The sequence below is a fragment of the Levilactobacillus zymae DSM 19395 genome (assembly GCF_001434115.1).
Classification (GTDB): Bacteria; Bacillota; Bacilli; order Lactobacillales; family Lactobacillaceae; genus Levilactobacillus; species Levilactobacillus zymae.
The window spans coordinates 1-115,343 of sequence record NZ_AZDW01000051.1; the positions used below are offsets into that span (position 1 = coordinate 1).

The following is a 115,343-nucleotide window of genomic DNA, read 5'->3' on the forward strand; positions in this document are numbered from 1 at the left end:
TTCTTATCATGAATCGTTGATTTAACAACATTTCCATTGACAAGACGTAGAAAAAGCGCCAGTTCCCAAGCTTGTGGGAACTGACGCTTTTAAGGTTCTAAGAGAAGTCACCGGCGTTCGATGGCTAACAGATACGGTGGCTGGTGAATCTGGTTGATGAAGCCGTATTGGAGCACCTGGTAGTCGTGCTGGGGCAACGTCGTACAGAATTGGTGAACGGCCGTCGCTTCCGCGGCCCCGCCGGGATGACCCGAGTAGACCATCAGGAGTAGGCGGCCGCCCCGGGTGAGGTGCGGGAGAAGCGCCCGGACGGCCGTTAACGTGGTGGTCGCCCGTGTGATCCGCGTTTTATCGCCGCCGGGGAGGTAACCCAGGTTAAAGATGGCCCCCGCAATCTGGGTCGTGGGGGTGAGGTAGTCGGCAACGTGTTCGTGCCCGGTCAGGTGCAGGTCAACGCGGTCGGCGGCCCCGGTTAAGACCAGTTGCGTTTGGGTCCGTTGCAGGGCGGCCGCTTGAACGTCGAAACCGATGACGTGCCCGGTCGGCCCCACCAGTTGGGCCAAAAAGACCGTATCGTGACCGTTACCGACCGTGGCGTCCACCACGGTCGCGCCCGCGTACACGCAGTCGGCCAGCAGGGTGTGGCTATAGGTCAAGGCATTCGGGAGATTCATTATAAGTCGCTTCCTTTACGGGTCAACGCCCACTGGGTCAGCGTCAGGCAGAAAAAGCCCAGCAGCCAGCCGCCCAAGACATCGGTGGGGTAGTGGACCCCCACGAAGACCCGGGAGACCCCGATGGCTAGGATCCAGAAACTGGCCAGGCCGATGATCACCGTTTTCCAAACGGGGTGGTTGGCCAGGTAGTAGGCGGTCAGCACGATCACGGCGCCCCACAGGAGCATGGCGGTGATGGAATGGCCGCTGGGAAAGCTGTAGGAACTAGCGGCGACCAAGCGGTGAACGGTCGGCCGTGGTCGCTGGACCAGGTTCTTGATCACGGTGTTGCCCAAACCGGCCCAACCGGCCACGTTGATCAGGATCATCAACGCGGCGCGAAACCGACGGGCGATGACTAAGACCGCTAGGAGAAGGAGGGTGATCCAGACTACGCAACGGGGATTGCCCGCCGTGGTGATGGCGATCATCCCCTGGGTGACGCTCGCGGAGACGGGGCGGCGAATCAGGTGAATCAGGCTAGTATCGATAGTCGAAATCCAGGCCTGGTGGGTCGTGATCCCCCAGAGATCAAGGAGAAAAAGTAAGCCGGCACCCCAGGTCAGGGTCCAGCGCCAACGGGAAATTTTGGGCACAAGTCATCGGTCCTTTAGCATAAATTTGATGAGTCAAGTATAGCATAATCGGTTAGGGGAATTTGCCGGGAAAACTCCCGGTGGCGCCTTGCTTTTCCCTAGGGGGTTTGCTAAGATTAGGACAATTACCACGTAACACTCAACGTTGACGAGAAGTAGTAGCATTTTTCAGGCCTTTAGAGAGCGGATGGCGCTGCAAATCCGTGACCTGAATCCGCGAACTTATCTCCGAGTGATTCTGCCGCAAGGTGGGCGTCTGGCGCCGTTATCCGCCACTGAGTCCCAGACATTGGGAAAACGTAGGTGGTACCGCGCTCAAACGCCCTACAGAAATTGGCCAATTGGCGATTTCTGGGGGCTTTTTTTGACACAACGTGGACTTAGAGGAAAGGAAGATTCATTTTGGCATACAAACACCAAATTATTGAACGCAAGTGGCAACATTACTGGCGGGTCAACGAAACCTTCAAGGCTTCGGACAGCACGACTAAGCCCAAGTATTACGTCTTAGACATGTTCCCTTACCCATCCGGGCAGGGACTGCACGTGGGGCATCCCGAAGGGTACACGGCGACCGACATCATGGCCCGTTACAAGCGGATGCAAGGCTTTAACGTCTTACACCCCATGGGTTGGGACGCGTTCGGTTTACCGGCCGAACAATACGCGTTAAAGACGGGGCACAACCCCAAGGACTTTACCGCGCACAACATCAAGAACTTCAAACGCCAGATTCGCTCGTTAGGCTTCTCCTACGACTGGAGTCGCGAAGTCAACACCACCGACGAATCCTACTACAAATGGACGCAATGGATTTTTGAACAACTCTATAAGAAGGGCTTAGCCTACGAAGACAAGATCATGGTCAACTGGGCGCCCGACTTCATGGGTGGGACCGTCGTGGCCAACGAAGAAGTCGTCGACGGCAAGACCGAACGGGGCGGTTACCCCGTTTACCGCGTGCCAATGCGCCAATGGGTCTTACGGATCACGGCCTACGCCGATCGCTTGTTGACCGACCTAGACGACCTGGATTGGCCTGAAAGCATCAAGGAACAACAACGTCACTGGATCGGCCGTTCCGAAGGGGCCAGCATCTTCTTTAAGATCGCCGACCACGCCGATAAGCAGATCGAAGTTTACTCGACGCGGCCCGACACGTTGTTTGGGGCGACCTACATGGTCTTAGCACCGGAACACAAGCTGGTCGATGAGATCACCACGCCGGAGCAACACGACGCCGTACAAGCCTACAAGGAAGCCATCGAAAGCAAGTCTGACTTGGAACGGACCGACCTGAACAAGGATAAGTCCGGGGTCTTCACCGGGGCCTACGGAATCAACCCAATCAACGGCAAGAAGTTACCGATCTGGATCGGTGATTACGTCTTAGCGTCCTACGGGACCGGGGCCATCATGGCCGTTCCCGCCCACGACGAACGGGACAACGACTTCGCCAAGAAGTTCAAGTTGCCAATCATCCAAGTCATTGCGCCTGCAGACGGTAGTGACGTGGACGTGCAAACGGCGGCCTACACGGGCGACGGGAAGCACATCAACTCCGACTTCTTAGACGGGATGGACAAGGCCGAAGCCATGACCGCGGCCACCGACTGGTTGGAAGCCCACGATGCGGGTCACAAGCAGGTCAACTTCCGGCTACGGGACTGGATCTTCTCGCGGCAACGTTACTGGGGCGAACCGATTCCCGTTATCCACTGGGAAGACGGCGAAACCACGTTGGTTCCGGAAGACGAATTGCCATTACGTTTGCCGGCTGCTAAGCAACTCGAACCTTCGGGAACGGGTGAAAGCCCACTGGCGAACCTGGATGACTGGGTCAACGTCGTGGATAAGAACGGTCGTAAGGGGAAACGTGAAACCAACACCATGCCACAATGGGCTGGGAGTTCGTGGTACTTCTTACGTTACGTTGATCCACACAACGACAAGATGATTGCCGATCCGGACAAACTGAAGTACTGGATGCCCGTCGACCTCTACATTGGGGGCGCCGAACACGCCGTCTTGCATTTACTGTACGCGCGGTTCTGGCACAAGTTCTTGTACGACCTGGGTGTTGTGCCGACCAAGGAACCGTTCCAGAAGTTAGTCAACCAGGGGATGATCCTGGGGACCAACCACGAAAAGATGTCCAAGTCCAAGGGGAACGTGATCAACCCCGACGAGATTGTGGAACAACACGGGGCCGATACCTTACGGCTGTACGAAATGTTCATGGGACCGTTGGAGGCTTCCAAGCCGTGGAGCACGGAAGGTATCAACGGGTCCCGGCGGTGGTTGGACCGCGTTTGGCGCTTGTTGATCGATGACAATAACCACTTGCGGGATCGCGTCACCATGATCAACGACAACCAGCTGGACAAGATCTACAACCAAACGGTGAAGACCGTGACCGAAGACATCGAAGCCATGCGCTTCAACGTGGCCATCTCACAATTGATGGTCTTCGTCAACGAAGCCTACAAGGTGGACAGTCTGCCATTGATCTACATGGAAGGCTTCGTCAAGTTGATCTCGCCGATCGTCCCGCATATCGCCGAAGAGTTGTGGTCACTGATGGGCCACGACGACACGATTGCCTACGCCAAGTGGCCAACCTATGACCCGAAGCAATTGGTCGAAGACGTCGTCGAGATGGTGGTTCAGGTCAACGGTAAGGTCCGCGCGCACTTGAAGGTCGCTAAGGACGCCGACAAGGACAGCATCGAACAAGCCGCCTTAGCGGACGACACGGTCAAGACCCACGTGGATGGCAAGACCATCCGCAAGGTCATCGTGGTGCCCGGTAAGTTGGTCAACATCGTCGCTAACTAAAAACTAATTTAGAGGATTCAGCGCTTCCGGACCAATCAGCAATGGGCTGGAACGGGGTGGGCACGACTTCAAGCCCGTAAATCAGGTCTTGAAGGCCGACCTTTGTCTAAGCCGACTGAAAAACGTCGACTAAGACAAACGACACCCCTGAGCCCATTGCTGATTGGTCCTCCAGCTCACATTGGGTTTATTAAACGACAGTGAATGATTATGTTGTCTAATGATTGCGTTTTAAGCCTGATGCCAAATAAAATCCCACGATTACCGAAGGACGCTCCGGTAATCGTGGGATTTTTGACGTTATTTGGTAGCTGGCTTGGGTGTTGGTCGGTTGGGGCCAAAGAAAGTGGTTAGTTGTTTGGCCTGGGCCCGTTGTGTCGAATTAAACGGCAAGTCGCGGGTCGGAATCGTGGTGGGTTTACTCATCGTCAGGACCTCCCTTAATCAAAACTTCAATAATTGCTGATTAGAGCCTGTCTTAAAAGACTAATTTAGAGGATTCAGCGCCTCCGGGCCAGTCAGAAACGGGCTGGAACGGAGTGGGCACGGCTTCAAGCCCATAAATCAGGTCTTGAAGACCGGCCTTTGTCTAGGCTGGCAGGAGACGCCAGCCAACACAAATTTCACTCCTGAGCCCATTTCTGACTGGCCCTCCAGCTTACACGAGTTACAACAACAATTAAACTTCAACAAAGGGTACATAGATGACCATTTAAATCGTTGATTGATTTCTAAGACAGACCCCAGTATAGCCTATCGGGGAGAAGACGGCCAGTGATTGGCCCGCCCACTGAATCAGGACATCCCAAGCCTAACGCCGCCGGTGCCGCACGAAGGTAAAGAAGTGCAACAAACCCGCCAGTAAGACGTAGAAGATCACGACGAAGCTGGCATAGGTCAGCCAGAATTTGCCGGGCGTAAAGACGCCGAACCACCAGGCCTGTAAGCCCATGGTGACCAGAGCCATGGCGGCAATCATGACGAAAAGCAGTAGGTAACGTTTCAAGGTATTATCATCCTTTCGCGGTCGGTGAGCGATCTTGTGGCCCCAGCGGGTACATTCGGCGAGTTTTGCCGGTCGGGGAGTCTCCGTGCCCCAGGTGCCGGTGCCGACGAACTCGCCCACCTTGATCAGTCCGGCGCCGGTCAGGACCCGGTCGATGGTGACGAAGGTCTGGTCGGTGATGCCGGTGAAGAAGTTGTCCAGGGAACCGATAAAACAAGTGGTCATGCTGAGATAGTGTTTGTTTTTGTAGTTGCCCGGTAAGGTGTCACCCACCGAGTTCATCTTCACTAACCGAAACCGCATACAATCGAAAAATTGTTTCATCACGCCCGGCAACCCACCCCAGTAAGTCGGGGCACAGATAATCCAAAAATCGCTGGCCGCTAGTTTGGCTTCCAGCGTATCTAGGGCCGGACACGTTTTTTCGGGTGTGTCCGGGTAAATCTCGTAGTCGCGTAAAAAGACCGTTTCCACCTGCGCGTCGGCGGGTAAAGCGGTCAGGACGGCTTGCAGGTAGCCGGCCGTGATGCCCGTTTGCTCGTGACTGCCTAGTAAGGCTAGATAACGCAAGGTCATCCCCCCATTCGTTAAGACTGCGACTAGTCTACTACAAAAACCAGTTGAGAAGCAATTAGGGAACCCCCGCAAAGCCAATGTTATCAGGCGATTAGCGAATCTGACGGGACTAAAAAAGGACCAGGTCGCCCCGGTCCAAACTCAACTTCTTTATTGAAACAGTTCCGTGATGATGGCAAAGAATCGGTGCCGAACCACGTCATCTTCACCAGCCTTGGAGAACTGGTAATTCAGCAAGTGACGGTCAAATTCACGGAAGAACACGTTGGCCATCTTGTGGTAATCACTATCACTGGTCTGGTCGATCCGCTTAAAGCTCCGCCAAGTTGCGTAGAGCAACTGTTCGTCAGGGATGTCCTTTAGTTCCGGGAATCCATGGCGAATTCGCTTGGTCATCTGAATGACTTCTTGTGCACGCTCCGGGGACATTTGCATCTTCGGGGTAGCAGTTGCTCCAGATACTGTTTGTGCCATACTGGTCTGCCTCCTTAAAAAACGCTCAGTGTGTCTAATAACTGACTTCCTATACTCTAGAATACCACTGTTGACGCGATTCGGTAAATTGGAGGTCGCCGGGCAACCAACTTTTCTCGCCGGATTTACTTAAGGGTTACAGAAAACTTAACCGGAAGCTGAGGCTTGCAAGTCACCGACTATGGTATAATATTGGTTTGATTACCTCGCCTTTCATGGGGAAGGTGGGGTCATTAAACTTCGAATTTTAACCAAGTGAAAGTAGGGTGTCAAATGGCGGCAAAGTCTGATAATCCGGGCAACCAGAGTGTCGATGCACAGGAGCAAATGGTGGCGGGATCGGCGTGGATGACGGCAGGAAGTATTTTTTCGCGAATTTTAGGTGCGGTCTACATTATTCCCTGGAGTATTTGGTTTGGCACCTTTTTCTTACAAGGTAACGCCCTCTACGGCAAAGGGTATAACATTTACAGTTTCTTCTTAATTGCGGCGATTGCGGGGGTGCCCTCGGCGATTGCCAAGCAGGTCGCGCACTATAACGCCTTAAACGAGTACGGCATCAGTGTGCGCTTGTACCAACGGGGCCTGGTGATCGCCATCGGGACCGGGGTGGCGATTGCGGCGTTGATGTTCTTTGGGGCCTCCCTGTTTACCGGGGGCGATCAAAATCTGGTGCCGGTCCTACACTCGTTGGCCTGGGCGATTCTGATCATCCCCACGATGAGCCTGACGCGGGGGTATTTCCAAGGGTTCCAGCAAATGGCGCCCTCGGCCATCTCCCAGTTCGTCGAGCAACTGGCCCGGGTGATCTACATGCTGGTGACGGCCTTCCTAATCATGCGCGTCCTCAAGGGCAACTGGGTCACGGCCGTGTCCCAATCGACCTTAGCCGCGGCGGTCGGGGCCTTATGTGGGTTATTGATTTTGGGCGTGTACTACTGGCGGCGGCGCGGGCATTTCCGGTCGTTGGTCCAACACAGTAATAACCAATTAGTCGTGCCGGCTAACCAGTTATACCGGGAAATCGTGACCCAGGCCGTGCCGTTCATCGTGCTGGGAGCCGGGATCACCATCTTCCAATTGATCGACCAATACACCTTTGCGCCCATCATGCACGCGGCGGGGCACTACACGGACGCCTATCTGAACGACTTATTTGCGCTGTTCGGGGTGAACGCCAACAAGATCATCATGATCACGATTTCGTTGTCCTCGGCGCTGGCCATCACGGTGGTGCCGTTGCTCTCCGAAGCCTATACGCGGGGGAACAAGCGGGAGATCTCGAGTCAACTGACCAACGCGTTTTTGATGTTTGAATTCGTGATGATTCCCAGTGCCTTGGGGATGTCGGCGGTCGCGCGGCCGTTAAACATCGTCTTTTACGGCCACGCCCAGGAAGCCTTGGGAGCGTCGATCTTGGCGTTCTCATCGTACCTGTCCATCATTTTGGGCCTGTACACGGTGGTGTCGGCTCTGATGCAGGGAATTTCGCAAAACAAACGGGCGGTGAAGTATTTCTTGGTCGGAACCGTCGTGAAGTTCGTGGTGCAATGGCCGCTGGTCTACTTCCTCGGCACGTTTGGCCCGCTAGTGGCGACCGGCATCGGCTTTTTGGTGACCTGTTATCTGATCATCCATTCCCTCAATTATCAATTTGGGATTAACTACGCCACGATCGCTAAGCGCACCAACGGCATCTTACTGTCCTCGATCATCACCTTTGGTCTGGCCAGAGCCGTAGTCTGGGCCGGCACCTGGTTACTGGGGGACAACCGGATTATGAGTTTTGTGGTGGTCGCTCTCGCCGCTCTTGTGGGCGGGTATTTCTACGTGTACACCATGCTGCACAGCCGGTTGGCCGACGACATCATGGGACCACGGGTGGCGGGCTTACGCCGTCGTTTGCACATTCGTTAGGAGGAAATCGGGATGAATCTGGAACACTACTTAACCGAACACCATCAGGGGACCCGCCGTCAAATCGTACGCCTGTTGCGTCAGGAACGGGTGACCGTCAACGACGCCGTGGTGGTCACGGGCCACACCGCCGTCACCGCTACGGATCGCATCTGTGTCGACGGGTTGGCCGTGACCGGTCGGCAACCGCAATACTTGGTGTTTAACCGGCCGTTAGGGTTTCAAGACGACCTGACGCCAACGACGCCGCGAAGCCTCGGGGGTCTACTCAACGAGTTTGACCGCCAGTGGCAGTTGACCGCCTTAGCGGACCTGCCTAAGGAGGCCACGGGGCTGGTCTTGGCCAGTGACGATACCCACTTCTTGACCGATTTGCAGCGCATCGGGTGGGCCAGTCAGCTGACCGCCCAATTAACGGGACCGGTGGCGCCCGATTTATCGGCGCTCAAGGCGGCCGTGACCTGGCAAGCTTTGACCGTGACACCGGATGCGGTCCATCAGACCACCACTATCGTGGGCACCACCAAGGGCGTGGCCGCCGCGGTGATCGCGCTCAGTCAATTACCGGGCCTGATCGGGCCGGTGACCCGGACGGGCGTGGGGCCGCTGACGTTACCCGGGGACTTACCCGTGGGGACCTATCGCGGCCTCTTCGCCCCGGAGATCGATGCGTTAGTCGCACCGCTAGATGCCACCACCCCGGCACCAAAATAAAACTATAGAGCTAATTAAAGGGTTCCTTAGCGGCCGTGGCCGGTAGGGAACCCTTTTTGCGTGGTTGACATTAGTGGGCCTCATGGGCCTTCATGAACGCGGGCAACTGTTCCGTGATCTGGTGGGGTAAGACCACGTATTGCGTTTGGGCCAGCTCCTCGGCAATCGCGCTGTGGCTGTACACGGCCGCGAGCACGGCGTGGGTGGGGTCACTGAACTGGGCGAGAAAGCCGCCCACCATGCCGGCTAAGGTGTCGCCCATGCCCCCGGTGGCCTGCGCCGGCGTCCCCAGTGGGTTCTCGTAGGTGCCGGTCGCCGTGTAGATCTCGGTGCGGTGGGACTTGAGGACCACCGTGGCGTGCAGGCGGTCGACGGCCTGGCGGTTAGCCGCCTCGGTCTGGTCCGCGATGCGAATCCCGCTGATGCGCTGCCACTCCATCTGGTGGGGCGTTAAGACCAGTGGGACGGCGGGAAGCGTTAACCGGTGCTCGGCGACCAAGGTAATGGCCGACCCGTCCACCACCAGAGTCTGCTGCGGCGTCACCAGGGCCAAGACCCGTTTCAGGGTGGCCAGCGCCGGGGCGTCCGTGCCCAGTCCGGGGCCGATCACAATCACGTCGGCGCCGGTGACCAGCGAGGTCAGGAGGGCGTCGTCGTGGTAATCGGCGAACATGGCCTCGGGGAGGCGGGCGTGCAGGCTTCCCTGGTTACTGGGGTCGGTGAGGGTGGTCACCAATCCGGCACCGGCGTAGACGGCGGCGGCACTGGCCATGATGATGGCGCCCCCGAAGTTTTGGTTGCCCCCAATCAAGACGATGCGTCCGTAAGTCCCCTTATAGCTATCGGCCGGGCGCTGCCGAATGGTTTGCGGTAAAATTTCTGCGGTCAGGGTTTGCATCCTGAGGACTCCTTTCGGTTTCAAGTAGTTTCAGTATAGCATGATTGAAAAGTTACGGTGAAAACGTTCTCTTGGTATGCTAAAATGGAGCATAAGCAAACTGCGGCTTGGTCCGCAAGATATCAGTGAGGAGGCTCAATCATGGCAATTGATTGGCAAAAATTAGCACAGCGCTACCGCGACGCTTACCTGGCGGATCTGAAAACGTTGGTCGGCATCGACAGTTCCCGTGACGACGCTCTGGCCACGGCCGATTACCCGTTAGGCCCCGGGCCCGCGAAGGCGTTGATCGCCTTTTTAGACCTGGCTAAACGCGACGGCTTCATGGTCAAAAACCTGGATAACTTAGTGGGTTACGTTGAATACGGAACCGGCGACCAGACGTTAGCGATTCTGGGCCACGCCGACGTGATGCCGGCGGGCAAGGGCTGGGCGACCGACCCGTTTGAATTGACGGCTAAGGACGGCAACTTATACGGGCGGGGCACGTCCGACGATAAGGGCCCGGCGTTAGCGGCCTACTACGGCTTAAAGATGTTAAAGGACCAAGGCATCGACCCCAAGATGAAGATCCGCTTTATCGTGGGGACCGATGAGGAAAGCGACTGGACGGGGATGAACCACTACCTCGACTTAGAACCGGCGCCCACGTTAGGTTTCTCGCCGGACGCCGAATTTCCGTTGATCAACGGTGAAAAGGGGAACGTGACCTTCGAGACCCACTTCAAGGGCGGTAACGTTGGGCCGTTTACCTTACAAACCTTCGATTCCGGTCTCCGGATGAACATGGTGCCCCGCGACGCCGAAGCCACGGTCACGGTACCGGACCCGGCTAAGCTGAAGACCAGTTTTGAGATGTTCTTGGCCCACGCGCCGGTCACCGGCGACCTTACAGTTGAGGGGACCACGGTGCACCTGCAACTGGTCGGCAAGGCCGCTCACGGGATGGAACCCAAGAACGGCATCAACGCCGGGACGTATCTGGCGACCTTTTTAGGGCAGTTCGAATTCGGGGGCGACGCCGCGGATTTCCTGCACCTGATCGCCAACGACCTGCATGACGATTCGCGCGCCCACCGGTTAGGCTTGAACTATACCGATGACGTGATGGGCGATTTAACCATGAACGTCGGTATCATGACGTTTAAGGCCGACCAATCTGGTGTGGTCAACACCAACTTCCGGTACCCGACCGGCACCGGGGCGGCTCAGATCTTAGCGGGGCTGCAACAAGCCACCGCCCAGATGAACGTGACGGTGGAACAGGGTCGCGAAATGGTACCCCATTACGTGGACCCTAGTGACCCGATCGTTGCGACGTTGATGGACGTTTACCGGCAACAAACCGGGGATACCACGGCCCAACCCGAAGTGGTGGGCGGTGGAACTTACGGCCGCCTGATGAAGCGCGGGGTCGCCTTTGGGGCGTTGTTCCCCGGCACGGCAGACACCATGCACCAGGCCAACGAGTTCCAACCGGAAGCCGACCTCTTGAAGGCGATGGCCATCTACGGCCAAGCGACCTACGAATTAACCAAGTAGGGCTGAAGGAGGAAACGATATGGCACAAAAATATCAGCGAATTTTAGTTGGTGTCGACGGGTCGCGTCCTTCCAAACGAGCGGCGGAAAAGGCCATCGCGGTCGCACAACGTAATCACGCCGAACTGGTGATTGCGGCGGTCATGAGTGGCGGTCGCTACGTGGGGTTAGGCACCACCGAGGTCGGGTTTGGCTATGTCGACCAACAGGTGATGGACGAAGCGCGCCAGGAGTTTAGCGACATCGTCGAGAACTACCGGCAAAAAGCGGAAGCGGCGGGCGTCAAGAACGTTACCACGTCCGTGTATTACGGGCACGCCAAAGTCGATTTGGCGCGGACGTTACCGCAGGAATTTGATATTGATCTGATCATGCTGGGGGCGACGGGGTCAAACGTCGTCGAACGGATGATGATGGGGTCCACGGCCAGTTACGTGGTGACCAACGCGGTTTGTGACGTGTTGGTCGTGCGGACCGACAACCACAATCGCGCCAACAAAATCAAAGTTAGTCAGTTGAGCTAGGGCCCGATGACGATGAGTCTGGGACAAAAATCCCAGGCTTTTTTGTCGTCTCCGAATATTTGGTGCCGAAACGGGCGCCAAAAGGTAGCTGGTTCCGCATAACCGTCGTTTGTGCGCATACAAAAACAGCGTCACCCGGGTAAGTGGGTCACGCTGTTGCTGAAGGTTTAGTTTGAATTCGGTTTAGAGACGGTGAATATCCAACACACTACCGGTCTTAGCGTCGGCAATGAATTGATATTGGACCAATTGGTCATCTTCGTAGCGGGTGATGCCCCCATAGTAGACGCGGGTCTTCACCGCAAACTTCTGAAACGGCACGGTTTGCCGTTCGATCCACGCGCCTTCGATGGGCGATTCTTGCCGGAATTGGCGTTTTACCTGATCCAAAATCGTATCCGGATCCAAATGGGTGAGACCGCTGAACAAGCGGGTGATGAAAATGCCCATGATGCCGCCGAGTACCCCGCCGAGACTTAATTGATAAAGTTGACCATTTTTAGCAGCCATACGACCGCCTCCTTAAGCAAATAGGTTATTGGGCAATGTTACCACCACTTCTGTCTTTAGTATAGCAATGATTGCGGGGAAGTTCCCGTAAAAAGCTAGAAAAAACCGAAAAAGTTCGCGCCCCGTTCTGGGGGTGCTCCCGGTGCGCCGCTGGACCCGCAAAAGAACGGTAAAAAGATGCGGTGACCACGGGCCAAACGTCCCGTGAGGTGCGAATTTGCGGGCAGGTGGGTGCGGACTTAGTGTACGGTTGTAAACTTAAAGTTCGACAAGTGGCCTAAAAATGCTATAATGGTGGGCGTATATTTTTAAACTTAAATAAAGGAGTGTTGTTTTATGGAACAATTACCCAAGATGTCAGCGACGGAGTTAAAAGATGTTGTGAAGTCCGGCAAGACCATGCTGTTCTTCTCGGCCACTTGGTGCCCTGATTGCACGTTCATTAAGCCCGCTATGCCGGCGATCGAAGCCGAATATCCCGATTTTAAGTTTATGGCGGTCGATCGTGACGAGAACATCGACTTAGCTGCTGAATTAAATGTTTTTGGTATTCCGAGTTTTATTGCCTACGCCGACGGACAAGAAATCGGCCGGTTAGTAAACAAGGATCGTAAGACCAAGGCGGAAGTGGAAACGTTTATTAATTCCTTATCCACACCAGCCGACTAAAACCGTTTGAAAGGATCCCGACATGTTAATTGCTAGTTACAATCCCCGTGAGTTAGGGGATACTTTGATTGTCATCGTTGCGCAAGACACCCCAGAACAGGCCCACACGGTTCGTGATGGCATCGCGCGGATTTATGATCCCGCGACCGAAAAGACCCTGGGGTACAACTTCTTAGCGGCCACCGAAATCCTCCCCGAACTGCAGGGACAGGGCCAAGTCGCCTTGTCCGCTGCGGACGTGGCGGCGTTGAACCAGGCGCTAGAAGCCGCCGGGTTTGCCGGTGAATTGGTCGCCGAGACCAGCTCCCGCTTTGTGGTGGGCTACGTGAAAACGGCCACGCCTCACCCCGATTCAGATCACTTATTGGTGACCGAAACGGTGGTGGATAACGACCAGACGCTCCAAATCGTGAGTGGGTCACCGAACATGCAGGCCGATATCAAGGTGGTCGTTGCTAAGGTGGGCGCCATGATGCCCAACGGGTTGATCATTTGGCCCGGTGAGTTGCGGGGCGTGCCAAGTAACGGGATGATCTGTTCAGGACGCGAGTTGGGCTTAGCCAATGCGCCCCAACGTCCTGGTGCGTTAATCTTGCCGGATGATTACCAGGTCGGCGACGAGTTTGACTTCGATCGGGGTCAGACCATCTTCGCTGCTAACTAATGCGGTTATTTCAGCGAAACGACAAACTTCTAAGAAATGTTAGGGAAAGCGGGTCAGGCCTTGTCGCCAACCCGTTTTTTTGTGTACAATAGGGAAGATTAGCAACGATAGTGAGTTGCCAATGGAATCGGGGAAATGCGTCTTGATGACGCCCGCTCCTCTGGAAAGACAAAACTGACGCGCATCTGGCGTCAAGGAGGATGCCACATGGAACACTATGATGGGCCGGCGTTTTACCGTAAATTTCCGGTAAAACCAACCCCCGTACAACACGAAGAACCCTTGACCCAACGGGCAGCCTCACAGGTCAAGCATCGACAAGAACGTAATGCCCGCACGCAACGCGAAGCGGAAGCCGCGCACGCTGCGGTTAAAAACTTACAACCAACCACCACAACCAAGTCACAACCGAGTCACCCGGCCAGCGGGAGTTATCGCCCGTTTCAGGTCACCGAGATTCCCCGCCAGTTGCACTGGTCGTCGCAGCAGACGACCCCGCAACGGCAACGTTACCAACGGCTGATCGACCGGTTACATAAGCCGTTGGCGTCATTTTTCACCTTTGCTAAGCCGGGAGAACGGGTGCCGGAGCAGGGGACGGTACCGACCCCGGCCACGGTGGTCTTTACGCCCAGTGCTTCGGCCACCGCGGTGATTTCGGAATCGACTAGCCGTGCGTCGCGTTTGCCGAGTCGCTCCCAGACCGCAATAGCGACCACCAGTCAGTCGGCAGCCGAAACCTCGCGTTCCGCGTTGGCGGCTAGCCAAACCAGCGCGGCGCAGTCCGTAAACGCAAGTGAGACTAGCCGGTCGGCCACGTTGAGCGCCGCGAGTGTCACGACCAGTACGGTGACGACCGCGCAGTTCGTGGAACCGGCCCCGACCGAGATCATCTATCCGAGTGACTCGGTCACCCGTTCAGAAGCGACGAGTACGACCGCTGAATCCACGACGGCTAGTGTCTCAATTAGCGCCGAGACGTCCAGTGTGTCGGACGTTACCGCGCCGACACCGTCCACCGGCCGGCCCGTCAATTACCTGCCGGTCGGGACGCCCGCCACACCGGCCCGTTCGGTGACCAGCGCGGCTCCGACGCCCACGTCACTGACCACCAGCACCGAAGACCGGGACGTGCAGCGGTTACTGGACCGCACCACGACGTCAGCGGCCAGTCAGTCGCTGACCACCAGTTACCCGACCAGCAGTGCCAGCGTGAGTGCTGAAGCGGCCGCATCGGCGGAATCCGCGGCTAGCACTGTGGCCACCACCACGAGTGCGCCTTCTACGGCGACCAGTGCCGCTCCCGTGACCCCAGCGCCGCAGGCCAAACCAGCCAAGCCCGCCACACCGGCCACCCCCCGGCGCGGCTTAGGGATGGCGTTAGGCGACATCATGCAAGAAGAGGGGAACGACCAGCGGGACCTGGCCCTCTTTGCCGACGCCCCGACTACCGCTCCGGCGGCACCCGCCGACGCGACGCCGGCCCGGGGCTATCACTTCCCGGACCTCAGCTTGTTGCCTAAGCCGGTGATTCCGGACGAAGCGGCCCTCGATGAATGGATCGAACATCAAGGAGAAGTCTTAGACGCAACGCTCCAGGCGTTTCACGTGGACGCGCACGTCACCGACTGGACCGTGGGGCCCACGGTCACCCAATTTCAAATCAGCTTAGCGCTAGGCGTCAAGGTCAATAAGATCACGAACTTAAACGACGACCTGAAACTGGCGCTGGCGGCTAAGGATATCCGAATCGAAGCCCCAATTCCGGGCAAAACTACGGTCGGGATCGAAATTCCGAACCTGAAATCACGGCCGGTCATGCTGTCCGAAATCCTGAACTCGGCCGCCTTTAAGAACAGTGATTCCCCGTTGACCGTGGCCCTTGGGGTCGACCTCTTTGGTAAACCCCAGGTCACCGACCTGCGCAAGATGCCGCACGGCTTGATCGCCGGGGCCACGGGTTCCGGGAAGAGTGTCTTCATCAATTCGCTCTTGCTCTCGATTCTCTACAAGGCCAACCCGCACCAGGTCAAACTCCTGTTGATTGACCCGAAGGCCGTGGAAATGGCGCCGTACGACGGGTTACCACACCTGCTATCACCGGTGATCTCTGATCCAAAGGCCGCGGCCGCCGCACTGAAGTGGGTGGTCACCGAAATGGATCAACGTTACGAAAAGTTAGCCGCCGCGGGAGTCCGCAACATCGAGCAATTTAACGACCGGGCGGATGCCAACGACGAACCGGGCTTGAAGATGCCGTACATCGTGATCATCATCGACGAATTGGCCGACTTGATGATGATGGCGGCCAGTGAGGTCCAAGACTACATCGTGCGGATCACCCAAAAGGCCCGGGCGGCCGGCATTCATTTGCTGGTGGCCACCCAACGGCCGAGTGTCGACATCGTGACCGGGACCATCAAGAACAACATCCCGACGCGAATCGCGTTCATGGTCTCCAGCCAGATCGATTCGCGGACCATCTTGGACACTACCGGGGCCGAAAGCCTGCTGGGACGGGGCGACATGCTCTACCTGGGTAACGGGGCCAGCCAACCGATGCGGTTGCAAGGGGCCTACGTCGAAGCAGAGGTGGATCGCGTCACCGACTTCGTGCGGACCCAGGGCAAGCCGCAATACGCCTTCGAGCCGAAAGGTTTGTTACAAAAAGAAACCAACGAGGAGAACCAAGACGAGCTCTTACCGGAAGTTTTGCAGTATATTTCCCAGGAAAAAACCGTCTCAACTTCCAAGCTTCAACGGGTCTTTTCCATTGGCTATAATCGGGCCGCGAACCTCATCGATGACCTAGAACAAAGGCATTACGTGTCCCCGCAGCACGGGTCTAAACCCCGCGAAGTTTACCTGACACCGGACGATTTGGGGAAGGATCTCCCCGAACCCCATGATCAGGGTGCACCTTTTTCATCTTAAAATGAATAGTCCTCACCTCCTTTAAGGGACGAGTTCTTTTATGGGGGTGGGGGATATGCTAAAATAAATGAAGAGCGACTCGTCAGGAACTTTAGGTATTGGAGTTGAACCGAGTTGAGTAGAAAAGAGGATCATTTAATGGATAACGCAACGGTGTACCATTTTGTCGGAATTAAAGGATCAGGGATGAGTGCCCTCGCCCTGATTTTACATGATAAGGGTTTTAAGGTTCAGGGGTCAGATATCACGCAGTATACGTTTACCCAACGGGGATTGGAACAGGCGAAGATCAAGGTCATGCCTTTTGACGAAGCCAATATCCATGAGGGGTTGACGGTGATCGCGGGGAACTCCTTTACGGATGACCATCCCGAAATCAAGAAGGCCCGCGAAATGGGCCTGCCCGTCTACCGTTACCACGAATTCTTAGGTCACCTGATCGAAGGCTACACCAGTATCGGGGTCGCCGGGGCCCACGGGAAGACCAGTACCACGGGTCTGTTATCCCACGTCTTAAGCGGTGTGGCACCGACGTCTTACTTGATCGGTGACGGGACCGGGAAGGGAACGCCGAACGCACGGTTCTTCGTTTACGAAGCCGACGAATACCGGCGCCACTTCCTGGCCACGAAGCCAGACTACGCCATCATGACCAACATCGACTTCGATCACCCCGATTATTACAAGGGCATCGATGACGTTTACAGTGCCTTTGAAACTTGGTCTAACCAGGTCAAAAAGGGCATCTTTGCCTGGGGCGACGATCCCGAATTACGGAAGCTCAAGACCGACGTGCCGGTTTACTACTACGGGACTAAGGATCGCGACGACTTTCAGGCCAAGAACATCAAGCGCTCGACCACGGGCTCGAACTTTGACGTTTACCATGACGGCGAACTCTTAGGCAACTTCGAGATCCACCTGTACGGCGAACACAACGTGCTGAACAGCTTGGCTGTGATCGCCGTGGCCTACTTCGAAAAGGTCAACATGGACGAAATCAAGCACGAATTGGCCGATTTCAAGGGGGTCAAGCGCCGGTTCACCGAACGGAAGATGGCCGACATGACCATCATCGACGACTACGCGCACCATCCATCCGAAATCAAGGCCACGTTGGACGCCGCACGGCAAAAGTACCCGGATAAGGAAATCATTGCCGTCTTCCAGCCCCACACCTTTAGCCGGACGATTGCTTTGATGGACGACTTTGCCAAGAGCTTGAACTTAGCGGATAAGGTCTACCTGACCAACATCTTCAGTTCGGCCCGGGAAAGTCACGGCGCCGTGTCCAGTAAGGACCTCGCCGCTAAGATCTCCAAGGGTGGCGAAATTCTGACGGTCGACAACATGTCGCCGTTACTGGATTACCACGATGCCGTGGTGGTCTTCATGGGTGCCGGTGACGTGCAAAAGTACGAACGGTCCTACGAAGAATTGTTGAGTCATTTATCACTGAAAAACAACTAAAGTTAACTGACGAAGGGGGATGGCTGCGGCCGTCCCTTTTTTGGTCGGCGAGCCCCGCGCCGGGCGTTACGCTGAGAAACCGGGGACGTCGGTTGCTCTGTGATTATTGGGTCAACGACCGAACCGGCCGGCCATTTTGTGACTAATCCTGACCAATAACCGCACAATCCAGATAGATTATTGGCCCTTTGCGATTGAATTTGGTAGAATGTATCTTAGTAAATTTAAAGAGTGGTTACTGGTTTACTCAGTAGCTAAGTCGGGAATTGATTTGAAAGAAGGAGCGCTTTTATGAACAATTTTCAACAACAGCCCCGTGAAACGATTAATACCCAAGTCGGCCTGAACGCCTTTTTGACCCGGATGTTCGGTTGGATGGGGGCTTCAGTCTTAGTTTCCGCCTTGACGGCCTACCTGATGGTGGCTAGCAACGTGCGGATGAGCAGTGGCGGCATGTTGATCGCCCTGATTGCTTGGTTTATCTTACCGTTTGTGATCTCGGGTCAGTCCATGAAGCGGCCAACCACCGCCATCGTCGGGTTGATGATTTACGCGGTCTTGACCGGGGCGGTCGTGTCGATGTACGCCTACGTGTACACCGGCGCCGCGATGGCTGGGGCGTTCGTCTCCAGTGCCGCCGTGTTCTTAACCATGGCGACCATCGGGTTGACGACGAAGCGCGACTTATCCCGGATCGGGACGCAAGCCACGGCCGCGTTGATTGGGTTGATCGTGGCCATGATCATCAACATGTTCTTACAAAACAGCATGGTTGCGTTGATCTTCTCGTTTATCGCCGTGATTATCTTTGCGGCCTTGACCGCTTGGGACACGCAAAAGATGCAAAAGATGTACCTGCAATATGGGGATCAGGTATCCATGACGGGGCTCGCCATTAACGGGGCCTTACAACTGTACCTGGACTTCGTCAACCTGTTCTTACAACTGTTACAAATCTTCGGAATCTTTGGTGGCAGTCGCGACTAAGGCCCGTTGAAGTGAAGGATTAAGAGTCTCGGCCGCGTGCCGGGGCTTTTTTTATCGCGCGGGGCTTAGGTTTTATTTCGGGTTTGCCCGTTTTTTTGGTAAAATAGACCCAGAATATGCGAACGCGACGGGCGGTTAAGTCGCGTGAAAGGAGCCCATTATGGCGGAGAAACGATTATTATTGATCGACGGGAACAGTGTGGCCTTTAAGGCGTTTTTTGCCTTGTATAATTCCCTGGGCCGGTTTACCAACGGCGAGGGATTACACACCAATGCCATTTACGGCTTCAACACGATGCTAGAAACCATGTTAGACAACGTCAAACCCACGCACGTGCTGGTGGCTTTCGATGCCGGTAAGGTGACGTTTCGGACGAAAATGTATGATAACTATAAGGGTGGTCGGGCCAAGACGGCCCCGGAACTGTCCGAACAATTCCCGTACTTAAAGGAGCTGTTAACGGCGCGGGGTATCAAGACCTACGAACTGCCGAATTACGAGGCCGACGACATCATCGGGACCACGGCCAAACGCGCCGCGGCGGCCGGTTTTACCACCACGATCGTGACCGGGGACCGGGACTTGACCCAACTGGCCGACGAGCGGACCACGGTGGCGATTTCGAAAAAAGGGGTCAGCGAGATCGAACACTACACGCCGGCCTACGTTAAGGAAAAGCTGGGCGTCACGCCCGAACAAATCATTGACATCAAGGGCCTGCGGGGCGACACGTCCGACAACTATCCCGGCGTGACCGGGGTGGGGCCAAAGCGCGCCGTCGACTTGATCGACAAGTACGGTAGCGTCGAGGGTGTCTACGACCACATCGACGAGATCACCGCCAAGAAGCTCAAGGAACACCTCGTCGAAGATCACGATAACGCCGTGCTGTCGAAAAAACTAGCGACCATCAACCGGGACGCGCCGGTCGAGCTGACGTTAGACGACCTGGTCTACGATGGCCCCGACAGAGACGCCTTGGTGGCCTTTTACCAGCAGATGGGCTTTCGTAAGTTCTTACAGGGGATGGCCGTGGATGGCGAAACGCCCAGTGCCTTACCTGGGTTACGGGACATCGCCTACACCGAGGTAACGGCCGCCAACCTCAACAGTGTTCAGCTGGACGGGGAGTGTGCCTTTTACCTGGAAATGGACGGGGACAACTACCACCTGGCCGAGTTCGCCGGGTTCGTGATTGGCGCTCAGGACCACTGGTGGGTTAGCCGCAACGTGCAGTTGTTACAACAAGAACCGTTAAAGGGCTATCTGGAAGACGCCCAACGGCCTAAACAGGTCTTTGATGCCAAGCGGACCTACGTGGGCTTGAACCGGCTGAACATTACCTTAGCCGGAGTCGACGGGGACCTTTTATTGGCCTCGTATCTGCTGAACACCTACGATAACAGTAACGACCTGGGTCGGGTGGCCGCCGAACACGACTACGACCAAGTGGAGACCGACGAAGACGTCTACGGACGGGGCGCCAAGCGCGCGATTCCGACCGACGACACCGTCTTCTTCACCCATTTAGCCCGAAAGGCCCGGGCCATCGAACACCTTAAGGCCCAACTTTTCCAGGACCTGGAGACTAACGACCAGGTCAAGTTGTACCGCGAGATCGAATTACCGATGGCCTTCGTCTTGGCCCGGATGGAAATCGCCGGGATCACGGTGGACGCCGACGAACTGAAAGCCATGGGCAGCAAGTTCAGCGAACAACTCGCCGAGATCGAACAAACGATTTACAACGAGGCCGGCGAAGAATTCAACATCGGCTCGCCCAAGCAGCTGGGTCACATCTTATTTGAAAAGATGGGCTTACCGGTGATCAAAAAGACTAAGACCGGGTATTCCACGGCCGTGGGCGTCTTGGAGAAGCTGGCGGCCGACGCGCCAATCGCCGAGAACATTTTGAAGTACCGTAAAATCGCGAAGATCCAGTCGACCTACGTGGAAGGCCTGCTCAAGGTGATCCACCCCGACGACCACAAGGTCCACACCCGCTACCTGCAGACGCTGACCCAGACCGGGCGGCTGTCGTCCGTGGACCCGAACCTACAAAACATCCCGGTCCGTAGCGAGGAAGGGAAGGCGATTCGTAAGGCCTTCATCCCACGGCATCCGGGCTGGCAGATCTTCTCGTCCGACTATTCACAGATCGAACTGCGGGTGTTGGCCCACATGAGTCACGACGCCAACATGCAGGAAGCCTTCCGCGAGGGTCAAGACATTCACGCGGCCACCGCCCGGCGAATCTTTAAGCTGGGCCCCGATGAGGAGGTCACGCCGAACATTCGGCGGCAAGCTAAGGCGGTCAACTTTGGGATCGTCTACGGCATCAGTGATTTTGGGTTGTCCCAAAACATTGGCATTCCCCGCAAACAAGCTAAGCAATTTATCGACACCTACTTCGAGGAATATCCGGGCGTCAAGGCCTACACGGAACGGATGGTCCAACTGGCCCACGAACAGGGCTATGTCGAGACCATCGCGCATCGCCGGCGGTATTTGCCGGATATCAACTCCCGGAACTTTAACCAACGGTCCTTTGCTGAACGGACGGCCATGAACACCCCCATCCAGGGGAGTGCCGCGGACATCATCAAAATCGCGATGATCCGGATGGAAGACGCCATCAAGGACCTGCAGGCCACGATGCTCTTGCAGGTCCACGATGAACTGATCTTCGAGGCGCCCGCCGAAGAAATGGCGACGCTGGAAAAATTGGTCCCCAAGATCATGGATTCGGCCGTGCAATTGGAGATTCCGTTGAAGGTCGACAGCCATTACGGGCCGACCTGGTACGACGTGAAGTAGGCGGAAAGAAGGAAACAGTATGCCAGAATTACCAGAAGTTGAAACGGTTCGGCGCGGGCTGACCCAGTTGGTCGCTGGTGCCACCATCGACCACGTCGAGGTTTTTTACCCCAAGATGGTCACGCCCGAGCCGGAAGTGTTTACGGCCGAACTGATTGGCCGCAAAATTGAAAAGATCGACCGGCGGGGCAAGTACCTGCTGTTTCGGTTCAGCGGTGAGTTGACCATGGTGTCGCACCTGCGGATGGAAGGCAAGTACGACGTCCAACCCGAGGGCAGTCCGGTGACCAAGCACACCCACGTGATCTTTCACCTGACCGACCAGCGGGAACTGCGCTACACGGATACCCGGAAATTCGGGCGGATGCGCCTGGTCAAGACCGGCACGGAGACCGAGGCGTTGCCGTCTCTGGCCAAGATGGGGCCCGAGCCCATGGCCGACACCTTGACGTTAGCCTACATGCAAAAGATTTTCGGCAAGTCGCATAAGATCATCAAACCGTTCTTGTTGGACCAGTCGCGCATCGCGGGCTTGGGGAACATTTACGCCGATGAAGTGCTCTGGTTAGCCCAGATCAATCCGCTCACGCCGGTGGACACGGTCACCGATGATCAATTGGAAACGTTGCGGCAGGCCATCATCGCCGAGATCAAGAAGGCCATTGCCGGACACGGCACCACCGTGCATTCCTTCTCGACGGCCTTCGGGGAAGCCGGGCAGTTCCAAAACGACCTGCACGTCTATGGCCGGGAGGGCGAACCCTGCGACCGGTGCGGGACCGAAATCGTGAAGATCAAGGTCGCACAACGAGGCACGCACTATTGCCCGCACTGCCAACCCTTACCGCCATCGGCCGAGGGGATGTTCGATGATGACTAGAGTCTGGGGATTGACCGGCGGGATTGCCACCGGTAAGTCGACCGTGAGTGCCTGGCTGAAACAAGCCGGTATTCCCATCATTGATGCGGACCTGATCGCGCGGGACGTGGAAGCGCCCGGCACCCTGGGCCTCGAGGAAATCGCGGCGGCCTTTGGCGACGACTACCTCCAAGCCGACGGGACGTTGGACCGGCGGCAACTGGGGCGGTTGGTCTTTAGCGACCCGGCGCAATTGGCCCGCTTGACCGCGATTACCATGCCGCTGATTCAAGCCGAGATTCGCCGCCAGCTCGCCGAGTACCGCCAGCGCGAGGCCCCGTTAGTGGTGGTCGACGCGCCCACCTTATTTGAGGTGGGGTATCTGCAAGACTGGGTCGACCAGATCATGGTGGTCGCCGCCACGCCGGCGCAACAAAAGCAACGGCTGATGGCCCGCAACGGGCTGTCGGCGGCCGAAGCGCAGGCACGAATCGACCGGCAGTGGCCGATCGCCCGCAAGGTAGCCGCCGCGGATGCGGTGATCGATAATCGCGGGGACATTACCCAAACGCGTCAACAAGTGGTAAAATGGCTTGACGCGAACAAATTTTAAGAAATAGACTTTAACATCAAATGAGGTGACCAATTATGCAGTGTCCGCACTGTCATCACAATGGCTCCCGGGTCGTGGATAGTCGTCCCACCGACGACGGCCGGGTCATTCGTCGCCGTCGGGAGTGCGAGAGCTGCGGCTTTCGGTTCACGACGTTCGAGCGCGTGGAAGTTACCCCGTTACTTGTGATCAAGAAGAACGGAACGCGCGAAGAATTTAACCGCGAAAAGATCCTACGGGGCATTATTCGCTCCGCCGAGAAACGACCGGTGGGGATGGACGCCATGACCTCGATCGTCGACGAGGTCGAAAACAAGATCAGGGCGTTAGGCGTCAACGAAATCTCGAGTCAGGTGATTGGCGAATACGTCATGAACCGCCTGGTCGACGTGGACGAAATCGCCTATATCCGGTTTGCTAGTGTCTACCGGCAGTTTAAGGATACCGGGGTATTCTTCAACGAACTGAAGGATATTTTGGATAAGGACAAACTGAAAGCAGATCAAAATCATCACCAAAAGGGGCAAAGTGAGGCGAAGTAGGCAATGGAGGATTCTTGGCACCAATTAAGTCCCAAAACGGGCTTTGTGGTTCGCTTAGCCGATCGCCTGACGGAGCAAAGCTGGCAGACGTTAAGCCAGTTGTATCAACCCGTGATTGGACCGCTGGCCGCTGGAGCGTTTAGCGGTCTCTTTTGGTTACCCCAACGCGATCACTTACACCGTCATGCGGTTTTGCTGGCCACGTTAGGCGTCGATCTGGCCCACTTTTACGAGGCACGGATTCGCTTGGAGGCCACGGGCCTACTGACCACCACGGTCACCCAAGCTAGCGACCTGACCACGTTTACCTATACGCTCCACGCCCCGCTGTTACCGGCGGCCTTCTTTAACGACGATCTGTTAAGTGTGCAACTCTTAGACGCCGTGGGGGAGGACTTTTACCGCGAACTGGTGGCCCAAAACACCCCGGCGACCGCGACGGATGCGGGCCAAGACATCACCAAAACCTTCCTGGACGTTTTTCAGGTGGTGGGCGGTGAGCTCAAACAGCTCCCGGCGGCGGTGACGGCTAGCCGGCAACACTTACCGGTCTCGTCGGCCGCCCCGCAACTGGGGACCCCGGCGACGGATTTCGACTGGCAACTGCTGGGGCAGATCTTGGAACATTCCTACGTCGACGCGAACGCCTTACAGGCCCACCGTCAGCTTTTCTTGACGGAACACGCGACCTACGGCATCGACGAACCGACCATGGCCCGGTTTATCGGCGAGGCCACCAATCTGGCCACGAATCAGTTCGACGCGGAGCAATTTAAACGCCTGATCGCCCAACAGTTTGGTCAACAACACCGCGGGCAGACCGTCAAAACCGCGGCGCCAGCTTCAGCGGCCGCCCCGGCAGCGGGGGCGGCCAACCAGGCGGAACAGGCCCTGATCCAGGTGGCCACGGCGACGCCACCGGTCAACTTTTTACAGGCCATCAAGAAACAAACAGGGGGGTTCATCACCGATGGGGAACAACGCATCGTCCGGGACTTAGTCGGACGGCAGTTGTTTCCGACCAGCGTGTTGAATCTGATGATCTACCACGTGTTGGTCGACGAGGACCGGCCCACGTTGAATAAGAATCTACTCGACACCATCGCGAACGATTGGAGCAAGGCGGGCATCCAGACGCCGGCCCAAGCCATCGCGAAAATTCGGGACCGGCAAAAGGCCGCCCAGCAGCCGAAAACTCGCAGAGCGGGTGGTCGACGCAACGGGGGGACCCCGACCGTCAGGGAGACCCTGCCGGATTGGGCGAAGAAACCGACGACGGCCAACCCAACCCCGACGGGCAAGCCGGCCCAGTATACGGCGCAACAGAAACAAGAATTGGCGGAGCGCATCGCCCGGTTCAAACAGCGCCGTGAAGGAAAGGAGGAGTCCTGATGGAAGATATCAGTAAGACCATGCAGGAAATGATGAGTAAGCGTCACTTGAATCGCAACTACCGCCAGCTCATGGACCAGGCGTTTGCCGATCCGGAGGTCACGGCCTTTATTCAGGCCAACCAAGCCGACCTCGCGGAGGACGTTTTGGCGCGTTCGGCCTCGAAAATCTACGAGTTCGTCACGGAGCGCGATAAGGTGCGGCAGGGTGGCCAGACGTTTGCCACGGGGTACGAACCCCGGCTGATCGTTGCCAACCACCTACTCGACGTCGCCTACGTGCCGACTGCGGCCACCATGGAAAAACAGGCCCAGCAGCAGCTGCAGCGCCGCGTGCGCGCCATTGCGATGCCCAAGGATATCCGCAATGCGGAACTGGATAATTTCGATAACGATAACGACCGCATGGAAGCCTTGATGGCGGCCACGGAGTTTATCGATAATTACGAGAACAGTCCCCACCATCGCCACCAGGCCCTGTACCTGTCGGGCAGCTTTGGCGTCGGGAAAACTTACTTACTAGCGGCGGTCGCCAATCAATTGGCCGCCGATGGGTTTTCCAGTACGCTAGTTCACTTTCCGAGCTTTGCGGTCGAAATGAAAAATGCCATCGCTAAAAACGGGGTCGGTGATAAACTGGACGCGATTAAAAAAGCGCCCATCCTGATGATCGACGATATCGGGGCCGACGCCATGTCCGCGTGGGTCCGCGATGACGTGCTGGGCGTGATCTTAGAGTACCGGATGCAGGAAGAACTACCGACGTTTTTCAGTTCGAATTTCTCCATGGCCCAGTTGGAAAACGAACACTTACGAATCTCCACGCGTGGGGATGACGAACCCTTGAAGGCCCAACGGTTGATGCAACGGATTCGCTTCTTAGCGCGAGAAATCGTCATGGTGGGGGTTAATCGCCGGCCGCAATAAAAATGACGACTTATCCTTGACAAGGGGTAGCCGCGAGTGTTTAATAGACGTTGAAGCAACAAATGCTTAGACAAGAGATACGATTTTAGCGGTGACGTTTCCAGGAAGAGGGAACCTTGATTGGAAGTTCCCTTAAACGCCCGCTAGGATTACCGCTCTTGTAGCAGTCGAAAGGAAATTTTCGGCCGGTCCGTTCCGTTATCGACGACTAGAGTTCACGGGGGCGCAGTCTCCGTGAAGAAGATCGGGTGGAACCACGTTATTGACGTCCCCAGTGTCCTTAATTGGATGCTGGGGACTTTTTGCGTCGACACTCAAATACAGAAAAGGGAGATCAGATATTATGGCAGATATTTCAATCAAGTTCCCTGACGGCAAGGTTCAAGCCTTCGCCGAAGGGACGACGCCGGAAGACGTTGCCAAGTCCATTTCAATCAGTTTAGCAAAAAAGGCCGTTGCCGCTAAGTATAACGGTGACTTGGTCGACTACCTGACCCCACTGAAGGGTGACGGCGACATCGAAATCGTGACGAAGAGCGACGCTGCGGGCTTAGGCGTGTTACGCAACACCGCCGCTGCCTTACTCCGGATCGCGTTAAAGAAGGACTTCCCAGGAATCCGTTTAGGGGCCGCTAGTGCCGAAGACGACGGCTTCTACGTGGATACCGACAAGGATGACCAACAAGTCAGTGCCGACGAACTGGACGCATTAGCCGTGGTCATTGAAAAGTTAGCCAAGGATAAGTTAGACATCAAGCGGATCTCCTTAAACAAGGACGATGCTTTGGCCCAAGCCAAGGACGATCCGTTCAGCACCGAGTTGATCAAGGCCGTTGCCGGCGACCAAGTTCCCTTCTTACAGATTGGGGATTACCAAGTCTTAAGTGATGGCGCCCAACTCGCCAACACCGGTGATGTTAAGCACTTCAAGTTATTGTCCGTTGCCGGCGCCTACTGGCAAGGCAAGTCCTCGAACCCGATGCTCCAACGGATTTACGGGACCGTCTTCTTCAAGGATGGCGACTTAAAGGACGACTTAGCTAAGCGGCAAGAAGCTCGCGAACGGGATCACCGGGTCATCGGGAACCAATTGGACCTGTTCTTCGTTGATCCTAAGGTCGGGGCCGGCTTACCTTACTGGATGCCAAACGGGGCCACGATTCGGCGGACCATCGAACGTTACATCATCGACAAGGAAGTCGCTAACGGCTACCAACACGTTTACACCCCAGTGCTGGCTAACCTGGACCTCTACAAGCAATCTGGTCACTGGGCTCACTACCGTGAAGACATGTTCCCACCAATGGACATGGGTGATGGCGAAATGTTGGAATTGCGGCCAATGAACTGCCCAAGCCACATTCAGATTTACAACCACCACATCCGTTCTTACCGGGAATTGCCATTACGGATCGCTGAACTTGGGATGATGCACCGTTACGAAAAGTCCGGTGCCCTGAGTGGGTTACAACGGGTTCGGGAAATGACGTTGAACGATGGGCACACCTTCGTGGCGCCAGACCAAATCCAAGACGAATTCAAGCGCATCTTGAAGTTGATGGTTCAAGTCTACGCGGACTTCGACATCAACGATTACACCTTCCGCTTGAGTTACCGTGACCCGAAGAACACCGAAAAGTACTTCGACGATGACGAAATGTGGAACAAGGCACAACACATGTTGAAGGGTGCCATGGATGACCTGGGCTTGGATTACGTCGAAGCCGAAGGGGAAGCGGCCTTCTACGGTCCGAAGTTGGACGTGCAAACCAAGACGGCCATGGGGAACGAAGAAACGTTATCCACCATTCAATTGGACTTCATGTTGCCAGAACGCTTTGACTTACACTACGTTGGGGCCGATGGTGAAGAACACCGGCCAGTCATGATTCACCGTGGGCTGGTTTCTACGATGGAACGGTTCACCGCTTACCTGACCGAAATTTACAAGGGAGCCTTCCCAACCTGGTTGGCCCCTAAGCAAGTGACGATCATCCCCGTTTCCGAAGAAAAGCACGGCGCTTACGCCGACAAGTTAGCCGCCGAAATGAAGGCCGCCGACATTCGGGTCAACGTCGACAAGCGGGGCGAAAAGATGGGCTACCTGATCCGGGATGCCCAGACGCACAAGATTCCGTACACCTTGGTCGTTGGGGAACAAGAAATGGCCAACAACAGTGTCTCCGTGCGGAAGTACGGTGAAGACGATGCCGTTTCGATGAGCAGCGACGCCTTCATGAAGGAAATCTTGGCCGACATCGCTTCTTACAGCCGCGAAGGCGACACTAAGGGTGAAGAAAGCCAGGTTGAAAAGAAGTTAGACCAACACTAGGACGACGTCTAGCGTTGAATCTGAGTTCTTCATTGAAACCCTAAAGCTGGATTAAAACAAAAAAGTGTGAATTTGATTGTTGGGGTGCTGACCGTTTCTCTGCCAGGCTAAACGGTGGGTGACCGGAACAATTAAAGCCTTAGTCGCTGTAAACCCCTAAAAGGTGGTTGACAAGCTCAATCGATCCTGATATGATGGTTAAGTTGAGAAATTAAGCAGAGGCTACCGCTTCTCGCCTTGTGACCCGATGTCGCTGGGCTGGATATGCACGTTAATTCCGTCTTTTAGATTGGAATTTCTTGCGGGAGCCGTTTGATTTTCATCAAAGGTTCCCGCATTTTTTGTCTCATGTGATTCTCAAGATTATTTTGGAGGTGGATTACCATAGCAAACGACACGATTGTCAACGAGGGAATTCGCGCACGCGAAGTTCGGTTGATTGCCGACAACGGTGACCAATTAGGAATCAAGTCCAAGCGAGATGCATTGCAGATCGCCGAAGACGCCAACCTCGATTTAGTTTTGGTTGCACCGAAAGCAAAGCCACCAGTAGCCAAAGTCATGGACTACGGGAAATACCGGTTCGAGTTGCAAAAGAAGCAACGCGAAGCGCGTAAGAAACAAAAAGTGGTCAGTGTGAAGGAAGTTCGGCTGAGCCCAACCATCGATACCAACGACTTTAACTTTAAGTTGAAGAACGCCAAGAAGTTCTTGACCAAGGGTGAAAAGGTCCGGGTTTCGATTCGGTTCAAGGGTCGGGCGATTACTCATAAAGACATTGGTCGCGAAGTCTTAAACCGGATGGCTCAGGAAACTTCTGACGTCGCTACGGTTGAACAACGGCCCAAGATGGACGGCCGGAGCATGTTCCTCATGCTATCGCCCATCGCTGAGAAAAAGTAAGGATTGATGCGGTAATCACTTGCGATTGCCGACACAAGGAGGATATTTCGTACTATGCCAAAGATGAAGACTAACCGTGCTGCAGCCAAGCGTTTTAAAGTAACTGCTAAGGGCGGGATCAAGAGTGCCAATGCTTACACGTCTCACCGTTTCCACGGTAAGACCAAGAAGCAACGCCGGAACCTTCGTGGGACCCGGATGATGGACCAAACGACCATCAAGACTTACCGGAGTTTATTACAAAAGTAATTCGGTCGTTAAAATTTCGGGTTGACGAGTTAATCGTCGCCATAATGTTTGAATTGATTTAGGAGGAAAAGATTATGCCACGAGTTAAAGGCGGTACTGTTACACGCGCACGTCGTAAGAAAGTTTTAAAGTTAGCTAAGGGTTACCGGGGTTCCAAGCACCGTTTATTTAAGGTTGCTAAGGACCAAGTTCGCAAGGGTTACCAATACTCCTTCCGCGACCGGAAAGCCACGAAGCGTAACTTCCGTAAGCTTTGGATTGCCCGGATCAACGCCGCAGCTCGGATGAACGGTCTGAGCTACAGCAAGTTGATGCACGGTTTGAAGTTAGCCAACATTGACGTTAACCGGAAGATGTTAGCCGACTTAGCAGTGAACGATGCTGCTGCTTTCAAGGCCTTAGCTGACCAAGCTAAGGACGCATTGGCTGCTTAATTCAGTTAATGAGAAAAAGACTTCGCTGGCGATCAGCGAAGTCTTTTTTATTAAGAGAGACTCGCGCCTAAAGCACGGGGTGGAGGGCCAATCACGCCGGGTCCGCTGAAGGGGTCGGAGTGGTAAAATACGCCGAGATTGCGTATAATATAGTGCTAGATATTATTGGGACGAAGGGAGGAGTCACCCGCATGGTTGCTGGATTAAAACCCACGTGGATGGTTACCAACGTTTATGATTTGACCCCTAAAGACTTACGGGCCCAGGGGGTGCGGGCGGTTTTGACGGATTTGGATAACACGCTGATTGCGTGGAACAATCCGGACGGAACTCCCGAGCTTCGTCATTGGTTGAACTTATTGGAATTGGCGGGGATTCAGGTGATTGTGGTTTCCAACAACAGTCGCCAACGGGTCGACCGCGCGGTGGCCCCGTTTCAATTACCCTACATTCACCGGGCCCTCAAGCCCTTTGCGTGGGGCTTGAAACGGGCGTTACGCCGGTGGCATTTTCGCCGCGACGAAGTGATCATGGTCGGTGACCAGATCATGACGGACGTTTGGGCGGCCAATCGGAGTGGCATCCGCAGCGTATTGGTCAAACCCATTTTAAAGTCGGATGCTTGGATCACCAAGGGCAACCGGCTACTCGAAAAAATCGTGATGTGGCGCTTGCGCCGCGTCTACCCAGACTTAACTTGGCAGGAGGATTTGAATGAACGAAAAGCACATTGACCCCGTACTGGTTGACGGGGAACCCTTACGGTGTATCGGCTGTGGTGCCGTGCTGCAGACTACGGATAAAACGGCCCCGGGTTACACGCCCCAATCGGCGTTAGACAAGAGTCTCGCCACGGAGACGCAAGACGTGTATTGCCAACGCTGTTTTCGGTTGCGGCACTACAACGAAATCGTTCCCGTGGGGCTGACCGACGACGATTTCTTACAATTACTGACCCAGATTCAGGACGCGAACGCCCTGATCGTTTATGTCGTGGATATTTTTGACTTCAATGGGAGTCTGATTCCGGGACTACACCGGTTCGTCGGGGAAAACCCAGTCTTGTTAGTCGGCAACAAGGAAGACTTGATGCCTAGCTCGCTCAAGCGTAGCAAGCTACAAGACTGGTTACGTCAACGGGCGAACGAGGCGGGCTTACGGCCCATCGATGTGACGCTGCTGAGTGCCAAGACTAACCAATCCGTCGACGATTTACTCCAAAAGATCGACAAGTACCGCGGCGACCGGGACGTTTACGTGGTCGGGGTCACCAACGTCGGCAAGTCCACGTTAATTAATCAAATTATCCGGCAAAACACCGGGGTCAAGGATTTGATCACTACGTCGCGTTTCCCGGGGACGACCTTAGATAAGATTGAACTGCCCCTGGACGACGACCACGTGTTAGTGGACACGCCGGGGATCATTCAAAACCAACAGATGGCACATTTCTTGACGGGCAAGGATCTGAAAATCGTGACCCCGCAGAAGCCCATCAAGCCGAAGGTTTATCAGCTGAACGACCAGCAAACGCTCTTCTTGGGTGGGGTCGGCCGGTTTGACTATAACCAAGGCCCGAAGACGGGCTTTACGGCCTACTTTGAAAACAACCTGTACCTGCACCGGACCAAGCTGGCAAACGCCGATGACTTTTACGCGCGGCAACGGGGCGACCTGTTGACGCCGCCGGCAGCGGATAACACGGATTTCCCACCGTTAGTCGCCCATCAGTTCAAGACCACGGCCAAGAGCGACCTGGTCTTTGAAGGGTTAGGGTGGATTACCGTGCCGGCCGGGGTCAACGTGACCGGTTGGGCCCCCGAAGGCGTTGGGGTGTTATTACGCCGAGCAATGATCTAATATAATGGAGGAAACTAATTTGTTACGAGGGAAACAGAAACGCTACTTACGGGCCCAAGCCCATAGTTTACGGCCCATCTTTTCCGTGGGTAAGAACGGTCTGACCGAGACTTGGTTGGACCAATTGACCGGCGCGCTGGAGAAGCGGGAACTGATCAAAATCAACCTGCAGCAGAGTGCCGAGGTCACGGTGGCCGACACCAAGGCCTACATTGAAGACAATACCGATATTCAGGTCGTCCAAACGATTGGGCGGGTGCTGGTCCTGTACCGGCCCGCAACGGACGCCGACAACCAGCGCTTTTCACCAGTGGTTGAAGATATGTAGGGAGGTTTGACAACGTGGTCAAGATTTCAGAACGGACGAGTACGCAGACGGTGACCCAGATGACGGCTACCGCGAAGAAACGCCGCATTGGAATTTTAGGGGGGACCTTCAATCCGCCGCACCTGGGACACCTGGTGATTGCGGATCAAGTGGCCACCCAATTGGGGTTAGACAAGGTGCTGTTTATGCCCGATGCCGAGCCACCCCACGTTGATCGGAAACTGACGATTCCCGCGGCCGACAGAGTGGCGATGGTCAAGGCGGCTATCGCGGACAACCCGAAGTTCGACCTGGAACTGACCGAAGTGCAACGGGGCGGGCTGAGCTACAGCTACGACACCATGTTGCAGCTGACCCAGCAGCATCCCGAAAACCAGTACTACTTCATCATCGGCGGGGACATGGTGGCTTATCTGCCGAAATGGCACCGTATCGATGAGTTGGTCAAACTGGTCCAGTTCGTGGGCGTCTGCCGCCAGGGATACGCCCACGAGTCGCCGTATCCGGTGCTGTGGGTCGACGTGCCCAACATCGGCATCAGTTCGACCATGGTCCGGCAACGGGTGCGTAACGGGCAATCCGTGCGTTACCTGGTGCCGACCCTAGTGGATTTATATATAAAGGAGCATCTGTTATATCGTGACTGAGATGACCTATACGCACCAGCTTTTTCCCGGGACTCGCGCGGAGTTACTAGCGCGCTTACGCGAACAACTTAACGAGAGTCGCTACCAACACGTTTTGCGGGTGGAAGCCACGGCGATTCAGCTGGCCCAAGCCAACGGGGTTGACCCGGAGCGCGCCAGTATCGCGGGATTGACCCACGACTACGCGAAGCAACGCCCGGATCAGGACTTTATCGACGCGATTCACCGCTACGCTTTAGATCCGGCCCTGTTGGCCTATGGCAATCCCATCTGGCACGGGGTGGTGGGCGCCGAGCTGATCAAGCGCGAGCTGCACATCACCGACGAGGATATCCTCAACGCGACGCGCCACCATACCACCGGTGCCGTGTATATGACGCCGTTGGAACAGATCGTGTACATGGCCGACTTTATCGAGCCGGCACGTGATTTTCCGGGCGTTACGCAGGCGCGGCAATTGACCGCGCAGGAACTCGGTCGCGGGGTGGCCTACCAGGCTAAACACACGCTGGAGTATTTGATCGGTAACGGCAAGGTCGTTTACCCCCAATCTCTATTGACGTATAACGCCTGGATTCAACGCTACCCGAACGTTTGAGAGGAGAACAACACTTATATGGAAAGTAAAGCATTACTAGAAATTGCGGTCAAAGCCGCCGAAAGCAAGCGGGCCGAAAACATCGTGGCCTTAGACATGCAAAAGGTCAGTCTGATGGCCGACTACTTCCTGATCATGGAAGCCAACTCGAGCCGACAGGTCAAGGCGATCGCCGATGAAATCAACGATAAGTTGGCCGAAAACGACGTCACGGTTCGTGACATCGAAGGGAAAAACGATGCCAGCTGGATCCTCCTGGACTTAGGCGACGTGGTCATTCACGTCTTCCAGAAGGAACAACGGGCGCACTACAACCTCGAAAAGCTCTGGTCCGACGCGCCGCTCGTCGACCTGAGCGCCTGGGTAGAAGAAGCTTGATCTACCAATCTTTCGCGCAACTTTACGACGACTTATTCGATCCAGCCATGTACACGCAATGGCTGGATTTTGTCGCCTCACGCGTCGATCCAGCTAGCGGCGAGTTGCTGGATCTGGCCTGTGGGAGTGGCCGGTTGGGCGTTCAATTGGCCCAAAAGGGGTATCAGGTCAGCGGCTTAGACCTGTCCGAAGAGATGCTGGCGTTAGCCGCTAAGCACGCTCAGGAGGCCGACGTGATGTTCCCGTTAATGGCCGGGGACATGCTGGACTTAAGCGCCATCGGGCAGTACCAAACGGTGACCTGTTTTGCCGATTCGTTCTGCTATTTGCCGGACCTCGACGCCGTGACGCAGGCCTTCACGCAGGTACACGACCACCTCAACGTGGGGGGGACGTTCCTGTTTGACGTGATCACGCCGCACCAGACCGACGACGTGTACCCGGGGTACATGTACAACTACGTCGACGACCACCGGGCCTTTATCTGGACCAGCTACGGGATCGAAGACGAGGCACACGCGGTCGACCACGACCTGACCTTTTTTATTCAGGATACGGCCGACGACGCCTACCGTAAGGTGACGGAACTCCATCACGAACGGACTTACCTGTTACCGGACTACCGTAAGGCGTTGCGGTTAGCGGGACTGACGTTGAACCGGGTCAGCGCGGACTTCGGGCACGCCGAGGTCGACGACCAGACCACGCGCTGGTTCTTCGAGGTTACACGGGAGGCGTAAACATGACGTTACAGGCGGCCGGCATCATTGCCGAATACAATCCGTTTCATCACGGGCACGCCGACCAACTCCGCCGGGTCCGGGAAACGACCGGGGCCGACGTTCTGGTCGTGGCGTTGAGTGGCAACTGGGTTCAACGGGGCGAACCGGCCCTACTGGACAAGTGGCAACGCGCCCAGCTGGCCTTAGCGGGCGGCGCCGACTTGGTCGTGGAACTCCCCACGGCCAGTGCCTTACAGCCGGCCCATCTGTTTGCGGCGGGCGGCGTTGAACTGTTAAGCGCGCTGGGATGCCGTTGGCTGGCTTTCGGGACCGAACACCCGGACCTGGATTACGACCGCTTGATGGCGCATTTACCCACGAATCCGGCGACGTTTAAACGCTTTGACCAGACCTACGCGACGTTGTTTCAGGGCTATCTGCGTGACCACACGGGGATTACCTTAAGCGCCGCTAACGACATTCTGGGGTTCTTCTACGCGCTGGCGAATCGCCGGCAGGGCGACCCGTTAACGTTGTTGCCGTTGAGTCGGCGGGGCAGTCAGCATAACGACGCCACCATCAAAGCAGGAACGGCGTTTGCCAGCGCCACGGCGATCCGCACGGCGGCCTTAGCGGGCGACTGGGCGACCGTGGCCCCGGTGGTACCGCCAACGACCCTCACGGCCCTGCAAACGGCGCAGCTGACCAGCTGGGACGATTTCTGGCCGTTGCTGCGGTACCAACTGGTCAGTAGCGACGTGGCGGATCTCGGGCAGTTGTATCAACTCACGGAGGGCGTCGAATACCGCCTGAAGAAAGCGGCACTCACGGCGACCAGTTTTGCGGCGTTTATGCACGCCGTGAAGACCAAACGCTACACCTACACGCGCCTGCAACGGCAGGCGGCGTCGGTTCTCTTGCAAACGAAACCGACCGAGATGTTGACCGGCCCGCAGTATCTGCGGGTGCTGGGTTATCGTCCGGCGGGCCAAAACTATTTACATCAAATTAAAAAACACGTGACCTTACCGTTAGTCAGTCGAGCGGACCGGGATTGGCAGCGGGGCGTGGGGGCCCTGGATACCCGGGCCGGCGCGCTGCGGACGCTAATCACCGGGATCGGCCAAGACGATGGGCGAATTCCGGTGAAGTTTCCGCTTTCTAAATGACTATCAAGGAAATTCCCTTGACATCATTTCGCTTGACAGGTATAATTTATCACGTTGCATTGGAGGGATAACGATGAAATGGTCGTTGACCGAATTACGTAAGACTCACCGGAGCGAACCGTTAGCCTTCGAGGAGACCTTAGATTTAAAGGCGGACTTGATGGCGCGGTACGGCGACGAGGTCCTAGACCTCACGCCCGTCAAAGCCAAGGGCCTGGTGTCCGTGGTGAGTGAAGGGGACGTTGTGGTGGTGGCTCAGATTAAGGCCACGCTCACCGTTCCGTCGAGCCGGTCGTTAGCACCGGTGACCTTACCAGTCGATTTTCAGATGACTGAGTACTACGTATCGGACGCTGCTGCCACGCAACGGTTTGAAAAGACCGACGTGGTGATGGTGGTTCCCGACGACGTTATCGATTTCGATAAGGCCGTGGGCGATAACCTCATCTTGCAGATTCCGATGCACATTCTGTCCGATGCCGAAAAGCAGGGGGCCGCGATGCCGGAAGGTAATGACTGGCAGGTTGTCAGTGAAGCGGACCTCGCCAAGGTTGAGGCGGAAAATCAAACTGTTGATCCACGTCTTGCAAAGCTCAAAGACTTCTTCCCTGATCAGGATGATAAGTAGTCACTTTGTAAGCCTTAAAAATTTTTTCACTAGTGGATAATTTTAATTAAAGGAGGTGTTTTCTTTGGCTGTACCAGCACGGAAAACGTCTAAGACGAAAAAGCGTATGCGTCGGGGTCACATTAAGTTGAATGTCCCTGGTTTGACACCATGCCCAAACTGTGGTGAACTTCGTAAGTCACACATGGTTTGCCCTAGCTGTGGCTTCTACGATGGCCGTCAGGTCGTTGCAAAGGCAACTGCAAACAACTAAACCTAAATGAAAAAACTCCTATGAAGTCCGCGGCTTCTAGGAGTTTTTTTGTATGGTCATGCTGACAACCGGTTGTCGGTGGCGCTGAGGACAGCACCACCAGACCGTTAAATAAAAGCATCACCGGACTTACACGCTCAACTATACGATTCACTAATGATTTTGAAGCCCGCTAACGTCCCCTTACCGGGCTAACGTTAGCGGGCTTTAGTTAGTGACAATCAGAAAGGTAGTTATGGTTAACGAGATTGGTGCGTTAATCGTAGTGCTAGTTCCTGCCCCATTGTCGCGACCAAGGGTTGGAACGGTTGAAAGTCGTCAGCGACCGTTTCAGCGGTTGTGGTTGAACGAAGCCGAAGACCAACATTAGTCGCAAGTTGATGCATTCCTAGTCCTGCTAAGACCAAACGGATTGCAATATCCGCCTGAATTGAGTGGTTGCCATAGATAATGGTACCTACTGGTTTATCTTGCCATTCAGCAAAAAGTGTGTCGAGCGCGTTTTTAAGCACTGCAGGATAGCCCCAGTTATATTGTGGGAATACAAGAATAAAACCGTCACAAGCGGCAATAGAGTTTGCAAAAGCAATAGTGCTTGCGTTTTGATAATTACCATGTGCCGGGATATCCGGCTCATCAAGAAAGGGTAAATTGATTTCGGCCAGGTCAATCAGTTTAAGATTATACTCATCACGGCGAAGGGCGTGCATCGTCCAATCCGCAACCGCACCTCCGATTCGAGCCGTGCGATTAGTACCTAGAATCACGCCAATTACAGGTTTGCGTATTTCATTAGTCATGTTAGTTCCTCCAGGAAAGTCATTGAATTATTGATTCACGTGAATACATTTGGTATTATATGAGTATGCAAATTAGATGTCAAATTTTAATTCACGTGAATGGAAGTGAAAAAATGCTCGACAAAATTTTCCAATCGCTCAATCAATTGCTAGCAATGGATAGTCCCGAAGATGACGAGAAACAAAGGTTAATTTCTGAAAACCCAGACGCTACCATTCGAGCGTTGGCTGGCAAACTATCAACAAGAGATGTTTTGATTGTAGCAACAGTTCATAAAAATTCTCCGTATCCGCAAAAAGAGTTGCCTGCAGCTGTCAATACTTCGCAGCCAACGGCAAGTAGGGCAGTTGAAAGGTTAATAGACCTTGGCTTGCTGGTGCGCACTCGGTTGCCAAACAACAAGAAGCAGTGGCAGTTGGTATTGACGGTTTTGGGACAGCAGATTGCTAAAGCCAAGGTTAAGTATGATCAGGACTTGAGAGCACAGGCCAGGATCATTGCCAGCCATTACTCCGCAGAGGAATTGTCCCGATTTAATGATTTTCTCACAGAGATTCTTGAAATAAAAACTAAGACGCAATAGCTACTTTTTTGGGGGGGAAAACTAAAAAACAGTAGGGGGTTAACTGAACTAAAAGACTTACCGATTGGTAACTATTAGTTATTTATAATTAATTCGCCCATAAAAAAGCCCGCCGAGCAATAAACTCGGTGGGCTTTGTGAAACTTATGCTTTTAATTAGGGATTACTTCGTGAAATCAACAACCATCCGGCCAACGATGGAGTTAGCCTTCATTTCGTCGATGATGTCGTTAACTTCGTCCAAACGACGAGTCTTAACGATTGGGTGAACTAAGCCTTCAGCCCCGAATTGGAAGGTTTCGGCTAAGTCTTGACGAGTCCCAACTAAGGAACCTTGAACGGAGATACCGTCCAAGACCGTCTTGGCGATGTTTAATTGCATGTCACCTTGTGGTAAGGCCACGGCAACTAACTTCCCGTCTGGACGTAAGGCGTTAACGGATTGAGTGAAGGCGTCTGGCGTAACGGCCGTGATTTGGGCGTTGTTTACACCGCCGACCTTCTTTTGGATTTGTTCAGCCACGTCACCGTCATGCCGGTTGATCAGCACTTCGGCGCCGTCCTTCTTAGCAGCGGCTAACTTGTCTGGGTTCCCGTCAACGGCAACGACGTGAGCGCCAAAGACGTTGTGGGCGTATTGAACGGCTAAGTTCCCTAAGCCCCCACAGCCAACAACTTCAACCCATTGGCCAGGCTTAGTTTCGCCGACCTTTAAGGCCTTGTACATGGTAACCCCGGCACAGGTCAAGGAAGTGGCTTCGATTGGGTCCAAACCTTCTGGGACCTTAACGGCGTAGTTGGCATCAACGATACATTCTTCAGCCATGGCACCATCAACGGTGAACCCGGAGTTTTGAACGTTGCGGCAAAGCGTTTCGCGGCCGGTCAAGCAGTATTCACAGTGGCCACAGCCCTTGAAGAACCAAGCGATGGAAACCCGATCGCCAATCTTCAAGTTGTCAACGTCGTCAGCAACTTGGATAACTTTCCCCACACCTTCGTGACCAATGATCCGGCCTGGTTGCTTACCGAAGTCACCGGCAGCCACGTGTAAGTCGGTGTGACATAACCCACAGTATTCCATCTTAACTAAGGCTTCACCGTGCTTAATTGGGCGGAGCGTAACATCCTTAATATCAACGTAACCATCAACAGAATCGCGAATAACAGCAGCTTTCATGAAAAGAACCCCTTTTCTTTTTTGTCTACAATCCCAGTATACTTAAAAAGTGAGCAAATACAAGTGAAAAAATGAACAAAAACTAAAAATATTTAGTCAACGTGACTAATCAGGGGCCACACTATCCCGGAGCAAAGGGAGTTGAACGTCCTTTCTTGTGAAAGAAACCGGTTTCTAATTTTTCATAAACTTTTTTAAAAACGGATACAACCGGTTGCATTTCATGGGGATTGTTCAATAATTACCGGGGAGGAGTTTCTCTCAGGAAGGTCGGGCAAAAGCCGCACAATTAGGAAGAAATATGATAAAATTAAATATTGGAATGAATCACGGTTGTTCGCGAGCTGGCAAGTCTGAGCCCGGCGAACACAGCTAAATCGCCCTAGAGGAGTTAAAGAGTAATGAGTCGAATTTTAATTATTGAAGATGAAAAGAATCTGGCCCGCTTCGTCGAGTTGGAACTTAAGCATGAAGGTTACGAAACCAACGTTCAGTTTAACGGTCGGACGGGCTTAGAGGCCGCCTTATCGCAAGACTTTGACGTGATTTTGTTAGATTTGATGTTGCCCGAATTAAACGGGATCGAGGTGGCCCGGCGCGTGCGTGAAGTCAAGAGTACGCCGATTATTATGATGACGGCCCGCGACTCCGTGATCGACCGCGTGTCCGGTTTGGACCACGGGGCGGACGACTACATCGTGAAGCCGTTTGCCATTGAAGAGCTGTTAGCCCGGGTGCGGGCCCTGTTACGCCGGATTCACCTGGAAGGCGAACAGAAGAACACCAAGCAAACCACGGTGAAATTCAAGGACCTGACGATTGAAAAGGAAAACCGGATTGTCCGGCGCGGCGACGACGTGATCAACCTGACCAAGCGGGAATACGAACTCCTGTTGGCCCTGATGGAAAACGTCAATGTCGTGTTAGCCCGTGACGTCCTGTTGACCAAGGTTTGGGGTTACGAATCTGAGGTCGAGACCAACGTGGTGGACGTGTACGTCCGGTATCTCCGGAACAAAATTGATGTCCCTGGCCAGAAGAGTTACATTCAGACCGTGCGGGGGACAGGGTACGTGATGCGGTCGTGAGAGAACCAGAATCCGAGGTTGAGGAAGCGGAACCCCAAACCTTTCGCTTCTCATTAAAGTGGAAATGGTCGCTGTCGACGGCCGCGGCGGTGCTGGTCATCTTCGGGGTGATCGCCCTACTGATCTTCAATAGTTTTCTCACGGTGCTGATGCGCCAAGAGCGCAACCACGTGAGTGACACCTTGGGGGTCGTCGTCGAGAAACTAAACACGCAAAAACAAGAGTTGACCGGGTCAACGGTGAACGACCGGTTACGACCGCAGAGCTTTACGGTGACCAATAAGAAGGCTAAACGGACCGGGAGCCCCTACGGCAACGTGGTGATCACCAGTCTGGCCCGCGACAGTCAAACTGTGACGGTCTATGACCGGTCGGGGAACCTGCTGTTTTCGAGCCGGAATGCGCCAACGACGGCCTTCAAACGGTCGGCTCAGCAGAGTATTCGCACGCAAGAAGTTAACGGCCATTCGGGGTTGATTGGCCGGTCGCCGATCCGCGCGAAGCAGGGGAATCAAATCCTGGGCTACGTGCAGGTCGTCGATAACCTACAAGACTACCACGAGACCCAGGCCAAGTTGGTCCAGGTGGTCGTAGTCTTGGGGCTGATTGCCGCGTTAGCCGCCGCGATTTTGAGTTACATCCTGGCGTCGTTTTTATTGCGGCCCATGGATGCGATTCGCGATACGATTCACGCGGTGCGCGACGACCCCCAGACGGATCAACGGGTGCCCGAATCGAAGCGTAACGACGAATTGGGCGACCTGACTCAATTGTTAAACGACATGATCGATACCACCCAGCGGTACATCGACCAGCAACAGCAATTCGTGGAAGACGTGTCCCACGAACTGCGGACGCCGGTGGCCATCATTCAGGGCCACATGGAGATGCTGGACCGGTGGGGCAAGGACGATCCCGAGGTCTTAAACGAGTCCATCAAGGCCTCGTTACAGGAGACCAAACGGATGAAGAGCCTGGTCCAAGAGATGTTGGACCTGCAACGCGCGGAACAGATCGAGATTACCTTTACCAATGAGGTGACCGACGTGACCGAAGTGGTGACGCAGGTCTACGACAATTTCAAGATGATTCATCCGGAATTTGTCTTCATCTTAGACGACGACGTCCACCAGTCGGTCCAAGCTCAGATCTACCGCAACCACCTCGAGCAGATCTTGATCATTCTGCTGGATAACGCGGTCAAGTATTCCACCACCCGTAAGGAAGTCCACCTGTCCTATGAACGGGATTCGCGGAACGTGGAAATCGCCGTGCAGGACTTCGGGGAAGGCATCTCGCAGGCCAACCGGGATCGGGTCTTCAACCGGTTCTACCGGGTCGACAAGGCGCGGTCGCGAACCAAGGGTGGTAACGGCCTGGGGCTCGCCATCGCCAAACGGTTGATTGAGGGCTATCACGGGTCGATCACCATCGAAAGTGCCGTGGGGCACGGGTCGGTCTTTCGGATCTCGCTGCCGATCCTGTCGGCGGACGAGGCGCGCTTGTTGACCCATAAGAAGGAACAGGCCCAGGCCGAAAGCAATGAGATTCCGGGCATCAAGTCGGCGCTGTTGGAGGACTCTCCCCACGATGATGATGCACACTAGCCACAAGCTTAAACATCAATTGAGGGCGTCGCCGAAGACCAGTTTCTTCGGCGGCGCTTTTTTGACAAAATCCGGGCTTTCCGGTAGAGTAGGTCTTCAGAAATGAGGTGACACCATGAATTACAACCATATTCTGGTGTGCGTGGCCGTAGACGGCCCAGGACGTTTTTCCGCAAATTAACTTTTAAAGGAGAACTTGTTGTGAGAAACGTCCAGAAGAAAGCCCCGACCCTGTTATTGATCATCGTGTTGGTGGGCTTTCCGCAAATTAGTGAATCGATTTTTACGCCGGTCTTGCCGGCCTTAAGCCGCGCCATGGCGGTCAGTGCCAACCAGATCCAGTGGACCATGAGTAGCTACTTCGTGGCCTTTGCCGTGGGGGTCCTGTGGTGGGGCCAGTTGGCCGACCGAATTGGCCGCCGTCCCGCCATGCTCGGGGGCGTCGGGCTGTACCTGTTGGGGAACCTGGGGTTGTTGTTGAGTCCCAGGTTCGGCTGGTTACTCGGCTTTCGCCTGTTACAGGCCTTCGGTGCCAGTGCGGGGTCCGTGGTGACCCAAACCATCATGCGCGAAAGTTTTACGGGCATCGTGGGCGCCAGAATTTTCGCCCAGACCAGTGCGGCCATGGCGCTTTCACCGGCGTTAGGCCCGCTGATTGGTGGCCTGATGCAAACGCTGGGCGGCTATCCGGCCGTCTTCGGCACGCTGGTCGTGATGGCCAGTGCCGTTTTCAGCTATAGTGCCTTGCGCTTGCCGGAGACACGGCCGCGTCAAGGGACCCCGGCGACTCGGCAATGGCCCATCGTCAAACGCCTCGTGAGCGATCCGGTGGTCTGGGGCTACGGCATCCTGATTGGGGGCATCAACGGCATTCTGTTTAGCTACTACGCCGAAGCCCCGTTTATCTTCGAGACCCACTTTAACTTCAGCGCGCTGGCTTACGGGGCGTTGGGGCTGAGCCTCGCGGCGGCGAGTCTTGGTGGCGCGCTACTAGTGAGTCGCCTGCTGAACCGGTGGACGCCGGAACAGATCATCGTCGGGGGCCTCCTGCTCAGCTGCGGGGCGGCCCTGCTCCTCTGGCTAGCCGCGGTCTTAGACCTGGCCTGGGGGATGGTCGGTGGCTTCTTCCTGGTCTTCTTGGGCCTGAACATCGCGTTACCCAACGCCTTGAACCGGGCCTTGATCGGCTACGAGGCCGTCATGGGCAGTGCCAGCGGCTGGTTTAGCCTGGGTTACTATCTGCTAGTCAGCGCGTTGACCTACGGGATGAGCCTGCTGCACAGCCCATCGATTCAGCGCTTGCCGCTGTATTGCCTGGTCCTGTGCCTGGGTATGGTCACGGCCTACGGTGGACTGGTGCGCCGAACGCAGGCCCGGCGCTTGTTGGCGGCAGCTTCGGATTAATTAGGGGATTTCAATCTAGGGCCTGTCTTAAAAGACTAATTTTGAGTATTCAGCGCCTCCGGGCCAGTCAGAAACGGGCTGGAACGGGGTGGGCACGGCTTCAAGCCCATAGCCCAGGTCTTGAAGACCGACCTTTGTCTAGGCCGGCAAAGGACACCGGCCAACACAAATTTCACCCCTGAGCCCATTTCTGACTGGCCCTCCAGCTTATACGAGTTATAACAATAAATAAACTGGATTCTTTTCAGTAAAGGGTAATGGATGATCATTTAAATCGGTAATTGAGTTTTAAGACAGACCCTAGTAAGTCCAGCGCTTCCGGGCCAGTCGTTATGACAGTAACGGGAGTGTGTTCTTTCGAATTGGCTAACAAGTAAGTCGTTATTTTGATCAATCACTAATTTTTAAAGTGAGTCCTAGGTCATGAAAAAGGGATGGGACCATCAGCGTCACATCCTTGACCCAAACAAAAACACCGGCAGCCGCTAAAATACGGTTGTCGGTGTTTTGAGGTTAACGATTAAAATTTAGTGGTTATGATGTTGCTGCTTACCAGCGTTACGGTTGCGGTTACGGTTCTTGTCGTGCACCTCGGCCGCCTTGACCTGTTTAACTTCGGGTTTGACGGGCTCGGGAATGACGGGCGCCGGTTGGTCCTTCATCTTTTCCTTGATTTCGCGGCGAATCCGGGGCCGGTAGAAGTTGATGATCAAGGTCTGCAGGCAGGCGAACAACCCACCCACGAAGAAGTACAGGCCTAATCCGGCGGGGGAACTCATGGTGAAGAACAGGATCATCACGGGCGACATCAGCAGGGTGTAGCGCATCTGCTTCTTCTGGTCCGCGGGCATCCCCAACATGGACAGGTACCCCTGTAACAGGTAGGACAAGAAGGACAGTAACGCTAGGATCCAGCTGGCCTTCCCCAAGGGGATGTTCATAAAGACGGCCTTGGAGAGTTCGGGTGAGTACCGAATCGCGGCGTACAACGCGGCGAAGATCGGCATCTGAATCAGTAAGGGCAGACAGCCGATCCCCCCGGTCATACTAATACCGTTGTTGCGGTAGAGGGCCATCATGGCCTGACTGGCCGCAGCCTGTTCCTCGGGCGTCTTAGCGGCCTTTTGTTGCTTCTGCAGGGCGGTCATTTGGGGCCGCACCATGGAGATCTTTTCTTGTTGAACGGTCGCGCTACGCATCTGCTTGACCATGAGTGGTAAGAGGACCATCCGGACGATCACGGTCAGGATGATGATGGCCCAGCCGTAGCTGTTGCCGAAGATGTTGGCTAACCAATCCATGACGTGTTGCCCGGGAACGGCTAAGTAGTCGTAAACGAAGCCGTAGGGTTTCCCGTTCTTCGTCTGCACACAGCCACTGAGGACCAGGGCGAGGCTCGCCAAAGCGGCGGTCACCGAAACTTTCTTTGAGATTTTCATCTGTTTTTCTGAACCCCTTTATCAATTTAACGATGGAACGCGGTTGCCCGGTTCCATGCGGCGTCAACGCCGTGAACAACCAACATCATACTTGATTTGGCGGCCTTTTTCAAATAATTATTGAGAAGTCGGCGAATCGGTGGAAGGGCAGGTCGGTCACGTCAAAGGCCACGACCTTGATCCAGGGGGATAATTGCGGGTGCTGCAAGTGCCGACGAAAATTGGCTAACGCGGCCGTGGCACCACTGGCGGTGATGGCCACTTGGCCGGTCCCTAGGTTTTGGACGGTACCGGTCACGCCCAGCCGGTCGGCAATCTGTTTTGCCGTCCAGCGAAAGCCCACACCCTGGACGCGGCCCGAGATTAAATAACGTTGTGTGTGCACGAAGAAGCACCTCTTTTCGGAAAACTTTAGTCCCATCATACTGCGACCGCCCCGGTGTGCCTAGGGATATGGTAGAATTAAGCTAAATTTGAAAACGGGAGTAACTAGCGGTGAAAGAAAAAATTACATCAAGTCAAAACAAACGCGTCAAGCAGTGGCGGGCCCTAACCAGCAAAAAGGGCCGGAAACAGACCCAAAGTTACCTATTAGAAGGGTGGCATTTGGTGCAAGAAGCGCTGAAGGCCGACCAACCCATCACGGCGATTCTGGGCACGGCCGACCAGTTAGCGGCCCACGCCGCCGTGCTGCCCAGCGACGTCGACTGCTTCGAACTAACGGATAGCATTGCTAAGACCATCGGGGATGCCAACACGCCCCAGGGAATCTTTGCCACGATGCCGTTGCCGCACGCGGCCCCGGTCGACCCGCAAACGGCCCAGGGGGGCTGGCTGTTCTTGGATCAGGTCCAAGACCCCGGGAATATCGGCACCATGGTGCGGACGGCTGACGCAGCGGGTCTGACCGGCGTGGTCTTTGGCCGGGGGAGTGCGAGTCGTTACCTGCCGAAGGTGTTGCGTTCGATGCAGGGGAGTCAATTTCACGTGCAACTGGTCGAAGCCGACCTGCACGACTGGATTCAGGCGTTCACGGCCCGGCACTTGCCGGTCTACGGCACGAACTTGGACCCGCAAGCCCAAGACTACCGCAACGTGGACCCGGTTCCGTTGGCAGCGGGGGCCGTGGTGATGGGCAACGAAGGTAACGGGATGGCCCCGGATCTGCAGCGCTTGACCACCCGAAATCTGTACATCCCCATCAAGGGTCAAGCGGAGTCGCTGAACGTGGCGGTCGCGGCCGGTATCGTGATGTTTCGGCTGTTCGGCTGAACGTTAAGAAAGGGTTAATCCCGGGGAAAATAGAACATTTTCATTGCAATTTGGTGAAAAGCCAGTATGATATAGGGTAATTAAAGCATAGTGAGAGAATCGCAAAATTTTAAATGAAAAGGAAGCATTCTATGACCAAACTGACTTGGCGTGATGACCCTGAATATCTTGCACTTGTTTCTGATCTGTTGGCGCAGGAACCCGTTCAACGACTGGCGAACTACACCCAACATCACCATTCAAACCGCTTGGATCACTCCATTTCGGTTTCCTACAACAGTTATTTGATTGCTAAGAAACTGCATTTAAATACTCGAGCCACGGCCCGGGGTGGGTTATTGCACGATTTGTTCTACTATGATTGGCGGACCACGAAGTTTAATCTGGGGTCCCACGCCTTTATTCACCCGCGGGTGGCGTTGCGTAACGCCGAGAAACTCACGGACCTGAGTCCCATGGAAAAAGATATTATTTTAAAGCACATGTGGGGTGCCACGTTGGCGATGCCGAAGTACCGTGAAAGCATGATTGTTTCGTTAGTCGACGACTACGAAGCTGTTCACGAATTTTCGGGGCCGGCCCGGCAACATGTCCACACTTGGTGGGCTAAGGTGACCCCTAACGCTTAAGGTTAACTGATTCAATTGGTAAAGGAGGCGAAGTGATGATGCAAATGATGTCCACTCAGAAGACCGATGCAACCGTCGACTTCACACTATGTCCCCGGTTTGAACGGACCTTTTCTTTCTTAGGCAAGAAGTGGAACGGTCTAATCATCGACGTCCTCTTACAGGAAGGGCCCCAACGGTTCCGGGATCTGGCCCACAAGGTGCCGCGGTGTAGCGACCGGGTGCTGGTGGAACGGCTCAAGGAACTTGAAGAAAACGGCGTCATCGTCCGCCAAACGTTCCCGGATAACGCGCTGATCGAATACGAATTGACGCCGAAGGGCCAGGAATTACAGAGCGTCATGACGGCGGTCCACGCGTGGTCCGACAAATGGTCGTGTTCACCGACTCCGACCGAGAAGTAGTTGACAGGCCGGCGAAAAACCGGTAGTCTTAAACCGAGTTCAATAGCTAAAAACGATGATAGAAAAGTAGTAACCGGGCCGTTTTGCCAGGAAGGGTTTTCCACGACTGGAAGAAAACCTCAAAACGGACTCAGTGAATTCAGTTCTGGAGTTGTGGTCGGGACTTACGTGCCGTAAGGAATGACCCACCGGTGAATGACCGTTATCATGTCTGAGTGTGGCGACGCAATGAGTCGCTGAATCAGGGTGGTACCGCGAAGCGTTTCGTCCCTCTTAATTGAGGGATGGGGCGTTTTTTTTATGGCGTCTGCCCATCGTTGGTATGAGAAGAAATGGAGGATGAAACATGTCGTTAAAGGATAAACTCACCGAGCTGCGACAAAAGGGCTTGACGGATATTCAACAGTCTGGCGACCTGAAGGATGTTAATCAGATCCGGGTCAGCTTGTTAGGAAAAAAGGGGCCCATCACCGAAGTCTTACGGGGGATGCGCGACCTCGACGCCAGTGAACGGCCTAAGGTTGGGGCGTTCGCTAACGAAGTCCGTGACGACTTGACCAACGCGTTGGCCAAGCGGCGCGAAGAATTGGAAAACGCGGTCTTAAACGCGCGTTTAGCCAAGGAGACCCTGGACGTTACGTTACCAGGCACCCCGGTAGCGAAGGGCGAACCCCACGTGATCCAACAAATTATCGATCAAATTGAGGACTTGTTCTTAGGCATGGGTTACCAGGTCTTGAGCGGTCCGGAAGTTGAAGAAGACAAGTACAACTTCGAAATGATGAACTTACCCAAGAACCACCCCGCCCGGGACATGCAGGATACGTTCTATATCACCAAGGAAATCTTGATGCGGACGCAGACCTCCCCGATGCAGGCCCGGACGCTGGAAAAGCACGACTTTAGCCAGGGCCCGTTGAAGATGATCTCGCCCGGCGTGGTTTACCGGCGCGATACCGATGACCCGACGCACTCCCACCAATTCCATCAGGTGGAAGGCCTGGTCATCGACAAGCACGTCACCATGGCCGACTTGAAGGGGACCTTACAAGTTTTGGCCCACGAACTCTTCGGCGACAAGTTCGACGTGCGGTTACGGCCGAGTTACTTCCCGTTCACGGAACCATCCGTGGAAGCCGACATCACCTGCTTCAACTGTGGGGGCAAGGGGTGTAACGTCTGCAAGAACACCGGCTGGATCGAAGTCTTAGGGGCCGGCATGGTCCACCCGAACGTCTTGAAGATGGCCGGCGTGGATCCCGACGTTTACGGCGGTTTCGCCTTTGGGGTCGGACCCGACCGGTTTGCGATGCTGAAGTACGGGGTAGACGACATTCGGAATTTCTACTTAAACGATGTGCGCTTCCTCACCCAATTCACGAAGAAAGGATAATCGCCAACCATGAAGATTTCATACAACTGGATTAAAGAATATCTCAATTTAGACGTTTCTGCCGTTGATCTGGCGGAAAAGATCGAACGGACTTCCGTGGAAGTCGACAGCGTGGTCACGCCCAGCGACGGCTTAAAGAAGATCGTGGTCGGCCACGTCCTTAGTGTCAAGGCCCATCCCGATTCCGACCACTTACACATCTGTGAGATCGACGTTGGGGACGACGCCCCGTCCCAAATCGTCTGTGGCGCACCGAACATCGCCGAAGGGCAAAACGTGATCGTGGCGTTACCGGGGTCACGGATCGCCGACAACGTCAAGATCAAGCGCTCCAAGATGCGCGGGGTCGAATCCGACGGCATGGTCTGTGCCTTACAAGAAATCGGCTTCCCCGAAGAAGTCGTGCCTAAGGACTACGTTGACGGCATCTACGTGTTGCCCGCCGACGCCCAACCGGGGGCACCCGTATTCGACCTGTTAGGGATGAACGATAGTCTGATTGACCTTGACGTGACGCCTAACCGGGGGGACATGTTGAGCTTGAACGGGACCCTACGCGATTTGGCCGCCATTTACGACCAACCGGTGACGTTAGACACGCCGCACGTGACCGAAGCCGGCGACGCCATCGACACGCAACTGAGTTTGCACGTCGACGACAGCCTGTCACCACAATACCGGATGCGCTTGGTCCGCGACATCAAGATCGCCCCAAGTCCGATGTGGTTACAGATTCACCTTTGGAACGCCGGGTTACGGCCAATCAACAACGTGGTGGACATCACCAACTACATCATGTTGAAGTACGGCCAACCCTTGCACGCCTTTGACTACGGGAAGTTCAGCGGCCAGGACGTTTACGTGCGGACCGCTCAGGCCGGTGAAACGCTGACCACTTTAGACGAAAACGACCACGAGTTGGATCCCAGCGACATCGTGATTGCCGACAGCCAGGCACCCATCGCCTTAGCCGGGGTCATGGGGGGCTTATCCACGGCCATCAGTGACCAGACCGTCACGGTCGCCATCGAAGCCGCCGTGTTCGAACACGACCACATCCGGAAGGCCGCCCAACGTCACCACCTGCACACCGACGCGTCCCAACGCTTCGAACGGGGCGTCAACCAAGCCGGGGTCCAAGACGCCTTGGACGCCGCCGCTCAGATGCTGACCGAATTAGCGGCCGGCACGGTGCAGACCGGAACGGCCGTGGGCAGTAACCACCAGCCCGAACCAGCCGTGATCCCGTTGACCTTGACGCACGTGAACGCCGTGCTCGGGACCGAATTAACCATGGACCAAGTCAGTCACATCTTGGAAACGTTAGGCTTCACCGTCAAAGTTACCGGCGACGACCTGACCGTCACGGTGCCGATTCGGCGCAACGACATCCACATTCCGGCCGACTTATTGGAAGAAATCGCCCGGATCTACGGCTACGACAACCTGCCCGTGACCTTACCGACGGGCCGGATGACCCAGGGCCGGTTGACGCCGGCGCAACGCTTGATGCGCGCCACGCGCAAGTCGCTGGAAGGCTTAGGCTTGAACCAAGCCATTTCCTACGCGTTGACCACCGAAGATAAGGCTAAGATGTTCTTGACCCATCCGGACAGTCAGGTCACCAAGCTGGCTTGGCCGATGAGTGTGGACCACGCGGTCTTACGGATGAACATGGTCACCGGGTTGTTAGACGATATCGCTTACAACACCGCCCGGAAGGTCAAGGACGTGGCCTTGTACGAACAAGGACGGGTCTTCTACCGCCAGGACGGTCAGGATCGTCCGGCCGAAGAGGAACACATCGCCGGCGCCATCACGGGCCAACTGGTGCCCGCTGCTTGGAACCAACCGGCCCAAGACGTGGACTTCTACCAGCTGAAGGGTATCGTGGCGGCTTATCTGCAAGACATGGCGGTCAAGGGCGACGTGACCTACGAACCCAACACCGAGATGCCGGAAATGCACCCAGGGCGGACCGCGGACATTTTGATCCACGGGCACAAGATCGGGTTCATGGGCCAGGTTCACCCGACGATTGCCAAGCGTTTCAAGATCGGGGCGACCTACGTCTTCGACCTGAACCTGCAGGCCATCATCGACATGCCGAAGCAAGAAAACCAATACGACGTGATCTCACGCTACCCAGCGATCACCCGGGACATTGCGATGTTGGTCGACGATGCCGTGACTAACGACCAAGTCGTCGCGTTGATCGAACGGCGCGGTGGGGCGTACCTGCAGTCCGTGAAGTTGTTCGACGTGTACGACGGCGTGAAGGTGCCGAAGGGCAAGAAGTCGCTGGCCTACACGCTGACCTACCAAGACAAGCACGCCACGTTGGTCGACGACGCGGTCACGCAAGCCTTCGAAAAGGTCACGAAACGCTTACAGGACGAATTGGGCGCTGAAATTCGCTAGAATTCGTTAAAAACCGGTGAAAACGCGGACAGTCCTCCGGGATTGTGCGCGTTTTTAGCGATTGAAAAGATTACATTTTTGTCAAAGTGGGTCTTGCCGGTTTTCGTCAGCCCCGAAGTTCTGTATAATGTAGAAGACTATGGCAGAGAACGGAGGAAAAAAGTTGGATAATGGCACGGATCCTACGCCTACTCGTCAGTCCAAAGGGCCCAAGCGCAGTTCGTTTGGCCGGCGGATCATGGTGGGTGTGGCCAGTTTATTAGTCATTTTAGCAGTGGCGATTGGTATTTTCGGGTATCAGTATTTCCAATCGGCGTTAAAACCCTTAGATACCAGTAACGATAACGTGGTACAGGTCCACGTACCGATGGGGGCCACGTCGAATAAGATCGGACAGATCTTACAAGACAAGAAGGTGGTCAAGAGTGGGATGGTCTTTAACTACTACGTGAAATCCCACAAATTCACGAACTTTCGGGCGGGGTACTACCAGTTGAAACCCTCGATGACGCTCAACACGATCGCCAAACGGTTACAACTTGGTGGGTCGGCTGAACCGATTCAGAGTACGGCCGGTAAGGTCTTAGTCCGCGAGGGGGAGACGGTCGACCAGTTAGCCGCCGAGATCCCGATTCAAACGGACTTCACCAAGAAGGAATTCCTGAGTCTGATGAAGGACCAGACCTTCTTTAACCAGTTGGCCGCCCGGTACCCGCAGTTACTGAGTTCGGCCAAGCAGGCCAAAAACGTCCGGTATCGCCTAGAAGGTTATCTGGCACCCGCCACGTATCAGGCCGGCAAGAAGATGACGTTAAAGCAACTCATCACGGCGATGGTGGCCAAGACGGACCAGAACTTACAGCCGAGTTACAAGACCATCAAGAAGCAAAAGCTGACCGTCCAGGAGACGCTGACGCTGGCTTCGTTGGTCGAACGCGAAGGGGTCAGTCAGACCGACCGCGATAAGATCGCCGGGGTCTTCCTCAACCGGATCGACGCCAATATGGCGCTCCAATCCGATATTGCCGTGCAGTACGCGTTGAAGACCACCAAGAAGAACCTGACTTACAAGGACTTAAAGGTCAAGTCGCCGTATAACCTGTACATTCATACGGGTTACGGGCCCGGACCGTTCGATAGCCCGAGTGTCTCTTCCGTCAAGGCGGTGCTTCATCCCGCGGCACGGAGTAAAAATTACTACTACTTCATTGCGAATACCAAGACCGGGAAGGTATACTTCTCGACCACGTATGACCAGCATCAATCATTAACCAGTTCACTAGCAAGCGATAATAAGTAAAGGACGGCGACAGTGTTGGCAGATAAGAAACGACCGATCATTATTGGGGTAACCGGGGGTTCCGGTAGCGGGAAGACGACCGTTAGTCGGGCCATTTTCAATCAATTAGTGGGTCATTCCATCATGATCTTACAGCAGGATTCCTACTACAAGGATCAAGCGGACATGACCATGGAAGAACGTAAGGCGGTCAACTATGACCATCCCTTGACGTTTGATACGGACTTACTGATTACGCAATTGAAACAACTCTTGCGGTACGAACCCATCGAAAAACCGGTTTACGACTACAACTTGTTCACGCGTAGTGACAAGACGATTCACCAGGAACCCCGCGACGTCATCATCTTGGAAGGAATCTTGATCTTAGATGACGAACGGCTTCGCGACCTGATGGACATCAAGGTCTTCGTCGATACGGATGACGACATTCGCATCATTCGGCGGATCCAACGGGACATGAACGAACGGGATCGGTCCCTGGAATCCATCATCGGGCAGTACCTGAAGACGGTCAAACCCATGTACCATCAATTCGTGGAACCCACGAAGCGGTATGCCGACATTATCGTGCCCGAGGGGGGCGAAAACCAAGTCGCCATCGACCTACTGGTCACGAAGATTCGGGCGATCCTGGAAGCTCACGGGAATAAAGAAGTCTTTGACAATCAAGATACCACCATTTAAGATGGGGGAGTCAGCACTGGCGGGTAAACGCCAGCAACGTGACGGTCAAGTGACCGTTAACTAAAAAATTAAAGGTGTAAAAGGGGTGGCCATTGTGGCAGAAGACAAAATGTATCCAATGACTGAAGAAGGTAAGGAGAAACTGCAAACCGAACTGGAAGATTTAAAGACGGTTCAGCGGCCAAAGGTCATCGAACGAATCAAGATTGCCCGGTCTTACGGGGACCTTTCGGAAAACTCCGAATACGAATCCGCTAAGGACGAACAAAGTATGCTGGAAACCCGGATCAGCACGGTGGAACGCATGCTGCAGTACGCCCAGATCATCGACAACGATGGGACGGACAAGGACGAAATCTCCGTGGGAAAGAAAGTGACCTTCAAGGAACTTCCCGACGAAGATCCCGAAGAATACACCATCGTGGGTGCGGCGGAAGCCGACCCGATGGCGGGGAAGATCTCGAACGATTCACCCATCGCCAAGGGCCTGTTAGGTCACCGGGTGGGTGAAAACGTCACCTTCCCGACGCCCGGCGGAGACATGACCGTCGAAGTCTTAAAGGTTGAATAGGCCCGATTAACGGGTAAAGGGGTCGGCAGCGTGCCGGCCCCTTTTTGTGGCTCGTGATTTTAACGTGTCAGCAATTAAATTGTTAGCAATTAAATGGAGTGTTCCACTTGTCAAAGCGCCCCCAAACATGGTATAAAGGGAACTGAAAACGGATTCACAGTCTGGTTAAGAGGAGCATAACATTATGAAGATTACGGTAACGGATGCAGCAAGCAAGTGGTTCCGCGAAGAAATGGGCATGACGGGACGGGGAATTCGCTTCTTTGGCAAGGTCTACGGGAAGACGCCCGTGCACCAAGGCTTCTCGTTGGGGATGACCCCCGACGATGCGCCCCGTGATCCCGTGGTCACCGCCAAAAAAGACGACGTGACCTACTACATTACCGAGGGGGACGAATGGTTCTTCGTGGGGTACGACCTCACGGTGGACTACGACCCGAAGACTGACGGTCCAACTTATATTTATACCGAAAACGGCGAACTTTAGCCCAAACAAAAACGCGAGTACACTGACTGTGCTCGCGTTTTGACGTTCTATGAGATTCTAAAGCGTTGCAGCTTAACGGCGTCGCCGGACGCTCACCAGCCACCAACCGCAGACGAGCAGCAGGGTAGCGCCACTGATGATCAGTCCGAGGTTCAGGAACGGCGGCCAGTAGGCCAGGGTGACGTGGTTGGTGCCCGGCCGTAATTTAACGGCGGTAAACATCCCCACGGTCTTGTAGGTCTTGGCCGCATGACCGTTCACGGTCGCGTGCCAGCCCTGAGAATACGGGATGGACGTGTTGAGCACGGGGGACTTAGCGGTGGCCGTCACGGTCCCGCTAAACTTGCGGTTCGATTGTTGCGTCAGACGCCATGGGTGTTGCTTCAGTTGGGTGGTGGCCTGCTTTAAGCGGGTGGTATCCAGGCGGTACAACGTGAAGTTTTGTAACCACAGGGAGCCCTTCTTGAGCTGAATGGTCAGCTTGATGGACTGGCCCTTGGCGTGGTCGGCGGCACTGACGATCACGGTGTTCCGGTAGGTGGGGTATTGGGCCAACGACTTTCCGTTCAGTGTGAAGGTCGCGTTTTGCGGATTGACCGTGGAACCCATGGTCAGGTAGTACGCGGCGTTGTCCTTGGGTTTAAAGGTCAACGTGATGCTGCCGGGCTTCAGCAGGTCCTTCTTCTGCAACATGGCCCCGGTGATCTTACTTTGCTGGTTGATGTTTTGGAAGGCGACTTGGTTGAAGTTTTCCGCCGTGAAGAGGTGCTGGTCCTGCGAGTTGCCGGTCAGGGCGGCCAACCAATTAGCTTGGTACTGGGCGGGATCGGCCGTGGTGTTCTTTAGCGTTAAAATCTGGTTGCTAGCCGCGTAGCCCATCGGCAGGGCGTACGGGTTTTGGTACCGCGTTGCCCAGTGGTCCTGTCCCACGATTCGGTAATCGGCCAGGTCGGCCTTGTTACTGGAGGCGGGGAGCATGCTGGAACCACTCAGGGCCCCGGACAACTGCTTATCCTTGAAGTAGTATTTCATATTCAATAGGGAATCGGTCAGTAGCGTCCCGTTGCTGTACTCGACGAAGCCGTCGCCGTCGGGGACCCCGATGTGGCCCATAAACGTCGGCGTGGCTTTCGGGAGCGCCGAGGAGAAGACGGAGCCACCGTTAAAGCCGGTCTGAAAGGCGTCGCCCTTGGTCCGCAGGAAGGTCTTGCCGATGCGGTAAAAGCCCTTGTCGGCCTGCTGGGTCTTATTGACCAGCCGCTGGAGTTCGGCGGTATAGTTGCCGTATTCGGACTGGGAGACGTAACTGATATTATTTAAGTCTAAATACGCGTTGGTCGTGACCTCCGTGACCCCGATGACGAAAATCATCAACGGGTAGGTCCAGTGCTTCTTGAACGGGAAGGTGGCTAGCATCAGGGCGAAGACCACGAACAGGATGCCTAACCAGAACTGGTTGGGTTTCAGGTACTTAAAGGCCTTGAGATTGGTTTCCACGTAGTAGCAGCCCAGCGCCACCACCAGGGTCACCAGGCTAATGGCGATGGGTCCCGGCCGAAAGTCGAGCGTCAGCGTCTGCGCGGCGAGCCAAATCAGCCAGAAACAGATCACAAACGAGAACCGGTAGGGGTACCAGACGGGAAATTGGCCCGCGTGCCACAGGAGGTCTAAGGGCTGGACGCACGTCGAGAGGGCCAAGAAGACGGTCACTACGCCGGCGGCCAGGCGACTCCGGAGGGCCACGCGCCGGTCGACGAAGAAGAACAGCGCCCCCAGTAGGGCCAAGGCCCCGATGAAGATGTTGGCGGGACCGCTGGGCATCTGGTCGAAGTTAAAGGACCCCAAGAAGAACTTGGACAGGGTCTTTAACGGGAAGAATTCGAAACGCCACTTGAAGGTCTGCACGGTGTATTGGGCCTTGCTTTGGGTCAACGACCACCAGGTGGGCAGTAGGACCGCGGCCGCCAGGGCACCGCTGACTAGTGAGGCCAACGCGAACCGTCCCGTCTGAACGGCTAAACGGCGCCAGGTTGTGAATTTATCGGCGGCCAGCCAGATGAAGGCCAAGATCAGAAACAGGCAGATCATGTAGGCCATGTAGTAGTTGACCACCAGCATGATGGGCAGCCAGACGATGTAGGGTTTCCAGTGGCCGGTCGTCATGAGCTGGATGAGGCCGTAGAAGATCAACGGCAACAGGACCAACGCGTCGAGCCACATGATGTTGAGTTGGTTGGCGATGGCCCAGCCCATCAGAGCGTAGGCGGTGGCAAAGGTGATCGCCATTAAGCCGTCTTGCTTGGTGACCTTCAGGAGCAGCCACCCGAAGCTGAGGCCGGCAAGACCGTATTTTAAAACGGTGATCAGGAAGATCCCGCTGGTCAGCGAGGCCCCCGGGAAAAATAATAAGAGCAGATTCAACGGACTTAATAGGTAGTAGGCCCAGTTACCGACCATTTCGCCGCCCAGCCCGTTACTAAAGGAATAGAAAATCGCACTCGGGTCGTGCAAAATGGTGCGGCGTAAGTACGCAAAGAAATCCACGTATTGTTGCCCTAAATCGACGGTGAGCAGGCTGCTCGACCCAAAGGGGGCCATCTGCCGGTAGGCAAAATAAACCGTCATAATGATCAAAGGCGTGAGGAAGGCCCCCCATAACGTCCATTGTTTGGGTGTCAGGGCCCAACGTCGTTTCTTTTTTGGCAATGTTAGCCACCTCAATCTTTAGAAATTATAAAAGGTTCCTAGCGAACCTGTACATTTGGCTTTCAATTACCTAGAATAGCATAGAATCCGTTAAGGACCTACCAACGGCAGTTTACAACTTGTTAAAATCGGTGACTGCGTCTGCGTTCGCGGTGAAGTTCACTGCAACGCGGCGACTAACGCCTAGCTCACCGGTCCGCTAAGCCCCCGACCGTCCGCCATCAGCGGCGGCGTTGGTAAGGTGGCCGGCGCATCTAGGTGTTGCCGAAGAAGCTAAAGATTCGGTTAAGCTTCATTTATGCTAGGCTGATGTGTCTTAATTTAAGCAAAATGGTCCCCTGATCACCTTTTCTGCGCCCGGCTGAGGGGGACGATGTAAAGATTTTGATTAAATTCCGACGGCAGGATAGTGGACTTTGTCGAAGTTTGGTAAAATAGGAGCAGTACAATAAGGAGCAGAGCTGTTGTGAAGAATTTTTATAATCGCGTTAGTAACCGCAACCGACAATCGCGGGGCCCGCAAAAGTCCTCGATTCCGTTCCGGTTAAACTTTCTTTTCATTATTGTTGCCCTGTTATTTGCGGCGCTGATTGGTCAGTTGGCGTATCTGCAGGTGATTCATGGTGCGCAATTCAAGGCGGTCGTGAACCAAACGGATACCACCATTGAAACCACTAACGTCCAACGGGGGATGATTTACGACTCCAACGGAAAGGTCTTAGTCGGTAACCAGGCTCACCAGGCCATTGCGTACACCAAAGGCGTTAACGTCTTATCCACGGATATGTATACCATCGCGAACCGGCTTGGGAAGTATTTGACGGTGTCGACCAGCTCCCTGACGCCCCGGCAGTCGATTGATTACTATTTGACCAATACCAAGAATTTGGCTGCCGTGGAAAAGAAGATTCCGAACATCAAGCAGTATTCGACGACGGAACGGTACAACAAGGCGTTGAGTTATTTGGAAAATGACTCGTCGTTTAAGTTGACCGCCACGCAGAAGAATGCGGCCGAAATCTTCGCAAAGATGAGTGGCGCCTATGCGTTATCGACCACCTACATCAAGGATTCTAACGTTTCCAGTCAAGAAATCGCTCAGATTGGGGAACATTTATCCGAGATGCCGGGGATCAAGGTCAGCACCAGTTGGTCGCGGAACTACCCGAACGGAACGTCGATCAAGTCGATCATCGGGACGGTCTCTTCCGAAAAGACCGGGTTGCCTAGCGACGAAATCAATCAGTTGTTAGCCCAAGGGTATTCCCGAAACGACAGTGTGGGACAATCCTACCTGGAGAAGGAATACGAATCCGTCTTGCGCGGAACTAAGGCCGAAAAACAGGTTGAAGTGGCGGGGAACAATACCATCACCAAGGAAGTCAAGAAGTACGGTGGGCAAAAGGGGGACAACCTCCAATTGACCATTAATTCGACCTTCCAGAGTCAGCTGCAAAAGCTGGTCCGTTCGGCGGAATCTAACGCCGGTGGGTATTCCACGGGGACCTACGCGGTCGTGATGAACCCCAATACCGGGGCCGTCATTGGGATCGCCGGAGTCGACCGGAATCCCTCGACCGGGAAACTGACCGATAATGCGCTGGGAACCATCAACAGCGACATCGTCATGGGGTCCGTGGTCAAAGGGGCCATGGTCTCCGGGGCCTTGATGTCCGGGGTCATTACACCGGAAAACAACACGTTGACCGATGAAGTGATCAACGTTGGGGGCGTCAAGAAGTCTTCCTGGTTCAACCACAGTGGGAGTGCTAACATTTCCGTGGATGCACCGACCGCGCTGGAAGTCTCGTCTAACTCCTACATGATGCAACTGGCCATGAAGGAAGCGGGCTTCAAGTATTCCGCCGGGGCGGCGCTGAACATGAGTACCAAGGCGTTCAGCATCGAACGGGGGTACTTCAACCAGTTCGGGCTCGGGGTCAAGACGGGCATCGACCTGCCGGGTGAAAGTACCGGGCTGGAAGGGTCCAGTTCGCGGACCAACATCGGGAGTGCCTTGGACTTGTCCTTCGGGAACTACGATGCCTACACCACCATGCAGGTGGCCCAATACATGTCCACGGTGGCCAACGGGGGAACCCGGATTGCGCCGCACGTGGTTCAAGCGATTCGGGGCACCACGTCCGATGGGAAGTTGGGCACGGTGAAGTCCACGGTCACGCCGAAGGTCTTAAACACCATCGACATGACGGCGGCCGAGAAGAAACTGGTCAAGGAAGGGCTCTATGACGTGGTTCATGGGACCAACACCTACAAGACCGGGGCCGAATTGGCATCGATCTCGCCGGGCATCTCCGCCAAGACCGGGACGGCCGAAACCTACTACAAGGGTCACTCGACGGTTACCCTGAGTTTGGCGTCCTACGCACCATCGAACGATCCACAGGTGGTCGTGGCCTTAGCCATGCCGAACTTGAGTACCAGCGACGAAGATAACAACATGAAGCTGGCCAAGCAGATCTATTCCGCCTACTGGAAGACGGTGCAGTCGACGTCAACGTTGACTAACCCAACCAAGGCCACGACGGCGGGATCCGCCCAGAACACGGCGGGTTAAACGCCTGTAAAGTAATTTTCCTTAACATTATTTGGATAAGGGCTGGTAATTATGGCCGATTAATGGTAATATATTACGAGTTAAGGCTCAAGCCTGTAATTCTGAACAAGTTGGGAGGTTACCCACATGCGTGTCCACATCACTTTAGAATGTACGGAATGCCACGAACGCAATTACTTATCCAGCAAGAACCGGCGTAATAACCCGGACCGGGTAGAATTCAAGAAATACTGCCCTCGCGAACGGAAAGTAACGTTGCATCGTGAAACTAAGTAAGAGGTACGGGCGAAAGTCCGCACCTTTTTTTGTGCGAATTTTTAACCGGTTGGGGGTGGCTCCCGCACGACCGGTCGGAAAAACTCACGGGGTAGCGCTGCCAAGTCAGTTGCTATTCTGACGGGAGCCGGGTAGTATCGAAGGTAAAAGTGACAAGCGGGGGGCTAAAAAGCTTGCAACGTTTGTCCCATGATTTTTTTAAAGGAGGTGGCGGACATGGATAAAGCCACGTTACGCCAACAAACGATTCAGGCGTTAAGTCAGATGCCAGCCGACCAACGGCAGGCGGCCAGTGAGCGGCTCTATCAGGCTCTATGGACCTCGCCGCAGTGGCGGGCCGCCCAAACGGTCGCCACGACGCTCAGCAGTGCTATCGAGCTCAATACGCAGCCCATCATCGCCCGCGCCCAAGCGGAGGGTAAGACGGTGGCGGTGCCCCAGACGCGCCCGCACCGGCAAATGGCGTTTCGGCCGTTGACGGCCACGACCACGCTCATGACCACCAAATTTGGCTTACAGGAGCCTCAGGACGGCCCCATCATCGCACCGGCGGACTTCGATTTGATCGTGGTCCCCGGACTAAAATTTGCGACCACGGGGGAACGCTTAGGCTTTGGTGGTGGGTACTATGACCGCTACCTCCCCCAAACGACGGGGTATAAGGTCGCCCTAGCGCTACCGGCCCAGCAGGCCAGTCAGCCCAGTTGGCCGGTCGAGGACTTTGACGTGGTCTTAGACGCGGTATTGAACGCATAATGAGGGGAGTTTTTGGGTGACTAATCTGCAACGACGCTTACGACAATTGAACCAGACCCCGTTTATCACGGTCGGCCTGATCATCGTGATGGTGGTGGTCTATCTGGCCATGACGCTGGCCGGCGGCAGTACCAACGTGAACGTGTTGATCGCGTTCGGGGCCAAAATCAACGTGTTGATCCAACAGGGACAGTGGTGGCGCTTGATCGCCCCCGTCTTCTTACATCTCGGGTTTACCCACATCTTAATGAACATGATCACGTTGTATTTCGTGGGAATCCAACTGGAGGCCGCCTTCGGCCATTTACGATACTTGGGGATTTTCTTGCTGGCCGGCGTGGGTGGCAACATTGCCAGCTTCTGTTTTTCGGACAGTCTGTCGGCCGGGGCTAGTACCGCGATTTTCGGCCTCTTTGGCGCCTTCTTGATGCTGGGGGAATCGTTCTGGCACAACGCCGTGATTCGCCAGCTAGCCAATACGTTTCTGGCGTTTATCGTGATGAACTTGGCGTTTGACCTCTTCACCCCGGGCATCGACTTGGCGGGCCACGTGGGGGGCCTGGTCGCCGGCTTTTTGGCGGCTTACTTGATGGGCGTGCCGAGAATTGGTAAAGTTAACCTGGTGAAACGGCTCATCGCCACCGTGGTGTTATTTGGCGGCTTCATTTGGCTGTATCTTCACGGAATGGCGCAGTAATTTTGCAAAATGTATCGTGCAATTTGACGGAGGTTGTGGCACAATGAGAACGTTATATGATGTTCAGCAGCTACTTAAAAATTTTGGTATTTATGTGTACGTCGGCAAGCGTATGTGGGACATTGAGGTCATGGCGTTGGAGTTAGATCACCTGCGGCAAGCAAAGGTGGTCGATGAACCGACCTTCGTTCAGGCCAAATTGGTCCTCACGCATGAACACCGAATCGAGGAACAACGGGCAAGAGATCAACACCAATCCATTGGAGGGATTTAGAATTATGGCACGGAATTTAATTGGGATCGATTTAGGTGGGACCACCACCAAGATGGCCTTTATTGCGGTCGACGGGGAAATCCTGGCGAAGTGGAGTATTCCGACGGATACCAACGACGACGGCAGCCACATTATTCCTAACATCATTAAATCAATCAACGAACACATCACGAGTTCGGAATTTAGTAAGGCCGATTTTCTAGGCATCGGCATGGGCGTGCCCGGGCCGGTCGACATTGAAAATGGAACCGTTCTCTTTGCGGTCAACCTGAACTGGAAGACGCGCCAACGGGTCCGCGACCAAATCCAAGAAGGCTTGGGCTTACAATTCGTCTTGGACAACGATGCGAACGTCGCCTCACTCGGTGAATACTGGAAGGGTGCCGGCGAAAAGGACGAAGACGTGGTCTTTGTCACGCTCGGCACCGGTGTCGGCGGTGGGGTCATCGCCGGCGGTCGCCTGTTACACGGGGTCAACGGTGGGGCCGGCGAACTCGGGCACGTGACCGTCCAACCGAACGGGTACCTGTGTAACTGTGGGAAGCGCGGTTGTCTCGAACAATACGCGTCCGCTACGGGGATCGTGCATGTCGCGGCCGACATGGCCAAGGACTTCTTGGGCACGTCGCGCTTAAAGGAAATGGAAGATAATCAGGAAAGCATCACGTCCAAGATGATCTTCTATTTGGCCGACAACGGCGACATCCTAGCCAACCAGGTGGTCGATCGGGTGACCTACTACCTCGGGTTAGCCCTGGCCAACGTGGCCAACATCTTGAATCCAGCCAACATCATTATCGGTGGGGGCGTTTCCAACGCGGGGAACACGTTGTTACAACCAACGACGCGTTACTTCCAGGAAAACGCATTTCCTGCTGCCCGGGACACGACCAAGTTGCGGTTAGCGCAACTGGGGAACGATGCCGGGGTCATCGGGGCCGCCTCGTTAGCGTTACGGTTCCAAAAAACTAATTAAGCACTAGCTGTTAAGGAAGGACGATTTTGTTTTGGTAATTGCAGTTTCCGGGTGGACGATTTACACCATCATCTTGATTTTGATTTTAGTAGCTTGGGGCGGTTGGCAGCTCAGCACCATCATTCGCCGCAACCGCGTCGCTACGCTGATTGACGAAAAGACCTTCCAGGAGGGCATGCGGAAGGCCCAAGTCATTGACTTACGGGAAAAGAAGGATTTTGATGCTGGTCACATTTTGGGTGCCCGGAACATTCCTTTTTCCACGTTTGCCGCCTACCACACTCAGTTGCGGCCGGACTTGCCGGTTTACCTCTATGATCAGGGGAAATCGTTGAGTACCCGGGCCGCCATCACGCTGGGGAAGGACCACTTTAAGGAGATTTACATCTTAAAGACCGGCTACGCGCGTTGGGAAGGTAAGACCAAAAAAACGAAGTATTAATCGTCAAAAAGGGATCATGACCGCGGAGATAGTGGTCATGATCCCTTTTTAACTGGCCTAAAACTGAGCGCTTAGTAGCCGTGGTGTGCGGAATGGCTCTTCCGGTTAGCCTTTTTCCGGTTTTCTTCGAACCGGGCTTCTTGATCTTCGATCGGTTGAACGACCTTTTTCTTAAAGGAGAACACGGCACCGGCAACGGCACTCGCGGTGGCAACGACGCCAAATAAGAATCCCTTGGTAAAATGCTTCATGGTCAGAAGACCCCTTTCGTGGAGAGAGTTAGTTATCCGCTTCCATTATGCAAGGTTCTCAGAAAAATAGCTAGTGATTTAGCTTTGCGCCCCGGAAAAGTTCGGGGCCTGAGAAATTTCCCGGCAGAAGGGGAAAACCTATGGTAACCTTAGCTTAGCAGTCAACGAGGAGCGACGAATTATGGAAAAAGTGTTAGCCATCGTGGGTCCAACGGCGGTCGGCAAGACCGCGTTGGCCATCGAATTGGCCCAGAAATTTAACGGGGAGATCATTTCCGGGGACTCCATGCAGGTCTACCGGCACCTGGACATCGGCACGGCCAAGGCCACCCCAACCGAGCAGCAACAGGCGCCCCATCATCTGATCGACGTGTGTGACGTGACCCAACAGTTCACCGTGGCCCAGTTCGTGGCGGCGGCCCGGCCACTGATCACGGCCATTACGGCCAGGGGCCACCTGCCGATCATTGCCGGGGGGACCGGGTTCTATCTGCAGGCCCTGTTTGACGGCCTGGCGTTGGGGGCCGATGCGCCCGGTGATCCGGCCTTACGGGCCCAACTGCGCGCCGAGGCCGAAGCAACCGGTCCGCAAGCCTTGTGGGCCCGGCTACAGCAGCTGGATCCCGTGGCCGCCGCGAAGATCCCGCCGACCAATGTGCGCCGGACCGTGCGCGCGTTAGAAGTTATCCAGGTCACGGGGCAACTTTTCTCCCATCAGCAAAACGGGGGCCCGACCTACGACGAACGCTACTTAGCCTTGACCACCGACCGTCAATTGCTCTACCGGCGAATTAACACCCGGGTGGACGGAATGGTCCAAAGTGGTCTACTTGACGAAGTTCGGTGGTTGGCCCAACAGGGGGGCGCCGATTTACCGGCCGCCAGCGGCATCGGCTACCGGGAATTGCTCCCGGTCCTCGATCAACCCGAACGACTCCCCGCGGCCATCGCGCGGGTCAAGCAGGATTCGCGGCACTACGCGAAGCGGCAGCTGACCTGGTTCAAACACCAGACCACCGCGGTTTGGTACGATTTGGTGCAACATCCCGACCAACGGCAGGCAATCGATCAGTGGGTGGCCCAGTGGTTGACCCATTAGTTCTTACGATTAACTAAAGATTGCCGGAATTCCACCGTGGATGTCACAAAACGTAACATCATGTCTTGACTCCCTTCGGTGGCGTGGTATGATATCGGTATAGTTGAAGGGGGCCGGTAAGTTGAAAGGAAAAGAACTCCGGCGGTCGCTTGCCGTGTTGCCGATCGGGACCGTTATGAAATTGACGAGTCTCACGGCCCGGCAGATCCGCTACTACGAAGCACAGGGGTTAGTGACCCCGCAACGTAACGACGGCAATCGACGAATGTATTCGCTAAACGACGTTGACCGGTTGTTAGAAATCAAGGATTACCTCGACGACGGGGTGAACGTGGCGGGCATCAAAGCCATCTACGACCAACAGGCCAAAGCTGCGGCCGCGCGTAAAGCGGCGCAGGAACGGCCACTCACGGACGCGGACGTTCGCCGCATTTTGCAAGATGAGTTTATTCGTCAGGGCGGCTTAGGGCACACCCAAAACGGCTTAGATCAACGCCGACCTCTATAAGTCATGGATACTTGGGCATAAAATTTTGATAGGGAGCGATTCGAATGGCAAAACCGGCATTCACCAAGGATGATATTCGACAGATGGCCAAAGACGAGGACGTCAAGTTCTTACGGCTGATGTTTACGGATTTATTCGGCACGATTAAGAACGTGGAAGTCCCAATTAGTCAATTAGGGAAGTTACTGGACAACAAGCTGATGTTTGATGGGTCGTCCATCGACGGCTTCGTCCGGATTGAAGAAAGTGACATGTACCTGTACCCCGACCTGTCCACGTGGATGATCTTCCCGTGGAGTACGGAACGGGGCAAGATCGCGCGGGTCATCTGTGAAGTCTACACGCCGGATGGCAAGCCGTTTGAAGGCGATCCGCGGAACAACTTGATCCGGGTCTTAGCCGACATGCGCAAGGCCGGCTTCACCGACTTTAACATCGGGCCCGAACCAGAATTCTTCCTATTCAAGATGGATGAAAACGGGAAACCGACGACGGAATTGAACGATAAGGGCAGTTACTTCGACATGGCCCCGATGGACTTAGGGGAAAATTGCCGGCGAGAAATCGTCTTGACCCTGGAAGAAATGGGCTTTGACGTGGAAGCTGCGCACCATGAAGTGGCCCCTGGCCAACACGAAATCGACTTTAAGTATGCGGATGCCTTAGCGGCGGCCGATAACATTCAGACCTTCAAGCTGGTGGTCAAGACCATCGCCCGGAAGTACGGCTTGTACGCGACCTTTATGCCGAAGCCGTTAGCCGGCATCAACGGGTCCGGGATGCACTTGAACATGTCGCTGTTCCACGACAAGGGCAACGCCTTTTACGACGAAAAGGGGAACATGCAGCTGTCCGAAGATGCGTTCCACTTCCTGGGCGGGTTATTGAAGCACGCCCGGAGCTTCACGGCCATCTGTAACCCAATCGTCAACAGTTACAAGCGGTTAGTGCCCGGCTACGAAGCGCCCGTTTACGTGGCTTGGTCCGGCTCCAACCGGTCCCCACTGATTCGGGTCCCAAGTTCACGGGGCTTGTCCACGCGGTTGGAACTACGGAGCGTTGACCCGGCAGCTAACCCTTACCTGGCGATTGCCGCGGTCCTGGAAGCCGGCTTGGACGGCTTACGGAACAAGTTAGCGCCTCAAGAAGCCGTAGACCGGAACATTTACCGGATGGACGCCGAAGAACGGCAAGAAAACCACATCACCAACCTGCCAGATACCCTGCACAACGCGTTGAAGGACTTGGCGGCCGATGAGGTCATGCGTAACGCGATGGGCCACCACCTCTACCAAAGCTTTATCGAAGCCAAGAACCTGGAATACAATTCCTACCGGACGCAAGTTTCCGAATGGGAACGCGACCAGTACCTGGAACTGTACTAATCCCGCGTCAAAACTTAAAACTAGTGTCACCCAACCGTTGGGAACCCTCGGGTTCTCAACGGTTTTTTGGGAAATTCCGGGCCATCAAAGCGATTATAAAAAAAGTATTGTTTTTAACCAAAATTCGCGCAAACTGCTTTATTCTCCGCGTTTTTTTGGTAACATAAACGTATAACCAATGTTCACGGCAGTGCCTAAGAACACGAGAATGAGGGATAATTCATGGAAAATCAAGAACAGCAAGCAAGTGCTGCCGACGTCTTAACCCAGGCAATCGCCAACAAACTCGATTACTTGAGCACGTTACAGGCAGCGGTTCAACATGGTGACGACCGGCAAGTGTACGAATTGCTTGACCAGGCCCGTTACTATCAGGAAATCAAGAAAACCCGCGCCGCAAGAACCGTTAACCATTTAGCCGAATTGGTCGATAACATTCACCCGCAGATCAGTCACTATCTGAGCGATAACCTGATCGACTACCTGGGTCACGTGTACCCGTTCTTCTACTACGAAGAATACACGACCGGGCGGTTCCACATTTACTTTGGGAACTGGTGGGACCGGCGCTTATTCGGGGATTTGGACGTGGTCAACGTCCGGTTTAACTTCGACAAAACGGAATATCAAAAATTACAACGCTCGTTTGAACTGGAAGCCCAACACCAACGGTTGAACACCGCCAAGATCGAGCAGATTTCTAGCGAAAGCGAAGCCTTACAGAAACTGATGGACGCGCAGTCCGTGCGGGATAACCAGAAGACCCAGTTGCGCGAACAGCTCAAGGAAAACAGCCAAAAGAGCAGTATGCCGTGGGATACCAGTAAGATCAAGGACGAACGGCAACAAATCGTGGATCAGCTGACCGAATTGGCCGACCAAGACGAAAAGGCCTTAAACGCCCACAAGGCCATCAAGGAAAACGACGACAAGATTTTGGTCCTCTCGAAGGAAGACACCATCTTGAACTACGAAAAGCAGAGTATTCGGGATGCCTTTGACGACTTCGAACACTTCGAAGCGCACAACCAAAGTCTCTACGCGGACTACCTGAACAGCTTGATTGGCAAGAGTGAAGGCGGGGTGAAGACGAATGATTAACGAAAATGATCCGTCGACTTTGACCACGAGTGGTCGGTTGCTCAACTACAACGAAGCCATTAAGAGTGGCCTGGAGACGGGCCTAACGTTTACCAAATTAATGGACCAGTTGATCAAGACCCACGACGCCGACGAATTAGTCGCGGCCGCCACCCAGCTGGCCGACTTTAAGTTGGATTCGGATTACGTGACCTTCCCGCACCAGTACAGTAACGCGGATTATTACCTGTTGTTCATGTCCCGGATGTTGGAACTACACGACCAGGGCAAGCACGTGATGGTCCAATCCCGCGACCACCACGAGGAACTGACGCAGCAATTAACGCCGTTGGGTGACCGGGGGACCTTTAGTTTTCGGGTGGAGACCTCCGAAAACGGGGGCGTCTTTTACCGGGAACGGGCAACGGGACAATCCTTGTTCTACCTGAACCTCGAGCGGAAGATGTTTCGGTTCAATAGCCACGCGTTGACCCAGTTGTTCATCATTGATCTGCACGACACGGTGCCCGCCGATACGGTCAAGGCGTCCGTGCAGATCCTCGTCGACTTTGCCCGGTACCTGAAGGAAGACTACGGGTATTCCGTGGACTTTAACGTGCTAGACGCGGCCAACCAGCAAAACTACGCCGTGCGGTCGGCTGATTTGCCGGCGGGCGTGGTCGACCGGTTGTTCGTGGCGGCGGCCAAGAACGACTACATGTTGACCAACGGCGTGAACGGCAACGGCGCGCAGATTCAACTCGACAAAAACGTGGTGGTCGATATCTTCAATAACCAGCTGGAAGGTCAGCCGGAATGGGTCTTAACGGTCCACGACGACGACCAGAAGGTTTCCTGGTTCGATATCTTATTGCGTTACCCGTTCATGCGGGACTGGTACTTAGAAAACCTCGACGATTTGGAAATCGTGTCGGATCCGTTGATTTTTAGCTAGGAGGAATTGACGTGTTACAACTTGCTAAATTGGTCCAGCAATCGATCGCGCTAGACGAGCAGATCACCCAGGAACGTGACATCGAGCTCTCCCGGCCGCGACAAATCGAAAACGCCTACGTGGCGCTGGACGTTGAACTGGCCGAGGTGGCCAACACCTCCGAATGGTTCAAGGTTTGGAAGACCCACCGGGGGAAGGCCGATGCCGGCAAGACGGCCAGAGAAACGCTATTGACCGAATACACGGACGCGTTGGACTTCTTCTTATTAGTGGCGGCCAAGAAGACCTGGACGCATTTGGTCATGTTGACCGAAGAAGACCTGATGACGCTGGAGAAGAGTCGGCCGGCCAAGGACCTCGACCAACAATACTTAATTTTAAAACGCATGCTATTTAACAGTCATTTTGACCACCGGCAGGACGATTATCGGCACGCTTGGCGCCTGTTCCTCAAGTGGGGGTTCGTCGATTTAGGCTTCAGTCAAGACGAAATCCAGGCGGCGTACGAAGCCAAACGGCAGGTCAATTTAGACCGTCAAGCGTCGGATTACTAGTGACAACAGGTCGGGACGGACGCCCCGACCTGTTTTTGGCTGGGTGAGTAGTGGAAAATCGCCGTTTCAAAATAATCCTTGACAACCTCAGGGGTTTCCAGTACAATTTTCATGTTGTATTTGTGGACTTCCCACAGCTGCAACCGCTCGGAACAAGCTCCTAAGTACCGGGAAACCGGTCACTTGTCTTCGGCGAGTCTAAGTCTTTAATTATAAGGAGGTGCACATAGATGTACGCAATTATCGTAACTGGTGGTAAGCAGTACAAGGTCGAAGCAGGCCAAGCTGTTTACGTCGAAAAGTTAAACGTTGAGGCCGGCGCTAAGGTCACTTTTGACCAAGTCGTTTTTGTCGGCGGCGAAACGCCAAAGATTGGGATGCCAACTGTAGATGGCGCAACTGTTACCGGGACTGTTGAAAAGCAGGGTCTGGAAAAGAAGGTTGTCACTTACAAGTACAAGCCAAAGAAGGGCCAACACACGAAGAAGGGTCACCGTCAACCATACACCAAGGTTGTCATTGACGCCATCAACGCCTAAAGCCTAAAGTTTAAAAGGGAGCGAGTCCGGATGATTCACGCTACGATCCATCACGGATCCGATCGAATCGATTCATTTCAAATCACTGGCCACGCCGATGCCGGCGAATATGGTCAGGACATCGTTTGTGCCGCAGTTTCGGTGCTTGCGATCACGACCGTCAACGGGTTACAACGAATCGCTAAGATTCCGGTCACCGTCGATAATCGTGATCAGGCGGGAGGCTTTCTGGAAGTTCACCTGCCACCAAAGCTGGAAGCAACGGCTGAACTTAAGGGACAAACGTTACTCCAGAGTTTTGCGGATGGATTACGGGACGTCGCGACTAATTATGAAGACTTCGTTACCTTTAACGAGGTCACCGAATAAACCTACGGGGGTGAATCAAATGCTGATGAACATGAACTTACAATTCTTCTCTCACCATAAAGGTGGTGGGTCCACTGCTAACGGTCGGGACTCTGCTGGTCGTCGTCTTGGGACGAAGGCTGCCGACGGTTCGACTGTAACCGGTGGTTCAATCCTTTACCGTCAACGCGGAACGCACATCTACCCAGGTGTCAACGTTGGTCGCGGTGGTGACGATACGTTGTTTGCCAAGGTTGCGGGCGTCGTTAAATTCGAACGCTTAGGCCGGGACAAGCGTCAAGTATCCGTTTACCCAGTTGCCGAAGAAGCAGCTAAATAATCACGAGGTTTTCCTCGTACGACTGAAGAGCTTGAGGCGAGACCAATTCGCTTTGAGCTCTTCTTTTGCTTCACAACCTTGAGGAGGGATGTACGATGGCAGAACGCATTGCGCGGTTACGCGCCCAGTTCACGGCTTTGAGTATCGACAGTTTCTTGGTTCAGGCCCCGAGTAATCAGCGGTATCTGGTGGGGACCAGCGTGTTGCCCGGCGACGGGTACCTACTGGTCACGGCCAACCGGGTGGTGTTCATCACCGACGCGCGGTATCAAACCGAGCTGAGCACCACGATTCCGGACGTGCCGTTGGTGATCACCCGCAATTACCTGCAGGCGGTCAACGACGTTTTGCAGGCCGATCACGCCACGGTCTTGGGGTTAGAAGACACGCTAAGCTTACGGGAGTTCGCCTGGCTAGACGAACACCTCACGGCCGATCCGGTGCCCCTAGCCAACGTGGTGGACCACTTACGGCAGATCAAGGAACCTGACGAACTGGCGGCCCTTAAAAAGGCCACGGCGTTAACCAGCCAGGGGGTTCAAGCCTTGTTTAAAGTCCTGCGTCCCGGGATGACGGAACGCGCGGCCGCACTGTGGTTGACCCGGTGGATGCAAGACCACGGCGCCAGCGGGGAGAGCTTCCCCACCATCGTGGCCAGTGGCGTCCGCTCGGCGTGGCCCCACGGTCAGGCCAGCGATAAGGTGTTAGCGGCTCACGAACTGGTCACCATCGACTGCGGCTTCTACGTGGACGGGTACACCTCTGATCTGACCCGCACGGTGGCCCTGGGCGATCCCGGCACCTTTCTTAAGCAGGCCTACCAAGCCGTTCAAACGGCCCAAGAGACCATTAAGGCGGCGGTCCGGCCCGGTGTGACGGGCGGGCAACTCGATCAGCTCGGCCGCGATTACCTGACCGCTCAGGGGTACGGCGACGCTTTTATCCACGGGACCGGCCACGGCATCGGGCTGGACATCCACGAAGGTCCGAACATCGGTCGCAACTGGCCGGACGTGTTGGCGGAAAACCAGGTCGTGACCGTGGAACCGGGCGTGTACTTCCCGAATCAAGGCGGGATCCGCATCGAGGACGATTTACTGGTGACCGCTGACGGCCACCGGGAACTGACCACGGTGCCCCGGAATTTAATTATCTTGTAAACTAACCCCCTGTCTTGCTTTTTAGGGGGAAGAATTGATATTATAAAGAAGACATCTTTTAGGAGGCTGACAATATTATGGCAATTTCTACTGCTAATTTTAAAAACGGTTTGACCATCGAAGTGGATCACGCAATCTGGCGGATCTTGGAATTCCAACACGTTAAACCAGGTAAGGGTGGCGCGTTCGTTCGGACGAAGCTGAAGAACTTACGGACCGGTGCCGTGCAAGAAAAGACCTTCCGGGCCGGCGCTAAGATGGAACAAGCGGACATCCAAACGCGCAGCATGCAATACCTGTACGAAGACGGCGACAGCCGGGTCTTCATGGACACGGACAACTACGAACAAATCTCCGTTCCCGACGAAAAGATCAAGGCCCAACTCCCATTCTTGCAAGAAAACATGAACGTGGACTTGGTTCAATACAATTCCGAAGTCTTGGGGATCGACGTGCCCAATACGGTGGTCTTGGAAGTTGCTTCGACGGAACCAAGTATCAAGGGGAACACGGCTTCTGGTGGCTCCAAGCCAGCAACCATGACCACGGGCTTAGTCGTTCAAGTGCCGTTCTTCGTTAACCAAGGCGACAAGTTATCCATCAACACCCAAGACTCGACCTACATTTCACGGGCCTAGGGGTTATCTGGCTGAACCAAAGTTTAACCTGTAAGGGAGGGTCAACGAATGGCAGAAGATACGAATATCATTTTAGAATCAAAGGAACCGGCCTTGGGGAAGATTGAAGTCGCGCCACAAGTGCTTGAAATCATTGTCGGCATTGCGGCTAGTCAGACCGAAGGCGTTGCGCGGATGCGGGGCTCTTTGGCCAATAGTGTCAACGAACTCTTTGGACGTAAGGAACACGGTAAGGGTGTGAAGTTGACGTTTGATGGTGATGAACTCGCCGTGGACGTCTACGTTTACTTGAATTACGGTGTCGCCGTTCCCAAGGTTGCTTTAGCCATTCAAGATAGCGTGAAGCAACAATTGTTGTTCATGACGGACCTTGACTTGCGTGAAGTCAACGTTCACGTGGAAGGCGTCATTCCCGAAAAGACGGCGCAGCAGGTCGATCCTGATCACCTGTTCAACCAGCCAGATGAAGGAGACAGTGAGCAATCGTGACACTTACACGACATCAAATTCGGGAGCGGGCGTTTCAGATGCTATTCGCCCTCAATGCCAATGGCGACGCCGATCAAGAGGCGTTGTACCAGCGAGTATTAACGGACGACCCCGACCAGATTGTGCCGGTACCCGACTACCTGCAAACGTTAGTGACCGGGGTCTTAGACCACCAACGGGAACTGGACGCGCAGATTGACCAGTACCTGAGCGCAGGTTGGCAACTGCAACGGATTGCGAAGACCGATTTGGTCATTTTACGCATGGCCTTTTTCGAAATCGACCACGTCGAAGCTGTGCCGAACCGGGTAGCCGTCAACGAAGCCTTGGAATTAGCCAAGAACTTCAGTGACGACCGGTCCCGCCGCTTCATCAACGGGGTCTTGGCCCATACGTTGGACGATGACGAGGCAACCGGCTCGTCGGACGACGCACCAGCCTAACCTTAGGATTTAACCGAACGACCACCGCCAAACGCGGTGGTCGTTTTTGCATTCGCTTTATTTTGCGCCGCGGCGGGGGACCCATGGTTTTCCGGGAAGAACGCTAGGGCATTTCCGGGCAAATATGCTAAAATTGAGCTATGACTTTGGCGAATGCCCCAGGAGTTGTTCCTGATAGCCGCTACCTATGACAAGTAGTTGGCAGATTCAATTAAGTCGTCCCGTGAATCGGGGGTACACTGGACCTAATCGCATCTGGCGGATAACGGCAGGCCCGTTACCGCGTCAATTTTAACCATAATGGGGGAGTTCGCAACATGACAACGATTATCGATGGAAAGCAACTTGCACGCACACTCAACGCCCAAACGCGTGACCGGGTCGCCCGGTTGGCGCAAACGGGCGTGGTCCCGGGATTGGCCGTGATCATCGTGGGATCGGACCCCGCGAGTTCCATTTACGTGCGCAATAAGCACCGCAAGGCGGGCCAACTGGGGATTCGCTCGGTGGTCCGGGAACTCCCCGAAACCATCACCCAAACGGAACTCCTCGCCGTGGTGGCGGCCTACAACGCCGACCCCACGGTACACGGAATCTTAGTGCAGTCGCCACTACCGGCCCACCTGAACGAACGGGCCATCTTTAACGCCATCGATCCAGCTAAGGATGTCGACGGCTTTCACCCGTTGAACACCGGTCGGCTCTTCGGCAATCTGCCGGGGCACTACCCGGTCTCCTGCACGCCGCAGGGCATCATGACCATGCTCAAGAGTCTCCACCAGCCCCTATCCGGCAAACGCGCCGTGGTCGTGGGCCGGAGTAACATCGTGGGGCGGCCGATGAGCGCGTTACTGTTAAACGCGGACATGAGTGTGACGGTGACCCACCGGCACGACCCACAAATCAGTGAGCTGACCACCATGGCCGACGTGCTGGTGGTGGCGACCGGGGTGGCCCACCTGATCAAGGCTAAGGACGTCAAGCCGGGCGCCATCGTGATCGACGTGGGCATGGACCGCGGCGCCGACGGCAAGTTGACCGGCGACGTCGACTTTGAAGCCGTCAAGGACGTGGCCAGCGCCATCTCGCCGGTTCCCGGTGGGGTGGGTCCCATGACCATCGCAACGTTGATGCAACAAACGGTTGATTTATGTGAGTGGAGTGAGCAACGTGGCAACAACTGATTACTTAACGGTCACAGCGTTGACCCAGTATTTGAAACGTAAATTTGATATGGACCCGTACCTGGGCAAGGTCTATTTGACCGGTGAAATCTCGAACTTCCGGTTACGGCCGCACGCCCACCAGTACTTTAGTCTCAAGGACGACCACGCCAAGATTAGTGCCATCATGTTTCGCTCGGCGTTTGAAAAATTAAAATTCACCCCGGAGACCGGGATGAAGGTCCTGGTGGTCGGCCGCATTTCGTTGTACGAACCCAGTGGCAGCTACCAGATCTACGTGGAACGCATGGAACCCGATGGGGTCGGCCAACTCTATCAGGCCTACGAACAACTGAAAAAACAATTGTCCCAAGAGGGGCTGTTTACGGCGCCCAAGCGGCCGTTGCCCCGGTTTCCCAAACGCATCGCGGTGGTGACCAGTCCCAGTGGGGCCGTGATCAGAGACATCATCACCACGACGCGGCGGCGCTATCCGATCGCCCAAATCGTGTTGTACCCGGCGCTGGTTCAGGGCAACGAGGCAGCGGCCGACATCGTCCGACAGATTCAACGGGCGAACGCCAACGGCACGTTTGACACCCTGATCATCGGTCGGGGTGGGGGGTCCATCGAAGACCTCTGGCCGTTTAACGAGGAGGCGGTGGCCCGCGCGATTGCGGCCAGCCAACTGCCCGTGATCTCGTCGGTCGGCCACGAAACGGACACCACGATCGCCGATCTGGTGGCCGACGTGCGGGCCGCGACGCCCACTGCGGCGGCTGAACTGGCGGTGCCGGTCCTCAGCGACGAACTGGTCAAGCTCCAGCAGCAACGCACCCGCCTGGTCAACGCGATGGCTAACCGCATCAAATTCCAGCAGGAGCGGCTCAATCAGCTACTCAGCGCCTACGTGTTCCGGCAACCCCAGCGCTTGTACGAAACCTACGTGCAGCGCTTGGACCGGGCCCAACAGGGACTGACCCAGCAGATGCACACGCAATTGCAGACCTGGCAGCAGCGCACCCAGCTGGCCCAACAGCGGTTGACCAGCCAGTCGCCGTTACCGCGGATCCACCAGGCCCAACAAACGGTCCAGCAGACCCAAGCGCGCTTACAGACCGAGATGCGCCGGTATCTGACGGCCCAGGAGACCCACGTGGCCCAGCTAGCCAGCGGCCTAGATTATTTGAGTCCCTTAAAGATCATGAGTCGCGGGTACAGCTACGTGACCCAAGACGACCAGATCATTCGCCAGACGGCGGCGTTGAAGCCGGGCCCCGCAACGATTCATTTGAGCGACGGGACGGCCAGTGCGGAGATTAAGACCATTACACCAGCAACGGAGGAAAATCATGACTGAACAACAACCAACCTTTGAAGAAAACTTGAGTACCTTAGAAAACATCGTGGCCCAATTGGAAAAGGGCGACGTCCCGTTGGAACAAGCCTTAGCCCAATTTCAAAAGGGCGTGGCGTTAAGCAAGGACCTCCAGACCACGCTGCAGGACGCCGAGAAAACGTTGACCACCATGATGACGGACGACGACCAAGAAGTGCCGTTTGAAACGCCACAAGGGGGCGCTTCGGATGCCAAGTAAGGCCCGTCAACGCCTCAGTGACTTTGAACAACTCTGGGTGCCGCGGTTGAACGCGCCGCTGGCGGCCGCCGTCAGAGAAGACACCACGGACGCCCGGTTAGCCGACGCGATGACCTACTCGTTATTGGCGGGAGGCAAACGCTTGCGGCCGTTACTCACGGTGGCGACGTTGACCACCGTGGGCGGTACCTTTGATGAGGAGCGCGATTGGCGGCCCGTGATGGCCTTAGAGCTGTTGCACACCTATTCGCTGATTCACGACGACCTGCCCGCGATGGATAACGATCCGTTGCGGCGGGGCGAACCCACCAACCACATGAAGTTCGGGGCGGGGATGGCCACGTTGGCCGGTGACGGCCTGTTGACGCTAGCCTTTCAGTGGCTAACGGCCACGGCGCTCCCGGCTAACGTGCAGGCGGCGCTGGTGAGTGGCCTGGCCCACGCGGCCGGGCCCAACGGGATGGTGGCCGGCCAAGCGCGCGACATCCAGTCCGAACACGTCGATCTGCCGATGGCCCAGTTGCGGACCCTGCATAAAGAAAAGACCGGGGCGCTGCTGCACTACGCGGTCCAGGCCGGGTTGATCTTGGGCCGGGTCTCGCAGGCACAGTGGGCACCGTACTTACGGTTCGCCGACGCCTTCGGGCTAGCCTTTCAGATCTACGACGATATCTTAGACGTGGTCGCCACGCCCGCCGAACTGGGCAAGGCCACGCAAAAGGACGCCGGCGAGGCCAAGAACACCTACCCGGGGAAACTCGGCTTGGTGGGGGCTAACCAGGCGTTGATCGATACGATTGCGACGGGTCAGGCCGCCTTAGCGGACTTACCGGCCGATCAGGACGCCACGCTGTTGGCCGCATTCTTTAGTTACTTCAAGACGGATCGGGTGCAGAAATGAAAAAGAAACGAGTTGCGGATTTATTAGTGGAACAGGGCCTCTACGAGAACCTCGATGACGCCAAACGGGCCGTGATGGCCGGTGAGATTTTGGGCAATAACGAAGAACGGTTGGACAAGCCGGGGTCGCTGGTGCCCATCGACACGGAACTGCACCGCAAGGGTCACCCGTTGCCCTACGTGTCGCGGGGCGGGTTCAAGTTGGCCAAGGCCCTCGAGGTCTTTGGCATCGACGTGACCGATCGGGTGGTCTTAGACATCGGATCGTCGACCGGCGGCTTTACCGACGTGATGCTCCAAAACGGCGCGAAGTTGAGTTACGCGCTGGACGTTGGCAGTAACCAGTTGGTCTGGAAACTCCGGCAGGACCCCCGGGTCATCGTGATGGAGCATACCAATTTTCGGTATAGTAAGTTGAGCGACTTTACTCACGGTCAACCGGCGTTTGCCTCGATCGACGTGTCGTTTATCTCGCTGAAAATGATCTTGCCACCACTGAAGGCCATTTTAAAGGTCGGTGGTGACGTGGCTGCGTTGATCAAGCCCCAGTTCGAGGCGGATCGCGACCAGGTCGGCGCCCACGGCATCGTCCGCGACCGCGCCGTACACGTGGCCGTGGTGCAAAGCATCATCGACTTTGCTCTGCAGACCGGTTACAGCGTTTTAGGCTTAGACTTTTCGCCCATCAAGGGGGGCGAAGGCAACATCGAATTTTTGATCCACTTACGCTCGGTTGATAAAAATGCAGTTTGTGCGCATAACGTTTCGGTGGAACAGACCGTAACGGCAGCCTATGAGCGCCTGAAACAATAGACTATGAGAAAATTATGAGAATATGCTTTCCAATTCCTTAGTGCTGGTATATGATAGGTTTATGCATTTTTTAGCAGCTAAGGGGGGCTAGGTATGAAGAAGCAAGAACGACAACAGTTGTTGAAGCGATTGTTGACGACCCGCGAGATCGAACGGCAGGAGGACTTTGTTAGCCTGTTGGCCGCGGAGGGCATTCACGTCACGCAGGCCACCATTTCCCGGGACATCAAGGAGATGCAACTGGTCAAGCTACCGGCCGAATCCGGGGGCTACCGTTATAGTTTACCGGTGCAAAAGAAGATCGATACGCAGAAAAAATTGCAACGGACTTTGCGCAACGCCTACGTCTCCTTTGCCGTGCAGGACCAGTTTACAATTTTAAAGGTCTTGCCCGGTAACGGCCCGGTGATTGCGTCACTGTTGGACCAGATGCGCTACGACTTTATTTTTGGCACGGTGGGCGATGACGGCTCGGTCTTAACGATTTGTGTTTCCCATCAGGGTGCCTTACAATTGGAAAAGACGATTGACCGCATGCTTGCGGATTAATCAGAAACGACCACGACTCACGACCAGCTTCCGCTGACGACGTAGCGGTGGTCGTTTAGTTTATAGGGGGCCAAAACGTGTTACAAGAGCTGTCCATTAAAAATTTTGCGATTATCGATCACCTCGACGTGACCTTTAAAAACGGGATGACCGTGTTGACCGGGGAAACCGGGGCCGGGAAATCCATCATCATCGATGCCGTGGGACTCCTCGCGGGGGGCCGCGGGTCGGCGAGCTTCGTGCGGACCGGGACCAGTAAGGCCGTCATCCAGGGAAGTTTCGTCTTTCCGGAAAACGGGGTGACCTACCACGTCTTAGACGACCTGGGGATCGACCACGACGACGGCAGCGTGATCCTCCAACGCGAGATTCACGCCAACGGCCGCAACGTCTGTCGGGTCAACGGCATGTTGGTCAATACCAGTACGCTCAAGCGCATCGGGGAGACCGCCGTGGACATCCACGGGCAAAACGAACACCAAGAACTGATGCAACCGGATAAGCACCTGGGGATGCTCGACGAATTTGCCGGCACTCAGGTCGCCACGTTACGCCAGCAGTATCAGGAGTTGTATCGGGCCTATAAAAAATTGAAGGCTACGCTGGAAAATCGGCGGGCCAACGAGAAGGAGTGGGCTCAACACCTCGATATGTTGAAGTTTCAGGTCAACGAGATTGAAGCGGCCCAACTCCAACCCGGCGAGGAAACGTCGCTGGTGGCGGAACGCGACCGGTTGGATAATTTCCAGAAGATCAACGATGCGTTGCAGCGCACCCAGGTCATTTTGACCGGGGAAGACACGGTCCCGGGGGTCAACGACCAGTTGAGTAGTGCCCTGCAGGCCATGCAGGAGATCGCCGACTTGTCGCCGGAGTTCAAACAGATTACGACCAGCCTAGAAAACGCCTACTACACGTTAAGCGACGCGGTGGGCGACGTGTCGTCGCAACTGGACTCGCTGGAGTGGGACGAGGGCCGGCTGGATGAGATTGAGCGGCGCTTAGAGGTCATCAACCAGTTGAAGTATAAGTACGGCGACTCGGAAGCTCAGGTCTTGAAGTACTACGACCAAATTGCGGCGGAATTAAAGCAGATGGAAGCCACCGACGAAACGGCCGACGACTTAGAGGACCGAGTGAGCGACCAGGAGACCCAGTTGCAGGCTATTGGGGAACAGCTGAGCACGGCGCGCCAGGCCGCGGCGAAGCACCTGGTCACGGCGATCCATCACGAATTGGCCGACCTGTACATGGCCAAGACCGTCTTTGCGGTCCACTTCGACCGGCCCACGGGGCACCCGTTGTTGAGTACCGGTCTGGACCAGGTGGAATTTTACCTGCGGACCAATCCCGGCGAAGCCATGCGGCCCCTCGCCAAGATTGCTTCCGGTGGGGAACTATCCCGGATCATGCTGGCGCTCAAGACGATTTTCTCGGAATCCCAAGGCGTCACGTCCATTATCTTCGACGAAGTGGATACCGGGGTCAGTGGCCGGGTGGCCCAGGCGATTGCCGAAAAGATTAGTGGCATCGCGCAAAACTCCCAGGTCTTGTGCATCACCCATCTGCCGCAGGTCGCGGCGATGGCCGACCACCACTTCTTTATCGCTAAGCAAATCGTGGGCGACCGCACGGAAACTAAGTTGACGCGGTTGAACGCGGCTAAACGCATCGATGAACTGGCCCGGATGTCGGCCGGCACCCAGGTCACCAAGTTGGCCGTCGAACACGCGCACGAATTGTTGACGCTGGCCGACGAAGCCAAGGCCAAACGTTCCGCTAATTAGACACGGTAAACGATACCGTCCGCTAACAATCGTTAGTGGGCGGTACTTTTCGTTAACAAATTATTTTTCATTGTTAACGAATTTACTCTTAAACGATTACTACCATTGAGCTATAATGAAAGCATAAGATGTAACAAATCGTTGAAGAGGGGTAACGCGTATGCGGAAGAAACTAAACTTACTGATTTTAGGCTTAGTTATGTTTTTATTGACTATTTTTGCGGGGGGAACCGTTCGGGCTCAGGCGGCAGATCTGACGTCGCAACTGTCAGGACTAACGGCGGATGCGGCAACGACGACCATTGCTGAGGACGGGGTGACCACGCCAATCGCGAATAGTGATACTTTGGAAGCCGGTCAAAACTATACAATTGTTTATAACTGGCGCATTCCCGACGGCCTGAAAGTTCACGATGGTGATACGGCAACGGTGACTTTACCCCTAACCAGTGCGGGTGGAAGTGCGAGCTTTGCCATTGTTAATCAAAGTACGGGAAAGGGAATTGGTCAGTTTACGTTAGATCAAACTAAAAGCCAGAACGGTACGATTACGTTTAACGGGGTGGACAACACGGCGGTTAATCGCCAAGGCCAAATAACCGTTAACGTCACCGGGAAATCATCTGGTGGCAGTGGGACTGAACATGGTGACTTTGTGATTGGTAAAAATGGCTGGGTATCCGGTCAAACCGTCAAGAAAATTGATGGAGAGAATGTAAAGGTGCCGACGCAGGTGACGTGGGATATTGTCTTTAACCCGAATGACGAAAACTATGGCGCCACGACGATTACGGACACGTTAGGGGCTAACCAGTCGTTTGATGAAGGTTCCGTTAAAATGGTTTCGCCAGCCAATGAAGAGCTGCCCAAGACCATTGTCTCGCCAATGACGGGGGATGGGCAACGGGTCACTTTTGATTTTGGCAACAGCCAACATAAGGTTGAGTTTACCTACACCACGACGGTAACCAATTTACCCAATATTAGTCATGGTAGTTTTACCAATACGGCCAGTTTGATCAGTGATCACGGCGCGAGTGGGACGAGTGAAATTGGCAATGGTGCCGGAACGGAGACTAATCCAGCAATCGCCCATAAAGTGGTTAAATGGGGGGGCAATGGTAATTACGATGGTGATAATTTAAGTTTAGTGCTGACCAAGCATGCAGCAGACACGAATGCGCCGTTACCGGGGGCCGAATATGAGTTACTTGATAATCAAGGAAAGGTAGCTAAAACCGGCACAACGGACGAAAATGGGAAAATAACGTTTAGTAAGTTGCCAGCGGGGACTTATTATTATGTTGAAACGAAGAATCCAACGGGCTATCAACTCGATCCCCAACCTTATCGAGTTGAGGTGCAGGCCATTAAGGGCCAAACAACGACCGGGGTTGAGGTGGTCGATCAATTAGCGCCAAGTGACTCTTCATCGGGGGATTCGTCAGGCGCTAGCATCCCAATCGTTCCTGACTCCAGCACGCCCACGGTTCCTGAGAACCCATCGGATTCTAATAGTTCATCAAATTCCGATCATTCATCTAGCTCTAGCAATTCATCGAGTTCCAACGATTCTTCTGGCACCAGTACTGCTTCCAGTACGCCCGTAAACGACGGTGGTTTTGGGGGTAACGGGGATGGAGATTCTTCCACCCCAACGTCGTCTGCTAAACGCACCACGGGTGGCGGTGCCGCCACCACGCCACAAACTCGGTCACACGGTAAGCAGGCCGTCAGTCGCTTACCACAGACTAGCGATCAAAAGTTAGCGGGAGCTATGCTAATTGGGTTCCTCCTACTGGGGGGCGCCTTGAGTTACACGGCATGGCGGCGTAACCGGGACTAATTAAAGAGTCTAATAGTGTTAAAAAAAGTCTTGCTCAACACACTCGCAGTTGTGTTGAGCAAGACTTTTAGTTACCAAGTTAATTCTGAACGCGTTGAATGGACCGGAGCAACTCCGGCGTGACAATTGTGGTGAATTGCGGGGCGCGTAAAATCAGGTGGCCGGCCGCATCCTGTTTGAGGTGACCGCTGACCGTCATCGGTGCCACTTCTGGCGCCGCTTTGAATTGGAGTTGGACAAAGTAGTGGCGACTCAGCGCCTGGTGAATGAAGTAGGTTAATTGAAATTCTGGCATTTGTGGGTAGACGGCTTGACCGTTGATCACGGGTAATTCATTAAAAAGTTCCTGATAAACGGTGGCGACGCGTTCGGTTAAGGTCGTTAACCGGGTCGCAGTTGAGTTTTGCATGCTGATCACCTCGAACATTTGTTTGTATTTTCATTATACGAACGTGCGTTCTAAAATGCAAGGCTTTTTCCCGAACAAGTTTTTTTATGAAAAATCCGGGGTGAACCCCACCATAAGACCTTAAATAGTGGTAATATAGTGAACTATAGATTAATTGCCAGCGACGCGCTACCGCGGCGCCGGTCGAACTAGAATTCAAATAATGAAGGGATTTTTAGACAATGGCGAAACGTGGAATGCTCATTGTACTCTCGGGTCCTTCGGGAGTCGGTAAAGGAACTGTGCGCAAGGCGCTCTTTGAAACGGGCGCGACCGACTTTTCCTACTCCATTTCGATGACCACTCGTAAACCTCGTAAAGGGGAAGTTAATGGCGTCGACTATTATTTTGTTTCTAAGGAAGAGTTTGAAGAAAATATTCGGAACGGGGAAATGCTCGAGTACGCCAAGTATGTTGACAACTACTATGGTACCCCGTTAAAATATGTAAATGAGACCCTCGATCAGGGAAAAGACGTCTTTCTGGAGATTGAAGTCAATGGCGCGATGCAAGTGCGAGCAAATTGCCCGGACGCTGTTTTTGTCTTTTTAACGCCGCCTGATTTGATGGAATTAAAGCACCGTTTGATTGGTCGGGGCACGGATGCCATGGACGTGATCAACAAGCGGATCAAAAAGGCTGTGGGTGAGATTCGGATGATGCGCAACTACGACTATGCCGTGGTCAACGACGAGGTCAGCAAGGCCGTCGAACGCATTCAGATGATCATTCGCAGTGAACGGTTACGGGTAACCCGGGTGATGCCGGATTACGAACAGATGATTGGAGACGAATAGACAATGCTACTTTATCCTTCAGTTGATGATTTATTAGCACAAGTGGATTCACGGTATTCTTTGATTATGTTAGCCAGCAAGCGCGCCCACGAATTGGACGCCGGCGCTAAGCCATTGCTGACCGACTACAAGTCGCCGAAAACCATCGGCCGGGCCTTAGAAGAAATTGCGGCCGGTGCCTTGATGATTGATCCGGACGAAAAGGATTTGAACGCCTAAGTTAGGGGCTGAGAAAAGACCAGGTTGCCGTTGGGTGATCTGGCCTTTTTGTTCAGAATGGGAGGTTTAGCGATGCTTCAGGATAAACACGTCACGTTGACCGTCAGCGGTAGCGTGGCCAGCTACAAGGGTGCCGCGTTGGCACGTGAACTGCAACGTGCCGGTGCCACGGTCCGAGTGGTCTTGACTGCCGCGGCCAGCCGGTTTGTGACCGCCGAAACGTTTGCGGCGCTGACCAAGGCCCCGGTCTTGACCGATACGGGCTGGTGGCACGCCGACGGAAAAATCGACCACATCGAGTTGGCCGACTGGACCGATCTGGCGTTAGCCGCCCCGGCCTCGGCCAACCTGATGGCCCAGTTCGCCAACGGGTTAGCCGATGACGCGGCCAGCGCCACCTGGCTAGCGACCGCGGCCCCCAAGGTCGTGGTCCCGGCCATGAACACCCACATGTGGCAGGCCGCCGCCACCCAGCGCAACCGGCAACAATTGTTAGCCGACGGCGTGCAGGTGCTGACCCCGGCCACCGGCTTATTGGCGGAAGGTTACGCCGGGCAGGGCCGCTTCTTGGAACCCACCGACATCGTGAGCCAATTGGCGACGCTGCCGTTAGACGCCCAAACGACCACCGCCCTGAGCGGCAAGCACCTGTTGGTCACGGCCGGCGGGACCCGCGAACGGCTGGACCCCGTGCGGTTTTTGACCAACGATTCCTCGGGGAAAATGGGTTACGCGGTCGCCACGGCGGCCCAACAGGCCGGAGCGGACGTGACGTTGATCACGGCGCCGACCAAGTTGCCCGTTCCCAGTGGAGTGACCGTGGTGCCCATCGAAAGCACCCAGGAGTTGGCCGATGCCGTCTTGACCCGGTTACCGGCGGCCGACGGCTTAGTCATGGCCGCCGCCGTCGCGGACTTTCAACCGGTCACGGCCGCGGACCAGAAAATCAAGAAAACCACCGATAACGACGAGTTAGTCTTGCGACTCAAGAAGACCCCCGACATTCTCCAGGCCGTGGCCGCCAACAAGCGCCCCGACCAGGTGGTGGTGGGCTTTGCCGCCGAGACCCAGAATTTGCTCGAAAATGGCCGCCAGAAGCTGACCAAGAAACATTTGGACCTCTTGGCCGCCAACGACGTTTCCCGGGCCGACATCGGCTTTAACGGGGACAATAACCAGGTGACCTTCCTGTTTGCCGACGGGCATAGCGACCAGACGCCGGTGACCAGTAAACGGGCCATCGCCACGACACTAATTAGTCACGTGGCCGAAATCTTTAACCAGAAATGAGGGCGGTATTGTGGCGCAAATCGCCCAAGTGATCGTCGATGTGCCGACCATGCAGACCAACGAGCCCTATTCCTATGCCATTCCGGACGCTTTACGCGACCAACTCCAACCGGGGATGCGCGTGACGGTCCCCTTTGGCCACCGGGTGGTCTCGGGGTTTGTGGTCGGGATTACCGACGACACGCAGTTTGCGGGCCAGTTAAAGCCGATTCAAGCGGTGCTGGACCTGGCCCCCGTATTAAATTCAGAATTACAACAATTAGCCGATTGGCTGGCGACCACCACCTATGCCTTTCGGATCACCTGCATCCAGACCATGTTGCCTAACCTGCTCAAGGCCCAGGTGGAACGTGAAATTGCGCCCACCGATGAGCTGACGGCCCAGGAACGAGCCACCTACTTTCCGGACGGGGGCGCCCGCGAGTTTGACAGCACCAAGCTCGACGCGGCCACGTTATCCGGCCTGTTGAAATTACGGCAGGCGGGTAAGGTCACGGTGACCTATCAGGTCAAGGACAGAGCGGCGGTGAAGACCACGCCGGGCATCACCACCACGTTACCGACCAGCCAACTCCAGGAACTAGCGGCTAGCGTAGCCAAACGGGCACCCAAGCAGGCGGCCCTGTTGACGTATTTACAACGGTTACCGGCCCAGCCGGTGCCCCAGGCCAAGGTCATCAAGGACGCCGGGGTGAGTGCCGAGGTGATCCGGGCCGGCGAGACCAAGGGCTGGCTCAAACGCCAACCACTAGAGGTCTACCGCGACCCGTTCCAACAACCGGTCGCTCCCACCCAGCCGTTGACCTTAAACGACCAACAACAGGCCGCCGTCACCGCCATCAGCACGGCGGTGACCCAGCATGACGCGCAGACCTTTTTGGTTGAGGGCGTCACCGGGAGCGGGAAGACGGAGGTCTACCTGCAAAGCATCGCTACGGCCTTGAAACAGGGCCGCAGCGCGTTAATGTTGGTGCCCGAGATCGCGTTGACCCCGCAGATGACCAACCGCGTGAAGTCGCGGTTCGGCCACCAAGTGGCGGTCCTGCACAGTGGCTTGTCCAAGGGAGAACAGTATGACGAATGGCGCCGCATCGACCGCGGCGAGGCCACGGTGGTGGTCGGCGCCCGTTCGGCGGTATTTGCCCCGATCCACCACTTGGGCCTCATCATCATGGACGAAGAACACGAAAGTAGCTACAAGCAAGACGAAAATCCGCGTTACCATGCCCGCGACGTGGCCCTATGGCGTGGTCGGTATCACGATTGCCCGGTGGTCTTAGGCAGCGCCACGCCGTCACTAGAGACCAGAGCGCGGGCGGCTAAGGGGTTGTATACCCGGCTACTGCTCGATCACCGGATCAATCACCGGCCGCTGCCCACGGTGCACATCGTGGACATGCGTGAAGAGGTCAAGCAACACAGCGGTGACGACGATTTCTCGGCGCCGCTGATGACCGCCATCCAGGAGCGCCTCGACCGCCACGAACAAGTGGTGTTGATGCTGAACCGCCGGGGCTTCTCGTCGTTTATGATGTGTCGGGATTGCGGGTTTGTCTTGAAGTGCCCGAACTGTGACATCTCGCTGACCTACCACGTCAATCCGCGGCTGATGAAGTGCCACTATTGTGGCCACGAGGAAGCCGTGCCGCAGGTCTGCCCCAACTGCCACAGCCGCAAGATCCGCTATTACGGCACCGGGACGCAGAAGGTCGAAGAGGCCTTACAAAAGCGCCTGCCGGCTGCCCGCATCTTACGGATGGACGTGGATTCCACCCGGCGGAAGGGCGCCCACGAACGGTTGCTCAAGCAATTTGGTCGGCACGACGCCGATATCTTGCTGGGGACCCAGATGATCGCCAAGGGACTGGATTTCCCTAACGTGACGCTGGTCGGGGTGCTCAACGCCGATACCGCGCTGGGGTTACCGGACTTTCGGGCCAGTGAACGAACCTTCCAACTACTGACGCAGGTCAGTGGTCGGGCCGGTCGCGCCGAGAAACCCGGGGAGGTCTACATTCAGACCTTTAACCCGGACCACTACGCCATCCAGCTGGCCCAGACGCAGGACTACGAACGGTTCTTCGTGACCGAGATGCACATGCGTCACCAGGGCAACTACCCGCCGTACTACTACGCCATCCAGCTGACGGCCAGTCACGAAGACGAACAGGTCGCGGCTAAGGCGATGTACCAGATTTTAGCGGCCGTGAAGCAGGGCCTAAGCGACCAAGCCATCGTGCTGGGCCCGACGCCCAAAGCGATTGCGCGGGTCAAGCGGAAGTATTATTATCAAGTAGTCATCAAGTATAAACACGAACCGCGATTAAAAGCGGTCTTAGACCAGATTCGGCAGGGGTCCCAGCGCGCCGCTCGCGGCTTAGCCGTGACCATCGATGCCGAACCCATGAACTTTATGTAGCTCCTTAATTTAAGAAAGTATGGTGTCAAAATGACTTCAGTGATCTTTATGGGGACGCCGAAATTTTCCGCGCCCATCTTACAAAGTTTAATCGACCACGACTACGACGTTTTAGCCGTCGTCACCCAACCCGACCGTCCCGTGGGCCGCAAGCACGTGTTGACCGCCTCACCCGTTAAACAGGTGGCCGTGGCTAACGGCTTAGAGGTCTTACAACCCGCTAAGTTAAGCGGTAGTCCCGAACTCGCGCGGGCCATCGACCTGGCGCCGGATTTGATCGTCACGGCGGCCTTTGGGCAGTTCTTACCGACCAAGTTGCTCAAGGCGGCCAAGGTCGCGGCGGTCAACGTCCACGCCTCCTTACTGCCGAAGTACCGCGGCGGGGCCCCCGTACACTACGCCATCATGAACGGCGACAAGGAAACCGGGGTCTCCATCATGTTTATGGAAAAGAAAATGGACGCCGGCGACGTCTTAGCCCAGCGCGCCATTCCCATCACGGACCAAGACGACGTGGGCAGCATGTTCGACAAACTCAGTGACCTGGGCCGGGATCTCTTATTAGAGACGCTGCCGAAGTTACTGGCCGGCGAGATCACCCCGGTCAAGCAAGACGACCAGCTGGTGACCTTTGCGCCGACCATCAAGTCGAACGAAGAACGGGTCGACCTCAACTTGAGCGCCCATCTGATCGACTGCAAGGTCCGCGCGTTGCGGCCATTCCCGACGGCCCACATCTACCTTAACGGGGTGCGGACCAAGTTGTGGCAGGTCCGCGTCTTGGATCAGACGACCGACCTCAAGCCGGGCCAACTGGTCAGCAAGGACAAGCACCATTTGGCCATTGCGACCGGCGAGAACGGCGTCTTGGCAATTGACGAACTACAACCGGCCGGGAAGCCCAAGTTAAGTGTCACGGACTTTCTGAACGGTTCAACGGATGCGCTCACAGTGGGCGAACAGGTGGCTGAATAATGACAATCGATAACGCACGTTCCTTAGCCGTAGAAAGTTTGACCCGCGTGGCTAACGGCGCTTACTCCAACTTACAACTTGATAAGACCATCGCGCACAGCGACTTAAACGACGCGGACCGGCGCCTGTTGACCAACCTGGTCTACGGGACCATCCAACACCGCTTGACGCTGGATTATTACCTGCGCAGTTTTGTGAAGCCCGGCGAAAAGCTCGAACCCTGGGTGGAAAACGTCCTCTTAGTGGCGTTGTACCAGATGCTGTACCTGGACCGGATTCCTAACCGGGCCATCTTTAACGAAGCCATCCAGTACGCCAAGGACCACGGCCACGAAGGCATTCGCCGCTTCGTCACCGGGGTCTTACACGCTATCGACCGCGAAGGCGTACCCGACGTGGCTAAGATCAGCGACCCGCTCAAGCGGTTGAGCGTGACCTATTCGATGCCCGAATGGCTGGTCACTCGCTTGAGCGACCAACTGGGCGAGGATAAGACCGTTAGCATCTTAGAGACCATCAACCAGCCCGCCGCCCAATCCGTGCGGGTCAACACCGCGGTAACCACCAAGACCGAGGCTAAGGCCGAACTCGAAATCGCCGGTTTCTCGGTCGAGGAAAGTCAGGTTGCCGGTGCCGGGTTACGGCTAGACGGGCAACCCGCCAGCCGTAGCGAGCTCTTTAACCAGGGCCAAATGACCATTCAAGACGAAAGCGCCATGTTGCCGGTCGAAGCCTTACAGATCCAACCCGGCGACCAGGTCTTAGACGCCTGTGCGGCCCCGGGGGGTAAGACCACCCAAATCGCGGCGGCCTTAGATCCCAATCAGGGGGGCCAGGTCACGGCACTCGACCTGCACGACAAGAAGGTCAAGCTGATTGCCCGCAACGCCGCACGGCTACAGGTCGCCGACCGAGTCAACGCCATGGCGTTAGACGCCCGCAAGGTGGACCAAAAGTTTGCTAACCAGACCTTCGACAAGATCCTGGTGGACGCGCCGTGTTCCGGGATTGGCCTGATTCGCCGGAAACCCGAGATCCGCTACGACAAGACGCCGGAAGACAGCCAACACTTACAAACCATTCAACTGGCCATCTTAGACGCCGTCAGCCGGAAACTGAAGCGTAACGGGTTACTGGTCTACAGTACCTGCACGATTCTGGACACCGAAAATGCCGACGTGGTGGCCCAGTTCTTGGCGACCCACGATAACTTTGAAAGTGTGCGGGTCACCACCACGAAGAACGTTAAGGCCGACCGGGATACGGACACCTTAGCGATCTATCCCGACGATTTCGATACGGACGGGTTCTTCGTGAGTGCCCTGCGCCGGAAAAACTAGGGGTGATCGACCATGGAAGTTGCTTATCGGACGGCCATTGGGGAACAACGGGCCGATAACGAAGATTACGTCGACGTCTTTACCAACCGGGCGGGCCAGCATCTGGCCATCATCGCGGACGGTATCGGCGGCCATCAGGGGGGCGACGTCGCCAGTGCCATGGCGGTCTCGCACCTCGGCCATAACTTCGAAGCGACCGCCTGGCGGACGGCTGAGGACGCTCGCGCGTGGATCAGCGGCCAGATCACGGTCGAAAACCGGTCCATTATCGAAAAATCCAACCAGTTCGCCGATTTGAACGGCATGGGGACCACGTTAGTCGCAGCGGTCTATTTCACCACGGAGGTCGTGGTCGCCAACATCGGCGATTCTCGGGCCTACCTGTTGCGTGATGATAAATTGCGGCAGCTGACCGAGGACCATTCGCTAGTCAACGAGCTGGTCAAACGCGGGGAGTTGAGTCGCCAGGCAGCCCGGCACCATCCGCAAAAAAACATCATCGTCCGGTCGCTTGGCATTTCGGCCGACGCCAACTTTGACCTCAATACCTACCCGCTGGTCGCAAACGACCAACTCCTGTTGTGTACCGATGGGTTGACCAACATGGTCGACGACGCCCAAATCAAGGACGTGTTGACCAGTGACCAGACGGCGGCCCAAAAATGTGACCACCTGGTGGCCTTAGCCAACGCGGCGGGGGGCCTCGACAACATTACCGTGTTGATCGTGGTGAACCACGGGAAGGCGGCGAGCTGATGCGGACCGGATACACTTTAAACGGACGCTACCGGATCATCCGGGCGTTAGGTGAAGGTGGAATGGCCAACGTTTACTTGGCTCACGACCTGATCTTAGACCGCGACGTGTCCGTCAAACTGTTACGTCTAGACTTACGCGACGATCCCAGTACCGTGCGGCGGTTTCAGCGCGAGGCGTTAGCGGCGACCGAGTTACTCCACCCCAACATCGTGCAGGTTTACGACGTGGGGGAAGAAAACGGCATGCAGTACCTGGTGATGGAGTACGTGCAGGGCACCGACCTCAAGGCCTACATCAAGGACCATTTTCCGATTGCCTACCAAGAAGTGATCGAGATCATGGAACAGATTCTGAGTGCCGTGAAGTTGGCGCACGAACACAACATCATTCACCGCGACTTGAAGCCGCAAAACATCCTGATCGACCCGCAACGGGTGGCCAAGATCACCGACTTCGGTATCGCGGTGACCCTGTCCGAACACAGCCTGACCCAGACCAACACGGTGCTGGGTTCCGTGCACTACTTGTCGCCGGAACAGGCCCGCGGGGGGATGGCCACCAAGCAATCGGACATCTATTCGTTAGGCATCATTTTATACGAAATGCTGACGGGTACCGTGCCGTTTGAGGGCGAGACCGCTGTGAGCATTGCGTTAAAACACTTCCAATCGGAGATTCCGTCCGTGCGCGCCGTGGACGCCAACATCCCGCAGGCGTTAGAAAACGTGGTCTTCAAGGCCACGGCCAAGCGTCCGCAAGACCGCTACCCCGACGTAGCGGCCATGGCAACGGACCTAAAAACGGCCCTATCGCCGAGTCGGGCGGGTGAAGAGCGCTTTGACCCAGCGGGCGACGATGACGGGGAGACCAAGGTCTTGCCGCTGAGCGCGTTGAGTAGCCTAACGGCGGCCGACCATGCCGCGGAAGCTGACGCCACGCCGGCTGCCACGGCGCCACAACCGGCCGCGACCGCGAAGACGGCAACCGGGGATGCGGCCGACGCGGCCACGGCGAAGGGCCGTTACCGCAAGCGCCACCCCCGCCGGTTTCGGTTTATCTGGGCGGCCGTGATTCTGTTTTTCCTGCTGGTCGGGATCCTGATCGGGGTGGCCCTGTTTCAGCCCCAGATGACCAGCGTGCCTAACGTGGTCGACCGGAAACAGGCCAGCGCCCAGACCACGCTGACGGCGGCCCACCTGAAGGTCGGTGAGATTCACCGAACGTCCAGCGCCAAGGTCAAGTTACACCGGATCATTCGGACGGAACCGCGCTCGGGAACGCAGTTGAAACGCAATACCGAAGTCGACCTGTGGATCAGTACGGGCCCGCAACGTTATAAGCTCAACGATTACAAGGGTGATGCGTACGCCAGCACGGCGGCGAAGCTCCAAGCGTTAGGCTTTAAGGTCCACCGCGAGTCGGTCCACTCGACCAGCGTGCCGGCCGGGCGCATCATGCAACAGAGCGTGTCGGCGGGCCAGAAGGTGATCCCTAAGGACACCGCCATCACCTTTACGGTCTCCACCGGGTCCCAGACGGTCACGTTAAGCGACCTGACGGACAAGACCAAGACCCAGGCCCAGAACTACGCGGCCGGGCACAACCTGAACCTGGCCTTCCGTTACGCCTACTCCAACGACGTCGACAAGGGCAAGGTCATCCGGCAGTCGCCGGGTGAGGGGGCCGTGGTGCAAGAGGGGGACGAAATCACCCTGACGCTCTCGCGGGGCCCCGAAAGTAAGGGACCGGCGACCGACCAGTTCAACGTGCGGGTGCGTATCCCGTTTGACAGTAGTTCATCGAGTACCAGCGACGCTGACGCTAGCGACAGTAGCACCGTGGCCTCGTCGGCAACGGAGAACCTGATTCAGATCTACCTGAAGGACCAAGATCACCAACTCAGTTCAATTTATAAACAAATGACCATTACCAGCGACGCGACCGTGACCTTACCGTTTACGGTGGCCAGCGGGAAGGCCGGAGCTTATAAGATTGTCCGCAACGGGACCGTAATCGCCGAGGATAAACACGTCACGAAAGATTAAGAAAAAAACCTGCATTTATGGCTCAGTTCTTTTATAATAAAAGGGAACTGAGCTTTTTTAGTAAAGGAGGTGCGTCATGGAGGGACAAATTCGCCAGTCGCTGAGTGGGTTTTACGACGTGTTCAGTGACGGGCAGCTTTACCGGACCCGCGCGCGAGGTAATTTCCGTAAAAAACGGGTGACCCCGCTGGTGGGCGACCGGGTAGAGTTTGAAAGTTCCACCCCCAAGGAAGGCTACATCTTAAAGATTTTGCCGCGGGATAACGCGTTGACCCGGCCCCCGGTCGCCAACATCGATCAGGGCGTGGTGGTCACCGCCGTTAAGGCACCGGACTTTTCCACCAACCTGTTGGACCGGCAACTGATCGCCTTAGAGGTCAGCCACATCGCACCGGTGATCTATCTGACCAAGACCGATTTGATCGACGACCAGCGCTACCAGGAGTTTGAGACCCTGGCGGCGGGGTATCGCCAAATCGGTTATCCGGTGATCCTGAGTCGCGAGCCGTTCGCCGCCGCTGGCTTAGACCAGTTACGCGACCTACTGGCGGACCAGGAAACCGTGATCATGGGCCAGACCGGGGCGGGGAAATCTACCCTGCTCAACCACATCTCCCCGGACCTGACCCTAGCGACCGGGGAAATCTCGACCGCGTTGAACCGGGGCCGTCACACCACCCGGAAGGTCAGCCTGATGCCCGTGGCGGGCGGCTTAGTGGCCGACACGCCGGGGTTCTCGTCGTATGACACGCTGACCATCGATTACCGGGAATTGGGGCAATATTTCCCCGAATTTCTCGCGTTGGCCAGTCAGTGTCGCTTTCGGGGCTGCGTGCACGTCAACGAGCCCGGTTGCGCGGTCAAGGCCGCGTTAGAGGCCGGCGATGTGTTGCAGAGTCGTTACGACAATTACCTGCAGTTACTCACGTTGTTAAAGAACCAAAAACCTGTTTACAATAAAAAGAAATGAGGAAGAAAATTTATGATTAAAGTAGCGCCATCCATTTTAAGTGCGGATTATGTCAACTTACAACCAGATATCGAAAAGGTCGACCAGGCCGGTGCCGAAGTTTTACACATCGACATCATGGACGGTCAATTCGTGCCCGCTTTATCCTACGGTCCCGGTTGGGTCAAGGCGATTCGGCCAATTACGAAGATGGTCTTAGACGTCCACATGATGGTGCAAAACCCAGAACGTTACGTGGATGACTTTGCTAAGGCCGGCGCCGACATCATCGGGGTCCACGTCGAAGCGACGCCCCACATTCACCGGGCCTTACAAATGATTCAAAACGCCGGGGTGACGCCAGAAGTCGTCATCAACCCGGGGACGCCCGTGAGCGCCATCGAACCGGTCTTAGACATGGTCGGCCAAGTCTTAGTGATGACGGTCAACCCCGGCTTTGGGGGTCAAAAGTTCCTGCACAGCACGGTCGAAAAGATCGCCCAATTAGACGCCATCAAGAAGGCCAAGGGCTACGACTTTGACATCGAAGTCGACGGTGGAGTTAACGACCAGACCGTGGTTGAATGTGCCAAGGCCGGTGCGACGGTCGCCGTTGCCGGATCTTACGTCTTCAACGCCGATGATCCGGCTGCCCGGGTCCAAGCGTTAAAGGACGCCACCAAGTAATGCCACGGGGGGGAACGTTTAATCTATTGGTGGGCGGTCCCAAGGCCAACTGGCCGGAAGACCTGACCCAAATCGCCGGGACCTGGATTGGGGTCGATCGGGGGACCTTACGGTTAATCGACCAGAACATCCAGCCCGTCGCGGCCATCGGGGACTTTGATTCCTTACAGGAACCGGAACTCCAATTAGTCCGGCGCAACGTGAAAGACGTCCGGTCCGCCCAGGCGGAAAAGGACTTCACGGATACGCAAATGGCCGTCATGGTGGCCTTTCGGGATTACCACGCCGAACGCGTCGACATTTACGGCGCCACGGGGGGGCGGTTGGATCACTTCTTGGCCAACCTGTTTTTGGTGCTGGAACCGCAGTATAAGCGCTATGCGGGGCAGATTCGCCTGATCGACCGGCAGAACACGATTTCGTTTTTCTTGCCGGGCCAATACACGATTCACAAGGAGGCCGATAAGCAGTACCTGGCCTTCGTGCCGCTAACGCCCATCGATCATTTGACCTTAAGTGACGAGAAGTATCAGCTACACGACGAACCGATTCCGTACGCGATCTCCTTTGCCAGCAACGAGTTTGTGGGCGCAACGGGGACGTTTAAATTCGACACCGGATTGTTGTGCGTGATTCAAAGTTGTGATACCTACGAAGCGCACCACGACTAAAGTCATTCAAAAAGGCATCCTGACGCTGGTCGGGATGCCTTTTTAGCAGGGGGGATTAATTTGTTTTTCCTATTAAGTAGTGTGGCCCAGTGATACCTAATCAGCAACGGGAAAGCTAAGCACAAAAAAATGCACCACCCGGAAAGTTCCAAGTCGTGCATTTGTTTTATAAGCCGTGTTTAAACTAAACGCGGGTTACCTTACCTGATTTCAAAGTCCGGGCAGAAACCCAAACCTTCTTTGGCTTACCGTCTACTAAGATGCGAACCTTTTGCAAGTTCGGCTTCCAAGCACGACGAGTCGAGTTTAAGGCGTGGGAACGCTTGTTACCGAAGCGCGTCCGCTTACCGTTGATAAAATCCTTTGCCATGGCGTAAACCCTCCTTTGTGGATTCATTACTTTTTAAAAAGCAGGTGCTTTTTACTCACCTGACTAATTTACCATACAATTTTACGGAACGCAATATTTTCTTTCAAGGATTTTTACTTGACACTTAATTAGCGTCAACTCGTGCTTTTTGGTGTTCCTATTTCTATTTTTCGATAGGTTGTGGTAAGATTAATTTCTGTTAAGATTCTATTCTTTGACAAGGAGGCTATTTCCATGGCCGTAAAGATTAAGACTCAGTACGGAACAATTGATATCACCAATGAAGTGATTGCGACCGTAGTTGGGGGTGCCGCGACTGATAATTATGGTGTCGTGGGCATGGCAAGCAAGAATCAAATTCGGGATAACGTCAACGATATTCTGCGGCGGGAGAACTACGCCCGCGGGGTCGTCGTGCGCCAAGAAGATAACGGCGTGGCGATCGACGTGTACGTCATTGTCAGCTACGGGACCAAGATTTCCGAAGTGTCCCGCAACGTCCAATCAAAAGTGAAATACAACCTGGAAACGATGCTCGGCGTTACCGCCAATTCTGTGAACGTTGTTGTCCAAGGGGTGCGGGTATTGGCGGATTAGCCAACCGGACGACCGAAAGTCAAGGAGGATACTTAGTTGAAAGTCACAGAAATTACTAATCTTGAGTTTGGTAAGATGGTTCAGGCCGCCTCGCAAAAACTAAACCAAAACGCTGATTTTATTAATTCATTAAACGTGTTTCCGGTGCCCGATGGGGATACGGGAACCAACATGAGCCTGTCACTGGCCAGTGGGGCCAAGTACGAACGCGACGCCGACACTACGGCGGTGGGTGCGTTAGCCGTGGCCCTGGCCAAGGGCTTACTGATGGGGGCCCGGGGCAATTCCGGGGTCATCTTATCCCAAATTTTCCGGGGCTTCTCGCGGAAGTTAGCCGATAAGACCACGTTAACGGCCCAGGACCTGGCCGACGGGTTCGCTGCCGGGGCCGAAACGGCCTACAAGGCGGTCATGAAGCCGACCGAGGGGACTATTTTGACCGTGGTCCGCGAAGGCGCTCAGGCGGGGTTAAACGCCGCCAAGGACACCGACGATGTGTTGGTGGTCATGGACGCCGTTCGCAAGGCGGCCGCCGATGCCTTAGCCACCACGCCGGACCTCTTACCCGTGCTCAAACAGGTCGGGGTCGTGGATTCCGGGGGTCAGGGCTTGAGCTTTGTCCTGGAAGCCTTTGACGATTCCCTGAACGGGCGGGTCGCGGAAAACGCCGACTACAAGCCCGACGACGCCGAGATGGACGAAATGATCAACGCCGCCCATCACCAAAGCGCGCAGGGTAAGTTAGACCCGGCTAGCATCAAGTACGGTTACTGTACCGAAATCATGGTGCGGATCGGTCGCGGAAAGCAGGTCGACCACAAGTTTGACTACGATACGTTCTACAACTATCTGGCCGACTTGGGCGATTCCTTACTGGTGGTCAACGACGACGAGATCGTCAAGGTCCACGTCCACACGGAACACCCCGGCAAGGTCATTGCCTGGGGCCAAGAGTTCGGTGATTTGGCCAAGGTCAAGGTCGATAACATGCGGATGCAACAGGAAACCATCATGGAAAAAGATGACGAACAACCGGCAACCGCCACGCCAGCCGTGGCCGAACCGGCCGAAGACACCCCGGACACCGCCATTATTGCAATCGTGGCCGGCGACGGCTTAGCCACGCTCTTTAAGAGCCTGGGCGTCACCCACGTGGTCCAGGGGGGCCAAACCATGAATCCAAGTACCCAAGACATCGTGGACGCCATTAACGCCTCCAAGGCCAAGCGCGCCATCGTCTTGCCGAACAACAAGAATATCTTCTTAGCCGCCGAACAGGCCGCGAAGGTCGCTGATATTCCGACGGTCATCGTCCACGCCAAGACGGTGTCACAGGGGATGACGGCGATGTTGGGGTACAATCCGGATGCCGAATTAACCGACAACCAAGCCTCGATGGAAGATAACCTCAGCACGGTCAAGAGTGGCCAAGTGACACACGCCATTCGCGACACGCAGCTGGACGGTTTCGACATTAAGGAAGGTAACTACATGGGGATCGTCGACGGCACCATTCAGGTGACCGACGCCGACCTCTTAGAAACGGCGGTTGACACGGTCAAGGCCATGCTCGACGACGATAGCGAAATCGTCACGATCATTTATGGGGCCGACACCAACGCCGATTTGGCGGATCAACTCCAACAACGGGTCACCGACTTAGACGGCGACCTAGAAACAGAAGTTCACGAAGGGGACCAACCGGTTTATCCATTCTTGATTTCGGTGGAATAACCCTGATTTCCTTAAAAGATTGGACACCCGTGTCCAATCTTTTTTATCATAGCAGTTAAGGAGGCGAGGGGCCGTGGCGAGTTTAAACGATGCGGTCAGCGAATTAAGCGGGGTGGGACCAAAGCGCGTCCAAGCGCTAAAGGAATTGGACATTGAAAATATCAACGATCTTTTGACCTATTTTCCGTTTCGTTACGAGGACCTGCAGGCCAAGGACCCCAGTGAACTGACCGATCAGGCCAAAGTCACCTTGAAGGGGACCGTGGCGGCCGAGCCGGTGTTGACGCGCTTTGGTCGGAAGAAGACCCGCCTGAACTTTCGGCTGTTGCTGGACGACCACAATGTGATCCCGGTGACCTTCTTCAACCAACCGTGGCTTCGCGACCAGATTACAACGGGCGGCCAACTGGTGGTCTACGGGCGTTTCGACGCCAAGCGCCAGAGCCTGTCCGGCATGAAGATCCTAAGCAGCGCCAACGGGGCCATGGGGTCGATCTACCCGGCCAACAAGGAGATTCGCCAGGCCACAATCAAGAAGTTGGTCACGGCCGCCTACGAAGCTTACGCGCCGGTCATCGTGGACCTGATCCCCGCCGCCGTGCGCGACCAGTACCGGTTGTTGCACCGCAAGCAGATGATCCACGACATGCATTTCCCGGCCAACGTCACCGCGGCGGCTGCGGCCCGGCGCACGGCCAAATTCGAGGAATTTTTCCTGTTCGAGTTGCGCCTACAGATCATGAAGCAGCAGGACCACACCCTGTACGGGCAGCAGTTGGCCTACGATCTCCCGCGGTTGAAGGCCTTTATCGAAAGCCTGCCTTACGAGTTGACGACCGCGCAGAAAAAGGTGGTCAACGAGATCTGTTACGACCTGAAACGGCCGATCCACATGAACCGCCTGCTGCAGGGGGACGTGGGGAGCGGTAAGACCGTGGTGGCCGCCATCGCGATGTACGCCGCCATCACGGCCGGCGCGCAGACGGTGCTGATGGCCCCCACGGAAATCCTAGCCGAACAACACGCCAACAACCTGGCGAAGCTGTTCGCGGACTTTCCCGTGAACGTGGCGTTACTGACCGGGGCCACCAAACCGGCCGCGCGGAAGGTTTTACTCCCGCAAATCGCCAATGGTGAGGTAAACTTAGTGGTGGGGACCCACGCGTTGATCCAACCCGAGGTCCATTACCATCACTTGGGCTTAGCGGTGATTGATGAACAACACCGTTTTGGGGTGAACCAACGCCAGGCCCTGCGGCAAAAGGGGGCCCAGCCCGACATCTTAGCGATGACCGCCACACCGATCCCGCGGACTTTGGCCATCACGGCCTACGGGGAGATGGACGTGTCGGTGATCAACGAACTGCCGGCCGGCCGCCAACCGATCCAGACCACCTGGATTCGCAGCAATCAGGAAAGCACCATGTTGCGGCGGGTCAAGGACGAGCTGGCCGCTGGGTCGCAGGCCTACGTGGTCACGCCGCTGATTGAGGAATCCGAGGCGGTCGACATGAAGAACGCCGAGGCCATCTACGAGCGCTTCAAGGCGGAATTTGAACCGCGCTATAAGGTGGGCCTGTTACACGGTCGGATGAAAAACGACGAGAAAAACGCCATCATGGACGCCTTTAAGGCCAACGAATTTCAGGTCTTGGTAGCCACGACCGTGATCGAAGTCGGGGTTGACGTGCCCAACGCTACGTTGATGTTGATCTACGACGCCGACCACTTTGGCTTGGCCCAGCTACACCAGTTGCGCGGCCGGGTCGGGCGGGGCAAGAAGGCCTCAACCTGTATTTTGATCGCCGACCCCAAGAACCAGCTGGCCATCGAGCGGATGACCACCATGACCAGCACCACCGACGGATTCGTGTTGTCCCAAAAGGACCTCGAACTGCGAGGGGCCGGGGATGTCTTGGGCCGCCGCCAATCCGGGGTGCCCGACTTTAAGGTCGGCGACCCGGTGGCCGACCTGAACATCTTGAGTGCCGCCCAACAGGTGGCCAAGACCGTGGTCGACGAACCCGACTGGGAGAATCAAGACGCTAATTTAGCCGTGGCGGCGTTTCTCACGACCACGGCGCACCAAACCACCACTATGGATTAAAAAAGGAGACGAACTTCACATGAAAATTGCCGTTGACGCCATGGGTGGCGACTACGCCCCCGCCGAAATCGTCAAGGGAATCGAGTTAGCGCGCGACGCCTACCCCGATTTGGATTTCTTATTGTACGGAAAACCGGACCAGGTCCAGCCGTTACTGCACGACACCACGCGCATTGAACTGGTGCCGGCCAGCGAGGTCATCGAAATGGGCGACGAACCCGTGCGCGCCGTGCGCCGCAAGAAGGATTCCAGCATCGTGCTGGCCGCTACGGCGGTGCGCGAAGGCCGGGCCGACGCCTTCTTTTCGGCCGGCAACACCGGGGCCGTTTTGACCGCCGGCTTACTGATTGTGGGCCGCATCAAGGGCATCGACCGGCCCGGCTTGACCACCACGTTGCCTGTGTTGCGGAAGCCCGACCAATCGAGCTTTGTGATGCTCGACGTGGGAGCGAACGCCGACACCAAACCGTTTAACGTCGTCCAATACGCGGTCATGGGCCAGTACTACGCCCAATCCGTGATGCACGTGGCTAATCCCAGAATCGGGCTGCTCAACAACGGGACCGAGGCCGACAAGGGTGATCAGAATCACCGGGCGATCCACGACGCGTTAGCCCAGATGGACGAGCTGAACTTCGTGGGCAACGTCGAATCGCGCGAACTGCTGAACGGGGCTGCCGACGTGGTGGTCACCGACGGATTTACCGGTAACGCCACGCTCAAGGCCATCGAAGGCACGGCGTTGTCCATGCTTAAGCTCATCAAGGGTGAGATCATGAGTGGCGGTCTGGGGGGCAAGATTGGGGCCGGGCTCTTGAAGCCGGTCTTCCATAACGTCCAAGCCGCCATGGACTATTCCCAGTACGGGGGCGCCGTATTACTCGGCTTAAAGGCCCCGGTGGTCAAGACCCACGGGTCGACCAAGGCGCCGACCGTCAAGAACACGATCGGGCAAATTCGCGAGCTGTTGAAGACCAACAGTGCCCAACAACTGGTGACCTACTTCGACCAACACACGGACCAAATGGCGGAGCTGAAAGCCACGCTCAAGTAGCGGCGCAGAATCTGCTAGACAAGGTCGTTAAAAACGGTTAGACTACTATTTGAATACTGTGAGCGAGGGATTGGACATGACAAAAGCAGAGATTTTCGATAAAATTGCGGACATTATTGCGGATCGGTTCGAAGTCGACCGGGATCAAATCAACGAACAGCTCAACTTCAAGCAGGACTTAGACGCGGACTCCATTGACTTCGTCGAATTCGTCTTAGAGTTGGAGGATACGTTCGGGGCGGAGATTTCCGACGAGGATGCCGAGAAGCTAAACACCATTGGTGAAGTGGTGGACTACATTGTCGCCCACCAAGGCGAACAAAAATAAGTACTGAGCGAGTCCGGGCCGCAACCTTTCGTCCCGGGCTTTTTCAATCTAACCAAAAGAAATGAGGAATGGCACGTGATTGCAGGATTAAATCAAGAATTAGCCGATAATTTCGATATACACATTCAGAATCAAGCCTTACTCGACGAGGCCTTTACCCAGGCGTCGTACGTTAACGAACACCCTAATCAGGGCTTGAAATTTTACGAACGGATCGAGTTTTTGGGTGACGCCGTCATGCAGCTGGTGGTCTCCAATTACATCTTCCGGCGCTACCCGCAGATGCCCCAAGGTCGGCTGACCCGGTTACGGGCGGCGATGGTCAACGAAAATAGTTTTGCCAGTTTTGCGCGTGAGTGTCACTTTGACCAATACATTCGGTTGGGTAAGGGTGAGGAAAAGGCTCAAGCCCGGCAACGCGATTCTTTGCTTTGCGACATCTTCGAATCCTTCATCGGGGCACTGTACCTGGACCAAGGCCTGGAGACGGTGGTGCGCTTCGTCACCCAGGTGGTCTTCCCTAAGCTCGACGAAGGCCGGTTCGACGAATTTTTCGATCACAAGACGGAGTTACAGGAACTGGTCCAACAACATGGGGCCGTCGACATCGACTACCGCTTGCTCGACGAAGAGGGACCGGATAACGACCTGGCCTTTAAGGTCGCGGTCTACGTCAACGACAAGCTCCTGGGGCAAGGCACCGGGCACTCCAAGAAGCACGCGGAGCAAAACGCAGCGCGCCACGCGCTAGAAAACTTAAAAGCAGAAGAATAAGGATGGCTCACGATGCGGTTAAAGACACTAGAAATTAGCGGGTTCAAGTCCTTTGCGGACAAGACCCGAATTGACTTTTTGCCGGGGATGACCGGCATCGTCGGTCCGAACGGTAGCGGGAAAAGTAACATTGCCGAAGCGGTGCGCTGGGTCTTAGGCGAACAATCAGCTAAGAGCCTGCGGGGCACCAAGATGCCCGACATCATCTTCGGGGGGTCCTCGGATCGCCACGCGCTCAACCGGGCGTCGGTGGCCATCACGTTGGACAACAGCGACCACTATTTGAAGAGTGCCTACACGGAGCTGACGATCAGTCGGCGGCTGTATCGGACCGGGGAAAGTGAGTACCTGATCAACGGGCAAAGCTGCCGGTTAAAGGACATCACGGAACTGTTGATGGATTCGGGGATGGGGCAAGACTCCTTTTCGATCATTTCGCAGGGCCGAGTGGCGGCCATCTTCAACAGTAAGCCGGAAGAACGGCGCAGCATCGTCGAAGAGGTCGCCGGCGTTTACAAGTACCGTAAGCACAAGGAAAAGGCCGAACGCGAACTCGACGAGACCATGGGGAACCTCCACCGGGTCGAAGACATCATCGCCGAACTCGAAGGGCGCTTGAAGCCTCTCGAGGAACAAAGCGACCTCGCGCAGGATTACCTGGCCCAGAAGAAACGCTTCGCGGTGCTGGACCGTACCCAATTAGTCCGGCAACTCCACGCCGAATTGGCCCAAAAGGACGATTTGGATAAGGAAGTACGCCAGAAAAAGGGCTTGGTCCACGAACAGCAATACGCGCAACAGCAACACGGCCAAAAGGTTCAGGCCTTACAGCAGCAACAAAAAAAGTTATTGGCGCAAAAAGACGACCTGCAGGCCCAACTGGTCACGGCCACGAAACTGGTCGAACAACGGCAAGGACAGGTCAACCTGTCCGGCGAGCAGCGACGCAACCAAGCGACGCAACAGGCCCGTCTCGCCCAGGAACTCGCCACGACTGAACAACGGGTGGCGGACCTTACCGCCAGTCTGGCGACCGAAAAGGCCGCGTTAAGCGACCTGCAAGCCACCATTCAGGCCCACCAGGCTGAGATCAAGGACCTGCAAAAAGCGACTAGCGATCAGGTCATCGACCAACTACGCGAGCGACTGGAAAGCCTGCGGACGGCCTATTTCGACCAGAAGCAACAGGTCGCCGCGTGGCGCAACCAGCGGCAATACCTGCAACAGGACCAGGAACGCCAACAGCAACGGGGCAAACGCCTGAGTGCGCAGTTGATCGATCTACAGACGACCGCGCAGACGACTGCGCAGACCGTCACCAAGTTACAGGCGCAGGCGACCGCGGCGCACGACCAGCTCAGCCAGGCCGAAGCGGCCAACGACGCCGAAGCGGGTCAGTATCAACAACACCAACACCAGTACCAACAACTGCAACACAACTGGCAGGCCGCCTTAGAGGTCTACCAACGCGCGAAGACCAAGGCGGCCAGTCAACAGGCGGCGCTCACGGAATACGGTGGGTTCTACCAAGGCGTGCGGGCCATTTTACGCCAGCGCGACCGGTTCACCGGCCTGTTGGGGGCCGTCTCGGAACTGTTAAAGGTCCCCGAAGACTACACCACCGCGATCGAATACGCGTTGGGTGGCCAGCTCCAACAGGTCGTGGTGCGCGATGAAGCCACGGCGAAGCAGGCCGTGCAGTATCTGCGCGAACACCGTGCCGGTCGGGCGACCTTTCTGCCCGTGACCACGGTACGCCAGCGCCAACTCGACGCCACCACGCGCCACCAACTCGCCCGGTTAAACGGCTTTGTGGGCGTCGGTAGCGACCTGGTGACCATCGCCAGTGACGCCCAACCGATCCTCAACTACCTGTTGGGGACCACCATCTTAGCGACCGATTTGGACGCGGCGGTGGCCATCAGTCGTCAGATCCATCACCGTTACCGGGTGGTCAGTCTGGCCGGTGACGTGGTCAGCGCCAGCGGGGCGATCACCGGGGGGCAAGCCCGCCAATCGCACACCAGCGTTTTACGGCAACGCCAAGAACTCGAACAGTTGCAGGCGTCGCTGACCACCATGGCCGACCAGTTACGCGACCAAGAAACCAAGGTCAAGGCCCAACGTGACGCCTTACAGGCCAGCGAGCAGCGCAGTCAGACGCTGCAGGCGCAGTTAAACGACCTGCACCCGCGGTGTCGGCAACTCGACGACCAACTGGCCGCCGCCAAGAGCGCGGACCAGCAGGCCCAACGGCAACTAAAGGCCGCGCAGGTAGAACTCCAGCAAACGACCGGAGCGGCGCCAGGTACCACCGATGCCGAACTCCAGACCAAGATCACGCAGGGCCAGGCCGCCATCGCGCAACAGGAGACCGAGTTAAAGACCCTCCAGGAACAGATCAAAACGGCCAGCGACCAGCAGGCCACGCAACGCGAAACGTTGACCGCTAAGCAGACCTGGCTGGCCGGGGCCCAAGAACGGCAACAACAGCACCAGCAAACGCTGCGTCAACACCAAGCCGATTTACAGACAGCCCAGGCGAACCGCCAACAGCTGATCAAAGAACAGGCCCAACTGGCCCAGCAGGAGGGCTTGACCCCCGCCGAGGCCGCTAAGCAGTTACGGGCCGCGCAGGCCCAGCAACAGACCACCCAGCAGGCGTTGACCGCGGCCAACGACCAGTTGACTGCGATCAACGACCAACTGGCGAGCGCCAACGCGGCTAACGACCGGGCGACCGGCTTGTTGCAGGTGGCCAACGACGATTTGAAGACGGCGCAGGTCAACCAGACGCGCATCGACGCGTTGATCGACCAGCAACAAAATCAATTATCGGAAAAGTACCAGCTGAGTTTAGCCGCGGCCGAAAAGGACTTAAGCGACTTGCCGGCCGACCAGTTGGCCGTCCAATTGAAGTTGTTGAAGCGGGGCTTAGCCGAGATCGGCACGGTCAATTTAAACGCCATCGACGAGTATCATGAGGTGCGCGAACGCTACGACTTCTTGACCCAGCAACGGGACGACTTACTGACGGCCAAGGACCAATTGACCGCCACCATGAGCGAACTAGACGACCAGGTCAAGCATCGGTTCAAGACCAGTTTCGACCAGATCGCCAAGAAGTTTACGGCCACGTTTAAGCAGATGTTCAACGGGGGGACGGCCGAGTTGGTCTTGACCGACCCGGACGACCTGCTGACCACCGGGATCGACATCATGGCCCAGCCGCCGGGCAAGAAGTTCCAGAACATGGGGCTGCTGTCCGGGGGCGAACGGGCGCTAACGGCCATCACGCTGTTATTTGCGATCCTGCAGGTCCAACCCGTGCCGTTTTGTATCTTAGATGAGGTCGAAGCGGCGCTGGACCCGGCCAACGTGACCCGGTTTGCGCGCTACATCCACCAATTCCAAGCACAAACCCAATTTATCGTGATCACCCACCGGAAGGAAACCATGGTGCAAGCCGACGTGCTGTACGGGGTGACGATGCAAGAATCCGGGGTCTCCAAGATGGTGGCCGTGGATTTGAACCAAGATTCTGAGACCACTGCGGAAGGGAAGCAAGCATAATGGGATTATTTGATATTTTCCGCCGGCGGGCCAAGCACCCGGCGAGTGAAACACCGACCAGTGAAACGGTCACTAGTGAAACCAGCACGACCAGCGTGAGCGGGAGTGTGAGTGCGACCGAGACCAGCACCAGTGAGGCTCAAGCGACCGCGGCCGTAACGTCCGCCACGCCCGCGAGTCTGACCAGCGTGGCGTCTGAATCGACGATTTCGGTCAGCGCGGCCAGTGAAGACAGCGAAACCAGTGTGTCCGCGGTTACGGCGACGCCTAGTCTGACCAGTACGGTCACGGCGAGTGCGACGGCGAGTGCGCAACCGACCTCGGTGACGAGTGTGGCCTCGACGGCAACGTCCACGGCCTCCACGAGTAGTGTCTCCGCGAGTGACGCCGCAAGCCTGACCACGACCAGTGCGGTTACCGTTTCGGCGGTGACCCCGAGCCTGGCTAGTGCGACGAGTAGCACCAGCACGGCGTCATTAAGCACCAGCACCACGCCGGTTGAACCAGCGTCTACCAGCGACGACCAACCGGCCAGTGACGAACAGCTCTACGACCAAGGCTTAGCGAAGACCCGGCACACGTTTGGGGAACGCTTAAACGCCCTGCTGGCGAACTTCCGCCACGTCGACGAGAGTTTCTTCGACGACTTGGAGGAAACGCTGATCGGCGCCGACGTCGGGTTCGACATGGCCGTTAAGCTCAGCGACGAGTTACGTGACGAGGTCAAGCTGCAAAACGCCAAGAAATCGGCGGACGTCCAAAACGTAATCGTCGAAAAGATGGTCGAAATTTACGACCAGGCTGGCAGTCAAGAAGAAAGTAACGCCCTGAACTTCGCCAAGGAAGGACCGACCGTGATCTTGTTCGTCGGGGTCAACGGGGTCGGCAAGACCACGACCATCGGGAAGATGGCCAACCGCTACCATCAGGCGGGCAAGAAGGTCCTCTTGGCGGCGGCCGATACCTTTAGAGCCGGGGCGACCGAGCAATTGGACGTCTGGGCCAAGCGCGCCGACGTGGATATCGTGACCGGCAAACCCCAGTCCGATCCGGCGGCCGTGGTGTTTGACGCCGTGCAAAAGGCCAAACGCGACGACTACGACATTCTGTTCGTGGACACCGCGGGGCGGTTGCAAAACAAGGTCAACCTGATGAACGAGCTGGCGAAGATGAAGCGGATCATCACCCGCGAGATCCCGACGGCCCCGCACGAAGTTTTACTGGTCTTGGACGCCACGACCGGGCAAAACGCGTTGACGCAGGCCAAATTGTTCAAGGAATCCACCGACGTGACGGGGATCGTTTTGACCAAGTTGGACGGGACCGCCCGTGGGGGGATCGTCCTGGCCATCCGCAACGAACTGCACGTGCCCGTGAAATTTATTGGGCTGGGCGAGCAAATCGGCGACTTACGGCCATTTGACCCCAACGAGTTCGTTTACGGCCTGTTCAAGGGCTTGATTGACGTATCGGCGCTGGATAAGGCCAAATAGGGCTGAGCATTGGTTTTATGCATTGACTTATGATCATGATTGAAAAAGGCGTGGCCGCGGCTGCGTCTTTTTTGTTGGGACTGGTTTTTCGCGAAAAAAATTGACGAAAGCGCTAAAAATCGGTACTCTAATAGAGTGTGACACTACCGAAGGGGGGCGCTTGGTTTTATGGAACTAGAGAAGAATTATCGCATCAACTCCCTCTTTGCGTTCTATCAACCCTTGTTGACCGCTAAACAGAACAATTACATGCAACTGTACTACGGTGACGACTATTCTTTGGGTGAAATTGCCGAAGAATTCAACGTAAGCCGGCAGGCGGTTTACGATAATCTCCGGCGGACCGAGAAAATTTTAGAGTCCTACGAAGCAAAATTACATTTATATCAAGAATTCACCGCGCGCAACCAACAAGCCGACGAGATCCAAACCTACGTGGCGCAGCATTATCCGCACGACGCGACGTTGAACCGGCTGGTGGCGGGCTTAGAACATCTCGAAGAACAATGAAAGTTAGGTGGCAAATTTAATGGCGTTTGAAGGATTAACCGAACGACTACAAAACGCAATGCGCAAGCTGCGCGGCAAGGGGAAGGTTTCCGAAAGTGACTTACGGGAAACCATGCGTGAGATTCGCCTGGCCCTCCTCGAAGCCGACGTTAACTTTACGGTGGTCAAGGACTTTGTCAAGCAGGTCCGGACCCGGGCCATGGGCGCCGACGTCCTCGAAGGCTTGAACCCCGCCCAACAGATCGTCAAGATCGTGGACGAGGAACTGACCAAGACCATGGGGGACGAAGCGGTTCCCTTAAACAAGTCTGATAAGATTCCGACGATCATCATGATGGTCGGGCTACAAGGGGCCGGGAAAACCACCACGGCCGGCAAACTGGCGTTAAAGCTGAAGAACGAAGAAAAGGCGCGGCCGTTAATGATCGCGGCCGACGTTTACCGGCCGGCCGCCATTGACCAGTTGGTCCAGGTGGCCCAAGGCATCGACGTCCCGGTCTTTCAACTGGGAACCGACGTGGACCCCGTGGACATTGTCCGCCAAGGGTTAGCGCAGGCCGCCGAAAACCATAACGACTACGTGATCATCGATACCGCCGGGCGGTTACAGATCGATGAACAACTGATGGACGAACTGGCCAACATCAAGGAATTGGCGCACCCCGACGAAATCTTACTGACCGTCGATGCCATGACCGGGCAAAACGCCGTGGCCACGGCCGAAGGGTTTAACAACAAGCTGGACGTTACCGGGGTCGTTTTGACCAAGTTAGACGGGGACACCCGGGGCGGGGCCGCACTGTCGATTCGCGCCGTGACCGGCAAACCGATCAAGTTCATCGGGCAAGGCGAAAAGATGACCGATTTGGACGTCTTCCACCCCGACCGGATGGCGTCACGGATCTTGGGGATGGGGGACATGCTGTCCCTGATCGAAAAGACCCAGCAGGAATACGACCAGAAGCAGGCCCAAGAGCTGACCGAAAAGATTCAGGAAAACTCGTTTGACTTTAACGACTTCGTGGATCAGATCAGTCAGATTCAAAAGATGGGGCCGATGGAAGACTTGATGAAGATGATCCCGGGGATGGCCAACAACCCGGCCCTAAAGAACGTGCAGATGGACCCCAAGGACATCGAACATTTGAAGGCCGTGGTCTACTCCATGACCGAACAGGAGCGGACCAACCCCGACGTCTTGAACCCGTCTCGGCGGCGGCGGATTGCGGCCGGTTCCGGTCGCCCGATTCACGAGGTCAACCGGATGATCAAGCAGTTCAATCAGATGAAGAAGATGATGAACCAGGTCTCCAAGGGCAACATGTCCGGGATGGAACAGATGATGGGCCAGACCGGCATGGGCGGCGGCTTAGGCGGCCGGATGCAAAAGATGGCCATGAACCGCATGTCGCGGCAAATGAAGAAGAACAAGCGCAAACGGTTGAAACGTAAGCGTCGTAAATAGTAGACAGGCTGGCCGGCTTCCGGTATACTAAACTTACTCATAAGGGAGTAACTAGCAGCGAGTCTGTGGCCATTTCGTCAGCAAGAAGACGTTCCGGGATGGTCTTAAATAGTGAGACTTATGTGTGTTCACCATAGGGTGGACGCGCGTAGGTCTCATTTTCTTTTACCGGAAAATGGGACCCCGCGGTAACCGTGTGATTGACTATTTAGGAGGAACCGTGATGACTAAAAGACCGCTCTACCAACAGACCGTCGCTGACGTGTATCAGCAGTTACAGACCAGTGAGCAGGGGCTGAGTGCCGCCAGTGCGCAGGACCGCTTAGCGCGTAACGGCCGCAACGCCCTGGCCCAACAGAAAAAAACGACTTTATTGCAACGCTTCATCGGCCAATTCAAGGACCTGATGATTATCGTATTACTGGTGGCGGCCGCCATCGCCGGGCTGACCGGGGAGCTGGTCGACGCCGTGATCATCCTCTTAGTGGTGATCTTAAACGCCATCTTCGGGGTCTTTCAGGAGGCCAAGGCCGAAGAGGCCATCAACGCCTTAAAGGACATGGCCGCGCCCAGCGCCACGGTGCGCCGCGACGGTCAGGTGCTGACCGTCAAGAGTGACGAGCTGGTCGTCGGCGATAGTGTGCTATTAGAAGCCGGTGACGTGGTGCCCGCCGATCTGCGACTAGTTGACGTGGCGGGCCTGAAGGTCGAGGAATCCGCGCTGACCGGAGAATCCGTGCCGGTCGAAAAGACCAGTGCCGTGTTGACCGGTGACGACCTGGGCCTAGGTGACCGGACCAACCTGGCCTTCATGAACAGTAACGTGACTTACGGCCGGGCGACCGGGGTGGTCGTGGCAACGGGGATGGCCACCGAGGTGGGGCGCATCGCCGGGATGCTCGAGGCCGCTGACGAGACCACCACGCCGCTACAGGCCAACCTGGTCCAATTGGGGAAGGCCCTGACCGGACTGATCCTAGTGATCGCCGCCGTGGTCTTTGGCCTGGGTCTCTGGCGCGGGACGGCCAACGTGATCGACATGCTGCTGACGGCCATTTCGTTGGCCGTGGCGGCGATCCCGGAAGGCTTACCGGCCATCGTGACCATCACGCTGGCGTTAGGGACCCAGCGGATGGCCAAGCGTCATGCGTTGGTCCGTAAGCTCCCGGCGGTCGAAACGCTGGGGAGTACCGACATCATCGCCTCGGATAAGACCGGGACGCTGACGCAAAACAAGATGACCGTCGAACAAGTTTACCAAAACGGCCGCTTGGTGCCGGCCGCCGACAATCCGCTGCGCGCCGCTGATCCGTTGGCCCGTGTCATGCTACTGAGTAACGACACGCAACAGCTGGCCGATGGTCTGGCCGGCGACCCCACGGAAACGGCGTTGGTCCAGTACCAACTCGACCGCCAGTTTCCGGTGGCCCAAACGCTCAAGACGTTTCCCAGAGTCGCCGAGATTCCGTTTGATTCGGAACGAAAGTTGATGACCACGGTCCACCCCTTAAGTGACGGGCAGTTTCTGGTGGCCGTCAAGGGGGCGCCCGACGAACTCTTAAAACGCGTCACGCGCGTTGACCTGGCCGGTGAGGTCACGACCGTCACGGCGGCGCAACGCAGCGCCATTTTAGCCACCAACCACGACCTGGCGACCCAGGCGATTCGGGTGCTGGCCTTCGCCTACCGCGTCGTGCCGGCCGTGCCGACGCCGCTGGACTCGGCCACCGCCGAACAGGACCTGATTTTCGCCGGGCTGGTGGGGATGATCGACCCCGAACGGCCGGAAGTGGCCCAAGCCGTCGCCGAAGCCAAGGGCGCGGGGATTCGGCCCATCATGATCACCGGGGATCACCGTGACACCGCCGCGGCTATCGCCCAACGGTTGGGCATCATTACCGCAAAGCAGACCGACGCCGTGTTGACCGGGGCGGAACTCGACGCCTTAGACGACGCCACGTTCCAAAAGACGGTCGACCAATACGCGGTCTACGCTCGGGTAGCGCCCGAACACAAGGTCCGCATCGTGAACGCTTGGCAAAAACGCGGAAAGGTCGTGGCCATGACCGGCGACGGGGTCAACGATGCCCCGGCGTTGAAGGCCGCCGACATCGGGATCGGCATGGGAATTACCGGGACCGAGGTCGCCAAGGGGGCCAGCGACATGGTCTTGGCCGACGACAACTTTGCGACCATCGTGGTGGCGGTCGAAGAGGGGCGGAAGGTTTTTGCCAACATTCAAAAGGCCATCCAATACCTGTTATCCGCCAATCTGGGGGAAGTCTTGACCCTGTTCATGATGACCATGCTGGGCTGGCAGATCTTAGCCCCCGTGCACATTCTGTGGATCAACCTGGTGACCGATACCTTACCGGCCATCGCCTTAGGAGTGGAACCGCTGGAACGTAACCTGATGAACCGCCCGCCGCGGGGCCGCCAGTCGAACTTCTTTTCCGGCGGGGTCCTCAGCGGAATCCTCTACCAAGGGTTCCTAGAGGGGGCGTTAACGCTGGGCGTGTACTGGCTGGCGATCACCTTCCCGGTACACGCGAGTGCGAGTCTGGCCCACGCCGATGCGCTGACCATGGCCTTCGCCACGCTGGGGCTGATCCAACTCTTCCACGCCTTTAACTCCAAATCAATCCACGGCTCGCTGTTTAAAATCGGCGTGTGGCGCAACCAGTTCTTCAACTGGGCGATCGTAATCGCCTTTGGCTTACTGGCCATGACGATCCTGGTGCCGGGCTTAAACGGCATCTTCCACGTGACGACGTTGACCCTGGGCCAATGGGGCATCGTGGGCTTAGCCGGCCTCTTGATGGTCGTCATCGTCGAAATCGTCAAGTTCTTTCAACGCCGGGCCTTACCACAGGTGACCACCCGTTAAGCGGGGCCTCACGACCGGCCGAATCCATTGATTGAATGACCGTGATGGCGCGGAGGTGACAAAAAAGGCAGGCAGCAAATTCTCGCAATTTTGAGAATTTGCTGCCTGCCTTTTTCGTGAGCCAACTCATGGGCGATCAGCGGTTTGGCCGCAGCTCGCGTTCCTGCCGACGATAACGGGTCGGTGACAGGCCGTAGAGCTTTTCAAAGGCGGCAATCAACCGTTGGGCGCTCCCAAACCCATTGGCCAGGGCGATATCGATAATCTTCATCGAGGTTTGACTCAGTTGTTTTTGCGCCATTTCAACGCGGAGGTTTAAGAGATACTCGCGGAAGGACTGTCCCGTCTCCCGGTGAAACAGGCGGCTGAAATAGGGGAGCGTCAGGTGGTAACGGTCGGCGTAGCGCCGCATGCTGACCGGAAACTGGTAAGCCGTGTCCAAGCTGGTCAGGGTCGCTTGAATCCGGTAATCACACTGTGTGGTTGGCTGAATGGGACGAGGGACGACCGCCTGCGTGGTGAGGAGGTACAGAATGTGATCGATCTGCTCCCCAATCAGGAGTTGATAGCCGTTGGGGCGCCGCCGGTACCACTCGCCGATTTGCGCCAAGCAAGTTTGGAGCCTCGCTGCCGTTGCCACACGTCCCTGGAGGTCAAAGGCTAAATCATCATAATCCGGGAGCGCTTGTTTGATGAAATCATAAGAGATCAGCAAGGTGATGGCCTGAATGCGGGCGGTGTTGGGCGTCATCGCGTGTAAAGTTGCCGTATTGATCACCAGGACGGCCGGGGCGGTCAGCGTGGTGGTCTGGCCGGCGACCGTCACGTCTAAACTGCCAGCCGTTAGGAGATCTAGTTCTAGGCTGCGGTGCCAATGCAGGGGAATCGTGCGGGCCTGGCCGGTCAGATTCTGCAGGAGCAGCATGGCGGGAAACCGGGCGTTGAGGCGCACCCGCTCGTAATTAGGCCCTGACATGGGACACCCGCTGAATCGCTAGACTGTTGAAGGCGAGGCTGAGTAAAAAGGTGACCGGGGCCCCAATCAAGATGCCCAAGTAACCGGGTTGACCAATGTAGGCCGGAATCGTCACGACACTGGGAATGATAAATGCCGTGACTTTGGTTTGAAAGGCCCCCACAATCAGCCCACCAATGGCTGCCGCTAACATGCTGCCCGCAAATTGCCGCCGATGAGTCAGACCCACCCCGAAGACCGCGGGTTCGCCGACTCCCAGTAACGCCGTCACGATTCCCGAAAGGGCCGCCGCACGGGTCTTGCTGCCTGGCTGGGCCTGTAAGTAGACGGCTAACGACATCCCAGCCAACGAAAATAGACATATTCCAAGTGAAATCAAAATCGTGTCATCTCCCTTAACGGCAATATTGTTGATGACCACTGGCGCTAACGCGGTACTGATTTCGACCATGATAAAGGCCGGAAACAGTCCGGAAAGGATCGCCATGGCGATAATGGGGCTAATCGCCATCGTATTGTTGTACCCCAGCGTAACGCCTTTCGCCAACAGGTTGCCGATGGGACCCAGCAGAAACAGTGTCACTGGCAGGACAATTAATAAACTCAGCAGGGGGACGAACATGGCCTGGATCACTTCTGGGAGGTAGCGCTTCAGGCCGCTTTCGACAAAGTGGAGCAAAATGACCGCAAAGATGATGGGCAGGACCGTTGAATCATAACGGGTGTTGGGCAGCGTGACCCCAAATAAGGTGGCGTGGTGGGTCAACAACGTGGTGAGTTGCGGTTGTACCAGAAAGGCCGCGATGAGCACTGCGGTGAACGGGTTGGTCTTGATCACTTTGGCACTCGTAAAGGCTAAGAAGATGGGGAGAAAACTGAAAAACACGTTTGATAGCAACCATAACACCTGATAGGTACTGTTGCTGGGGGCTAACCAGTGTAGCGTGGTACAGATGGTCAGGGCCCCCTTTAAGAGCCCCACGGCGCAAAGGACGTTAACGACCGGGCCAAAAATGGCCGCGATAAACTGAATTCCCTTTTCAAATAACGGATGCTTGGTGGCGACGTCCATGATCATTGCTCCCTTTCGTGAAAGACTTTGAGAACTCGCTGAATGGCACTGTCCCAGAAAGGCCAGTCGTGCGTACCGGGCCATTCCGCGTAATGGACTGGCAAATGATGGGTCAACATGAGCCGTTTGAAGGCCTGATTATCGTCGTACATGAAGTCTTGTTGTCCCTCGTATTGTAAGAGGAGGGGCAAACGGTCGGCCTGAGCACAGAGGTGGTCGGTGATCAGGGCGGCCAGACCGTATTGCGCATCTTGGGGATCGGTGGTGCCAAAAACGTTACGATAGATCTGGCCAAACATCCCGCGCATGTCGGCGGGGGCTTCGACCTTCAGGTGTTCCAGGGAACACACGCTAGAAATGCCGGCGATTCCCCGATACTTATCCGGCTCGCTTAACCCCAGTAACCAGGCCCCGTAACCCCCCATTGAGATCCCGGCAATGTATTGGCGGGTGGGATCAATGGGCAACCAACTGGCCATGCGGTAGGGGAGTTCGTCTTGAAAGTAATCGTACCAGCGGGGGCCATAAACGGCATTGCGGTAAAAACTATGTTCTGCCGTGGGCATGACCACAACAAATTGGGCAGCGCTGGCGTAGCGCTCCACGTTGGTGAGACGCGTCCACCCGCTGGCGTTATCACCGACGCCGTGTAAGAGATAAAGCACCGGATAGCGCCGGGGTTGTCCGGCCAAAGAAAAGCGCGTCAACGTCTTCTCATCGGGGACGGCGACGCGCACGTCGGTGTCCCGACCCAAAATATTAGAATAATAATTTAACGTCATTAAAGCCATAAGACCTTGCCTCTTTCTCGTTGTAACCGTTTCCATTTATCAAGTCTTAGTATAATCGGGACTGGCAACTGGACTTCACGGCAGTTGTCGCAATAATGGTCGCGAGTTAGCTTTAGCCCGTTAAGGCGCAACAATCGGGCGCTTTGACGGGCGGGGGCGTGATTGAAAGAAAGGCTGGCCAGTTATCAATCTTTTGTCGCCCTTTCTTGGCGTCGAGTATAGTAAAATGAATAAGGATAACTTTAATTTTCCGGTCTTTTAACGTGCTGTAATCGCACGCTCGAATATAACGAGCGTAATTAGGCGCTTTAAGCTGGGAGCTTAACTACGCAGGTTGGGGTCCCAGCTAACTAGTACAAGGTTTATTAACTTAAAAGAAATTGACGAAAGGGGTCGGATAAAGTGGCTTTAACCTACCAACAATGTTTACAAGCGGTGCAGGTGGTCCTAGCGAGCGGTAGCGTGCCCACCCTCGTGGGGGAAGCCGGCATCGGCAAGTCCGCGCTGGTGGCCGACGTGGCCCAGCAGCGCCACGCCAAGCTCTTCACCACGGTGGTCAGCCTGGTGGAAAAGGGGGACCTGGTGATCCCCGTGCCACCGTTGACCAGCGACTCGTTTATCCAAACGGCCCACTACGGGCGCTTGGCCGACGTGCAATTCGGCTACTCCCACACCCTGGTGAGTCTGATCCAGTACGCCGAGGCCCATCCCGACGACGAAATCATCTGGTTTCTCGATGAGTTCAACCGGGGGACCCAAGCGGTGCAAAGCGAACTGATGAACCTGGTCTTACAGCGCCAGATCAATAGCCTGATTTTGCCGCAACAGGTCCACTTGATCTTAGCGGAAAACCCGGACGCCACCATGCGGGGATTTGCTAGTAGCCACTACGGCGTGACGCCTGGGGACGCGGCCATCGCCGACCGGACTACCCGTTTGGTCCTGCAGGCCGACACGCCGACCTGGCTGGCCTGGGCCCGAGCGCAGGTCAACGGGCAACCGCGGATCAGTCCGCTGGTGACCGCCTACCTGACGGAAAATCCCGGGGACCTGTTCACGGCCCCGACCAGCGACCAGGAAGACGCCGACCTGCAGCCGACGCCGCGGGCCTGGGCACGGGTCTCGCGGTTATTGCGCGAACTCGAGCACCAAGACCTCCTCGGCACGACCGCCGTGGTCCGCGAACTCCTGGTGGGGAACCTGGGGGCCACGGTCGGGACGGCCTTCGCCGGTTACGTGCAGACTAAACGGCCTACGTTGACCGTGACGCAACTTTACACGCAAGACGCGGCGGTGACGACCTTTCAAACGCTGAATCCGGCCCAGCAACAACGCCTGTTGACCCAGTGCCTCCAGGCCGTTGACACCTGGCCACTGACCCGCGCGGCCAACGCCGAACGGTTTACCCAGCTCCTGATGCTGTGTGCGCCGGACGGCCAGTTTGCGGTGGCCCGGACTCTGGCCCAACGACCGGGGCTCTTGGAGGCCCTGTATCAGCAGGTCCAGACCACGACGGCCGTCAGTCAGCTTTACGCGGTCTTGACCCAGATCGGTAAACGCAGCAGTCAAATCGAGGTGTAGGTGATGTTGAGTCTTTCGACGCGATTAAGCCGGCTGGCGACCCTGCCGGCCGACCAGCAGGCCCCAGCGACGCGGGAGCTTTTGCAAGCCAGCGTGATGTACCTGCTTCAACACGACCCGTTTTACGGCCGGGTGTTAAGCCAGCTAGCGACGACCTTACAGGCCCGCCCCACACCGCTGGGTTTGCGAGCCCGCCCCACGGATTGGCAATTGGTGGTCAGTCCCGTGGCCTTGGCCCAAACGGCCTGGACGGGCGCCCAGTGGTTAGCGATGTTGCGCCACGTGGTGCTGCACTTGGTCTGGGATCACCCGGACCGTTACGCCACGGCGT

The 115,343-nt window shown here is 55.8% G+C and carries 113 protein-coding genes and 1 other annotated feature (1 of these 114 running past the window's edge); of the genes, 95 read left to right on the top strand and 18 right to left on the bottom strand.

Annotation, left to right across the window (positions count from 1 at the left end; translation table 11 throughout):
* Positions 1 to 107: 107 nt before the first annotated feature.
* Positions 108 to 674 carry a tRNA 5-(aminomethyl)-2-thiouridylate-methyltransferase MnmM gene (gene mnmM / locus FD38_RS10890; protein WP_057734138.1) on the bottom strand — a complete coding sequence of 189 codons (567 nt, stop codon included), beginning with the start codon at positions 672 to 674 and terminating at the stop codon, positions 108 to 110.
* A complete protein-coding gene (locus FD38_RS10895) occupies positions 674 to 1,312 on the bottom strand; it encodes a phosphatase PAP2 family protein (protein ID WP_057734140.1) in 639 nt (212 codons plus the stop codon). The genes mnmM and FD38_RS10895 overlap by 1 nt, the downstream gene beginning before the upstream one ends.
* A 402-nt stretch (positions 1,313 to 1,714) precedes the next feature.
* Between FD38_RS10895 and leuS the strand changes: the two genes are divergently transcribed.
* Positions 1,715 to 4,150, top strand: a complete 2,436-nt coding sequence (leuS, locus tag FD38_RS10900) for a leucine--tRNA ligase (RefSeq protein ID WP_057734141.1) — start codon at positions 1,715 to 1,717, stop codon at positions 4,148 to 4,150.
* A 300-nt stretch (positions 4,151 to 4,450) separates the two neighbouring features.
* Here the strand turns inward: leuS and FD38_RS13120 are convergent, their stop codons facing one another.
* The 3 genes from FD38_RS13120 to FD38_RS10910 form a co-directional block, all read right to left on the bottom strand.
* On the bottom strand, positions 4,451 to 4,576 hold the full coding sequence (locus FD38_RS13120) for a hypothetical protein (protein ID WP_263862343.1): 126 nt from the start codon (positions 4,574 to 4,576) through the stop codon (positions 4,451 to 4,453).
* Between the two features lie 385 nt (positions 4,577 to 4,961).
* Positions 4,962 to 5,726, bottom strand: coding sequence for a flavodoxin family protein (locus FD38_RS10905; RefSeq protein WP_057734143.1), 765 nt, complete (start codon positions 5,724 to 5,726; stop codon positions 4,962 to 4,964).
* A 156-nt stretch (positions 5,727 to 5,882) separates the two neighbouring features.
* Positions 5,883 to 6,206 carry a hypothetical protein gene (locus FD38_RS10910; RefSeq protein ID WP_057734144.1) on the bottom strand — a complete coding sequence of 108 codons (324 nt, stop codon included), beginning with the start codon at positions 6,204 to 6,206 and terminating at the stop codon, positions 5,883 to 5,885.
* Between the two features lie 273 nt (positions 6,207 to 6,479).
* Between FD38_RS10910 and FD38_RS10915 the strand changes: the two genes are divergently transcribed.
* Positions 6,480 to 8,123 carry a putative polysaccharide biosynthesis protein gene (locus tag FD38_RS10915; protein ID WP_057734146.1) on the top strand — a complete coding sequence of 548 codons (1,644 nt, stop codon included), beginning with the start codon at positions 6,480 to 6,482 and terminating at the stop codon, positions 8,121 to 8,123.
* Positions 8,124 to 8,135: 12 nt separating this feature from the next.
* Entirely contained in the window at positions 8,136 to 8,837 is a 702-nt protein-coding gene (locus FD38_RS10920) for a pseudouridine synthase domain-containing protein (RefSeq protein WP_057734149.1), read from the top strand.
* Positions 8,838 to 8,907: 70 nt separating this feature from the next.
* Here the strand turns inward: FD38_RS10920 and FD38_RS10925 are convergent, their stop codons facing one another.
* The gene (locus FD38_RS10925) at positions 8,908 to 9,735 is read right to left on the bottom strand and encodes an NAD(P)H-hydrate dehydratase (RefSeq protein ID WP_057734150.1); all 828 of its coding nucleotides are present in this window, start codon (positions 9,733 to 9,735) and stop codon (positions 8,908 to 8,910) included.
* Between the two features lie 141 nt (positions 9,736 to 9,876).
* Here FD38_RS10925 and pepV point away from each other — a divergent pair, with 141 nt between their 5' ends.
* Together pepV and FD38_RS10935 are read left to right on the top strand one after the other, a co-directional pair.
* On the top strand, positions 9,877 to 11,277 hold the full coding sequence (gene pepV / locus FD38_RS10930) for a dipeptidase PepV (protein ID WP_057734153.1): 1,401 nt from the start codon (positions 9,877 to 9,879) through the stop codon (positions 11,275 to 11,277).
* Between the two features lie 19 nt (positions 11,278 to 11,296).
* On the top strand, positions 11,297 to 11,800 hold the full coding sequence (locus tag FD38_RS10935) for a universal stress protein (RefSeq protein WP_057734155.1): 504 nt from the start codon (positions 11,297 to 11,299) through the stop codon (positions 11,798 to 11,800).
* A 183-nt stretch (positions 11,801 to 11,983) separates the two neighbouring features.
* On the opposite strand, the gene FD38_RS10940 is transcribed toward FD38_RS10935, so the two are convergent.
* Positions 11,984 to 12,310, bottom strand: coding sequence for a PepSY domain-containing protein (locus FD38_RS10940; protein ID WP_057734157.1), 327 nt, complete (start codon positions 12,308 to 12,310; stop codon positions 11,984 to 11,986).
* Between the two features lie 336 nt (positions 12,311 to 12,646).
* Here FD38_RS10940 and FD38_RS10945 point away from each other — a divergent pair, with 336 nt between their 5' ends.
* The 25 genes from FD38_RS10945 (at position 12,647) to rpmF (ending at position 36,685) form a co-directional block, all read left to right on the top strand.
* Complete coding sequence (locus FD38_RS10945; RefSeq protein WP_057734159.1) at positions 12,647 to 12,979, top strand: thioredoxin family protein; 333 nt, start codon at positions 12,647 to 12,649, stop codon at positions 12,977 to 12,979.
* 22 nt (positions 12,980 to 13,001) lie between these two features.
* Positions 13,002 to 13,643 (top strand): YtpR family tRNA-binding protein, encoded by a 642-nt coding sequence (ytpR, locus tag FD38_RS10950; RefSeq protein ID WP_057734161.1) that lies wholly within the window; start codon positions 13,002 to 13,004, stop codon positions 13,641 to 13,643.
* Positions 13,644 to 13,850: 207 nt separating this feature from the next.
* Entirely contained in the window at positions 13,851 to 16,577 is a 2,727-nt protein-coding gene (locus FD38_RS10955) for a DNA translocase FtsK (RefSeq protein ID WP_057734163.1), read from the top strand.
* 138 nt (positions 16,578 to 16,715) lie between these two features.
* Positions 16,716 to 18,047, top strand: a complete 1,332-nt coding sequence (murC, locus tag FD38_RS10960; protein WP_057734165.1) for a UDP-N-acetylmuramate--L-alanine ligase — start codon at positions 16,716 to 16,718, stop codon at positions 18,045 to 18,047.
* 291 nt (positions 18,048 to 18,338) lie between these two features.
* Positions 18,339 to 19,034 (top strand): Bax inhibitor-1/YccA family protein, encoded by a 696-nt coding sequence (locus tag FD38_RS10965; protein WP_057734167.1) that lies wholly within the window; start codon positions 18,339 to 18,341, stop codon positions 19,032 to 19,034.
* 160 nt (positions 19,035 to 19,194) lie between these two features.
* On the top strand, positions 19,195 to 21,852 hold the full coding sequence (polA, locus tag FD38_RS10970) for a DNA polymerase I (protein WP_057734169.1): 2,658 nt from the start codon (positions 19,195 to 19,197) through the stop codon (positions 21,850 to 21,852).
* Positions 21,853 to 21,871: 19 nt separating this feature from the next.
* The gene (gene mutM, locus FD38_RS10975) at positions 21,872 to 22,732 is read left to right on the top strand and encodes a bifunctional DNA-formamidopyrimidine glycosylase/DNA-(apurinic or apyrimidinic site) lyase (protein WP_057734171.1); all 861 of its coding nucleotides are present in this window, start codon (positions 21,872 to 21,874) and stop codon (positions 22,730 to 22,732) included.
* A complete protein-coding gene (gene coaE, locus FD38_RS10980) occupies positions 22,725 to 23,324 on the top strand; it encodes a dephospho-CoA kinase (RefSeq protein WP_057734173.1) in 600 nt (199 codons plus the stop codon). The genes mutM and coaE overlap by 8 nt, the downstream gene beginning before the upstream one ends.
* A gap of 35 nt (positions 23,325 to 23,359) precedes the next feature.
* Positions 23,360 to 23,866, top strand: coding sequence for a transcriptional regulator NrdR (gene nrdR, locus FD38_RS10985; protein WP_057734176.1), 507 nt, complete (start codon positions 23,360 to 23,362; stop codon positions 23,864 to 23,866).
* A gap of 3 nt (positions 23,867 to 23,869) precedes the next feature.
* Complete coding sequence (locus tag FD38_RS10990; protein WP_057734178.1) at positions 23,870 to 25,258, top strand: replication initiation and membrane attachment family protein; 1,389 nt, start codon at positions 23,870 to 23,872, stop codon at positions 25,256 to 25,258.
* A complete protein-coding gene (gene dnaI / locus FD38_RS10995) occupies positions 25,258 to 26,184 on the top strand; it encodes a primosomal protein DnaI (RefSeq protein WP_057734180.1) in 927 nt (308 codons plus the stop codon). The genes FD38_RS10990 and dnaI overlap by 1 nt, the downstream gene beginning before the upstream one ends.
* A gap of 343 nt (positions 26,185 to 26,527) precedes the next feature.
* Positions 26,528 to 28,516, top strand: coding sequence for a threonine--tRNA ligase (gene thrS / locus FD38_RS11000; RefSeq protein ID WP_057734182.1), 1,989 nt, complete (start codon positions 26,528 to 26,530; stop codon positions 28,514 to 28,516).
* A 399-nt stretch (positions 28,517 to 28,915) separates the two neighbouring features.
* Positions 28,916 to 29,419 (top strand): translation initiation factor IF-3, encoded by a 504-nt coding sequence (gene infC, locus FD38_RS11005; protein ID WP_057734184.1) that lies wholly within the window; start codon positions 28,916 to 28,918, stop codon positions 29,417 to 29,419.
* 54 nt (positions 29,420 to 29,473) lie between these two features.
* A complete protein-coding gene (gene rpmI, locus FD38_RS11010; RefSeq protein ID WP_024746525.1) occupies positions 29,474 to 29,668 on the top strand; it encodes a 50S ribosomal protein L35 in 195 nt (64 codons plus the stop codon).
* Between the two features lie 74 nt (positions 29,669 to 29,742).
* On the top strand, positions 29,743 to 30,102 hold the full coding sequence (rplT, locus tag FD38_RS11015) for a 50S ribosomal protein L20 (protein ID WP_057734186.1): 360 nt from the start codon (positions 29,743 to 29,745) through the stop codon (positions 30,100 to 30,102).
* A 191-nt stretch (positions 30,103 to 30,293) separates the two neighbouring features.
* On the top strand, positions 30,294 to 30,836 hold the full coding sequence (locus FD38_RS11020; protein WP_057734187.1) for a YqeG family HAD IIIA-type phosphatase: 543 nt from the start codon (positions 30,294 to 30,296) through the stop codon (positions 30,834 to 30,836).
* The gene (yqeH, locus tag FD38_RS11025) at positions 30,817 to 31,962 is read left to right on the top strand and encodes a ribosome biogenesis GTPase YqeH (RefSeq protein WP_057734189.1); all 1,146 of its coding nucleotides are present in this window, start codon (positions 30,817 to 30,819) and stop codon (positions 31,960 to 31,962) included. Before FD38_RS11020 ends, yqeH begins: the two co-directional genes overlap by 20 nt.
* 4 nt (positions 31,963 to 31,966) lie before the next feature.
* Positions 31,967 to 32,290 carry a ribosome assembly RNA-binding protein YhbY gene (yhbY, locus tag FD38_RS11030; RefSeq protein ID WP_057734190.1) on the top strand — a complete coding sequence of 108 codons (324 nt, stop codon included), beginning with the start codon at positions 31,967 to 31,969 and terminating at the stop codon, positions 32,288 to 32,290.
* A 14-nt stretch (positions 32,291 to 32,304) separates the two neighbouring features.
* Positions 32,305 to 32,937 (top strand): nicotinate-nucleotide adenylyltransferase, encoded by a 633-nt coding sequence (locus FD38_RS11035; RefSeq protein ID WP_057734192.1) that lies wholly within the window; start codon positions 32,305 to 32,307, stop codon positions 32,935 to 32,937.
* A gap of 1 nt (position 32,938) precedes the next feature.
* Entirely contained in the window at positions 32,939 to 33,535 is a 597-nt protein-coding gene (gene yqeK / locus FD38_RS11040) for a bis(5'-nucleosyl)-tetraphosphatase (symmetrical) YqeK (RefSeq protein ID WP_057734194.1), read from the top strand.
* An 18-nt stretch (positions 33,536 to 33,553) separates the two neighbouring features.
* Entirely contained in the window at positions 33,554 to 33,913 is a 360-nt protein-coding gene (gene rsfS, locus FD38_RS11045) for a ribosome silencing factor (RefSeq protein WP_057734196.1), read from the top strand.
* Complete coding sequence (locus FD38_RS11050; RefSeq protein WP_057734197.1) at positions 33,910 to 34,653, top strand: class I SAM-dependent DNA methyltransferase; 744 nt, start codon at positions 33,910 to 33,912, stop codon at positions 34,651 to 34,653. Before rsfS ends, FD38_RS11050 begins: the two co-directional genes overlap by 4 nt.
* Positions 34,654 to 34,655: 2 nt before the next feature.
* Positions 34,656 to 35,804, top strand: a complete 1,149-nt coding sequence (locus FD38_RS11055; RefSeq protein ID WP_057734199.1) for a nucleotidyltransferase — start codon at positions 34,656 to 34,658, stop codon at positions 35,802 to 35,804.
* A 73-nt stretch (positions 35,805 to 35,877) separates the two neighbouring features.
* Positions 35,878 to 36,432, top strand: a complete 555-nt coding sequence (locus FD38_RS11060; RefSeq protein ID WP_057734202.1) for a DUF177 domain-containing protein — start codon at positions 35,878 to 35,880, stop codon at positions 36,430 to 36,432.
* 64 nt (positions 36,433 to 36,496) lie between these two features.
* Positions 36,497 to 36,685: a 50S ribosomal protein L32 gene (gene rpmF, locus FD38_RS12705; RefSeq protein WP_081721480.1), complete on the top strand. Its 189-nt coding sequence runs from the start codon at positions 36,497 to 36,499 to the stop codon at positions 36,683 to 36,685.
* A 239-nt stretch (positions 36,686 to 36,924) separates the two neighbouring features.
* On the opposite strand, the gene FD38_RS11065 is transcribed toward rpmF, so the two are convergent.
* A complete protein-coding gene (locus tag FD38_RS11065) occupies positions 36,925 to 37,485 on the bottom strand; it encodes an NADPH-dependent FMN reductase (RefSeq protein WP_057734204.1) in 561 nt (186 codons plus the stop codon).
* 113 nt (positions 37,486 to 37,598) lie between these two features.
* Here FD38_RS11065 and FD38_RS11070 point away from each other — a divergent pair, with 113 nt between their 5' ends.
* Positions 37,599 to 38,069 carry a MarR family winged helix-turn-helix transcriptional regulator gene (locus FD38_RS11070; protein WP_057734206.1) on the top strand — a complete coding sequence of 157 codons (471 nt, stop codon included), beginning with the start codon at positions 37,599 to 37,601 and terminating at the stop codon, positions 38,067 to 38,069.
* Between the two features lie 163 nt (positions 38,070 to 38,232).
* On the opposite strand, the gene adhP is transcribed toward FD38_RS11070, so the two are convergent.
* Entirely contained in the window at positions 38,233 to 39,249 is a 1,017-nt protein-coding gene (adhP, locus tag FD38_RS11075; RefSeq protein WP_057734208.1) for an alcohol dehydrogenase AdhP, read from the bottom strand.
* Between the two features lie 401 nt (positions 39,250 to 39,650).
* Between adhP and FD38_RS11080 the strand changes: the two genes are divergently transcribed.
* The 3 genes from FD38_RS11080 (at position 39,651) to FD38_RS11090 (ending at position 43,348) form a co-directional block, all read left to right on the top strand.
* Complete coding sequence (locus tag FD38_RS11080; RefSeq protein ID WP_057734211.1) at positions 39,651 to 40,337, top strand: response regulator transcription factor; 687 nt, start codon at positions 39,651 to 39,653, stop codon at positions 40,335 to 40,337.
* Positions 40,334 to 41,944, top strand: a complete 1,611-nt coding sequence (locus FD38_RS11085) for a HAMP domain-containing sensor histidine kinase (protein WP_057734213.1) — start codon at positions 40,334 to 40,336, stop codon at positions 41,942 to 41,944. Before FD38_RS11080 ends, FD38_RS11085 begins: the two co-directional genes overlap by 4 nt.
* 201 nt (positions 41,945 to 42,145) lie before the next feature.
* A complete protein-coding gene (locus FD38_RS11090; protein ID WP_057734215.1) occupies positions 42,146 to 43,348 on the top strand; it encodes a multidrug effflux MFS transporter in 1,203 nt (400 codons plus the stop codon).
* 527 nt (positions 43,349 to 43,875) lie between these two features.
* Here the strand turns inward: FD38_RS11090 and yidC are convergent.
* Both yidC and FD38_RS11100 read right to left on the bottom strand, forming a co-directional pair.
* Positions 43,876 to 44,787, bottom strand: coding sequence for a membrane protein insertase YidC (yidC, locus tag FD38_RS11095; RefSeq protein ID WP_057734216.1), 912 nt, complete (start codon positions 44,785 to 44,787; stop codon positions 43,876 to 43,878).
* Positions 44,788 to 44,896: 109 nt separating this feature from the next.
* The gene (locus tag FD38_RS11100) at positions 44,897 to 45,172 is read right to left on the bottom strand and encodes an acylphosphatase (RefSeq protein WP_057734218.1); all 276 of its coding nucleotides are present in this window, start codon (positions 45,170 to 45,172) and stop codon (positions 44,897 to 44,899) included.
* 110 nt (positions 45,173 to 45,282) lie between these two features.
* Between FD38_RS11100 and FD38_RS11105 the strand changes: the two genes are divergently transcribed.
* The 9 genes from FD38_RS11105 to FD38_RS11145 all read left to right on the top strand — a co-directional run bounded on the left by FD38_RS11105 (position 45,283) and on the right by FD38_RS11145 (position 53,951).
* A complete protein-coding gene (locus FD38_RS11105) occupies positions 45,283 to 46,059 on the top strand; it encodes a TrmH family RNA methyltransferase (protein WP_057734220.1) in 777 nt (258 codons plus the stop codon).
* Between the two features lie 131 nt (positions 46,060 to 46,190).
* Positions 46,191 to 46,688, top strand: coding sequence for an HD domain-containing protein (locus tag FD38_RS11110; RefSeq protein WP_057734222.1), 498 nt, complete (start codon positions 46,191 to 46,193; stop codon positions 46,686 to 46,688).
* A 38-nt stretch (positions 46,689 to 46,726) separates the two neighbouring features.
* Positions 46,727 to 47,092, top strand: a complete 366-nt coding sequence (locus FD38_RS11115; RefSeq protein WP_147007829.1) for a winged helix-turn-helix transcriptional regulator — start codon at positions 46,727 to 46,729, stop codon at positions 47,090 to 47,092.
* A 346-nt stretch (positions 47,093 to 47,438) separates the two neighbouring features.
* Positions 47,439 to 48,485, top strand: coding sequence for a phenylalanine--tRNA ligase subunit alpha (gene pheS, locus FD38_RS11120; protein WP_057734223.1), 1,047 nt, complete (start codon positions 47,439 to 47,441; stop codon positions 48,483 to 48,485).
* 9 nt (positions 48,486 to 48,494) lie between these two features.
* A complete protein-coding gene (gene pheT / locus FD38_RS11125) occupies positions 48,495 to 50,906 on the top strand; it encodes a phenylalanine--tRNA ligase subunit beta (RefSeq protein ID WP_057734225.1) in 2,412 nt (803 codons plus the stop codon).
* A 163-nt stretch (positions 50,907 to 51,069) separates the two neighbouring features.
* Positions 51,070 to 52,206 (top strand): endolytic transglycosylase MltG, encoded by a 1,137-nt coding sequence (gene mltG / locus FD38_RS11130; protein ID WP_371862769.1) that lies wholly within the window; start codon positions 51,070 to 51,072, stop codon positions 52,204 to 52,206.
* Positions 52,207 to 52,218: 12 nt separating this feature from the next.
* Positions 52,219 to 52,893, top strand: coding sequence for a uridine kinase (gene udk, locus FD38_RS11135; protein ID WP_057734229.1), 675 nt, complete (start codon positions 52,219 to 52,221; stop codon positions 52,891 to 52,893).
* Positions 52,894 to 52,987: 94 nt separating this feature from the next.
* A complete protein-coding gene (greA, locus tag FD38_RS11140) occupies positions 52,988 to 53,464 on the top strand; it encodes a transcription elongation factor GreA (RefSeq protein ID WP_057734399.1) in 477 nt (158 codons plus the stop codon).
* A gap of 184 nt (positions 53,465 to 53,648) precedes the next feature.
* Positions 53,649 to 53,951, top strand: a complete 303-nt coding sequence (locus FD38_RS11145; protein ID WP_057734231.1) for a HesB/YadR/YfhF family protein — start codon at positions 53,649 to 53,651, stop codon at positions 53,949 to 53,951.
* A gap of 72 nt (positions 53,952 to 54,023) precedes the next feature.
* On the opposite strand, the gene FD38_RS11150 is transcribed toward FD38_RS11145, so the two are convergent.
* Entirely contained in the window at positions 54,024 to 56,657 is a 2,634-nt protein-coding gene (locus tag FD38_RS11150) for a YfhO family protein (protein ID WP_057734233.1), read from the bottom strand.
* Between the two features lie 466 nt (positions 56,658 to 57,123).
* Here FD38_RS11150 and FD38_RS11155 point away from each other — a divergent pair, with 466 nt between their 5' ends.
* The 7 genes from FD38_RS11155 to FD38_RS11180 all read left to right on the top strand — a co-directional run bounded on the left by FD38_RS11155 (position 57,124) and on the right by FD38_RS11180 (position 62,656).
* Positions 57,124 to 59,235 (top strand): peptidoglycan D,D-transpeptidase FtsI family protein, encoded by a 2,112-nt coding sequence (locus tag FD38_RS11155; RefSeq protein ID WP_057734236.1) that lies wholly within the window; start codon positions 57,124 to 57,126, stop codon positions 59,233 to 59,235.
* A gap of 126 nt (positions 59,236 to 59,361) precedes the next feature.
* Entirely contained in the window at positions 59,362 to 59,511 is a 150-nt protein-coding gene (gene rpmG, locus FD38_RS12710; RefSeq protein WP_081721478.1) for a 50S ribosomal protein L33, read from the top strand.
* Between the two features lie 216 nt (positions 59,512 to 59,727).
* The gene (locus tag FD38_RS11160) at positions 59,728 to 60,267 is read left to right on the top strand and encodes a 5-formyltetrahydrofolate cyclo-ligase (protein WP_057734238.1); all 540 of its coding nucleotides are present in this window, start codon (positions 59,728 to 59,730) and stop codon (positions 60,265 to 60,267) included.
* A gap of 88 nt (positions 60,268 to 60,355) precedes the next feature.
* Positions 60,356 to 60,964: a rhomboid family intramembrane serine protease gene (locus tag FD38_RS11165; protein ID WP_186811330.1), complete on the top strand. Its 609-nt coding sequence runs from the start codon at positions 60,356 to 60,358 to the stop codon at positions 60,962 to 60,964.
* 43 nt (positions 60,965 to 61,007) lie between these two features.
* Positions 61,008 to 61,238 (top strand): YqgQ family protein, encoded by a 231-nt coding sequence (locus FD38_RS11170; protein ID WP_057734241.1) that lies wholly within the window; start codon positions 61,008 to 61,010, stop codon positions 61,236 to 61,238.
* A 4-nt stretch (positions 61,239 to 61,242) separates the two neighbouring features.
* On the top strand, positions 61,243 to 62,214 hold the full coding sequence (locus tag FD38_RS11175; protein ID WP_057734243.1) for an ROK family glucokinase: 972 nt from the start codon (positions 61,243 to 61,245) through the stop codon (positions 62,212 to 62,214).
* A gap of 31 nt (positions 62,215 to 62,245) precedes the next feature.
* Positions 62,246 to 62,656, top strand: coding sequence for a rhodanese-like domain-containing protein (locus tag FD38_RS11180; protein WP_083485350.1), 411 nt, complete (start codon positions 62,246 to 62,248; stop codon positions 62,654 to 62,656).
* Between the two features lie 71 nt (positions 62,657 to 62,727).
* On the opposite strand, the gene FD38_RS11185 is transcribed toward FD38_RS11180, so the two are convergent.
* Positions 62,728 to 62,907, bottom strand: a complete 180-nt coding sequence (locus tag FD38_RS11185; RefSeq protein WP_057734247.1) for a DUF3042 family protein — start codon at positions 62,905 to 62,907, stop codon at positions 62,728 to 62,730.
* 181 nt (positions 62,908 to 63,088) lie between these two features.
* On the opposite strand from FD38_RS11185, the gene miaA reads away from it, so the two are divergent.
* The 21 genes from miaA to FD38_RS11290 all read left to right on the top strand — a co-directional run bounded on the left by miaA (position 63,089) and on the right by FD38_RS11290 (position 81,101).
* On the top strand, positions 63,089 to 64,006 hold the full coding sequence (gene miaA / locus FD38_RS11190; protein ID WP_057734249.1) for a tRNA (adenosine(37)-N6)-dimethylallyltransferase MiaA: 918 nt from the start codon (positions 63,089 to 63,091) through the stop codon (positions 64,004 to 64,006).
* A 121-nt stretch (positions 64,007 to 64,127) separates the two neighbouring features.
* Positions 64,128 to 64,514, top strand: a complete 387-nt coding sequence (locus FD38_RS11195) for a MerR family transcriptional regulator (RefSeq protein WP_057734251.1) — start codon at positions 64,128 to 64,130, stop codon at positions 64,512 to 64,514.
* A gap of 44 nt (positions 64,515 to 64,558) precedes the next feature.
* Positions 64,559 to 65,899 (top strand): type I glutamate--ammonia ligase, encoded by a 1,341-nt coding sequence (gene glnA / locus FD38_RS11200; protein WP_057734253.1) that lies wholly within the window; start codon positions 64,559 to 64,561, stop codon positions 65,897 to 65,899.
* A 222-nt stretch (positions 65,900 to 66,121) separates the two neighbouring features.
* Positions 66,122 to 67,000, top strand: coding sequence for a hypothetical protein (locus FD38_RS11205; RefSeq protein ID WP_057734255.1), 879 nt, complete (start codon positions 66,122 to 66,124; stop codon positions 66,998 to 67,000).
* A complete protein-coding gene (locus tag FD38_RS11210; RefSeq protein ID WP_057734257.1) occupies positions 66,993 to 67,934 on the top strand; it encodes a hypothetical protein in 942 nt (313 codons plus the stop codon). Before FD38_RS11205 ends, FD38_RS11210 begins: the two co-directional genes overlap by 8 nt.
* 11 nt (positions 67,935 to 67,945) lie before the next feature.
* Positions 67,946 to 68,488 (top strand): dUTPase, encoded by a 543-nt coding sequence (locus FD38_RS11215; protein ID WP_057734259.1) that lies wholly within the window; start codon positions 67,946 to 67,948, stop codon positions 68,486 to 68,488.
* A 131-nt stretch (positions 68,489 to 68,619) separates the two neighbouring features.
* Positions 68,620 to 68,698 (top strand) — a sequence feature (ribosomal protein L21 leader region).
* 20 nt (positions 68,699 to 68,718) lie between these two features.
* Positions 68,719 to 69,027, top strand: a complete 309-nt coding sequence (rplU, locus tag FD38_RS11220; RefSeq protein WP_057734261.1) for a 50S ribosomal protein L21 — start codon at positions 68,719 to 68,721, stop codon at positions 69,025 to 69,027.
* A 30-nt stretch (positions 69,028 to 69,057) separates the two neighbouring features.
* On the top strand, positions 69,058 to 69,396 hold the full coding sequence (locus tag FD38_RS11225) for a ribosomal-processing cysteine protease Prp (RefSeq protein WP_057734263.1): 339 nt from the start codon (positions 69,058 to 69,060) through the stop codon (positions 69,394 to 69,396).
* Positions 69,397 to 69,415: 19 nt separating this feature from the next.
* Positions 69,416 to 69,715, top strand: a complete 300-nt coding sequence (rpmA, locus tag FD38_RS11230) for a 50S ribosomal protein L27 (RefSeq protein ID WP_011667706.1) — start codon at positions 69,416 to 69,418, stop codon at positions 69,713 to 69,715.
* Positions 69,716 to 69,810: 95 nt separating this feature from the next.
* The gene (locus FD38_RS11235; protein WP_057734265.1) at positions 69,811 to 70,875 is read left to right on the top strand and encodes a M24 family metallopeptidase; all 1,065 of its coding nucleotides are present in this window, start codon (positions 69,811 to 69,813) and stop codon (positions 70,873 to 70,875) included.
* A 77-nt stretch (positions 70,876 to 70,952) separates the two neighbouring features.
* A complete protein-coding gene (gene efp / locus FD38_RS11240) occupies positions 70,953 to 71,513 on the top strand; it encodes an elongation factor P (RefSeq protein WP_057734267.1) in 561 nt (186 codons plus the stop codon).
* A 48-nt stretch (positions 71,514 to 71,561) separates the two neighbouring features.
* Positions 71,562 to 72,002, top strand: a complete 441-nt coding sequence (locus FD38_RS11245) for an Asp23/Gls24 family envelope stress response protein (RefSeq protein WP_057734269.1) — start codon at positions 71,562 to 71,564, stop codon at positions 72,000 to 72,002.
* Positions 71,999 to 72,445 (top strand): transcription antitermination factor NusB, encoded by a 447-nt coding sequence (gene nusB, locus FD38_RS11250; RefSeq protein ID WP_057734272.1) that lies wholly within the window; start codon positions 71,999 to 72,001, stop codon positions 72,443 to 72,445. The genes FD38_RS11245 and nusB overlap by 4 nt, the downstream gene beginning before the upstream one ends.
* 317 nt (positions 72,446 to 72,762) lie before the next feature.
* Entirely contained in the window at positions 72,763 to 73,629 is an 867-nt protein-coding gene (locus FD38_RS11255) for a bifunctional 5,10-methylenetetrahydrofolate dehydrogenase/5,10-methenyltetrahydrofolate cyclohydrolase (protein WP_057734274.1), read from the top strand.
* A gap of 49 nt (positions 73,630 to 73,678) precedes the next feature.
* Entirely contained in the window at positions 73,679 to 74,968 is a 1,290-nt protein-coding gene (gene xseA, locus FD38_RS11260) for an exodeoxyribonuclease VII large subunit (protein WP_235806475.1), read from the top strand.
* Positions 74,961 to 75,206: an exodeoxyribonuclease VII small subunit gene (locus FD38_RS11265; RefSeq protein ID WP_057734278.1), complete on the top strand. Its 246-nt coding sequence runs from the start codon at positions 74,961 to 74,963 to the stop codon at positions 75,204 to 75,206. The genes xseA and FD38_RS11265 overlap by 8 nt, the downstream gene beginning before the upstream one ends.
* Positions 75,196 to 76,107 (top strand): polyprenyl synthetase family protein, encoded by a 912-nt coding sequence (locus FD38_RS11270; RefSeq protein ID WP_057734280.1) that lies wholly within the window; start codon positions 75,196 to 75,198, stop codon positions 76,105 to 76,107. Before FD38_RS11265 ends, FD38_RS11270 begins: the two co-directional genes overlap by 11 nt.
* Positions 76,104 to 76,919 carry a TlyA family RNA methyltransferase gene (locus FD38_RS11275; RefSeq protein WP_057734282.1) on the top strand — a complete coding sequence of 272 codons (816 nt, stop codon included), beginning with the start codon at positions 76,104 to 76,106 and terminating at the stop codon, positions 76,917 to 76,919. Before FD38_RS11270 ends, FD38_RS11275 begins: the two co-directional genes overlap by 4 nt.
* Positions 76,920 to 77,012: 93 nt before the next feature.
* Positions 77,013 to 77,468, top strand: coding sequence for an arginine repressor (locus FD38_RS11280; protein ID WP_057734284.1), 456 nt, complete (start codon positions 77,013 to 77,015; stop codon positions 77,466 to 77,468).
* Between the two features lie 77 nt (positions 77,469 to 77,545).
* On the top strand, positions 77,546 to 79,255 hold the full coding sequence (gene recN, locus FD38_RS11285; RefSeq protein ID WP_057734286.1) for a DNA repair protein RecN: 1,710 nt from the start codon (positions 77,546 to 77,548) through the stop codon (positions 79,253 to 79,255).
* Positions 79,256 to 79,415: 160 nt separating this feature from the next.
* On the top strand, positions 79,416 to 81,101 hold the full coding sequence (locus FD38_RS11290) for a SpaA isopeptide-forming pilin-related protein (RefSeq protein ID WP_057734289.1): 1,686 nt from the start codon (positions 79,416 to 79,418) through the stop codon (positions 81,099 to 81,101).
* 79 nt (positions 81,102 to 81,180) lie between these two features.
* Here FD38_RS11290 and FD38_RS11295 read toward each other — a convergent pair whose 3' ends face one another.
* Positions 81,181 to 81,510: a hypothetical protein gene (locus tag FD38_RS11295; RefSeq protein WP_057734400.1), complete on the bottom strand. Its 330-nt coding sequence runs from the start codon at positions 81,508 to 81,510 to the stop codon at positions 81,181 to 81,183.
* 221 nt (positions 81,511 to 81,731) lie between these two features.
* Between FD38_RS11295 and gmk the strand changes: the two genes are divergently transcribed.
* The 11 genes from gmk (at position 81,732) to FD38_RS11350 (ending at position 93,700) form a co-directional block, all read left to right on the top strand.
* Positions 81,732 to 82,346: a guanylate kinase gene (gmk, locus tag FD38_RS11300; protein ID WP_057734291.1), complete on the top strand. Its 615-nt coding sequence runs from the start codon at positions 81,732 to 81,734 to the stop codon at positions 82,344 to 82,346.
* Between the two features lie 3 nt (positions 82,347 to 82,349).
* Positions 82,350 to 82,565 carry a DNA-directed RNA polymerase subunit omega gene (gene rpoZ / locus FD38_RS11305; protein ID WP_020089007.1) on the top strand — a complete coding sequence of 72 codons (216 nt, stop codon included), beginning with the start codon at positions 82,350 to 82,352 and terminating at the stop codon, positions 82,563 to 82,565.
* A 72-nt stretch (positions 82,566 to 82,637) separates the two neighbouring features.
* A complete protein-coding gene (gene coaBC, locus FD38_RS11310; RefSeq protein WP_057734293.1) occupies positions 82,638 to 83,855 on the top strand; it encodes a bifunctional phosphopantothenoylcysteine decarboxylase/phosphopantothenate--cysteine ligase CoaBC in 1,218 nt (405 codons plus the stop codon).
* Between the two features lie 10 nt (positions 83,856 to 83,865).
* The gene (gene priA, locus FD38_RS11315; protein ID WP_057734294.1) at positions 83,866 to 86,274 is read left to right on the top strand and encodes a primosomal protein N'; all 2,409 of its coding nucleotides are present in this window, start codon (positions 83,866 to 83,868) and stop codon (positions 86,272 to 86,274) included.
* A 30-nt stretch (positions 86,275 to 86,304) separates the two neighbouring features.
* Entirely contained in the window at positions 86,305 to 87,249 is a 945-nt protein-coding gene (fmt, locus tag FD38_RS11320) for a methionyl-tRNA formyltransferase (protein WP_057734296.1), read from the top strand.
* A complete protein-coding gene (gene rsmB / locus FD38_RS11325; protein WP_057734298.1) occupies positions 87,249 to 88,589 on the top strand; it encodes a 16S rRNA (cytosine(967)-C(5))-methyltransferase RsmB in 1,341 nt (446 codons plus the stop codon). Before fmt ends, rsmB begins: the two co-directional genes overlap by 1 nt.
* A 12-nt stretch (positions 88,590 to 88,601) precedes the next feature.
* Positions 88,602 to 89,345 (top strand): Stp1/IreP family PP2C-type Ser/Thr phosphatase, encoded by a 744-nt coding sequence (locus tag FD38_RS11330; protein WP_057734300.1) that lies wholly within the window; start codon positions 88,602 to 88,604, stop codon positions 89,343 to 89,345.
* Positions 89,345 to 91,393 (top strand): Stk1 family PASTA domain-containing Ser/Thr kinase, encoded by a 2,049-nt coding sequence (pknB, locus tag FD38_RS11335; RefSeq protein ID WP_057734303.1) that lies wholly within the window; start codon positions 89,345 to 89,347, stop codon positions 91,391 to 91,393. Before FD38_RS11330 ends, pknB begins: the two co-directional genes overlap by 1 nt.
* Positions 91,394 to 91,469: 76 nt before the next feature.
* Positions 91,470 to 92,363 carry a ribosome small subunit-dependent GTPase A gene (gene rsgA, locus FD38_RS11340; protein WP_057734304.1) on the top strand — a complete coding sequence of 298 codons (894 nt, stop codon included), beginning with the start codon at positions 91,470 to 91,472 and terminating at the stop codon, positions 92,361 to 92,363.
* Between the two features lie 12 nt (positions 92,364 to 92,375).
* Positions 92,376 to 93,029 carry a ribulose-phosphate 3-epimerase gene (rpe, locus tag FD38_RS11345; RefSeq protein WP_057734306.1) on the top strand — a complete coding sequence of 218 codons (654 nt, stop codon included), beginning with the start codon at positions 92,376 to 92,378 and terminating at the stop codon, positions 93,027 to 93,029.
* Positions 93,029 to 93,700: a thiamine diphosphokinase gene (locus tag FD38_RS11350; protein ID WP_057734308.1), complete on the top strand. Its 672-nt coding sequence runs from the start codon at positions 93,029 to 93,031 to the stop codon at positions 93,698 to 93,700. The genes rpe and FD38_RS11350 overlap by 1 nt, the downstream gene beginning before the upstream one ends.
* Before the next feature lie 184 nt (positions 93,701 to 93,884).
* Here FD38_RS11350 and rpmB read toward each other — a convergent pair whose 3' ends face one another.
* A complete protein-coding gene (gene rpmB, locus FD38_RS11355; RefSeq protein WP_057734310.1) occupies positions 93,885 to 94,070 on the bottom strand; it encodes a 50S ribosomal protein L28 in 186 nt (61 codons plus the stop codon).
* Positions 94,071 to 94,304: 234 nt separating this feature from the next.
* Here rpmB and FD38_RS11360 point away from each other — a divergent pair, with 234 nt between their 5' ends.
* The 11 genes from FD38_RS11360 to FD38_RS11410 all read left to right on the top strand — a co-directional run bounded on the left by FD38_RS11360 (position 94,305) and on the right by FD38_RS11410 (position 110,592).
* Entirely contained in the window at positions 94,305 to 94,667 is a 363-nt protein-coding gene (locus FD38_RS11360) for an Asp23/Gls24 family envelope stress response protein (protein WP_057734312.1), read from the top strand.
* Positions 94,668 to 94,703: 36 nt separating this feature from the next.
* Positions 94,704 to 96,401, top strand: coding sequence for a DAK2 domain-containing protein (locus tag FD38_RS11365; protein ID WP_057734314.1), 1,698 nt, complete (start codon positions 94,704 to 94,706; stop codon positions 96,399 to 96,401).
* A gap of 73 nt (positions 96,402 to 96,474) precedes the next feature.
* Positions 96,475 to 98,508 carry an ATP-dependent DNA helicase RecG gene (gene recG / locus FD38_RS11370; protein ID WP_057734316.1) on the top strand — a complete coding sequence of 678 codons (2,034 nt, stop codon included), beginning with the start codon at positions 96,475 to 96,477 and terminating at the stop codon, positions 98,506 to 98,508.
* Between the two features lie 19 nt (positions 98,509 to 98,527).
* The gene (plsX, locus tag FD38_RS11375) at positions 98,528 to 99,562 is read left to right on the top strand and encodes a phosphate acyltransferase PlsX (protein ID WP_057734318.1); all 1,035 of its coding nucleotides are present in this window, start codon (positions 98,528 to 98,530) and stop codon (positions 99,560 to 99,562) included.
* A gap of 76 nt (positions 99,563 to 99,638) precedes the next feature.
* The gene (acpP, locus tag FD38_RS11380; RefSeq protein WP_057734320.1) at positions 99,639 to 99,890 is read left to right on the top strand and encodes an acyl carrier protein; all 252 of its coding nucleotides are present in this window, start codon (positions 99,639 to 99,641) and stop codon (positions 99,888 to 99,890) included.
* Positions 99,891 to 99,965: 75 nt separating this feature from the next.
* Positions 99,966 to 100,664 carry a ribonuclease III gene (gene rnc / locus FD38_RS11385; RefSeq protein WP_057734322.1) on the top strand — a complete coding sequence of 233 codons (699 nt, stop codon included), beginning with the start codon at positions 99,966 to 99,968 and terminating at the stop codon, positions 100,662 to 100,664.
* Between the two features lie 12 nt (positions 100,665 to 100,676).
* Positions 100,677 to 104,237 carry a chromosome segregation protein SMC gene (gene smc / locus FD38_RS11390; protein ID WP_057734324.1) on the top strand — a complete coding sequence of 1,187 codons (3,561 nt, stop codon included), beginning with the start codon at positions 100,677 to 100,679 and terminating at the stop codon, positions 104,235 to 104,237.
* The gene (gene ftsY / locus FD38_RS11395) at positions 104,237 to 105,730 is read left to right on the top strand and encodes a signal recognition particle-docking protein FtsY (protein ID WP_057734326.1); all 1,494 of its coding nucleotides are present in this window, start codon (positions 104,237 to 104,239) and stop codon (positions 105,728 to 105,730) included. Before smc ends, ftsY begins: the two co-directional genes overlap by 1 nt.
* 168 nt (positions 105,731 to 105,898) lie before the next feature.
* Positions 105,899 to 106,240 carry a putative DNA-binding protein gene (locus FD38_RS11400; protein WP_057734328.1) on the top strand — a complete coding sequence of 114 codons (342 nt, stop codon included), beginning with the start codon at positions 105,899 to 105,901 and terminating at the stop codon, positions 106,238 to 106,240.
* A gap of 19 nt (positions 106,241 to 106,259) precedes the next feature.
* Positions 106,260 to 107,705, top strand: a complete 1,446-nt coding sequence (gene ffh, locus FD38_RS11405) for a signal recognition particle protein (protein ID WP_057734330.1) — start codon at positions 106,260 to 106,262, stop codon at positions 107,703 to 107,705.
* A 223-nt stretch (positions 107,706 to 107,928) separates the two neighbouring features.
* The gene (locus FD38_RS11410) at positions 107,929 to 110,592 is read left to right on the top strand and encodes a cation-translocating P-type ATPase (RefSeq protein ID WP_057734332.1); all 2,664 of its coding nucleotides are present in this window, start codon (positions 107,929 to 107,931) and stop codon (positions 110,590 to 110,592) included.
* Positions 110,593 to 110,728: 136 nt separating this feature from the next.
* On the opposite strand, the gene FD38_RS11415 is transcribed toward FD38_RS11410, so the two are convergent.
* The 3 genes from FD38_RS11415 to FD38_RS11425 are packed head-to-tail and all read right to left on the bottom strand — an operon-like array spanning position 110,729 to position 113,431.
* Positions 110,729 to 111,568, bottom strand: coding sequence for an AraC family transcriptional regulator (locus FD38_RS11415; RefSeq protein WP_057734334.1), 840 nt, complete (start codon positions 111,566 to 111,568; stop codon positions 110,729 to 110,731).
* A complete protein-coding gene (locus tag FD38_RS11420; RefSeq protein WP_057734336.1) occupies positions 111,555 to 112,640 on the bottom strand; it encodes a PTS sugar transporter subunit IIC in 1,086 nt (361 codons plus the stop codon). The genes FD38_RS11415 and FD38_RS11420 overlap by 14 nt, the downstream gene beginning before the upstream one ends.
* A gap of 2 nt (positions 112,641 to 112,642) precedes the next feature.
* Positions 112,643 to 113,431, bottom strand: coding sequence for an alpha/beta hydrolase (locus tag FD38_RS11425; protein WP_057734338.1), 789 nt, complete (start codon positions 113,429 to 113,431; stop codon positions 112,643 to 112,645).
* Between the two features lie 402 nt (positions 113,432 to 113,833).
* Here FD38_RS11425 and FD38_RS11430 point away from each other — a divergent pair, with 402 nt between their 5' ends.
* Together FD38_RS11430 and FD38_RS11435 are read left to right on the top strand one after the other, a co-directional pair.
* Complete coding sequence (locus FD38_RS11430) at positions 113,834 to 115,012, top strand: ATP-binding protein (protein WP_057734340.1); 1,179 nt, start codon at positions 113,834 to 113,836, stop codon at positions 115,010 to 115,012.
* A 3-nt stretch (positions 115,013 to 115,015) separates the two neighbouring features.
* Positions 115,016 to 115,343 carry the start of a vWA domain-containing protein gene (locus FD38_RS11435; protein ID WP_057734342.1) on the top strand. The gene runs 1,028 nt beyond the window's last position, so the window shows 328 of its 1,356 coding nt (coding positions 1-328); its start codon is at positions 115,016 to 115,018; the stop codon falls past the right edge of the window.

Coding starts and splice junctions, on each gene's coding strand:
- mnmM (WP_057734138.1), bottom strand. CDS start 674: ATGAATCTCCCGAATGCCTTGACCTATAGCCACACCCTGCTGGCCGAC.
- FD38_RS13120 (WP_263862343.1), bottom strand. CDS start 4,576: ATGAGTAAACCCACCACGATTCCGACCCGCGACTTGCCGTTTAATTCG.
- FD38_RS10910 (WP_057734144.1), bottom strand. CDS start 6,206: ATGGCACAAACAGTATCTGGAGCAACTGCTACCCCGAAGATGCAAATG.
- FD38_RS10915 (WP_057734146.1), top strand. CDS start 6,480: ATGGCGGCAAAGTCTGATAATCCGGGCAACCAGAGTGTCGATGCACAG.
- FD38_RS10920 (WP_057734149.1), top strand. CDS start 8,136: ATGAATCTGGAACACTACTTAACCGAACACCATCAGGGGACCCGCCGT.
- FD38_RS10925 (WP_057734150.1), bottom strand. CDS start 9,735: ATGCAAACCCTGACCGCAGAAATTTTACCGCAAACCATTCGGCAGCGC.
- pepV (WP_057734153.1), top strand. CDS start 9,877: ATGGCAATTGATTGGCAAAAATTAGCACAGCGCTACCGCGACGCTTAC.
- FD38_RS10935 (WP_057734155.1), top strand. CDS start 11,297: ATGGCACAAAAATATCAGCGAATTTTAGTTGGTGTCGACGGGTCGCGT.
- FD38_RS10940 (WP_057734157.1), bottom strand. CDS start 12,310: ATGGCTGCTAAAAATGGTCAACTTTATCAATTAAGTCTCGGCGGGGTA.
- FD38_RS10945 (WP_057734159.1), top strand. CDS start 12,647: ATGGAACAATTACCCAAGATGTCAGCGACGGAGTTAAAAGATGTTGTG.
- ytpR (WP_057734161.1), top strand. CDS start 13,002: ATGTTAATTGCTAGTTACAATCCCCGTGAGTTAGGGGATACTTTGATT.
- FD38_RS10955 (WP_057734163.1), top strand. CDS start 13,851: ATGGAACACTATGATGGGCCGGCGTTTTACCGTAAATTTCCGGTAAAA.
- murC (WP_057734165.1), top strand. CDS start 16,716: ATGGATAACGCAACGGTGTACCATTTTGTCGGAATTAAAGGATCAGGG.
- FD38_RS10965 (WP_057734167.1), top strand. CDS start 18,339: ATGAACAATTTTCAACAACAGCCCCGTGAAACGATTAATACCCAAGTC.
- polA (WP_057734169.1), top strand. CDS start 19,195: ATGGCGGAGAAACGATTATTATTGATCGACGGGAACAGTGTGGCCTTT.
- mutM (WP_057734171.1), top strand. CDS start 21,872: ATGCCAGAATTACCAGAAGTTGAAACGGTTCGGCGCGGGCTGACCCAG.
- coaE (WP_057734173.1), top strand. CDS start 22,725: ATGACTAGAGTCTGGGGATTGACCGGCGGGATTGCCACCGGTAAGTCG.
- nrdR (WP_057734176.1), top strand. CDS start 23,360: ATGCAGTGTCCGCACTGTCATCACAATGGCTCCCGGGTCGTGGATAGT.
- FD38_RS10990 (WP_057734178.1), top strand. CDS start 23,870: ATGGAGGATTCTTGGCACCAATTAAGTCCCAAAACGGGCTTTGTGGTT.
- dnaI (WP_057734180.1), top strand. CDS start 25,258: ATGGAAGATATCAGTAAGACCATGCAGGAAATGATGAGTAAGCGTCAC.
- thrS (WP_057734182.1), top strand. CDS start 26,528: ATGGCAGATATTTCAATCAAGTTCCCTGACGGCAAGGTTCAAGCCTTC.
- rpmI (WP_024746525.1), top strand. CDS start 29,474: ATGCCAAAGATGAAGACTAACCGTGCTGCAGCCAAGCGTTTTAAAGTA.
- rplT (WP_057734186.1), top strand. CDS start 29,743: ATGCCACGAGTTAAAGGCGGTACTGTTACACGCGCACGTCGTAAGAAA.
- FD38_RS11020 (WP_057734187.1), top strand. CDS start 30,294: ATGGTTGCTGGATTAAAACCCACGTGGATGGTTACCAACGTTTATGAT.
- yqeH (WP_057734189.1), top strand. CDS start 30,817: ATGAACGAAAAGCACATTGACCCCGTACTGGTTGACGGGGAACCCTTA.
- yhbY (WP_057734190.1), top strand. CDS start 31,967: ATGGAGGAAACTAATTTGTTACGAGGGAAACAGAAACGCTACTTACGG.
- yqeK (WP_057734194.1), top strand. CDS start 32,939: ATGACCTATACGCACCAGCTTTTTCCCGGGACTCGCGCGGAGTTACTA.
- rsfS (WP_057734196.1), top strand. CDS start 33,554: ATGGAAAGTAAAGCATTACTAGAAATTGCGGTCAAAGCCGCCGAAAGC.
- FD38_RS11055 (WP_057734199.1), top strand. CDS start 34,656: ATGACGTTACAGGCGGCCGGCATCATTGCCGAATACAATCCGTTTCAT.
- FD38_RS11060 (WP_057734202.1), top strand. CDS start 35,878: ATGAAATGGTCGTTGACCGAATTACGTAAGACTCACCGGAGCGAACCG.
- FD38_RS11065 (WP_057734204.1), bottom strand. CDS start 37,485: ATGACTAATGAAATACGCAAACCTGTAATTGGCGTGATTCTAGGTACT.
- FD38_RS11070 (WP_057734206.1), top strand. CDS start 37,599: ATGCTCGACAAAATTTTCCAATCGCTCAATCAATTGCTAGCAATGGAT.
- adhP (WP_057734208.1), bottom strand. CDS start 39,249: ATGAAAGCTGCTGTTATTCGCGATTCTGTTGATGGTTACGTTGATATT.
- FD38_RS11080 (WP_057734211.1), top strand. CDS start 39,651: ATGAGTCGAATTTTAATTATTGAAGATGAAAAGAATCTGGCCCGCTTC.
- yidC (WP_057734216.1), bottom strand. CDS start 44,787: ATGAAAATCTCAAAGAAAGTTTCGGTGACCGCCGCTTTGGCGAGCCTC.
- FD38_RS11110 (WP_057734222.1), top strand. CDS start 46,191: ATGACCAAACTGACTTGGCGTGATGACCCTGAATATCTTGCACTTGTT.
- FD38_RS11115 (WP_147007829.1), top strand. CDS start 46,727: ATGCAAATGATGTCCACTCAGAAGACCGATGCAACCGTCGACTTCACA.
- pheS (WP_057734223.1), top strand. CDS start 47,439: ATGTCGTTAAAGGATAAACTCACCGAGCTGCGACAAAAGGGCTTGACG.
- pheT (WP_057734225.1), top strand. CDS start 48,495: ATGAAGATTTCATACAACTGGATTAAAGAATATCTCAATTTAGACGTT.
- FD38_RS11145 (WP_057734231.1), top strand. CDS start 53,649: ATGAAGATTACGGTAACGGATGCAGCAAGCAAGTGGTTCCGCGAAGAA.
- rpmG (WP_081721478.1), top strand. CDS start 59,362: ATGCGTGTCCACATCACTTTAGAATGTACGGAATGCCACGAACGCAAT.
- FD38_RS11160 (WP_057734238.1), top strand. CDS start 59,728: ATGGATAAAGCCACGTTACGCCAACAAACGATTCAGGCGTTAAGTCAG.
- FD38_RS11165 (WP_186811330.1), top strand. CDS start 60,356: ATGGTGGTGGTCTATCTGGCCATGACGCTGGCCGGCGGCAGTACCAAC.
- FD38_RS11170 (WP_057734241.1), top strand. CDS start 61,008: ATGAGAACGTTATATGATGTTCAGCAGCTACTTAAAAATTTTGGTATT.
- FD38_RS11175 (WP_057734243.1), top strand. CDS start 61,243: ATGGCACGGAATTTAATTGGGATCGATTTAGGTGGGACCACCACCAAG.
- FD38_RS11185 (WP_057734247.1), bottom strand. CDS start 62,907: ATGAAGCATTTTACCAAGGGATTCTTATTTGGCGTCGTTGCCACCGCG.
- miaA (WP_057734249.1), top strand. CDS start 63,089: ATGGAAAAAGTGTTAGCCATCGTGGGTCCAACGGCGGTCGGCAAGACC.
- glnA (WP_057734253.1), top strand. CDS start 64,559: ATGGCAAAACCGGCATTCACCAAGGATGATATTCGACAGATGGCCAAA.
- FD38_RS11205 (WP_057734255.1), top strand. CDS start 66,122: ATGGAAAATCAAGAACAGCAAGCAAGTGCTGCCGACGTCTTAACCCAG.
- FD38_RS11210 (WP_057734257.1), top strand. CDS start 66,993: ATGATTAACGAAAATGATCCGTCGACTTTGACCACGAGTGGTCGGTTG.
- rplU (WP_057734261.1), top strand. CDS start 68,719: ATGTACGCAATTATCGTAACTGGTGGTAAGCAGTACAAGGTCGAAGCA.
- FD38_RS11225 (WP_057734263.1), top strand. CDS start 69,058: ATGATTCACGCTACGATCCATCACGGATCCGATCGAATCGATTCATTT.
- rpmA (WP_011667706.1), top strand. CDS start 69,416: ATGCTGATGAACATGAACTTACAATTCTTCTCTCACCATAAAGGTGGT.
- FD38_RS11235 (WP_057734265.1), top strand. CDS start 69,811: ATGGCAGAACGCATTGCGCGGTTACGCGCCCAGTTCACGGCTTTGAGT.
- efp (WP_057734267.1), top strand. CDS start 70,953: ATGGCAATTTCTACTGCTAATTTTAAAAACGGTTTGACCATCGAAGTG.
- FD38_RS11245 (WP_057734269.1), top strand. CDS start 71,562: ATGGCAGAAGATACGAATATCATTTTAGAATCAAAGGAACCGGCCTTG.
- FD38_RS11255 (WP_057734274.1), top strand. CDS start 72,763: ATGACAACGATTATCGATGGAAAGCAACTTGCACGCACACTCAACGCC.
- xseA (WP_235806475.1), top strand. CDS start 73,679: ATGGACCCGTACCTGGGCAAGGTCTATTTGACCGGTGAAATCTCGAAC.
- FD38_RS11265 (WP_057734278.1), top strand. CDS start 74,961: ATGACTGAACAACAACCAACCTTTGAAGAAAACTTGAGTACCTTAGAA.
- FD38_RS11270 (WP_057734280.1), top strand. CDS start 75,196: ATGCCAAGTAAGGCCCGTCAACGCCTCAGTGACTTTGAACAACTCTGG.
- FD38_RS11275 (WP_057734282.1), top strand. CDS start 76,104: ATGAAAAAGAAACGAGTTGCGGATTTATTAGTGGAACAGGGCCTCTAC.
- FD38_RS11280 (WP_057734284.1), top strand. CDS start 77,013: ATGAAGAAGCAAGAACGACAACAGTTGTTGAAGCGATTGTTGACGACC.
- FD38_RS11290 (WP_057734289.1), top strand. CDS start 79,416: ATGCGGAAGAAACTAAACTTACTGATTTTAGGCTTAGTTATGTTTTTA.
- FD38_RS11295 (WP_057734400.1), bottom strand. CDS start 81,510: ATGCAAAACTCAACTGCGACCCGGTTAACGACCTTAACCGAACGCGTC.
- gmk (WP_057734291.1), top strand. CDS start 81,732: ATGGCGAAACGTGGAATGCTCATTGTACTCTCGGGTCCTTCGGGAGTC.
- rpoZ (WP_020089007.1), top strand. CDS start 82,350: ATGCTACTTTATCCTTCAGTTGATGATTTATTAGCACAAGTGGATTCA.
- coaBC (WP_057734293.1), top strand. CDS start 82,638: ATGCTTCAGGATAAACACGTCACGTTGACCGTCAGCGGTAGCGTGGCC.
- fmt (WP_057734296.1), top strand. CDS start 86,305: ATGACTTCAGTGATCTTTATGGGGACGCCGAAATTTTCCGCGCCCATC.
- rsmB (WP_057734298.1), top strand. CDS start 87,249: ATGACAATCGATAACGCACGTTCCTTAGCCGTAGAAAGTTTGACCCGC.
- FD38_RS11330 (WP_057734300.1), top strand. CDS start 88,602: ATGGAAGTTGCTTATCGGACGGCCATTGGGGAACAACGGGCCGATAAC.
- pknB (WP_057734303.1), top strand. CDS start 89,345: ATGCGGACCGGATACACTTTAAACGGACGCTACCGGATCATCCGGGCG.
- rsgA (WP_057734304.1), top strand. CDS start 91,470: ATGGAGGGACAAATTCGCCAGTCGCTGAGTGGGTTTTACGACGTGTTC.
- rpe (WP_057734306.1), top strand. CDS start 92,376: ATGATTAAAGTAGCGCCATCCATTTTAAGTGCGGATTATGTCAACTTA.
- FD38_RS11350 (WP_057734308.1), top strand. CDS start 93,029: ATGCCACGGGGGGGAACGTTTAATCTATTGGTGGGCGGTCCCAAGGCC.
- rpmB (WP_057734310.1), bottom strand. CDS start 94,070: ATGGCAAAGGATTTTATCAACGGTAAGCGGACGCGCTTCGGTAACAAG.
- FD38_RS11360 (WP_057734312.1), top strand. CDS start 94,305: ATGGCCGTAAAGATTAAGACTCAGTACGGAACAATTGATATCACCAAT.
- plsX (WP_057734318.1), top strand. CDS start 98,528: ATGAAAATTGCCGTTGACGCCATGGGTGGCGACTACGCCCCCGCCGAA.
- acpP (WP_057734320.1), top strand. CDS start 99,639: ATGACAAAAGCAGAGATTTTCGATAAAATTGCGGACATTATTGCGGAT.
- smc (WP_057734324.1), top strand. CDS start 100,677: ATGCGGTTAAAGACACTAGAAATTAGCGGGTTCAAGTCCTTTGCGGAC.
- ftsY (WP_057734326.1), top strand. CDS start 104,237: ATGGGATTATTTGATATTTTCCGCCGGCGGGCCAAGCACCCGGCGAGT.
- FD38_RS11400 (WP_057734328.1), top strand. CDS start 105,899: ATGGAACTAGAGAAGAATTATCGCATCAACTCCCTCTTTGCGTTCTAT.
- ffh (WP_057734330.1), top strand. CDS start 106,260: ATGGCGTTTGAAGGATTAACCGAACGACTACAAAACGCAATGCGCAAG.
- FD38_RS11410 (WP_057734332.1), top strand. CDS start 107,929: ATGACTAAAAGACCGCTCTACCAACAGACCGTCGCTGACGTGTATCAG.
- FD38_RS11415 (WP_057734334.1), bottom strand. CDS start 111,568: ATGTCAGGGCCTAATTACGAGCGGGTGCGCCTCAACGCCCGGTTTCCC.
- FD38_RS11420 (WP_057734336.1), bottom strand. CDS start 112,640: ATGGACGTCGCCACCAAGCATCCGTTATTTGAAAAGGGAATTCAGTTT.
- FD38_RS11425 (WP_057734338.1), bottom strand. CDS start 113,431: ATGGCTTTAATGACGTTAAATTATTATTCTAATATTTTGGGTCGGGAC.